Source organism: Enterobacter sp. A103 (genome assembly GCF_034427535.1).
Taxonomy (GTDB): Bacteria; Pseudomonadota; Gammaproteobacteria; order Enterobacterales; family Enterobacteriaceae; genus Enterobacter; species Enterobacter asburiae_B.
This window is the reverse complement of record NZ_JAXQPQ010000001.1, coordinates 341,322-454,643: the sequence shown is the minus strand read 5'-3', so window position 1 is coordinate 454,643 and position 113,322 is coordinate 341,322. Positions and strand designations below refer to the sequence as shown.

General features: G+C 56.2%; 109 protein-coding genes and 3 pseudogenes (2 of these 112 running past the window's edge). 49 read left to right on the top strand and 63 right to left on the bottom strand.

The window, feature by feature from the left end:
* Positions 1 to 864: the 5' portion of an MFS transporter gene (locus SPH27_RS02205; RefSeq protein ID WP_182072281.1), read on the bottom strand. 537 nt of this gene lie to the left of the window's left edge; only the first 864 of its 1,401 coding nucleotides appear in the window; its start codon is at positions 862 to 864; its stop codon lies off the left edge, out of view.
* A gap of 117 nt (positions 865 to 981) precedes the next feature.
* Between SPH27_RS02205 and SPH27_RS02200 the strand changes: the two genes are divergently transcribed.
* Positions 982 to 1,887 (top strand): LysR family transcriptional regulator, encoded by a 906-nt coding sequence (locus SPH27_RS02200; RefSeq protein ID WP_048974778.1) that lies wholly within the window; start codon positions 982 to 984, stop codon positions 1,885 to 1,887.
* A 3-nt stretch (positions 1,888 to 1,890) separates the two neighbouring features.
* On the opposite strand, the gene SPH27_RS02195 is transcribed toward SPH27_RS02200, so the two are convergent.
* Together SPH27_RS02195 and SPH27_RS02190 are read right to left on the bottom strand one after the other, a co-directional pair.
* Positions 1,891 to 3,345, bottom strand: a complete 1,455-nt coding sequence (locus SPH27_RS02195) for a Cu(+)/Ag(+) sensor histidine kinase (RefSeq protein ID WP_182072282.1) — start codon at positions 3,343 to 3,345, stop codon at positions 1,891 to 1,893.
* Positions 3,335 to 4,018 carry a copper/silver response regulator transcription factor gene (locus SPH27_RS02190; protein WP_087822596.1) on the bottom strand — a complete coding sequence of 228 codons (684 nt, stop codon included), beginning with the start codon at positions 4,016 to 4,018 and terminating at the stop codon, positions 3,335 to 3,337. The genes SPH27_RS02195 and SPH27_RS02190 overlap by 11 nt, the downstream gene beginning before the upstream one ends.
* A gap of 162 nt (positions 4,019 to 4,180) precedes the next feature.
* On the opposite strand from SPH27_RS02190, the gene SPH27_RS02185 reads away from it, so the two are divergent.
* From SPH27_RS02185 to silA, 4 genes are read left to right on the top strand one after another with little or no spacing between them, the layout of a single operon-like run.
* A complete protein-coding gene (locus tag SPH27_RS02185) occupies positions 4,181 to 5,566 on the top strand; it encodes an efflux transporter outer membrane subunit (RefSeq protein ID WP_182072284.1) in 1,386 nt (461 codons plus the stop codon).
* Positions 5,567 to 5,594: 28 nt separating this feature from the next.
* The gene (gene cusF / locus SPH27_RS02180; RefSeq protein WP_182072286.1) at positions 5,595 to 5,936 is read left to right on the top strand and encodes a cation efflux system protein CusF; all 342 of its coding nucleotides are present in this window, start codon (positions 5,595 to 5,597) and stop codon (positions 5,934 to 5,936) included.
* 11 nt (positions 5,937 to 5,947) lie between these two features.
* A complete protein-coding gene (locus tag SPH27_RS02175) occupies positions 5,948 to 7,198 on the top strand; it encodes an efflux RND transporter periplasmic adaptor subunit (protein ID WP_182072288.1) in 1,251 nt (416 codons plus the stop codon).
* Positions 7,199 to 7,208: 10 nt separating this feature from the next.
* Positions 7,209 to 10,349, top strand: coding sequence for a Cu(+)/Ag(+) efflux RND transporter permease subunit SilA (gene silA, locus SPH27_RS02170; RefSeq protein ID WP_182072369.1), 3,141 nt, complete (start codon positions 7,209 to 7,211; stop codon positions 10,347 to 10,349).
* 42 nt (positions 10,350 to 10,391) lie between these two features.
* On the opposite strand, the gene SPH27_RS02165 is transcribed toward silA, so the two are convergent.
* Positions 10,392 to 10,976 (bottom strand): hypothetical protein, encoded by a 585-nt coding sequence (locus tag SPH27_RS02165; protein ID WP_182072290.1) that lies wholly within the window; start codon positions 10,974 to 10,976, stop codon positions 10,392 to 10,394.
* A 15-nt stretch (positions 10,977 to 10,991) separates the two neighbouring features.
* Positions 10,992 to 11,957, bottom strand: coding sequence for a hypothetical protein (locus tag SPH27_RS02160; protein ID WP_182072292.1), 966 nt, complete (start codon positions 11,955 to 11,957; stop codon positions 10,992 to 10,994).
* Positions 11,958 to 12,246: 289 nt separating this feature from the next.
* Here SPH27_RS02160 and SPH27_RS02155 point away from each other — a divergent pair.
* Positions 12,247 to 12,498, top strand: a pseudogene (locus tag SPH27_RS02155) (alpha/beta hydrolase); the annotation flags it as partial.
* 263 nt (positions 12,499 to 12,761) lie between these two features.
* On the opposite strand, the pseudogene SPH27_RS02150 reads toward SPH27_RS02155, so the two are convergent.
* Positions 12,762 to 13,139 (bottom strand): annotated as a pseudogene (locus SPH27_RS02150) (LysR family transcriptional regulator); the annotation flags it as partial.
* On the opposite strand from SPH27_RS02150, the gene SPH27_RS02145 reads away from it, so the two are divergent.
* Together SPH27_RS02145 and SPH27_RS02140 are read left to right on the top strand one after the other, a co-directional pair.
* Positions 13,138 to 13,509, top strand: a complete 372-nt coding sequence (locus tag SPH27_RS02145) for a VOC family protein (RefSeq protein WP_048981346.1) — start codon at positions 13,138 to 13,140, stop codon at positions 13,507 to 13,509. The pseudogene SPH27_RS02150 and the gene SPH27_RS02145 sit on opposite strands and share 2 nt — an antisense overlap.
* A gap of 149 nt (positions 13,510 to 13,658) precedes the next feature.
* Positions 13,659 to 14,021, top strand: a complete 363-nt coding sequence (locus SPH27_RS02140; RefSeq protein ID WP_048981347.1) for a DUF4406 domain-containing protein — start codon at positions 13,659 to 13,661, stop codon at positions 14,019 to 14,021.
* 38 nt (positions 14,022 to 14,059) lie between these two features.
* Here SPH27_RS02140 and SPH27_RS02135 read toward each other — a convergent pair whose 3' ends face one another.
* On the bottom strand, positions 14,060 to 14,833 hold the full coding sequence (locus SPH27_RS02135; RefSeq protein WP_048981348.1) for a DeoR/GlpR family DNA-binding transcription regulator: 774 nt from the start codon (positions 14,831 to 14,833) through the stop codon (positions 14,060 to 14,062).
* An 86-nt stretch (positions 14,834 to 14,919) separates the two neighbouring features.
* On the opposite strand from SPH27_RS02135, the gene SPH27_RS02130 reads away from it, so the two are divergent.
* Both SPH27_RS02130 and SPH27_RS02125 read left to right on the top strand, forming a co-directional pair.
* On the top strand, positions 14,920 to 15,504 hold the full coding sequence (locus tag SPH27_RS02130) for an NUDIX domain-containing protein (RefSeq protein WP_182072298.1): 585 nt from the start codon (positions 14,920 to 14,922) through the stop codon (positions 15,502 to 15,504).
* A 302-nt stretch (positions 15,505 to 15,806) separates the two neighbouring features.
* Positions 15,807 to 16,499 carry a helix-turn-helix transcriptional regulator gene (locus SPH27_RS02125; RefSeq protein WP_023311808.1) on the top strand — a complete coding sequence of 231 codons (693 nt, stop codon included), beginning with the start codon at positions 15,807 to 15,809 and terminating at the stop codon, positions 16,497 to 16,499.
* A 14-nt stretch (positions 16,500 to 16,513) separates the two neighbouring features.
* Here SPH27_RS02125 and SPH27_RS02120 read toward each other — a convergent pair whose 3' ends face one another.
* Complete coding sequence (locus tag SPH27_RS02120; protein ID WP_182072300.1) at positions 16,514 to 17,152, bottom strand: acyl-homoserine-lactone synthase; 639 nt, start codon at positions 17,150 to 17,152, stop codon at positions 16,514 to 16,516.
* A 383-nt stretch (positions 17,153 to 17,535) separates the two neighbouring features.
* Between SPH27_RS02120 and tam the strand changes: the two genes are divergently transcribed.
* The gene (gene tam / locus SPH27_RS02115; RefSeq protein WP_048981351.1) at positions 17,536 to 18,294 is read left to right on the top strand and encodes a trans-aconitate 2-methyltransferase; all 759 of its coding nucleotides are present in this window, start codon (positions 17,536 to 17,538) and stop codon (positions 18,292 to 18,294) included.
* A 4-nt stretch (positions 18,295 to 18,298) separates the two neighbouring features.
* On the opposite strand, the gene SPH27_RS02110 is transcribed toward tam, so the two are convergent.
* The 8 genes from SPH27_RS02110 to SPH27_RS02075 form a co-directional block, all read right to left on the bottom strand.
* Positions 18,299 to 19,489 (bottom strand): cytochrome c biogenesis protein/redoxin, encoded by a 1,191-nt coding sequence (locus SPH27_RS02110; RefSeq protein WP_096151541.1) that lies wholly within the window; start codon positions 19,487 to 19,489, stop codon positions 18,299 to 18,301.
* A gap of 135 nt (positions 19,490 to 19,624) precedes the next feature.
* On the bottom strand, positions 19,625 to 20,923 hold the full coding sequence (locus SPH27_RS02105) for an ATP-binding protein (RefSeq protein ID WP_096151540.1): 1,299 nt from the start codon (positions 20,921 to 20,923) through the stop codon (positions 19,625 to 19,627).
* Positions 20,920 to 21,660, bottom strand: coding sequence for a response regulator (locus SPH27_RS02100; protein WP_033145553.1), 741 nt, complete (start codon positions 21,658 to 21,660; stop codon positions 20,920 to 20,922). Before SPH27_RS02100 ends, SPH27_RS02105 begins: the two co-directional genes overlap by 4 nt.
* Positions 21,661 to 21,704: 44 nt before the next feature.
* Positions 21,705 to 22,700, bottom strand: coding sequence for an alpha/beta fold hydrolase (locus tag SPH27_RS02095; protein ID WP_182072302.1), 996 nt, complete (start codon positions 22,698 to 22,700; stop codon positions 21,705 to 21,707).
* 145 nt (positions 22,701 to 22,845) lie between these two features.
* The gene (locus tag SPH27_RS02090) at positions 22,846 to 23,286 is read right to left on the bottom strand and encodes a GNAT family N-acetyltransferase (protein WP_033145551.1); all 441 of its coding nucleotides are present in this window, start codon (positions 23,284 to 23,286) and stop codon (positions 22,846 to 22,848) included.
* A 12-nt stretch (positions 23,287 to 23,298) separates the two neighbouring features.
* Positions 23,299 to 23,769, bottom strand: coding sequence for a GNAT family N-acetyltransferase (locus SPH27_RS02085; RefSeq protein ID WP_182072304.1), 471 nt, complete (start codon positions 23,767 to 23,769; stop codon positions 23,299 to 23,301).
* Between the two features lie 9 nt (positions 23,770 to 23,778).
* Positions 23,779 to 24,366: a hypothetical protein gene (locus tag SPH27_RS02080; protein ID WP_182072306.1), complete on the bottom strand. Its 588-nt coding sequence runs from the start codon at positions 24,364 to 24,366 to the stop codon at positions 23,779 to 23,781.
* The gene (locus tag SPH27_RS02075) at positions 24,366 to 25,328 is read right to left on the bottom strand and encodes a hypothetical protein (protein ID WP_182072308.1); all 963 of its coding nucleotides are present in this window, start codon (positions 25,326 to 25,328) and stop codon (positions 24,366 to 24,368) included. Before SPH27_RS02075 ends, SPH27_RS02080 begins: the two co-directional genes overlap by 1 nt.
* Before the next feature lie 176 nt (positions 25,329 to 25,504).
* On the opposite strand from SPH27_RS02075, the gene SPH27_RS02070 reads away from it, so the two are divergent.
* Positions 25,505 to 26,053: a GNAT family N-acetyltransferase gene (locus tag SPH27_RS02070; protein WP_058840592.1), complete on the top strand. Its 549-nt coding sequence runs from the start codon at positions 25,505 to 25,507 to the stop codon at positions 26,051 to 26,053.
* Here SPH27_RS02070 and SPH27_RS02065 read toward each other — a convergent pair.
* The 9 genes from SPH27_RS02065 to sad all read right to left on the bottom strand — a co-directional run bounded on the left by SPH27_RS02065 (position 26,041) and on the right by sad (position 36,417).
* Positions 26,041 to 26,955, bottom strand: a complete 915-nt coding sequence (locus SPH27_RS02065; RefSeq protein WP_033145546.1) for a bestrophin family protein — start codon at positions 26,953 to 26,955, stop codon at positions 26,041 to 26,043. The two genes, SPH27_RS02070 and SPH27_RS02065, sit on opposite strands and share 13 nt — an antisense overlap.
* A 200-nt stretch (positions 26,956 to 27,155) precedes the next feature.
* Positions 27,156 to 28,607: a tagaturonate reductase gene (locus SPH27_RS02060; RefSeq protein ID WP_322435579.1), complete on the bottom strand. Its 1,452-nt coding sequence runs from the start codon at positions 28,605 to 28,607 to the stop codon at positions 27,156 to 27,158.
* 116 nt (positions 28,608 to 28,723) lie between these two features.
* The gene (locus tag SPH27_RS02055) at positions 28,724 to 29,251 is read right to left on the bottom strand and encodes a GNAT family N-acetyltransferase (RefSeq protein WP_182072312.1); all 528 of its coding nucleotides are present in this window, start codon (positions 29,249 to 29,251) and stop codon (positions 28,724 to 28,726) included.
* An 82-nt stretch (positions 29,252 to 29,333) separates the two neighbouring features.
* Positions 29,334 to 30,299 carry a sensor domain-containing diguanylate cyclase gene (locus SPH27_RS02050; protein WP_039262472.1) on the bottom strand — a complete coding sequence of 322 codons (966 nt, stop codon included), beginning with the start codon at positions 30,297 to 30,299 and terminating at the stop codon, positions 29,334 to 29,336.
* A gap of 119 nt (positions 30,300 to 30,418) precedes the next feature.
* Positions 30,419 to 31,858, bottom strand: a complete 1,440-nt coding sequence (locus SPH27_RS02045; protein WP_182072320.1) for a GGDEF domain-containing protein — start codon at positions 31,856 to 31,858, stop codon at positions 30,419 to 30,421.
* A 113-nt stretch (positions 31,859 to 31,971) separates the two neighbouring features.
* On the bottom strand, positions 31,972 to 32,328 hold the full coding sequence (locus SPH27_RS02040) for a DUF4186 domain-containing protein (protein WP_182072322.1): 357 nt from the start codon (positions 32,326 to 32,328) through the stop codon (positions 31,972 to 31,974).
* Positions 32,328 to 33,254, bottom strand: coding sequence for a glutaminase B (glsB, locus tag SPH27_RS02035; RefSeq protein ID WP_182072324.1), 927 nt, complete (start codon positions 33,252 to 33,254; stop codon positions 32,328 to 32,330). Before glsB ends, SPH27_RS02040 begins: the two co-directional genes overlap by 1 nt.
* A gap of 62 nt (positions 33,255 to 33,316) precedes the next feature.
* Entirely contained in the window at positions 33,317 to 34,906 is a 1,590-nt protein-coding gene (locus SPH27_RS02030; protein ID WP_182072326.1) for a methyl-accepting chemotaxis protein, read from the bottom strand.
* A gap of 122 nt (positions 34,907 to 35,028) precedes the next feature.
* Entirely contained in the window at positions 35,029 to 36,417 is a 1,389-nt protein-coding gene (gene sad, locus SPH27_RS02025; RefSeq protein WP_182072328.1) for a succinate-semialdehyde dehydrogenase, read from the bottom strand.
* 98 nt (positions 36,418 to 36,515) lie between these two features.
* Between sad and ptrR the strand changes: the two genes are divergently transcribed.
* Positions 36,516 to 37,394, top strand: coding sequence for a putrescine utilization regulator PtrR (gene ptrR, locus SPH27_RS02020; RefSeq protein ID WP_182072330.1), 879 nt, complete (start codon positions 36,516 to 36,518; stop codon positions 37,392 to 37,394).
* Here the strand turns inward: ptrR and SPH27_RS02015 are convergent.
* The 3 genes from SPH27_RS02015 to SPH27_RS02005 form a co-directional block, all read right to left on the bottom strand.
* Positions 37,348 to 37,830: a GNAT family N-acetyltransferase gene (locus SPH27_RS02015; RefSeq protein ID WP_047653295.1), complete on the bottom strand. Its 483-nt coding sequence runs from the start codon at positions 37,828 to 37,830 to the stop codon at positions 37,348 to 37,350. The genes ptrR and SPH27_RS02015 overlap by 47 nt on opposite strands.
* A gap of 84 nt (positions 37,831 to 37,914) precedes the next feature.
* Complete coding sequence (locus tag SPH27_RS02010) at positions 37,915 to 38,706, bottom strand: PhzF family phenazine biosynthesis protein (RefSeq protein WP_182072332.1); 792 nt, start codon at positions 38,704 to 38,706, stop codon at positions 37,915 to 37,917.
* 27 nt (positions 38,707 to 38,733) lie between these two features.
* Complete coding sequence (locus SPH27_RS02005; RefSeq protein WP_182072334.1) at positions 38,734 to 39,522, bottom strand: PhzF family phenazine biosynthesis protein; 789 nt, start codon at positions 39,520 to 39,522, stop codon at positions 38,734 to 38,736.
* 177 nt (positions 39,523 to 39,699) lie between these two features.
* On the opposite strand from SPH27_RS02005, the gene SPH27_RS02000 reads away from it, so the two are divergent.
* Positions 39,700 to 40,896 carry a sugar transporter gene (locus SPH27_RS02000; protein ID WP_182072336.1) on the top strand — a complete coding sequence of 399 codons (1,197 nt, stop codon included), beginning with the start codon at positions 39,700 to 39,702 and terminating at the stop codon, positions 40,894 to 40,896.
* 43 nt (positions 40,897 to 40,939) lie between these two features.
* Here SPH27_RS02000 and SPH27_RS01995 read toward each other — a convergent pair whose 3' ends face one another.
* Positions 40,940 to 41,605: a MarC family NAAT transporter gene (locus tag SPH27_RS01995; protein WP_023335699.1), complete on the bottom strand. Its 666-nt coding sequence runs from the start codon at positions 41,603 to 41,605 to the stop codon at positions 40,940 to 40,942.
* A 255-nt stretch (positions 41,606 to 41,860) separates the two neighbouring features.
* Here SPH27_RS01995 and marR point away from each other — a divergent pair, with 255 nt between their 5' ends.
* Genes marR through marB form a run of 3 tightly spaced genes read left to right on the top strand, consistent with a single transcriptional unit; the run spans position 41,861 to position 42,948 of the window.
* On the top strand, positions 41,861 to 42,295 hold the full coding sequence (gene marR, locus SPH27_RS01990) for a multiple antibiotic resistance transcriptional regulator MarR (protein ID WP_008502236.1): 435 nt from the start codon (positions 41,861 to 41,863) through the stop codon (positions 42,293 to 42,295).
* 20 nt (positions 42,296 to 42,315) lie between these two features.
* Complete coding sequence (marA, locus tag SPH27_RS01985; protein WP_008502237.1) at positions 42,316 to 42,696, top strand: MDR efflux pump AcrAB transcriptional activator MarA; 381 nt, start codon at positions 42,316 to 42,318, stop codon at positions 42,694 to 42,696.
* Positions 42,697 to 42,729: 33 nt separating this feature from the next.
* Positions 42,730 to 42,948, top strand: coding sequence for a multiple antibiotic resistance protein MarB (marB, locus tag SPH27_RS01980; protein WP_029741246.1), 219 nt, complete (start codon positions 42,730 to 42,732; stop codon positions 42,946 to 42,948).
* 32 nt (positions 42,949 to 42,980) lie between these two features.
* Here marB and eamA read toward each other — a convergent pair whose 3' ends face one another.
* Complete coding sequence (gene eamA / locus SPH27_RS01975; protein WP_048981364.1) at positions 42,981 to 43,886, bottom strand: O-acetylserine/cysteine exporter; 906 nt, start codon at positions 43,884 to 43,886, stop codon at positions 42,981 to 42,983.
* 194 nt (positions 43,887 to 44,080) lie between these two features.
* On the opposite strand from eamA, the gene ydeE reads away from it, so the two are divergent.
* The gene (gene ydeE, locus SPH27_RS01970; RefSeq protein ID WP_064672496.1) at positions 44,081 to 45,274 is read left to right on the top strand and encodes an efflux MFS transporter YdeE; all 1,194 of its coding nucleotides are present in this window, start codon (positions 44,081 to 44,083) and stop codon (positions 45,272 to 45,274) included.
* A gap of 46 nt (positions 45,275 to 45,320) precedes the next feature.
* On the opposite strand, the gene zinT is transcribed toward ydeE, so the two are convergent.
* From zinT to SPH27_RS01930, 8 genes are all read right to left on the bottom strand, one after another.
* Positions 45,321 to 45,962 carry a metal-binding protein ZinT gene (gene zinT, locus SPH27_RS01965; RefSeq protein ID WP_045888408.1) on the bottom strand — a complete coding sequence of 214 codons (642 nt, stop codon included), beginning with the start codon at positions 45,960 to 45,962 and terminating at the stop codon, positions 45,321 to 45,323.
* Positions 45,963 to 46,014: 52 nt separating this feature from the next.
* Entirely contained in the window at positions 46,015 to 46,713 is a 699-nt protein-coding gene (urtE, locus tag SPH27_RS01960) for an urea ABC transporter ATP-binding subunit UrtE (protein WP_182072371.1), read from the bottom strand.
* A 9-nt stretch (positions 46,714 to 46,722) separates the two neighbouring features.
* Positions 46,723 to 47,520, bottom strand: a complete 798-nt coding sequence (gene urtD / locus SPH27_RS01955) for an urea ABC transporter ATP-binding protein UrtD (RefSeq protein WP_023311769.1) — start codon at positions 47,518 to 47,520, stop codon at positions 46,723 to 46,725.
* A complete protein-coding gene (urtC, locus tag SPH27_RS01950) occupies positions 47,520 to 48,593 on the bottom strand; it encodes an urea ABC transporter permease subunit UrtC (RefSeq protein WP_033145528.1) in 1,074 nt (357 codons plus the stop codon). The genes urtD and urtC overlap by 1 nt, the downstream gene beginning before the upstream one ends.
* Positions 48,593 to 50,167, bottom strand: a complete 1,575-nt coding sequence (gene urtB / locus SPH27_RS01945) for an urea ABC transporter permease subunit UrtB (protein WP_048981368.1) — start codon at positions 50,165 to 50,167, stop codon at positions 48,593 to 48,595. Before urtB ends, urtC begins: the two co-directional genes overlap by 1 nt.
* A gap of 22 nt (positions 50,168 to 50,189) precedes the next feature.
* Positions 50,190 to 51,461 carry an urea ABC transporter substrate-binding protein gene (gene urtA, locus SPH27_RS01940; RefSeq protein ID WP_033145526.1) on the bottom strand — a complete coding sequence of 424 codons (1,272 nt, stop codon included), beginning with the start codon at positions 51,459 to 51,461 and terminating at the stop codon, positions 50,190 to 50,192.
* A gap of 202 nt (positions 51,462 to 51,663) precedes the next feature.
* Positions 51,664 to 52,767, bottom strand: a complete 1,104-nt coding sequence (locus SPH27_RS01935) for a cobalamin-independent methionine synthase II family protein (protein ID WP_033145525.1) — start codon at positions 52,765 to 52,767, stop codon at positions 51,664 to 51,666.
* A gap of 156 nt (positions 52,768 to 52,923) precedes the next feature.
* Positions 52,924 to 53,337 (bottom strand): rhodanese-like domain-containing protein, encoded by a 414-nt coding sequence (locus SPH27_RS01930; protein ID WP_182072340.1) that lies wholly within the window; start codon positions 53,335 to 53,337, stop codon positions 52,924 to 52,926.
* 73 nt (positions 53,338 to 53,410) lie between these two features.
* On the opposite strand from SPH27_RS01930, the gene ftrA reads away from it, so the two are divergent.
* Complete coding sequence (gene ftrA / locus SPH27_RS01925; protein WP_182072342.1) at positions 53,411 to 54,418, top strand: transcriptional regulator FtrA; 1,008 nt, start codon at positions 53,411 to 53,413, stop codon at positions 54,416 to 54,418.
* Positions 54,419 to 54,458: 40 nt separating this feature from the next.
* On the top strand, positions 54,459 to 54,995 hold the full coding sequence (locus SPH27_RS01920; RefSeq protein WP_182072344.1) for a dihydrofolate reductase family protein: 537 nt from the start codon (positions 54,459 to 54,461) through the stop codon (positions 54,993 to 54,995).
* 164 nt (positions 54,996 to 55,159) lie between these two features.
* Here the strand turns inward: SPH27_RS01920 and SPH27_RS01915 are convergent, their stop codons facing one another.
* Positions 55,160 to 55,522: a hypothetical protein gene (locus tag SPH27_RS01915; protein WP_039262500.1), complete on the bottom strand. Its 363-nt coding sequence runs from the start codon at positions 55,520 to 55,522 to the stop codon at positions 55,160 to 55,162.
* A gap of 245 nt (positions 55,523 to 55,767) precedes the next feature.
* On the opposite strand from SPH27_RS01915, the gene SPH27_RS01910 reads away from it, so the two are divergent.
* Complete coding sequence (locus tag SPH27_RS01910; RefSeq protein ID WP_039262502.1) at positions 55,768 to 55,998, top strand: DUF2554 family protein; 231 nt, start codon at positions 55,768 to 55,770, stop codon at positions 55,996 to 55,998.
* Here SPH27_RS01910 and SPH27_RS01905 read toward each other — a convergent pair whose 3' ends face one another.
* Both SPH27_RS01905 and SPH27_RS01900 read right to left on the bottom strand, forming a co-directional pair.
* Positions 55,999 to 57,963: a peptidase U32 family protein gene (locus SPH27_RS01905; RefSeq protein ID WP_033145519.1), complete on the bottom strand. Its 1,965-nt coding sequence runs from the start codon at positions 57,961 to 57,963 to the stop codon at positions 55,999 to 56,001. It abuts the gene before it with no gap.
* Positions 57,964 to 58,043: 80 nt separating this feature from the next.
* Entirely contained in the window at positions 58,044 to 58,571 is a 528-nt protein-coding gene (locus SPH27_RS01900) for a helix-turn-helix domain-containing protein (RefSeq protein WP_182072346.1), read from the bottom strand.
* A gap of 92 nt (positions 58,572 to 58,663) precedes the next feature.
* Between SPH27_RS01900 and SPH27_RS01895 the strand changes: the two genes are divergently transcribed.
* Positions 58,664 to 59,830: a benzoate/H(+) symporter BenE family transporter gene (locus SPH27_RS01895; protein WP_139155769.1), complete on the top strand. Its 1,167-nt coding sequence runs from the start codon at positions 58,664 to 58,666 to the stop codon at positions 59,828 to 59,830.
* On the opposite strand, the gene SPH27_RS01890 is transcribed toward SPH27_RS01895, so the two are convergent.
* Positions 59,810 to 60,682: an AraC family transcriptional regulator gene (locus tag SPH27_RS01890; protein ID WP_322435578.1), complete on the bottom strand. Its 873-nt coding sequence runs from the start codon at positions 60,680 to 60,682 to the stop codon at positions 59,810 to 59,812. The two genes, SPH27_RS01895 and SPH27_RS01890, sit on opposite strands and share 21 nt — an antisense overlap.
* 173 nt (positions 60,683 to 60,855) lie before the next feature.
* Here SPH27_RS01890 and SPH27_RS01885 point away from each other — a divergent pair, with 173 nt between their 5' ends.
* A complete protein-coding gene (locus SPH27_RS01885) occupies positions 60,856 to 61,752 on the top strand; it encodes a DMT family transporter (protein ID WP_096151305.1) in 897 nt (298 codons plus the stop codon).
* Positions 61,753 to 61,786: 34 nt separating this feature from the next.
* Here the strand turns inward: SPH27_RS01885 and SPH27_RS01880 are convergent, their stop codons facing one another.
* Positions 61,787 to 62,461 carry a DUF3313 domain-containing protein gene (locus tag SPH27_RS01880; protein ID WP_033145514.1) on the bottom strand — a complete coding sequence of 225 codons (675 nt, stop codon included), beginning with the start codon at positions 62,459 to 62,461 and terminating at the stop codon, positions 61,787 to 61,789.
* A 135-nt stretch (positions 62,462 to 62,596) separates the two neighbouring features.
* A complete protein-coding gene (locus tag SPH27_RS01875; protein WP_182072373.1) occupies positions 62,597 to 64,192 on the bottom strand; it encodes an ABC transporter substrate-binding protein in 1,596 nt (531 codons plus the stop codon).
* Positions 64,193 to 64,303: 111 nt separating this feature from the next.
* Here SPH27_RS01875 and pepT point away from each other — a divergent pair, with 111 nt between their 5' ends.
* Positions 64,304 to 65,533, top strand: a complete 1,230-nt coding sequence (gene pepT, locus SPH27_RS01870; RefSeq protein WP_182072348.1) for a peptidase T — start codon at positions 64,304 to 64,306, stop codon at positions 65,531 to 65,533.
* Here the strand turns inward: pepT and tehB are convergent.
* Positions 65,530 to 66,126: a tellurite resistance methyltransferase TehB gene (gene tehB / locus SPH27_RS01865; protein WP_096151313.1), complete on the bottom strand. Its 597-nt coding sequence runs from the start codon at positions 66,124 to 66,126 to the stop codon at positions 65,530 to 65,532. The genes pepT and tehB overlap by 4 nt on opposite strands.
* Positions 66,127 to 66,258: 132 nt before the next feature.
* On the opposite strand from tehB, the gene ydcK reads away from it, so the two are divergent.
* Positions 66,259 to 67,239, top strand: coding sequence for a YdcK family protein (ydcK, locus tag SPH27_RS01860; protein WP_182072350.1), 981 nt, complete (start codon positions 66,259 to 66,261; stop codon positions 67,237 to 67,239).
* Here the strand turns inward: ydcK and rimL are convergent.
* The 4 genes from rimL to SPH27_RS01840 all read right to left on the bottom strand — a co-directional run bounded on the left by rimL (position 67,234) and on the right by SPH27_RS01840 (position 71,793).
* The gene (rimL, locus tag SPH27_RS01855) at positions 67,234 to 67,782 is read right to left on the bottom strand and encodes a 50S ribosomal protein L7/L12-serine acetyltransferase (protein ID WP_182072352.1); all 549 of its coding nucleotides are present in this window, start codon (positions 67,780 to 67,782) and stop codon (positions 67,234 to 67,236) included. The genes ydcK and rimL overlap by 6 nt on opposite strands.
* A gap of 45 nt (positions 67,783 to 67,827) precedes the next feature.
* Entirely contained in the window at positions 67,828 to 69,483 is a 1,656-nt protein-coding gene (locus SPH27_RS01850) for a glucan biosynthesis protein D (RefSeq protein ID WP_182072355.1), read from the bottom strand.
* A gap of 356 nt (positions 69,484 to 69,839) precedes the next feature.
* The gene (locus SPH27_RS01845; protein WP_025756391.1) at positions 69,840 to 70,613 is read right to left on the bottom strand and encodes a transporter substrate-binding domain-containing protein; all 774 of its coding nucleotides are present in this window, start codon (positions 70,611 to 70,613) and stop codon (positions 69,840 to 69,842) included.
* A 10-nt stretch (positions 70,614 to 70,623) separates the two neighbouring features.
* A complete protein-coding gene (locus tag SPH27_RS01840; RefSeq protein WP_047651261.1) occupies positions 70,624 to 71,793 on the bottom strand; it encodes a pyridoxal phosphate-dependent aminotransferase in 1,170 nt (389 codons plus the stop codon).
* 115 nt (positions 71,794 to 71,908) lie between these two features.
* Here SPH27_RS01840 and SPH27_RS01835 point away from each other — a divergent pair, with 115 nt between their 5' ends.
* On the top strand, positions 71,909 to 72,751 hold the full coding sequence (locus SPH27_RS01835) for a LysR family transcriptional regulator (RefSeq protein ID WP_039262517.1): 843 nt from the start codon (positions 71,909 to 71,911) through the stop codon (positions 72,749 to 72,751).
* Here SPH27_RS01835 and SPH27_RS01830 read toward each other — a convergent pair.
* Positions 72,738 to 74,243, bottom strand: a complete 1,506-nt coding sequence (locus SPH27_RS01830; RefSeq protein WP_182072357.1) for a carboxylesterase/lipase family protein — start codon at positions 74,241 to 74,243, stop codon at positions 72,738 to 72,740. The genes SPH27_RS01835 and SPH27_RS01830 overlap by 14 nt on opposite strands.
* Positions 74,244 to 74,286: 43 nt before the next feature.
* Positions 74,287 to 75,630 carry a VOC family protein gene (locus SPH27_RS01825; RefSeq protein ID WP_033145503.1) on the bottom strand — a complete coding sequence of 448 codons (1,344 nt, stop codon included), beginning with the start codon at positions 75,628 to 75,630 and terminating at the stop codon, positions 74,287 to 74,289.
* Between the two features lie 528 nt (positions 75,631 to 76,158).
* Between SPH27_RS01825 and SPH27_RS01820 the strand changes: the two genes are divergently transcribed.
* The 8 genes from SPH27_RS01820 (at position 76,159) to SPH27_RS01785 (ending at position 82,697) form a co-directional block, all read left to right on the top strand.
* Positions 76,159 to 76,344, top strand: a complete 186-nt coding sequence (locus tag SPH27_RS01820) for a general stress protein (RefSeq protein ID WP_004150795.1) — start codon at positions 76,159 to 76,161, stop codon at positions 76,342 to 76,344.
* Positions 76,345 to 76,438: 94 nt separating this feature from the next.
* Entirely contained in the window at positions 76,439 to 76,933 is a 495-nt protein-coding gene (locus SPH27_RS01815) for a ferritin-like domain-containing protein (RefSeq protein ID WP_182072359.1), read from the top strand.
* A 23-nt stretch (positions 76,934 to 76,956) separates the two neighbouring features.
* Complete coding sequence (locus tag SPH27_RS01810) at positions 76,957 to 77,160, top strand: hypothetical protein (RefSeq protein WP_008502273.1); 204 nt, start codon at positions 76,957 to 76,959, stop codon at positions 77,158 to 77,160.
* Positions 77,161 to 77,185: 25 nt separating this feature from the next.
* Positions 77,186 to 77,692: a ferritin-like domain-containing protein gene (locus tag SPH27_RS01805; RefSeq protein WP_014831871.1), complete on the top strand. Its 507-nt coding sequence runs from the start codon at positions 77,186 to 77,188 to the stop codon at positions 77,690 to 77,692.
* Positions 77,693 to 77,707: 15 nt separating this feature from the next.
* Positions 77,708 to 78,580 carry a manganese catalase family protein gene (locus SPH27_RS01800; RefSeq protein WP_008502274.1) on the top strand — a complete coding sequence of 291 codons (873 nt, stop codon included), beginning with the start codon at positions 77,708 to 77,710 and terminating at the stop codon, positions 78,578 to 78,580.
* 69 nt (positions 78,581 to 78,649) lie between these two features.
* On the top strand, positions 78,650 to 80,053 hold the full coding sequence (locus SPH27_RS01795) for a cytochrome ubiquinol oxidase subunit I (RefSeq protein WP_182072361.1): 1,404 nt from the start codon (positions 78,650 to 78,652) through the stop codon (positions 80,051 to 80,053).
* Positions 80,053 to 81,063, top strand: a complete 1,011-nt coding sequence (cydB, locus tag SPH27_RS01790; RefSeq protein WP_182072363.1) for a cytochrome d ubiquinol oxidase subunit II — start codon at positions 80,053 to 80,055, stop codon at positions 81,061 to 81,063. Before SPH27_RS01795 ends, cydB begins: the two co-directional genes overlap by 1 nt.
* Before the next feature lie 8 nt (positions 81,064 to 81,071).
* Entirely contained in the window at positions 81,072 to 82,697 is a 1,626-nt protein-coding gene (locus tag SPH27_RS01785) for an alpha-amylase family protein (protein WP_182072365.1), read from the top strand.
* Here the strand turns inward: SPH27_RS01785 and SPH27_RS01780 are convergent, their stop codons facing one another.
* From SPH27_RS01780 to SPH27_RS01765, 4 genes are read right to left on the bottom strand one after another with little or no spacing between them, the layout of a single operon-like run.
* The gene (locus SPH27_RS01780; protein ID WP_182072367.1) at positions 82,698 to 83,684 is read right to left on the bottom strand and encodes an SDR family oxidoreductase; all 987 of its coding nucleotides are present in this window, start codon (positions 83,682 to 83,684) and stop codon (positions 82,698 to 82,700) included. It abuts the gene before it with no gap.
* A gap of 17 nt (positions 83,685 to 83,701) precedes the next feature.
* Positions 83,702 to 84,220 (bottom strand): 2-oxo-tetronate isomerase, encoded by a 519-nt coding sequence (locus tag SPH27_RS01775; protein ID WP_032657136.1) that lies wholly within the window; start codon positions 84,218 to 84,220, stop codon positions 83,702 to 83,704.
* Positions 84,221 to 84,231: 11 nt separating this feature from the next.
* The gene (locus SPH27_RS01770) at positions 84,232 to 84,678 is read right to left on the bottom strand and encodes a DUF421 domain-containing protein (protein WP_023311671.1); all 447 of its coding nucleotides are present in this window, start codon (positions 84,676 to 84,678) and stop codon (positions 84,232 to 84,234) included.
* Between the two features lie 9 nt (positions 84,679 to 84,687).
* Positions 84,688 to 85,191: a hypothetical protein gene (locus SPH27_RS01765; protein ID WP_167819215.1), complete on the bottom strand. Its 504-nt coding sequence runs from the start codon at positions 85,189 to 85,191 to the stop codon at positions 84,688 to 84,690.
* 138 nt (positions 85,192 to 85,329) lie between these two features.
* Between SPH27_RS01765 and SPH27_RS01760 the strand changes: the two genes are divergently transcribed.
* The 4 genes from SPH27_RS01760 (at position 85,330) to SPH27_RS01745 (ending at position 90,791) form a co-directional block, all read left to right on the top strand.
* Positions 85,330 to 85,719: a YdeI family stress tolerance OB fold protein gene (locus tag SPH27_RS01760; protein ID WP_039262530.1), complete on the top strand. Its 390-nt coding sequence runs from the start codon at positions 85,330 to 85,332 to the stop codon at positions 85,717 to 85,719.
* A gap of 64 nt (positions 85,720 to 85,783) precedes the next feature.
* Positions 85,784 to 86,668, top strand: coding sequence for an SDR family oxidoreductase (locus tag SPH27_RS01755; protein WP_023311668.1), 885 nt, complete (start codon positions 85,784 to 85,786; stop codon positions 86,666 to 86,668).
* Between the two features lie 181 nt (positions 86,669 to 86,849).
* Positions 86,850 to 87,773: a LysR substrate-binding domain-containing protein gene (locus SPH27_RS01750; RefSeq protein WP_033145495.1), complete on the top strand. Its 924-nt coding sequence runs from the start codon at positions 86,850 to 86,852 to the stop codon at positions 87,771 to 87,773.
* Between the two features lie 636 nt (positions 87,774 to 88,409).
* On the top strand, positions 88,410 to 90,791 hold the full coding sequence (locus SPH27_RS01745; protein WP_182072733.1) for a glucose/quinate/shikimate family membrane-bound PQQ-dependent dehydrogenase: 2,382 nt from the start codon (positions 88,410 to 88,412) through the stop codon (positions 90,789 to 90,791).
* 48 nt (positions 90,792 to 90,839) lie between these two features.
* Here the strand turns inward: SPH27_RS01745 and SPH27_RS01740 are convergent, their stop codons facing one another.
* From SPH27_RS01740 to SPH27_RS01730, 3 genes are all read right to left on the bottom strand, one after another.
* Positions 90,840 to 92,531 (bottom strand): methyl-accepting chemotaxis protein, encoded by a 1,692-nt coding sequence (locus SPH27_RS01740; protein ID WP_182072731.1) that lies wholly within the window; start codon positions 92,529 to 92,531, stop codon positions 90,840 to 90,842.
* A 160-nt stretch (positions 92,532 to 92,691) separates the two neighbouring features.
* Positions 92,692 to 93,810, bottom strand: coding sequence for an S-(hydroxymethyl)glutathione dehydrogenase/class III alcohol dehydrogenase (locus tag SPH27_RS01735; protein ID WP_033146534.1), 1,119 nt, complete (start codon positions 93,808 to 93,810; stop codon positions 92,692 to 92,694).
* Between the two features lie 31 nt (positions 93,811 to 93,841).
* Positions 93,842 to 94,117: a metal/formaldehyde-sensitive transcriptional repressor gene (locus SPH27_RS01730; protein WP_003857256.1), complete on the bottom strand. Its 276-nt coding sequence runs from the start codon at positions 94,115 to 94,117 to the stop codon at positions 93,842 to 93,844.
* A 230-nt stretch (positions 94,118 to 94,347) separates the two neighbouring features.
* Between SPH27_RS01730 and SPH27_RS01725 the strand changes: the two are divergent.
* The 7 genes and pseudogenes from SPH27_RS01725 (at position 94,348) to SPH27_RS01695 (ending at position 98,507) form a co-directional block, all read left to right on the top strand.
* A pseudogene (locus tag SPH27_RS01725) lies at positions 94,348 to 94,631 on the top strand (hypothetical protein).
* Positions 94,631 to 95,134, top strand: a complete 504-nt coding sequence (locus tag SPH27_RS01720; protein WP_182072729.1) for a YbjP/YqhG family protein — start codon at positions 94,631 to 94,633, stop codon at positions 95,132 to 95,134. The pseudogene SPH27_RS01725 and the gene SPH27_RS01720 overlap by 1 nt, the downstream one beginning before the upstream one ends.
* A 320-nt stretch (positions 95,135 to 95,454) precedes the next feature.
* On the top strand, positions 95,455 to 96,261 hold the full coding sequence (locus tag SPH27_RS01715) for a MipA/OmpV family protein (protein WP_048978812.1): 807 nt from the start codon (positions 95,455 to 95,457) through the stop codon (positions 96,259 to 96,261).
* A 10-nt stretch (positions 96,262 to 96,271) separates the two neighbouring features.
* Positions 96,272 to 97,387, top strand: a complete 1,116-nt coding sequence (locus SPH27_RS01710) for a serine hydrolase domain-containing protein (protein ID WP_182072727.1) — start codon at positions 96,272 to 96,274, stop codon at positions 97,385 to 97,387.
* On the top strand, positions 97,374 to 97,721 hold the full coding sequence (locus tag SPH27_RS01705) for a hypothetical protein (protein WP_182072725.1): 348 nt from the start codon (positions 97,374 to 97,376) through the stop codon (positions 97,719 to 97,721). Before SPH27_RS01710 ends, SPH27_RS01705 begins: the two co-directional genes overlap by 14 nt.
* 1 nt (position 97,722) lies before the next feature.
* Complete coding sequence (locus tag SPH27_RS01700; RefSeq protein WP_259346820.1) at positions 97,723 to 98,289, top strand: DUF2975 domain-containing protein; 567 nt, start codon at positions 97,723 to 97,725, stop codon at positions 98,287 to 98,289.
* A gap of 2 nt (positions 98,290 to 98,291) precedes the next feature.
* Entirely contained in the window at positions 98,292 to 98,507 is a 216-nt protein-coding gene (locus tag SPH27_RS01695) for a helix-turn-helix domain-containing protein (protein ID WP_024908393.1), read from the top strand.
* Here the strand turns inward: SPH27_RS01695 and SPH27_RS01690 are convergent.
* Positions 98,462 to 99,421: a LysR family transcriptional regulator gene (locus SPH27_RS01690; protein ID WP_182072723.1), complete on the bottom strand. Its 960-nt coding sequence runs from the start codon at positions 99,419 to 99,421 to the stop codon at positions 98,462 to 98,464. The two genes, SPH27_RS01695 and SPH27_RS01690, sit on opposite strands and share 46 nt — an antisense overlap.
* A gap of 93 nt (positions 99,422 to 99,514) precedes the next feature.
* Between SPH27_RS01690 and SPH27_RS01685 the strand changes: the two genes are divergently transcribed.
* The 3 genes from SPH27_RS01685 to SPH27_RS01675 all read left to right on the top strand — a co-directional run bounded on the left by SPH27_RS01685 (position 99,515) and on the right by SPH27_RS01675 (position 101,176).
* Complete coding sequence (locus SPH27_RS01685; protein ID WP_033145486.1) at positions 99,515 to 99,991, top strand: GNAT family N-acetyltransferase; 477 nt, start codon at positions 99,515 to 99,517, stop codon at positions 99,989 to 99,991.
* Positions 99,992 to 100,115: 124 nt separating this feature from the next.
* Complete coding sequence (locus SPH27_RS01680) at positions 100,116 to 100,784, top strand: epoxyqueuosine reductase QueH (protein WP_182072721.1); 669 nt, start codon at positions 100,116 to 100,118, stop codon at positions 100,782 to 100,784.
* 119 nt (positions 100,785 to 100,903) lie between these two features.
* Positions 100,904 to 101,176, top strand: coding sequence for a DUF883 family protein (locus tag SPH27_RS01675; protein WP_048977815.1), 273 nt, complete (start codon positions 100,904 to 100,906; stop codon positions 101,174 to 101,176).
* A gap of 29 nt (positions 101,177 to 101,205) precedes the next feature.
* Here the strand turns inward: SPH27_RS01675 and SPH27_RS01670 are convergent, their stop codons facing one another.
* Positions 101,206 to 102,669, bottom strand: coding sequence for an EAL domain-containing protein (locus SPH27_RS01670; RefSeq protein ID WP_182072719.1), 1,464 nt, complete (start codon positions 102,667 to 102,669; stop codon positions 101,206 to 101,208).
* A 276-nt stretch (positions 102,670 to 102,945) separates the two neighbouring features.
* Here SPH27_RS01670 and SPH27_RS01665 point away from each other — a divergent pair, with 276 nt between their 5' ends.
* Positions 102,946 to 103,830, top strand: a complete 885-nt coding sequence (locus SPH27_RS01665) for a MarR family transcriptional regulator (protein WP_087822542.1) — start codon at positions 102,946 to 102,948, stop codon at positions 103,828 to 103,830.
* Positions 103,831 to 103,865: 35 nt separating this feature from the next.
* Here the strand turns inward: SPH27_RS01665 and SPH27_RS01660 are convergent, their stop codons facing one another.
* The 3 genes from SPH27_RS01660 to SPH27_RS01650 all read right to left on the bottom strand — a co-directional run.
* Positions 103,866 to 105,041, bottom strand: a complete 1,176-nt coding sequence (locus SPH27_RS01660; RefSeq protein ID WP_029740549.1) for an HlyD family type I secretion periplasmic adaptor subunit — start codon at positions 105,039 to 105,041, stop codon at positions 103,866 to 103,868.
* Positions 105,038 to 107,218, bottom strand: a complete 2,181-nt coding sequence (locus SPH27_RS01655) for a type I secretion system permease/ATPase (protein ID WP_182072717.1) — start codon at positions 107,216 to 107,218, stop codon at positions 105,038 to 105,040. Before SPH27_RS01655 ends, SPH27_RS01660 begins: the two co-directional genes overlap by 4 nt.
* Before the next feature lie 176 nt (positions 107,219 to 107,394).
* Positions 107,395 to 113,322, bottom strand: the 3' portion of a protein-coding gene (locus tag SPH27_RS01650; RefSeq protein WP_322435570.1) for an Ig-like domain-containing protein. Its footprint extends 12,078 nt past the window's final position; 5,928 of the gene's 18,006 nt are visible here — the last part of the coding sequence; its start codon lies off the right edge, out of view — the gene reads right to left on this strand; it ends in the stop codon at positions 107,395 to 107,397.

Below are 113,322 nucleotides of genomic sequence, written 5' to 3'. Positions count from 1 at the left end.
ACTGACAAACGAGGCCAGCGAGGTCAGGGCGGCGAGGGTAAAGCGTCCGTTTTTAAACATGACGGGCGGCAGGATGGGACTTCGCGCGCGCCGAATCCGCCAGATAAAGGCGAGGGCGCTGACCAGCGCGAGCAGCCCCCAGCCCGTGGCCACCTGGTTGATGTTTTGCGTCACGTGCTGAAGGCTGTCGGCCAGCATGATTGCTGAACCTAACAGCACGGCGGAGAGCATGGCGCCCGGCGCGTCAAAGGGCGAGCGGTCAACGGCCGTTTCCCGCGGCAAGGCCCGCCACGCCAGCAGCAGGGCGACGCTGCCCGGAACAATGTTAATGGCGAACAGCCACTGCCAGCTCAGCGCGTCCAGTATGGTTCCGCCAAGCACGGGGGCAATCGCCGTGCTGGAGGCGATAAGCAGGGCGTGCAGCCCCAGAATACGGCCAAGCAGTCGACCCGGAAAAACGGATCGCAGGATCGCCGGGGCGATACTCAGGGTGGCCGCGCCGCCGATGCCCTGCAGAATACGCATGCCGGTTAACATTTCCGGCGTCGCTGCCAGCGCGCAGCCGAGCGAGGTGAGCGTAAAGGTGGCAAGCCCGGCAAGAAACACCGGGCGATAGCCCACGCGCGCCGCCAGCGCCGCGAAGATGGCTAACGTCATTGCCGCTGAAAGCAGGTAACCGTTGGAGAACCAGACCGCAACGTTTGCGGGTACCTGCATCGCCCTTGCCATGGAGGGCAGCGCGATGTTGATCATGGTGCCGTCAAAGACGCCCATCAGCGTGGTGGTCATGACGGCGGCCATGACCCGGGCGCGTTCATGACCGGGTAAGCCTTCATCGCCGGGCAGGTTTGAAAATAGCGTCATCGTCGTTACTCCGCATAAGAATAGTGATGACGAAACTATAAGCATGCGGTATACAGGGCGGAAGACGCATCAGCTGCACTTAACTGTTGCATATAACGCCTTATCTTAGGAGTCACCGTGTCCGATCCTGACTTTAACCTTCTGGTTGCGCTCGACGTTCTGCTGGCCGAAGCCAGCGTGGCGGGCGCGGCGCGACGTTTGAACCTCAGCACCTCCGCCATGAGCCGCACCCTGAGCAGGCTGCGGGAGGTGACCGGCGATCCTATTCTTGTGCGGGCCGGTCGCCATATGGTGCTGACGCCCTGGGCCGAAGCCACGCGGGACCGAGCCAGAACTGCCGTGCATGAGGCGAGGGCAGTGCTACAGCCCTCCACCGACGCGCTGAAGGTTGAAAGTCTCGAGCGGCTGTTCACCATCAGAGCCAACGACGGTTTTGTGGTGGCGTTTGGGCCACTGCTGATTGCGGCGGTGGCGAGCGTTGCCCCCGGGGTGTGCATCCGCTTCTCGCCAAAACCTGAAAAAACGTCGCGCTATTTGCGTGAGGGGCTGGTCGACCTGGAGATCGGCGTGCAGAGCAATATGGGGCCGGAAATACGGCTGCAACGGCTCTTTCAGGATCGGTTTGTTGGCGCGGTGCGTAAGGGACATCCGCTCTCATTACGGCCTGACGTCAGCCTTGACGATTATGTCGCGTGGGGCCACGTGGTGGCCTCGCCGGACGGATCGCTACACGGGTTTGTCGATGACGCGCTGGCGGAACGGGGGATGAAACGCAAGGTCGCCAGCGTGGTGCCCGGATTTCCAACGGCGCTATCCGTGGCGCTGGCGTCCGATCTGATTGCCATGGTGCCGGCGCTGTACCTGCTCAATCAGCCGATGAACGAGCGCGTACACGTCTTTGAACTGCCGTTTAAAACCCGGACCATTACGGTGTCACAGATGTGGCATCCGCGCATGGAAAGGGACCCGGGACATCGATGGCTCAGGGAAAAAGTACTGGAAGTGTGTCGGGCCGTGCGCTGACGCTCAGGCCACTTTTCCCGGCACGATGAGGATGAAGCGCGTCGATGCCGCATCCGATTCCACGCGGACTTTTCCGTGATGCGCGGAGACGATGGACTTCACGATGGCAAGCCCGATCCCGCTGCCTTCGCCTTTGCGCTGCCTTGACGGATCGACGCGATAGAAACGGTCAAACAGCTTTGGCAGATGCTCTTGCGGGATCGGCGTACCGGGATTTTCTATCATCAGTTCAACGTCGTTATCCTGTTCTCTGATGGAAACCGTCACCGCTTTTCCTGCTGGCGTATAGCGCAGGGCATTGGAGAGCAGATTATTCATTGCTCTCCGGAACATCTGCGGATCGCCTTCTATCAGGCAGGGCATCCCGTTAAATTTCAGCGTAACGTTGCGTTCTTCCGCCCAGGCTTCGAAGAAATCGAAGACTTTCATGACCTCCGCACTTAAATCAAACACCACCCGGTCAGGGATGAGCTGATTATTATCCGCCTGCGCCAGGAAAAGCATGTCGCTGACCATGCGGGTCATCCGGTTGTACTCTTCCAGGCTGGAGTACAGAACATCTTCCAGCTCTTTCTGCGAGCGGTTCTGGCTCAGCGCGATTTCCGTTTGCGTCACCAGGTTGGTGATGGGGGTTCTGATTTCATGCGCGATATCGGCGGAAAAATTCGCCTGGCGGGTAAAGACATCTTCAATCTTTTCGATCATATGGTTGAAGGAGATGACCAGCTGTTCCAGCTCAACGGGCACGCGGGACGGCTCCAGCCGCGCGTCGAGGTTTTCTGAAGTGATATTTTTAATGGCGTTGCTGACGTTACGCAGGGGCAAATGTCCCTGACGAACCGCGATGCGAATGACAAGAATAATCAGCAGGCTGATCGCCGCGGCAATTGCCAGGAGATTCTTTTTCAGCGCCTCAAGGTAGTGCAGATGAAAATTGATGGAGAGCCCGATCAGCATCACGTAGCCCTGCGTTTTGCCCTGCAGCGTCGCCGTGCCTGAAGAGGCGATAATCCGGTACGTTTCCATTTTCATGTCGGACCCGGCGTGCATGTTTGCGGCAGAGTCTTCAACCGTCCAGAGAAACACATCCTGCGCGCGGCGGTGTTCGCTGAAGTCCGCCGCGTTCATCGCAGGGCGCAGTGCTTCCCCTTGCGCCGAGCTGAACAGGATATTGCCCTGCGGATCCAGGAGCAGGACGACTACGTTGCGGTAGCTGGCGATCGACTCTTTGATTTTACTGATTTTCTTTTGGTCAGGATCGACCGGAGACTGCAGGATGCGGTGCATCGCGGTGCTGATTTGCTGCAGGTCGCTGACATCCTGCTCGGCGAAGTGCTTTTCAACGGAATGCAGCATAAACCAGGTAAAGGCGAAAAAGGCCAGTATCGTGGAGAGACTGATAAAAAAGGTCAGCCGCAGGGCAAGCGAAAAAGGGCGCCCGGGAAGCTTAACGCGCATCCGGCACCTCCAGCATATAGCCCACGCCGCGCACCGTCTGGATCAGCTTCGGTTCAAAATCGTTATCGATTTTCGCGCGAAGCCGCTTTACCGCCACGTCAATTGCGTTTGTGTCGCTGTCAAAATTCATGTCCCATACCTGGGAGGCAATCAGGGCGCGGGGAAGCACCTCTCCCTGATGACGCAGGAAAAACTCCAGCAGGCTGAACTCTTTGCTGGTTAAGGAGATGCGGCTTCCGGCCCGGCTTACTTTTCTCGACACGAGGTCAACCGTCAGGTCCGCCACCTGAAGCTGGCTTTCCGCGATCACCGTATTTCCGCGTCTCAACAGCGTCCTCACCCGGGCGAGCAGCTCGGCAAAAGCGAATGGCTTAATCAGATAGTCATCCGCGCCCAGCTCAAGCCCTTTAACCCGGTGTTCAATCGTGCCGAGAGCCGTGAGTAACAGGATGGGCATCCCTTTTCCCGCAGAGCGGAGCATGCGGACAATGTCCCAGCCGTTCACATCGGGCAGCATGATATCCAGAATCAGCAGATCGTATTCAGCGGTCATGGCGAGATGGTAGCCGTTCAGGCCATTATCCGCGTGGTCAACCACAAACCCCGCTTCAGTCAGCCCCTTACTCAGGTACTCACCGGTTTTCATTTCGTCTTCGACGATCAGTATTTTCATCGTGCTCCCCTGACTGGCTGCTGATGACATTCTAGTGAGCGTACCGCCGTTAACAATGACTTACGCTAAAAATGACAACATTGTCATTATCCTGTCACCCGTCAAACAGGATGCGTTGCGTAGAGTAGCCCTAAAACTACTCTGGACTTTATTTGAACCGTTATGTTCCTGTTAAAACGACTAAGCATCAGTACGGTATTTATTCTGGCAGGCTGCGTCTCGCTGGCCCCGGAGTACCAGCGGCCGGAGGCACCTGTCCCCCGGCAGTTTTCGCTCTCCCGTAACGGCCTGACGCCCGCGGCGGCAGGGTATCAGGATACCGGCTGGCGCAACTTTTTCGTCGACCCTCAGGTTGCCGGGCTGATTACGGAGGCCCTGAAGAACAATCGCGATCTGAAAATGGCCGCCCTGAAGGTCGAAGAGGCCCGGGCGCAGTTCAACGTGACGGATGCGGATCGCTACCCTCAGCTGAATGCCTCCTCGGGCATCACGTACAGCGGCGGGCTGAAAAGTGACAAACCCACCGCGCAGCAGTACGACGCGGGCCTTGCGCTTAGCTATGAACTCGATTTCTTCGGCAAGCTGAAGAACATGAGCGAGGCCGACCGACAAAATTTTTTCGCGAGCGAAGAGGCCCGTCGCGCGGTGCATATCCTGCTCGTCTCTAACGTTTCCCAGAGCTATTTCAACCAGCAGCTGGCGTATAAACAGCTGCGTATCGCGCAGGATACGCTGAAAAATTACCGGCAGTCTTATGCGTTCGTTGAGCAGCAGCTGGTGACGGGCAGTACGAGCGTCCTTGCGCTGGAACAGGCCCGGGGACAGATCGAAAGCACGCAGGCAGAGATTGCCAAAAGAGAGGGGGAGCTGGCGCAGGCCAATAACGCCCTGCAGCTGGTCCTCGGCACGTATCGCGCGCTCCCGGGCGACGGCGGCATGAACGCCAGCGATGTCGCCCCGGTAAAACTGCCTCCCCATCTTTCCTCCGCGATACTGCTGCAGCGCCCGGATATTATGGAGGCGGAGTATCAGCTTAAAGCGGCCGATGCGAATATCGGTGCGGCGCGCGCCGCCTTTTTCCCGTCCATATCTCTCACCAGCGGGCTATCAACCGGAAGCACGGAGTTGTCCAGCCTCTTTACTTCCGGGAGCGGGATGTGGAATTTTATTCCTAAAATAGAAATTCCCATTTTTAATGCGGGCAGAAATAAGGCCAACCTGAAGCTGGCCGAAATTCGCCAGCAGCAGTCGGTGGTTAATTACGAACAAAAAATTCAGTCCGCCTTTAAACAGGTTGCCGACGCGCTCGCGCTGCGGGACAGCATTAACCAGCAGCTTGCTGCACAACAGCGGTATCTGGATTCACTCCGCATCACGCTTCAACGTGCCAGAGGGTTATATTCCAGCGGCGCGGTCAGCTATATCGAAGTGCTTGACGCGGAGCGTTCTCTTTTCGCCACCCAGCAAAATATTCTCGACCTTATTTATGCCCGGCAGGTTAATGAAATTAATCTCTTCACCGCGCTCGGCGGCGGTTGGGTCGAATAACCTTATTTAATTAAACAGGAAAATAACCATGCGCAATTCACTTAAGGCCGTTGTATTTGGTGCAATCTCCATTGTGTTTTCTGCCGGCCTCCAGGCTGAAGTTCATCAGCACGAGATGATGAGTGCTGCCAGCGAAGGGACCTCAGAGCAGCTCATCACGGGAACCGGCATCGTGAAGGACATTGATCTCACAAATAAAAAAGTCACGATTTCCCATGAAGCGATCCCGGAAATTGGCTGGCCCGCGATGACCATGCGTTTTACCTTTATTCAGGCTGACGAGAGTATCAATGCCTTAAAAGTCGGTAACCACGTGAATTTCTCGTTTGTTCAGCAGGGCAATCTCTCTTTACTCAAGAGCATTAAATAGCGAGACGCGGCATGGCCTCAGTAAAAATAAAATATGCCGCCGTGATAGTCAGCAGCCTTATTGCGGGAGGGCTGATATCGGTGACGGCATGGCAGGCGCTTCATTCATCTGAAAAAACAGAAAATAGCGCACCAGAAAGAAAGGTGCTTTTCTGGTATGACCCAATGAAGCCAGACGTGAAATTCGATAAGCCCGGTAAATCGCCGTTTATGGATATGGATCTGGTACCGAAATATGCGGATGAAAATGAGAATAAAAGCAGTGCCGGTATCCGTATTGACCCGACACAGGTTCAGAACCTCGGATTAAAAACGCAAAAAGTGACGCGCGGAACGCTGAACTATGCCCAGACGATCCCGGCCAACGTCAGCTATAACGACTATCAGTTTGTCATTGTGCAGGCGCGTGCGGAAGGCTTTGTGGAAAAAGTATACCCGCTGACGACGGGCGATAAGGTGAAGAAAGGCACGCCGCTCATTGATATAACCATTCCTGACTGGGTAGAGGCGCAGAGCGAGTTTCTGCTGTTATCCGGCACCGGCGGAACGCCGACGCAAATCAAAGGGGTTCTGGAACGGCTTCGGTTGGCGGGTATGCCGGATGAGGATATTCAGAGGCTGCGTGCGACCCGTACTATTCAGACCCGGTTTACCATCAGGGCGCCGATCGACGGAGCGATCACGGCCTTTGATCTGCGTACCGGCATGAATATTTCCAAAGATAAGGTGGTAGCGCAAATTCAGGGGATGGATCCGGTCTGGATCGGCGCGGCAGTGCCTGAATCCATTGCTTATCTGCTGAAAGAGACCTCGCAGTTTGCGGTTTCGATACCGGCTTATCCGGATAAATCCTTCCCGGTTGATAAATGGAGTCTTCTGCCAAGCGTGGATCCAACCACCCGTACGCTGCAGGTGCGCCTGCAGGTCTCTAACAGGGATGAGCTGCTGAAACCGGGCATGAACGCGTATCTGAAGCTGAATACCCAAAGCCAGGAAATGCTGCTGATCCCTTCCCAGGCTGTTATCGATACAGGTAAAGAACAGCGCGTGATTACCGTCGATGCGGACGGGAATTTTGTACCGAAAAGGATCCACGTACTGCACGAATCTCAGGAGCAGTCCGGCATTGGTAGCGGACTGGAAGAGGGGGAGTCGGTGGTGGTCAGCGGTCTATTCCTGATTGACTCGGAGGCTAATATTACCGGCGCGCTGGAGCGCATGCGTCACGCTGAAGCCGCTGACGACGCGCATTCTGGCCATTAAGGAGACGATGATGATTGAATGGATTATCCGGCGGTCGGTCGCCAACCGTTTCCTGGTCATGATGGGGGCGCTGTTCCTCAGCGTCTGGGGGACGTGGACCATCATCAACACCCCGGTCGATGCCTTGCCCGACCTCTCTGACGTGCAGGTGATTATCAAAACCAGCTATCCCGGCCAGGCCCCGCAGATTGTTGAAAATCAGGTCACCTATCCACTGACTACCACCATGCTGTCGGTTCCCGGCGCAAAGACCGTGCGCGGTTTTTCGCAGTTTGGCGATTCGTACGTGTACGTCATTTTTGAAGACGGCACCGATTTGTACTGGGCGCGTTCGCGCGTGCTGGAGTATCTGAACCAGGTTCAGGGCAAGCTGCCTGCCGGCGTGAGCTCAGAAATCGGTCCTGATGCCACCGGCGTGGGCTGGATATTTGAGTATGCGCTGGTGGATCGCAGCGGAAAACACGATCTCGCAGAGTTGCGCTCGCTGCAGGACTGGTTCCTGAAATTTGAATTGAAAACCATCCCGAACGTGGCTGAAGTGGCCTCCGTCGGCGGCGTGGTAAAGCAGTATCAGATCCAGGTCAATCCGTTAAAACTGGCTCAGTACGGCATTAGCCTGCCGGAGGTTAAGCAGGCCCTTGAGTCGTCTAACCAGGAGGCGGGGGGATCGTCAGTTGAAATGGCGGAAGCGGAGTATATGGTCCGGGCCAGCGGCTATCTGCAGACGATGGATGATTTCAATAACATTGTCCTGGAAGCCGGAGAGAACGGGGTACCGATTTATCTTCGCGATGTCGCCCGCGTACAAACGGGGCCGGAAATGCGCCGCGGCATTGCCGAATTAAACGGGCAGGGGGAAGTTGCGGGTGGCGTGGTGATCCTGCGTTCAGGTAAAAATGCGCGTGAAGTCATCACGGCGGTGAAAGATAAGCTCGAGACGCTGAAGGCCAGCCTGCCGGAAGGCGTTGAGATTGTGACCACCTACGATCGCAGCCAGCTCATCGATCGGGCAATCGACAATCTGAGTTCCAAGCTGCTCGAAGAGTTTATTGTGGTGGCCATCGTCTGCGCACTGTTCCTGTGGCACGTCCGCTCTGCGCTGGTCGCGATTATCTCTCTGCCGCTTGGCCTGTGTATTGCCTTTATCGTCATGCATTTCCAGGGGCTGAACGCCAACATTATGTCGCTGGGAGGCATTGCCATTGCCGTCGGGGCGATGGTGGATGCCGCCATCGTCATGATTGAAAACGCGCACAAACGGCTCGAAGAGTGGGATCACCAGCATCCGGGAGAGCAGATTGATAACGCCACGCGCTGGAAGGTGATCACCAACGCCTCTGTCGAGGTTGGCCCCGCGCTGTTTATCAGCCTGCTGATTATCACCCTGTCCTTCATTCCCATCTTTACTCTTGAGGGGCAGGAAGGGCGGCTGTTTGGTCCGCTGGCTTTCACCAAAACGTACTCCATGGCGGGTGCGGCTGCGCTGGCTATAATCGTTATCCCCATCCTGATGGGGTTCTGGATCCGGGGTAAGATTCCCGCTGAGACCAGTAACCCACTGAACAGGCTGCTGATTAAAGCCTACCATCCGCTACTGATTAAGGTGCTCCGCTGGCCAAAAACAACCCTGCTGGTTGCGGCCTTGTCCATCTTCACGGTGATCTGGCCTCTCAGCCAGGTGGGCGGCGAGTTTTTACCGAAGATCAACGAAGGCGATCTGCTGTATATGCCGTCAACGTTGCCGGGCGTCTCTCCGGCAGAAGCGGCCGCACTGTTGCAGACCACGGACAAGTTAATCAAAACCGTGCCAGAAGTGGCCTCCGTTTTTGGTAAAACGGGTAAGGCTGAGACCGCAACGGATTCCGCGCCGCTCGAAATGGTGGAAACCACGATTCAGCTCAAACCTGAGGATCAGTGGCGGCCCGGCATGACGATTGACAAGATTATTGACGAACTCGACAAGACCGTTCGGTTGCCCGGCCTGGCGAACCTCTGGGTTCCGCCCATTCGTAACCGCATCGATATGCTTTCAACTGGGATCAAAAGCCCGATTGGTATCAAGGTGTCGGGTACCGTTCTGTCGGATATCGACGCCACGGCGCAGAGCATCGAGGCGGTAGCCAAAACGGTGCCGGGCGTGGTGTCTGCCCTGGCTGAACGTCTGGAGGGCGGGCGCTACATTGATGTCGATATCAACCGGGAAAAAGCCTCGCGCTACGGGATGACGGTGGGCGATGTGCAGCTGTTCGTCTCCTCGGCCATCGGCGGGGCGACGGTGGGGGAAACGGTGGAAGGCGTCGCCCGGTACCCGATTAATATCCGCTATCCCCAGGACTACCGGAACAGCCCGAACGCGTTAAAGCAAATGCCGATCCTGACGCCGATGAAACAGCAGATCACGCTGGGCGATGTGGCGGATATCAACGTGGTTTCCGGTCCCACGATGCTGAAAACGGAGAATGCCCGCCCTGCGAGCTGGATTTATATTGATGCCCGCGGCAGGGATATGGTGTCGGTGGTGAACGACATTAAGACGGCCATCAGTCAGAACGTAAAGCTGAGGCCGGGTACCAGCGTGTCATTCTCCGGGCAGTTTGAGCTGCTCGAACACGCCAACAAGAAACTGAAGCTGATGGTGCCGATGACGGTGATGATCATCTTCATTCTGCTGTATCTGGCGTTCCGCCGCGTGGATGAAGCGCTGCTGATCCTGATGAGTCTGCCGTTCGCCCTGGTCGGGGGAATATGGTTCCTCTACTGGCAGGGCTTCCATATGTCTGTGGCAACCGGCACCGGCTTTATCGCCCTGGCCGGGGTGGCGGCAGAATTTGGTGTAGTCATGCTGATGTATTTGCGTCATGCCGTTGAGGCGCATCCGGCGTTGTCCCATCAGGACACGTTCACCGAACAGGGGCTTGATGACGCCCTTTACCATGGCGCCGTGCTGCGCGTGCGGCCAAAGGCCATGACCGTCGCGGTGATTATTGCCGGCCTGCTGCCCATTCTTTGGGGAACGGGGGCAGGGTCAGAGGTCATGAGCCGGATAGCGGCGCCGATGATTGGCGGGATGATCACGGCGCCGCTGTTATCGCTGTTTATTATTCCTGCGGCATACAAGTTAATCTGGCTGCGCAGGCATAAAAAGCCATAAAAAAACCCGCCAGCGATGGCGGGTTTTTTACGGGATGAACCCTTAGCGCGCTGTTTTAGCACGCGTCTGGCTGAGAAGCTTGCGCCAGGCACGATTATGCAGAGTAAACAGCAGCATCTTATAGAAGGCGGTGGAAAGGATACAGCTGCCGCTAAGCAGTAGCATGCCGAAACTCACTAGCGCCGCGGTCAGACTGACGCCCGGAGCTGCGCTACCGCTCAGCGCGACCAGCATATAGGCTGCTGTTAATACCAGGCTTATCACCCCCAGCGTAAGGTGTAACCTCACGGCGCGCATGCTGCCTTTGCCAATCATAAACATCGTCACGCCGTTAAGGCCAGCGAATAGAAGGGCGATCAGGACAACCCAGACGAATACGTGTTCCGCTGACTGGTCGAGTCCTGCGAGTACGCCATACCCCAGCCACAGCTGAGGAATAGCGAAACTGACAATCACCCCGAGGGTACTGATCGCCGCTGGAATACCCATGGTGTGTAGACCTACAGGTTTGCCCATTTTGTCAGCCAACTCAGTCTTTAGCTGTTGCAGCTGTGTCGGGGAGGCATTGCTTATGCTGGTAGCCACCTCGTTACAGTGTTGCAGGCGGCGGAAAAAAACTTTAACCATTTGAATACTCAGCGTTTAGTTAGGCGAAAATGACTGCAACAGACCGACTACATAGCGCCCGGACTGGACGGTGTTTTGAGGATTGCGGATCGTCCCCGTGAGTGAACTGCCCACAAAGGCCGATGCGTTGTTCACGGCACTCATCAGCTCACGTTGCAGTGATTTTTGTAATGATTCACTGGGGAAACGTTTCGGGTAGACGCCTGCGCGGATCGCTGCCTTCACGCCGGCGCTGGAAATACCTGGATTCTGCGCTTTAATGATCTCTTCCGTGATGCGCTTACGCTCAGCACGGCTCAGGCTTTGGAACCAGGCGGTAACTTTACTTGAGGATGCCGCTTTCATCAGCTTGTACGTTTCTAAAGTACCTCGCAGCGCCGTTCCTGCCGCAGCCAGCGAAATGACATCCAGAACCGTCGTGGTAGCTACATACCAGTCCTGGCTGTCGAGCCAGGCAACATCGGAACCATGATCGTTATGGATAGCCAGCAGACGGCCCGCGCCAATCATGCATTGTGCGCCAGTTGCCAGCGTACCGGACAGGCTAATCGCGGCAATCACACCGGACCCGCCAGCGGTAAAAGGCACTGCCGCACCGGCACCAAACGCCATAACAAGCGTAACAATCATCGCGCCACAGGCAAAACCGGTTGAGGTAATTTCCGTAGCAAGTGAGGGAGTCGTTAGCGTCGCCACCACAGCTTTTTCTGCACTGATTTCCTTAGCATCCGGAATTTTACTGATTATCACATGGCTGACGGTGCTCTGATTCACATCTGCAATGCGGCGTGAAGGGCGTACCAGCCAGCGTTGTTTGCCATCATCAAAAATGATGCCGACATTGTAAAAATTACGCGTGCAGTCGAGTTGGGCGGCTAGCTTTTTAAAATCGATATCAGTACCCGCCTGAAGGCCTAAGCTGCGCGAGAGGTCATAACCGGGGAGGGTGGTGTCAGGCAACTGTTGACCGGGTAAGTTCATCAGAGAGCTTCTTCATTCCGTGAGGACAATTAGACAGCAAGGTAATTAATAAAAAGAATTTATGATTCGAACATTAAGACTTAGATAATAGCAGCGTTAACTCAGCGATCAAATCATAAAGATGTTCCTTAAAGGTCCAAGTCAGAGAGGGGTATCGACCCGTTACTAGTATTGTTAACGGAGCATGGTGCCAGACATCTCATCAACGAAATTGGTCATTTGATGGAGCATGTTGATGACGGGATGGTAGTCTGTATACACCTTCATTGAGTTTCGATGTCCATAACCAACTCCGATGTCCTTCATGAATTTCCCGCTGATGACTTACATTAAGGAAATTTCTCCGCGTCCAATCCTGTTCATTCATGGCGAAAAAGCGCATTCGCTTTACTTCTTCAGAACGGCTTATGAAGCGGCAAATCAGCCAAAAGAGCTTCTGGTTGTTAAAGATGCCACGCATGTCGATTTATATGATCGTATGGATAAGAACCCGTTCGATAACATCACGGCCTTCTTCAATAAATATCTGAATAAAAGATAACTTCCTCAGTAACCAATGCAGTGACCTTTGGGTCACTGCATTGGTGTGAGAGGGAAGGCAACTATGAGGGTTTTGACTGAACGGTTTATGGCTTATTCTCTGATGTCCATATCGCATTTAACATAATATACATTATGCGTACCAATGTGGAATCAGAAGAAATCTGACATCTTATGGACACGTTGGACCTGGATGCTGATGTCCTCTGATAGTGTCTTCTCACGTGCTGCTATCGTCACGCTGATCATCTCACAGTGCATGGCTTACCGTTTTGCCCTGTTGATATAAGCAAGTAAACCCTCAGCAAGAAAATCAAACACCGTTTTGCAGGCCTGACTGTGGCGTAAATCCTCATGCATTACCAGCCATGTGTCCAGATGAAACGCAAAGAAATCAGGCATTATCCTCTGCAACGGCGGAGAAAAATCTGCCAGTTGAACCTGACACATACCGATACCGGCCCCTGCGCGTATAAGGTTTAATTGGGCAATATCACTGTCGGTCCGTACGGTAAACAGATCGTGGTTTAGCTGTGGGTATTGTTTAAGTGCCTGTAAAATAAAGGGTGTCAAATTATCGAAACCGACAAGCGTATGGGTGAATAATTCATCAATACTTTCCGGAGCACCACGTCGTGACATGTTCGATCATGTGAAATTCGGCGTCAGTGATTATGAAAAAAGTAAAACCTTCTTCCTCCATGCGCTTAAGCCGCTTGGTGTAGAACTCATCGATGAGGGCACGCCAGACTACGGTGTCGAAATGAGTTCAGGCGATGTTTCGCTCTGTCTTTTTCAGACAAATGAAAAACCTGCCCTTTTGCATCTGGCGTTTGTAGCCAACACGCGCCAGCAGGTCGATGAATTTTACCATGCCGCCCTGCGCGCCGGCGGACGTGATAACGGCGGGCCGGGGTTGAGGTCATACGGTGAAAATTACTATGCCGCGTTTGTCATCTCGCCCGATGGCCACAATATCGAGGCAGTGTGCCATGCGCCGGAAAGTCAGTAGCTCAGCCCTTCAGTCAGAAGCGATTAAATGATCTGTAATGCATCTTTTTGCACGATAATGCGCGAAAGTATTTCATAACGCGGCCACAATCCCGTATGGTATCGGCAGTAAACGTGCAACTTCATGCAATAACACTGGCAGAGGTACCTATGACACAACAGCTGATTTTAATTGCTGGCCCCTATCGCAGCGGAACCGAAGGCGTTCAGGCACGCATTGATGAGAATCTGGCGCGTCTCGAAAGCGCAGCACTAGCCGTTTACCAGCGGGGTCACATCCCGGTCATTGGCGAATGGATGGCTTTGCCGTTGGCAAAAGCCGCAGGATCGAAAGCGGTTGGTGATGAAATCAGTGAAGCGATGCTGTACCCCGTTGCTCACCGGCTCATAGCTAAATGTGATGCCATTTATCGTATTGCCGGTGCGTCTAAAGGTGCCGATATGGACATTGAGGTCGCCCGCAAATATGGCCTGAAGGTTTATACCGCACTTGAGAATATTCCTGAGGCTTAAGGCAGTCCGCCAGCCAGCCTGTGAGCACAGGCTGGCTATCAGAGAGTGTCACTCTCTGAGGTCAACACGACGGATACCCCCTTTTCCGATACCGCGCGGATCCAGTCCCGATCGGTATTGTCTTCAACGACGATGGTGTTCACCGATGACACATCGCCAATCACAAACGAAGACGCTGTGTTGACCTTTTCCGGAGAAGCCAGGACGACCGTCTCCGCGGCTCTGCCGGAAAATGCACGTTTGATGCACGCTTCTTCGAAATCGCCGGTTGTCAGCCCCGCCTCAGGATGGATCCCGGTCACGCCCATAAAGAACAGATCTGCATGAATATTTTCGATGCCTTCGATCGCCGCAGCGCCAACCGCAACAATGGAGTGTTTATACAAGCGACCGCCGATCAGAATCACCTCGATGGACGGATGATCCACTAGCCGCAGTGCGATGCTCGGGCTGTGCGTAACCACCGTGATGCGCAGGTCAGGAGGGAAAAACGTAATCAGCTCCGATGTTGTCGTGCCACCGTCAACGATCACCACCTGCCCTGATGAAATCAGCTGTGCCCCTTTCCGGGCGACCCTCTTTTTTGCATCCATCTTCACGGATTGCCGTTCGGCATAGGGAGCAATAGCAGAAGATGACGGCAGCGCGCCGCCGTGAACCCGCTGTAAACGCCCTTCTGCCGCCAGCTCGCGTAAATCACGCCGAATGGTGTCTTCAGAAACGTCAAAGAGCATGCTGAGTGCTTTTGACTGGACCTGACCTTCGGCGCCGAGCTTTTCGAGGATCAATTTTTTTCGCTGACTGGTGAGCATCATGAATTCCTGATGTTGCATGTTTTATCTTGAAGGTGCACGATAATGCTGTTTATGATAACTACTCTACGTAAGGAGTAACAAACGTGCAATCAAAACGTGCAGATGTGCGCATCATTGACAGTGAAACCCTGTCAGATAACTGGTACAACCTTAAAAAATACACCTTCGACCTGCAGCGCCGTGACGGCGAATGGCAAAGACAGCAACGGGAGGTTTACGACCGTGGCAACGGCGCGACTATTCTTCTCTACAACCGTGAGAAAAAAACGGTGATCCTGACACGCCAGTTCCGCTTTCCCGTCTTTATCAACGGCCATGAGGACGATTTAATCGAAGCCGCGGCGGGACTGCTGGACAACATGGATCCCGAAAGCCGCATAAAAGCTGAAGCGGAAGAAGAGACAGGATTTCAGGTTTCGAGGGTGCAGAAAATCTTTGAAGCCTATATGAGCCCGGGCTCCGTCACGGAAAAACTCTATTTTTATCTTGCCGAGTATCAGCCGAAAGACAGAACCGGCGCAGGCGGCGGGATCAAGGCTGAGGGAGAAGATATCGACGTGCTGGAAATGACGCTTGAAGCAGCATTACGCGGCATTGAAACAGGCAAGATTGTCGACGGTAAAACCATCATGCTGCTTTATCATATTGCTCTTAAAGGCATTATGTAGACTGCTGGTTAAAATCCTGATTTTGAATCTGGATCGGTACGCTTGTCCATTACTCAAATGTAAAGCGGAAAACCTCCTAAATTTTGCAGCCTACTATATTTAGTGAACTATTTCGGGATTTGACAAAATCTTCAAAAATTCGCCGAGTCATCTGCATTTACCATTAGAAATGCCACACATTGATCAGGCTACCAGTTGAGGTAGCCTGTCTTATCTGTTGGCTGGATTAAAATGCGACTCGCTACAGATAACGAAGCATATTATACTTGCTCCTCCACTCGAACAGGAGGCAAGCAACTCACGTGAAGGATACATATTACAACGACATAGCGATCAATACGCTAATTCAGAGTGAGCTGGACGCGTTTTTTGAGGATTTCAAAGGGATCGTCTTCGCCTACGCCATTATGAACAAGAAAGATCCTTCCCAGATGCGGATAATCAATAACAGCCCCGAGTGGTTTGATATCTACCTCGACAGGAAATATCAGTTCATTGACCCTGTTATCATTCGGGCTTTGCGCTGTGTTGAAGATTTTTTCTGGGAAAGTGATGTCATTCTGTCGGATGGTTATAACCTGACGCGCATTTTCAACGAAAGCGTCCAGTATGATATCTACCAGGGACAGACTTTTCCTCTGCATGACTATCTGAATAATCTTGTCGTCTTATCCGTCATCAGTCCTAAGCATTCTGGTATTGATATAGAAAAATATCGGCCACAATTTCTAAGCTTCCTTGTTCAACTGCATCAGAAGACACTCAATCTGTATAGCCAGCATCAACAGAAAAAGAATGTTTTTCTGTCGCCACGTGAGCGACAAATCCTTAAATGGGTCAGCGCCGGGAAAACCTACGCAGAAATTTCTGTTATTTTGTCTATTGCTGAACGCACCGTTAAGTTCCATATGGGAAATGTAATGAAAAAGCTCGGTGTGAATAATGCCAGACACGCAATAAAGCTTGGAACAGAACTACGTTTACTGGACGACTGAGCCTCAGCCACTGGTTATAAGTGGCGTAAATGCTCCAGCATTTCGCGAAGCCAGTGACTGGATTTGTCTTTGCTAATAATGTCTTCAATAATGCTGATGCTGGCAGGCATATAAATATAGTAAATAACCTCCCCTTTTTCAGAAACACCGCGTTGAATAACTTCAACTTTCCAGTTCGCATGGCGAAATATGGCATACATACCGCGACTGGCGACTGCGTACATTCCATGGTATTTTTGCTTTATGCAATACATATTCATCGCAAGAAACAATGCCTTACTGGCGGGCACGCCCTGCAGACTTGCGGAGTCTCGTGTTTCTTTATCTAAAAATAAACGGCTAATTTCACAGCTGGGAACATCTGCCGGGAAAATAATGGCTTCGTCAAAATAATTGTGAAAGATTTCGCTTATCATCGTCGGATGCGTCGAGTTAATGAATCGTGCGCCGCATAACAACTGTCCCTCATACATACCCAGCAAGTATGTCGTGTTTGGGTTGTCAAACTGATCCTTTTCCATATCTTCAACGCATTCAACTTTCCAGTCGAGTCGGTCCCGAAAGGTTTTTCTCCTGAGTCGGAAGAGTTCGCGGGCTAATGCTGACGGTAAATCATCGTAATCATGCAAAAAAAACTCAATAACAGAATTCATTGCTCTTATTCCTGATAATAACACCTGAAACTATTATCCCCTGTCTTTTAGGACAGCTTTCATTGTGCATGGTATTCCTTATACTTAAAAAGTACCCGGCCACTAAGTCCTCGTGAAACTCAGTGGCCAGGAGGTCAAAGACCTACGAAACACCAGGGATATATCCATTCATGATTATCTAATATTTATAGTTTCGGGTACAGAGCGTAAGAAGCACTTAGCCGATAAAATATTAAAAAACGATAATCATAAAATAATTACAATTAAAGTATTGCCCCTTAAGTATTTAAGGGGTAATATTTCCTTTTTCTATTTTTTCTCCTATTATCTCTGTTCTTAATGCTGTGCTACTCTTGCAGAAGCATGCTAAACGGAGAACCAAAATGGCCGACTGGAATCCCTCTCTTTATCTGCAGTACGGCGCGGAAAGAACGCGTCCTGCCGCTGAACTGCTCGCCAGAATTCCTCTGGATGAGGTCTCCACCATCGCTGATTTAGGCTGCGGGCCGGGAAACAGCACCGCGCTGTTGAAGCATCGCTGGCCTTCGGCGCACATTACCGGGGTCGACAACTCCCCTGCAATGCTTGAGGAAGCAAGAGCCGCATTGCCTGACTGCCATTTTGTTGAGGCCGATATCCGCCAGTATAAGCCTGGCCAGCCGCTGAACCTGATTTATGCCAACGCTTCGCTGCAATGGGTTCCTGACCATTACGATCTCCTGCCTCATCTCGTTTCTTTACTCACGCTTAACGGCGTATTAGCAATCCAGATGCCTGACAACTGGCTTGAACCTACTCATGTGGCGATGCGCGAAGTGGCGCTGGAACAAGACTACCCTGACCGCGGCCGCGAACCTCTCCCGGGTGTGCATGCCTACTACGATATCTTGTCCGAGGCGGGCTGTGACGTGGATATCTGGCGGACAACCTATTTCCATAAAATGAGCTCGCACCAGGCCATTATTGACTGGGTAAGCGCCACCGGCTTGCGCCCGTGGCTCCAGGAACTTAATGAGAGCGAGCAGAAACGTTTCCTGAAACGCTACCATGAACTTCTGGAAGAGCAGTATCCGCTCCAGGAAAATGGGCAGATACTGCTCGCTTTTCCGCGGCTGTTTATTGTGGCGCAACGCCAGCCCTGACGGGTTATGACCGGGCCTCTTTCAGCAGTTGCTGAATGACCTTTTCCTGTTGCGCATAATCTCCTTCGCCAAAGGCGGTATAGCGTAGCTGGCCTTTGGCATCGAAATAGTAATGCGCTGGCCAGTACTGGTTCCCGAAAGCGTTCCAGATTTGATAGTTGTTATCCGTCACCACCCGGTACGGCAGCTGCCATTTATTTACCGCGTTTTTCACCGAGGCGAGCGGTTTTTCCCAGGGATATTCCGGCGTGTGAACCCCAATCACGACCAGCCCCTGCGACTGATACTTCGTGGCCCAGTCCCGCACGTGCGGGAGCGTATGCTGGCAGTTAATGCAATCCCACGTCCAGAAATCAATTAACACCACCTTCCCTCGCAGGGATTCAGACGTGACGGGGTCACCGTTAATCCAACCTGTACCCCCGCTTAATGAAGGCAGCTGGCTGCTGGGCTCTGTCATCACGACCGGCTGGAGCTTCACCGGCGCGGCTGTGGGTTTCGCCAGCGTCAGGAGTGTTGCCTCCAGACGGTCCGCAATGCCGTTTGCTCCTTTCAGAAGCGAAGTCATTCCCGTCGCGTTGAATACGACAGCCGACAGCATCGCCACGCCCGCCCCCTGCCGCAGCCTTTCCATCAGCGCCGATTTTGCTCTTAACGGCGCCATCAGCGTGCGCCCGCCGAAAACGAGCAGGCTTAACATCAGAGCGCATCCGCTGCCATAGGCCGCCAGCAGCGCGCCCGTCGCTATGGCCGAGTGGCCCGCGATATTAATGCTGAAAATGGCGCCCAGTATGGGACCGGCGCAGGGAGACCAGAGCAGCCCCACCGCAAGCCCGGCCAGAAAAGCCGATGCCAGACCGCGCGTTTGCCCGCTTCGGGTGTTCAGGACATTTCCCGCGCTGACGGCCGGACCCGCAATACGCTGGGCGAATGACGGAAAAATTAAGGCCAGCGCGGCCGCGGCCAGAATAACGAGAGCGATCCAGCGCCCGACGATGGTCGCCTCTGCTATCCACTCGCTGGCGACGGTGACGGCCATCGCCACCAGGGTGAACATCACGATCATCCCCGCCAGCAGGGCCAGAATATGTCGTCGCTGTCCCTGAAAACCGGCGAAAAGGAGTGGAATAACCGGGAGCGTACATGGACTGAGCAGGCTTATCATCCCGCCCAGAAAAGCGATTACCAGAAACATAGACACCTCACAATACAAGTCCTGCGACGCTGCAGTGAGGCTATTTCATCGTGCGGATGTGTTCAGGATATGTGTAAAAACGCAGGTTTTGTCTGGCTCTGTATCACCCGGGCCGGGAGATACAAAGCCGTACAATTAACGGCGCGGTAGCGTAATGGAGACATCCAGTCCGCCTCCGGCCCGGTTCGTCAGGTTGAGCTTTCCTTCCAGCTGAGCGGTGAGCTGCGCGGCAATCGCCAGTCCGAGTCCTGTTCCGCCGGTATCGCGGTTGCGCGATGTTTCCACCCGGTAAAACGGCTGTAATACCGCCTCAAGCTCGTCATCGGGTATTCCCGGTCCGCCGTCAGTGATGTGAACCACTACCTCTTCGGAAGACGAATTATCAATGGCAATAACGGCATACCCACCGAACTTAAGGGCGTTATCCAGCAGGTTGGTCATCACCCGACGAAGCGCCTGCGGACGCGTAACGATCGGCAAGCGGGTATCGTTTGCCTGAAGCTGCACGTTTTTACCGATGTCCTGATAATCGCAGGCGATGCTGTTGACCCAGGCGTTCAGCTCCAGCTTCAGCGGGGTCTCTTCCAGGGATTCTGATGACCGGGCATACGCTATACCCTCGCGAACAAGACGCGTCATGCTATCGAGATCGTTCAGGAGCTTGTCGCGAAGTTCAGGTTCCCCTGCCATCTCGACGCGTAGCTTCATGCGGGTAATCGGCGTCTGAAGATCGTGAGAAATGGACGCCAGGATCTGCGCGCGCTCCCGGAGATAAGACTGAATGCGCGCCTGCATCGCGTTGAAGGCATGCGCTGCACGCTGCACCTCAAGCGGCCCTTTCTCCGTCATCGGCGTGCTGGCCGCCGGATCCAGCGAATCCACCGCGCGGGTAAATTGTGAAAAAGGCCGCACCACCTGCCGCACGGCAATCCAGGCGCACGCCGCCAGCAACAGCAGCTGCAGGATCAGCACTACGGGCAGCCAACTGGCGACCGGCGGCATGCGTGGGATCAGGTCAATGGTCAGCGGCGCGCCGTCGCGTAACGTCAGATGCGCCTGGATGTGTGAAACGGCACCGGGAACGGCGGTGAAGCTGAGCGGGTACTGTGTCGCAAGCGTCGCTTTTAAGGTTCGGATGGCGTCCTGCGAACGCTTATCCGTCGGCGCGTTGCCGGGCTCCCCCGGCCCCAGAATATAACGGTAGTTGCCCCGTTCGAGACGCGGAAGCCAGGCTGCGCGCTCGCTGGCCGGTAAGCGGTCTAAAATGGCGACGCTGGTTGCGACGTCGTTTTCCAGATTACCGAGCATCACCGTTCTGGCGCTGTGCATTCGTTCAATCATGACCAACGTCAGGCTCAGGGCGTTGGCCAGCAGCAGGCCGGACAGCACTACCAGCAGCAAGCGGGCCAGCAGCGAGCGTGGCCAGAGCGTCATTCGTTAGCCTCTTTGATGGTGACCGGCATAGTAAAAACGTAGCCCTCGCTGCGCACGGTCTTGATATAGGCAGGCGTGCGGGCATCTTCGTTCAGGCGCTGGCGGACCCGGCTAACCAGCAGATCGATAGAACGTTCAAACAGCTCGGCGTCTCGCCCCTGCGTCAGGTTGAGCAGCTGATCGCGGGTCAGCACCCGCTGAGGATGGTCAAGGAAAACGCGCAGCAGGCGATACTCCGCCCCGCTGAGCGCCACGATCACCCCTTCCGGATCGATTAAGTGACGGGCAACGGTATCGAGCTGCCATTCACCGAACATCACCAGCCGCCCGGCTTCTGTCACCTGCAAATTGGGCGGCATCGTGCGAAAACGCCGTAAAATCGCTTTGATACGCGCCAGCAGTTCGCGGGCGACAAACGGCTTCACCACGTAGTCATCCGCGCCCATCTCCAGACCCAGGATCCTGTCCGTCTCCTCGTTGCGGGCCGTCAGCATCAGAATGGGCAGATCTTTATATTTCCCGACGCGTAGCTCTCGACATAACGTAAGCCCGTCGTCGCCGGGCATCATGACATCCAGCACCACCAGGTCGATATGCTGTTTATCCAGCACGACGCGCATCTCTTTGCCGTTGGCCGCGCCCGTCGCGCGATAGCCAGACTTAACGAGATAATCGACAATCAGTTCACGAATATCCCTGTCGTCATCGACGACAAGGATATGATCAATATGCTCCACCGAAATCTCCAGACCGAAGGGTAACGTACTGAAAATAGCACATTTCAGAGCTTGTCCGCGTCAACGACGGCCTTAACGAAATCCTGCGGATCTTCCTGAGGCGGATTGTGCCCCACGGTTGCCCCGAAGGTGCGGTGTTCATATTTACCGGTAAATTTACCCGCGTAAGCCTGCGGAGCCGGATGCGGCGCACCGTTGTTCCCGCCTTCGATGGTGATCGTTGGAACGGTGATATTCGGCAGCGTAGCGAGTTTTTGCTCGTAGCTATCGTATTTGCGCTCGCCTTTTTCCAGCCCTAAACGCCAGCGATAGTTGCTGAGCGTCACCGCGACGTGATCCGGGTTATCGAGAGATTTGGCGCTGGCGTTGAAGACAGCATCGCTAAATTTCCAGTCAGGCGAGGCCTGAGACCAGATCAAACGGGCGAAGTCATGCGTGTTTTTGGCATAGCCTTCAGCACCGCGCGCGGTGGCGAAATAGAACTGATACCACCACTGCTGTTCCGCTTTTGGCGGCAGCGGCTGTTTGCCAATCTGCTGGCTGCTGATGAGATACCCGCTCACCGACACCAGTGACTTAACGCGCTCTGGCCATAGCGCCGCAACGATATCCGCCGTACGGGCACCCCAGTCATATCCTGCAAATACCGCCTGCTTAATATTCAGGGCATCCATCAGGTTCACAATATCCTTCGCCATGGCTGAAGGCTGGCCGTTGCGCGGCGTTTTGGCAGACAGGAAGCGCGTGGTGCCGTAGCCACGCAGAGAAGGCACAATCACCCGATAGCCTTTTGCCGCCAGCGCGGGCGCGACGTCGGCGTAGCTGTGAATATCGTAAGGCCAGCCGTGCAGTAAAATAACCGGCTGGCCGTTTTTCGGGCCGATGTCGACATAACCGACATTCAGATCGCCGGCGTTAATTTGCTGCGGATGATCAAAGGCTGCCGCGAAAGTTGTGCCGGTGACTTCAGCCTGACAGGACATCACGGTGCCAAGAGAAACGGTCAATGCGAGAGTTGAGTACGCGAGTTTGCTAAACATGTTGGTATCTCCGGTTGAGTACAGTTCACGGGGATATAACAACACGGCAATGTATAGCGGATATGTGCGAAAGCGGGTTTATTGCAAGCCTGTGTATGTATCAGCGACGCAGATACAGTGTGATACAAACCCAGGCCTTGTCGCCTTAAAGGGTGATGCGATAGCGGACGTAATCGTCGGCTTGACCGTATTTGTCATAAAGTTTTCGCGCCGGGTTATTCTCCCGGGTGACCCAGTACAGTTTTGACCACCCTTCGCGCTTGCCTTCCTCAATCAGAGCATCAATGAGCGCCTTACCGGCTCCCGCCCCGCGTTCGTCGGCATCAACAAACAGATCTTCCAGGTAGCAAACGGGGGCCGTTGACCAGGTTCCTTCGTGCAGAATGCACATCGCGAAACCGATGACCTTTTCATCCGTTTCTACCACGCGGCAAAACATCGAGGAATGCGCTGAGAGCGCCCTTTCCCATGTCGATGCGGTGACGGATTCCTCGAGGTAACAATCATAAAAATGGGTATAGCCATCCCACAGCGGTCGCCATTGGGAATAATCGTCTTCACGTAGAGGTCTTACCGTGACAGCCATGTGTTCCTCACATTACAAGTCGATCGCCATTTCAAAACAGCGTAAATCAGCCCCGGCCATACGCGAGTGATGATAGTTTTCGCGCAGCGTGACAAACCCCAGCTTCTGATAAAACGACTGGGCATTAGGGGTTGCATCCAGCCTCAGGCGGGTTATCCCCCGGCTACGGGCTTCATTTTTGAGCGCCTCGATAATTCGGGTCGCCATGCCTTTACCGAAGGCCGCGGGCAAGGTGAATATCGCCTCCAGACAGTGGGTATCCAGATCCAGATAGCCGGTCGCCGCAACGCCGCCCGTTTCATCTTCCACCACGTAAAAAGGGTATTCAATGACCATCTGCCGATAGCGTTCGGGCATGAGATCCGGCGTCCAGCGCGCAATGACGTCAGCGTCGTAGCTGGTTTTACAGCCGTGACGAATCGCCTGATTGCGAATATTCCAGAGTATTTCGGCTTCCTGTGGCTTAGCTTTTCGTAAAGTCATAACCCCTCTTTAACGGCTTTTTAGTCGCATTTCCCGTGCCAGTCTGGCAAGACGCTGAGTACGACAATAGAGCGTAAACAGCACAAAGCCGCTGCTGTTCATCACCACCCGACAAAATAACAGTGCGAAGGATGCGATGACCAGCGGCCAAAGGCCTCCGTCATGCGAAAGCAGGATATGTAAAACCTGAACGAGGGTCGTTATCAGCAGAATGATGAACAACGCCCTAAACCCCAACAATCCCGACGTCTTACCTCGAGCCAGGAGTACGCTTATCACAATGAGCGCGCCTGTCATCGTCAATGATGGTACGAAAAAGCTCAATGCATGATGTAAAGGTGACAACCCCTGCAACGCGCTGAGAAAAGGCAGAAGGTTTAACGCAAACGCCACTAAAAAAAGAGGTAACAGCACCGCTACCGGATAAGGATTTTGACGCGGAAGCTCGCTGAGTGGACGCGAAAAATACCGTTCCAGCTCTGGCGTGGAATGATTCAAGAGACGGGTATCACGATGAGCAATAGCCTCCTCTATCTCTTTGCCATGCTGCAGGAGATCCTGGAAAACCCGTCCGGTTAAAAAACTCAAAAACTTCATCAGAATACCGCCAGTGACTGAATGGTACCGATAATGTATTTACCGGTCCGTGGTAAATTACTGGGCGCTGCAATAACGCCACTCACAGCACTCCCGGCCAATGCTGCGGCACTTGTAACCACTTGCCCAAGTTGTCGAGTGAGCTCTACCTGAACAGGCCCGGTTGGAAATCGTTTCGGATAAAGACCAGCGCGTATAAGTGCCTTAATTTCCTTGTTGCTTATACCGGGGTTTTGCGCGCGAATTATCAATTCGGTCAAACGAGCGCGATCCTGACGAGGATAACTTTTTAACCACTCAGTGGCTTTCAAGGAAGATATAGATTTCATTGCACGCCAGGTGGTAACTGCTTCTTTTAGCGCCCCTCCTGCACTTGCTAACGAAATTACATCCAGTGAAGTTGAGGTGGCGACGTACCATTCTTGCGTATCGAGCCAGGCAACATTACCGCCACCGTTTTCAACCAAATCATAGATACGATAAAGGCCGTTAACGCATTGCAACCCGGTCGCAAGGGTTCCTGCGTAGCCAATCGCTACCAAAACACCACTTCCTCCTGCAGTAAGGGGGGTTGCCGCCGTGCCGGCAAGCATCACACCTCCAGTGATGATCATCGCCCCACATGATAGTACCGTCGATGCAAGTTCAGTTCCCATAGATGTAGATGCCACAGCATCAGTCAAGGATTTACCTACGCTAGAGGCGGATGGTTGTGAGTTCGCTTTAGTTACAATTACGTGAGTTACGATACCACTTTGACCATTGGGATGACGCTGACCAGAGCGAACCAGATAGCGTTGAGCACCATCAGAATAAATGATCCCGGCCTGAGCGAATTCGCGATTACAGTCCATTGCGGAACCCAGTGCTTTGAAATCGAAATCTGCAGCTCCAAAGCCTGCTATGCGCGCATAATCATATCCCGGTAGATTTTTCTCAGGATTCATTCCAGGCAAAACCATACATTACTCCTTATGTGGATGGGTAAGTTAACCCAACTAATCTGACGGTAATCGAGCGCTATGCAGAGCAAAATTTTGGTAGTAAATAAGTTTCAACGCAACTAAATAGAATGTGATAGAAGTGAAAATACCAGAACACAAACAAAAGAATAACGCTTAAATATGGAGATCCGCGGATGACGATACCGACGCTCACGACAGAACGCTTATTGCTAAAACCGCTGGTTGCCGAAGATGCTACCCAGATACAAAAGCGTTATCCGCGCTGGGAGATCGTCCGCTATATGGTCTCTTCCGTGCCCTGGCCCTACCCGGATAACGGCGCGGAAAACTATGTCAACAACGTGGCGCTGCCGGATATGGCAAAAGGGATCGCCTGGTTCTGGAGCATCCGTCGTCGCGAGGTGCCGGATGAGTTGATGGGTATTATCTGTTTGTATGACGTCGAAGATAACAACCGTGGATTCTGGTTGGCCCCGGAGTTTCAGGGCCAGGGATACATGCGCGAGGCCAGCATTGCCGCGACGGATTACTGGTTCAATACGCTAAACAAACCCGTATTACGCGCCCCGAAAGCCACCGCCAACAGCCGCTCCCGGCGTATTTCAGACAGTAGCGGCATGCGGCTTATCAGGACGGAAAAGAAAGCCTACGTCAGCGGCATGCTGGATTCCGAACTGTGGGAGATCACCCGCGACGAGTGGAACGCCCGTCAGGTCAGCTGATAATACTTATCCGGCATCAGCCTTTCAGGAATGTTCTCTTCATCGTTCATCTGCAGCAGATCGCGTTCCATCATGTTGCAGATGGCGTCCAGCGGCAGATCGTTATCTTCTGTACCGAACGGGTCTTCCAGCTCTTCCGCCAGGGTGTCCAGCGAGATAAAGGTGTAGGAGATCAGCGCCGAGACAAACGGCGTCATGTAGTGCAGATCTACAACCAGCGCGAACGGCAGCATGATGCAGAACAGATAGACCGTGCGGTGCAAAATCAGCGTATAGGCAAACGGCACCGGCGTAGTCGCAATGCGCTCGCAGCCGGAGAGGACGATGGACATATCGTTAAGACGGTTGTTCAGGCTGTGGAACAGGATGTCTGAAAGCTGCCCGTTACGCCGCCGCACGGCCAGCCACTCCCCCATGATCAGTAAAATACGGTTCGCCGGCGAGTTGGCGCTCATCACGTGACGCAAATCGTCCGGAGCAAGATAGCGAGAGAGCTGTTCGGCGTTCAGGTCCCGGCGGAGGGTCATGCGCAGGCAGTTGGCAAAAGCTATCTGCAGGCGGACAAATTCCCCCAGGTGCTTATCGTCAGGCAAGGTGTTTTTTACCTCGCGAAACAGCGAGCGTGCCGCTATCATCAACTGCCCCCACAGCAGGCGAGCCTCAACGTAGCGTGAATAGCAGGCGTTGTTTCTGAAACCCAGAAAGATAGCGATCGCCACGCCGAGGATGCTAAACGGCGCCACGGTAAATTTGATGCCCAGCGAGGTATACCACGGCAGCATCAGGATAACGGCGATTGAAAGCAGGAAGTTGAGCAGCAGTCGGGTGTAGATTTTGGGAAGTACCGAACCGTGCCAGACAAAAATCAGTTGTAGCCAGTGCTGTTTAGGGCGAACAATCATAGTGAGTTTCAGGAAGGAAAAGAGCGTGGCTATTAAACGTGATCTCTCTCACGGTTGCAAGCATGTTAACGGAACATTGAATTTTAGGAGCTGCTTAGCGATAACTGCACGGTGCTACATGTAGTTTTAAAAAAAGTGCACATAGTATGTTGTAACTAAAATAAGATGTAATTAAACCCGGCCGAAGCCGGGTAACGTCATTAGCAAAGGGGGTTCACCGCTGCGCGCATTCCCTTCAGGAGAATCGCGTCAAGATCCAGGGTGACCTGGTCGACAAGCCCGGAGACCTGCGTGAGATCCTGTTCCCAGTGCTCGCTCACGCTCAGCACGGACTGCACCAGCTCACGGGTGCTCAACTGCTGGTCGCGATGCTGTGCCCAGAGCTGTTGATAACGTTCCAGCCAGAATGCATCATCCTGCACCGGATAGTTCTCCCCGTTACGCTCCCCGCGGTAAAACGCTATTAACGCAGCCAGCGCGAACGTCAGACGTGCAGGCAATTGTCCGCTTGCGTTCTGCCCTGCCAGCAGCTGCGGCAGAATGCGGGTGCGGTATTTGGTCATGCCGTTAAGCGCAATGGAAAGCAGCTGGTGTCTGATGTAAGGGTTGCGAAAACGGCCTGTTACCGCGCTGGCGAAAGATTCCAGCTCGTCACGCGGCAGATCGAGGACCGGAATGATCTCCTGATAAATCGCTTTTTCGACAAACGCGCAGATCTCTGCATCATTCATCGCCTCGCCTACCGTCTCTAACCCAGCCTGGAATGCCACCGGCACCAGCGCCGTATGCGCGCCGTTCAGGATAGCGACTTTGCGCTCTTTGTAGGGCCTGATGTCGTCGACAATCAGCACATTCAACGGGTATTTATCCAGACGAAGTTCCTGAGCAAGGGATGCCGGCCCCTGGATAACGAACAGATAGAAATGTTCAGCCGTATCCAGGAAACCATCGTGATAACCCAGCTCAGCCTCCAGCGTGGCCGCTTCGTCACGCGGATAACCGGTCACGATACGGTCAACCAGCGTCGAGCAGAAGCTGTTTGCCTCGTTAAGCCACTGGATAAAGGCGGCAGGCAGCGCCCACTCCCGGGCATAGCGCAGGACGAGTTCACGCAGCGCGTCACCGTTGTAGTCAATCAGCTCGCACGGAATGATGATCCAGCCTTTATCCGCTGCACCGTTGAAGTGGCTATAACGCTCAAACAGCAGTCGCGTCAGCTTCGCCGGGTAGCTCACCGCAGGGGCATCGGCGAATCGGTCACCCGCGTGGTAGCTGATACCCGCTTCGGTTGTGTTCGAGAAAACAAAGCGCATGTCCGGATTGTGCGCCAGTTTCAGGAACGCATCATACTGGCCGTAGACGTCGATCTCCCGGTTAACCGAGCGGATAAGACGGCTCTCACTCACCGCTTTACCCTGCCCGTTCATGCCGCGAATGATAGTGGTATAGAGACCATCCTGAGTGTTCAGCGACGGCGGGAAGTCGCTCTGAATAGGACGGACGATAACCACACCGGCGTTAAGATCGGTATGTTCATTTAGCAGGTCAATTTGCCAGTCGACAAACGCACGCAGGAAGTTGCCTTCGCCAAACTGAATAATGCGTTCCGGGTATTGAGCTCCGGGAAAATCACGACGGTTGAGCGTGTTCACAGGGATTCCTTTTATGATTAGTCATACAGCCCGATAAGATTGGTACGATAACTTATCAAAACTTAACGACCAGATACCCTGTTTTGATCAATCCACGGCGTAGTTGTACAAAATAATCATAAGAACTTATAGAACACGGACGTGGCCGTCATGGCGCCGTCCGGCATCAGGGCATAGCGCGGGATCTCCCCCACCTTTTGCCAGCCGGCACGCTGGTAGAACGTCTCGGCGCCGCTGCCGGTGGAGGTATCGAGCACCAGAACCGAAATATCTCTGGCCCAGGCCTCCGCTTCAAGCGCTTCCATCAAGGCCATCGCGGCACCTTTGCGGCGCGCTTTCTCGTGAACCAGCAGCTTCGCCACATCGGCGCGATGCGGCTGGTTTTCCGGCTGGTCGACGATCAGTTGCACCGTACCGATGACGCCGTCCTGCGGGTCGACACAGGCCAGCACCAGACGCTCGTTGCGCCCTACACTTTCAGCGATGCCGCGCCAGAACGAACGAGCCTTATCCAGACTAAAGGGAAGCACAAAGCTGACGGATGCCCCGCCGTTCACACAGTTTTCGAGGATCCCGGCCAGCGCATCAAGATGGGTGAGAATGTCGTCTCGGGTGAGGTTTTTGATTTGCAGTGAGGTATTCATTGTTTTTCCTTACGTTGAATACCGTCACTGTGCATTTAACATCTTCTTAACGCAAACGGATCGGACATACGCTTTTGTTATGTTACCGGGAGCGCTGTCGCTGCTGTTTCATGGCATACATCTTTTCATCGGCCTCTTTTAACCACTGCTGCAGGTCGTTGCCGTTATGATCGAATTCACTGAGCCCCCACGAGAAATGGAGCGACCAGGGATGTAGCTTGCGGGCGTTATAGTTTTCTACCTGCTCGGCAAGATACTGCATGGCAATCCAGGCGCCCTGCTCATCCGTATCCGCGAACAGCACGGCGAACTCGTCCCCGCCAAAACGCACCAGCAGATCCGCTTCGCGGAAAGAGGCGCGCATCAGCTGCGCCATCGCTTTCAGCGCCTTATCCCCCTCTTCATGCCCGAAGCGATCGTTAATTTCCTTAAAGCGATCCAAATCCAGCCAGCCGAGCGTGAGCGGCTCAGCGCGACGCCGGGCAACGGAAAGCGTGAACCGCACGAGCTGATTAAAGCCCCGACGGTTGAATAACCCGGTTAATTCATCCGTGGTCGCCGCGCTGATGGCAGCAAATTCGTCTTCCGCCAGCGCGCCAAGGTCCCCCAGCACGGCGAGGTCGGCGGCAGAAAACTCGCGGGGGGCGTAATCAATTAGGCACAGCGAGCCAACGCTTGCGCCGTCGCGCAGGCGCAGCGGGAAACCCGCGTAAAAACGCACGCGAGGCTCACCGGCCACCAGCGGGTTATCCGCAAAGCGATCGTCCTGAAGCATATCCCCCACCACCAGCGGCGCTTCGGTGAGGATCGTATGCCCGCAAAATGAGATATTGCGCGGAACGCTGCCGGGCGCCTGACCGTCGGCCGACTTCACGATCAGCGAATGCTCATCAATGAGATTGACCATCGCCAGCGGCACCTGGAAGAAGCGTTTTGCCAGACGCGTTAAGCGGTCAAACGCCGGGGAACTGTCGATCTCAAGCAGACCTGATTCTCGTAGCGAGTTGAGTCTGTCTGTTTCATTTTCAGGGGTTGCAGGTGCTTTCATAATGTCTCCTGACGTAAAGCGTTACTAAAAGCGTAGCTTAAACAGAGACATTGTCAGTGTTCTGACGTCCTGTTAAGCCGCTTACTATTCACGTCAATGCCTTATGACGATTAACGCAGCTATGTTTCACTCCCGGAGGGCGCGGCAATCTGCTCGTCCGCCACCCGGGCGCTGGTACGGTTTCGACCCGCTTTTTTTGAACGATAGAGATGATCGTCCGCTTCGGCCATGAGCTTGTTGAAGACCTCGGTCAGCTGCCAGGACTCGGCCTTTCCGCTGCCGAGGCCAATGCTGACGGTCAGATAGAGCGTCTGGTGACGCCATGTAAAAGGATGGCTGGCAACGGTGGATCGGATACGTTCAGCCAGTTCAAAACCGTGCTGCGCGTCGCCTGAATTGACCACCACGGCGAACTCTTCCCCGCCCATGCGCGCCACCATGCCGTTTTCGCCGACGACCTGCTGCACCTGTCGGGCAAACGACGCCAGCACGCGGTCTCCGCACTCGTGGCCGTAGTTATCATTAATGCTCTTGAAATAATCAATATCCAGCAGCATGACGGTCAGAAAACGCGTGTGCCGGTACGTCTCTTCATGCTTTAACGCCTCATAAAGCCCGGAACGCGAGTAGACGTGCGTTAAAAAGTCATAATCCGCCCTCAGTGAAACCTGGCGGATCAGGGAATTAATCGCCGCCATGCTGACGGATACCATCACCGGGCAGATCGCCATCGTGGCGATCCCCAGCCGGGCTGAAAACATCATTGGCGTCGTAAACGGCGTCGCCACGGCGATATTAATAATCGAGTTGGCGACCAGAATGATTTCAGTGGCCCCCGTGATAAACGTCAGCAGACAGGTGGCGGGCAGCGAGTAGCGAACCGCACACCAGATAAGCGCAGGCAGAGGAAACGAGAGGCTCCCCGCTCCGCCAATCACCACCGACGCGATCACCGAGACGATCAGCGCAATTACCGGCAGCAGCTGCTCCAGACGGAGCCTGAGTTCACGCCCGGGCATACGCAACGTGAGCATACAGGGCACAACAAGCACGCCGGTTGAGAACTGCTCGCTAAACCAGTCGGCAAATAGCGGCCAGAAGGTATGACTGTCAATCCCGACCGACCCTACCGCGCCGAGCAAGGCGCAAAGCAGCGCGGCAATCAGACAGTAGTTAAACAGGCGTAGCGCGTTAAGCGGATCGGGGGTTTTCTTCATCAGCCGCTTGTCGCGCTGAACCAGCACGGCGACGACGACGATAAAGATCATGTTTGACAGGTTGATCAACACGGAGGCCATACCCCAGTTGGTCGTGACCGCGTCGTACAACAGCATCGCGACATAACATACCGCGTAGTAATGCAGGCGATTCAGGTAAACATAGCGGGCGAATATCCCTGCCATGACGCCATTCAGCGGCCAGAACAGCGACAGGGCCTCAACGAGCCGTAATTCCGCGCCCACAAAATAGAATAAAGTGGTGAGGATGAAGATCGTCGCTGCATTTCGCAGCGGCGTATCAATCTGGAACGGCCTGAAAGCGGTAAGAGCAGAACGCATTAAATATCATTCCATATGAAAGCTTATGGCAATTATTGCGGTCGTCAGCATGATCGGGACTAACTTGGGATGCATCTATAACACAAATACCACGGGAGCATAACTCGTCAAATTTAGGCGTTCATCTGCAGCACCAGCCAGTGGTGGATGACGCTGACGATATAATTTTGTTGCGGCGCCGTGAGCGTTACGCCCTGTGGAATGTTATGCCATTTTGCCAGACAGCCCCGGCAACAGGTGGCGGTGGCATGCTGGGCGATAAACACCGGATGACCGCGCATGGGCGTCTGCTTACCGTCGTTTGCGGGGCGCGCGGGCGCAAGGCGCTTTTCGACAAAATCCGCGGCGTGCCGATCAATGGTTTCGGGGCCTTTGTCCCAGCAGTACTGTCGTTCCTTATCGCCCAGGCGAAAGCGCGAGCGAAATGTCGATCGCGCCAGGCGGGAAAAGAGAGGATCCAGATCGGACATCAGTATACGGAACGTCCTAGGAGCTGGGTGAGTTTCTCCAGAACCGCCACGCCGGCAAGCGAATTTCCCGTTTCATCCAGTTCCGGGCTCCAGACGGCTATCGCCATTTCATGCGGCACAATCGCCACGACCCCGCCGCCGACGCCCGATTTAGCCGGAAGCCCAACGCGCCAGGCAAACTCACCGGCGTTTTGATACATCCCGCTGGTGGCCATCAGCGCGTTAACCTGCCGGGCCTGAAGCGGAGAAACCACCTCCTGATCGAGATGCGGCGCGTGCCCCTGGTGCGCAAGGAACAGGAACGTCTGGGCCAGCTCAACGCAGCTCATTTTCAGGGCGCAGTAATGGAAGTAGTTTTGCAGCACGGTCGCCACGTCGTTGTGGAAATTACCGAAGGATTTCATCAGCCACGCGATAGCCGCGTTACGGGCGGAGTGTTCAAACTCCGAGCGTGCCACCACCGCATCATAGGCAATATCGTCAACGCCCGAGAGCTGGCGAACAATCTCCAGCATTCGCTGGCGCGGTGCGCTGAGGCGACTTTGCAGCATATCGCAGACCACCAGCGCCCCGGCATTGATAAAGGGATTTCGCGGTTTACCCTGCTCAATCTCGAGCTGAAGCAGCGAGTTAAAAGGCTGGCCGGAAGGATCTTTACCGACACGCTGCCAGATCTCTTCTTCTTCATACTGGCGCATCGCCGCAACCAGACTCAGCACTTTCGAAATGGACTGAATGGAAAAACGCTCAGCCGCATCGCCTGCCTGGTATCGCTGTCCGTCGATGGTACAGATAGCAATCCCCAGCTTATTCCCGCTCACCGAGGCAAGGGCCGGAATATAGTCGGCAACCTTCCCCTTTCCAATTAACGGACGAACCTGCGCCAGAATCTCGTCCAACATCTCATTATGGATGACCGCAGCCACACTTTGCTCCTTGCCCTCAGGCTAAAACGGGCTGCGAGTATAACAGAGGCTTATGTATTGCGTCAGGCGCTAAGACGAAAACGCGAAACGGCCTGCAATAAAAGATCGGATTGCTTTTGCAGCCGCTCAGAGGCATCCGAGGCGTCTGAGACCAGCAGGTCCGTCTGACGGGAGACCTGATTCAGCGCCTGAAGCTGGCGCGTCATCTGGTGAATACTGTCTCCCTGGCTGAGCGTGGCGGTTGAGATCTCATTAAGCAAACTGCTCAAATTGCCCACCAGACCGGTGACCTGCTGCAGATTCTCTTCCATCAGGGTAACGGCGCGGGAACCGTCTTCAATGCCCTGCAGCGAGCGGTTAATAAGCTCCTGAATGGTCTGCGTCGAGTGGCTGCTTTTTCTGGCCAAAAGCCCGACTTCCCGGGCGACGACGGCAAAGCCGCGCCCCTGGTTTCCGGCATGGGCCGCCTCGATGGCGGCATTCAGCGCCAGGATGTTGGTCTGAAACGCCACGCTGTCGATCATCGCCACGATCCCGCGCATCTCAGAAGATCTGTCGACGATCGCCTGCATGGACGCATTCACGGTCGACATCATCCGGTCGCCGCCCACGGCCGCCTGACGCGCCTCATCGGCCCGCGAGCTGGCGAGCCTGGCATAGCCGGTATTCCCTTCCACATGGCTTTCCAGCGCCGCAATATGCGCCGTCACATCCTCAAGCTCTTTCGCCTGGCGCGCTGACTGCTGATACAGCTTCTGGTTACCCTGCGCAAGGGAGTCAATGTTCTCCACCATCGTTGCGGTGGCATGGCTGACCTGCGTCACCAGCTGCTGCAGACCGTGCTGCATCGTCGCAATACTGTCGCTAAGCTGACCTATCTCCCGGTTAAAGCGCATGACGGTCGGCGGCGTGCCGGAGAGATCCCCTGCCGCCAGCCGGTTAATATGCGCAATCAACCGACGCAGCGGCGTAATCACCCATCTGGACATGCCGAACCAGACGACAACCGCGATGGCGAGCAGCAGCACCGGCGCAAACAGGAACAACGTTTGCAGGCCGGAGAGCTGTGCCATTAGGCTCTGGCGCCCCTGCATGGCCTGCTTCTCGCTTGCCTGCTGATAGCGCGCATAGTTGTCGTTAAAATCAGACTGAAACGCCTGAGCCGGTACGGCAAAAAACGCGTCGATGGTGTTGGTCTTAATCAGACCTTCAGCCTGCTCGTTTATCGCGCCGTAAAAAAGCTGATAACTGTTCACCAGGGCATCGTCTTTCGGCGGATTCAGCGCCAGCCAGGCCTTCCACGCCTGCTGAGAAACCGCCAGCGCCTTTTGCGCATCGTCCATCAGGCTGTGCCAGCTCCCGTCGGAGCCGGTCTCTTTATCCTGCATAAACCAGACGCCGGAGCGGTTAAGCAGGTCGCTTGCCGCCAGCAGGGAAACGCGGGCCAGATCCAGCTTGCTCTGCTGCTGCCAGGCCAGCAGGTTTTGCTGCTCGTTGCGCTGGGCGTCGTTCAGGGAGGCGTTAAGCAGAAATGAGGAGGAGAGCTGCAGCGCGGAGAAAAGGCCAATAATGCAAAAGATACCCGTCAGCAGGCCAAAGTGACGAGGGGTGAGACACTGCGCAATACGGCGAAAAATTTGCGTTAGGTTCATAATTATCTTCATTAACAATGCGTTAGACGCGAGCGAGTCTACGAAATGAAAATGACAGAACCATTGCAGATAAATGACAACGGCCCTCGTGATGAGGGCCGTAATCACAGGCGGGAGATAAATTACACCCGATCCTTCCACACCGTCTGCACGTTGCAGAACTCGTGCAAACCAAAGTGGGAAAGCTCGCGGCCAAAGCCGCTTTTCTTCACGCCGCCGAAGGCCACGCGCGCGTCGCTGGCGCTAAAGCCGTTGATAAACACGCCGCCGCACTCCAGTTCGCGGGAGAATTTATCCGCAAGCGCCGCGTCCGCGGTAAAGACGGTGGCGGACAGGCCAAAGTCGCTGTCGTTGGCAAGCGCCAGAGCGTGCTCCGCGTCTTTTGCGACAGTCACGGCCGCGACCGGACCAAACAGTTCCTGGCGGAACGCCGTCATCGACGGGGTGACGTTGGCCAGCACGGTTGGCGCGTAGTAATTGCCCTCTCCGCTGATTTTCTCTCCGCCCAGCAGCAGCGTTGCCCCTTCGGCTAGGGTGGCCTGCACCTGCTGATGCAGTTCGTCGCGCAGGTCATAACGCGCCATCGGGCCAATAAAGTTCTCTTCCCGATCCGGTGCGCCGAGTTTTAGCGCAGAGACGGCCTCGACAAAACGCCGGGTAAAGGTCTCTGCGATACCCTCCTCGACGATAAAACGTTTGGCCGCCGCGCACACCTGTCCGGTATTCTGGTAGCGACCCGCCACCGCCGCCTTCACGGCTAGATCCAGATCGGCATCGTTAAGGACGATAAACGGGTCGGAGCCACCCAGCTCAAGAACGCATTTTTTCAGCGCGGCTCCTGCCTGCGCGCCAATGGCCGCACCGGCACGCACGCTGCCGGTGACGGTCACCGCCGCAATACGGCGATCGTTAATCGCCTGGCTTACGCCGTCATTGGTGGCGTTCACCCAGCCGAATACGCCTTCAGGGAAACCGGCATCCGCAAAGATCTGCCCAATAAGATCCGCAGAACCGAGCACGTTTGGCGCATGCTTAAGCAGATAGCTGTTACCTGCCAGCAGAATGGGCACCGCGCCGCGCAGCACCTGCCAGAGCGGGAAATTCCAGGGCATTACCGCGAGAATCGGCCCCAGAGGACGGTATTCAATAACCGCGTTGTGGTTTTCCACCAGCGTAGGCTCCGCACGCAGCATCGCCGGGCCGTGCCCGGCATACCAGTCGCACAGAGCTGCGGATTTTGCCACTTCCGCCCGCGCCTGCAGGATGGGTTTCCCCATTTCACGGGAGATCGTCTGCGCCATCTCTTCCGCGCGGTTTCGCAGCGCGGCGCCGAGATCCAGGAGCTTCTGCGCCCTGTGGGACACGCTTTCGCGTCGCCACTGGCGATACCCCGCGTCAGACTGAGCAATCGCGCGTTCAACCTCTTCCGGTGTCGCCCAGGGATACGCAGCGAGGGTTTCTCCCGTTGCCGGGTTAACGGACAGGGCATGTGTAGCAGATGAATATTTCATGATGTTCTCCACGCATTTCGGTTGATTCATTGTGGCTCACTCTGCTATTTCTTAAAAATGAATAATACTAACCACCTTATTCACGAAACGAGAATGCCATGGACTTAACCCAGCTTGAAATGTTTAACGCCGTCGCGCTGACGGGCAGCATCACCCAGGCGGCGCAGAAGGTGCATCGCGTGCCGTCTAACCTGACGACCCGCATCCGCCAGCTGGAAGCCGATCTTGGCGTCGAGCTGTTTATTCGTGAGAACCAGCGTTTGCGCTTATCCCCCGCCGGACATAACTTCCTGCGCTACAGCAGGCAGATCCTCGCCCTGGTGGATGAGGCGCGCATGGTCGTCGCGGGTGATGAGCCGCAGGGGCTATTTGCCCTCGGCGCGCTGGAAAGCACCGCCGCGGTGCGCATTCCCGAAACGCTGGCGCAGTTTAACCAGCGCTATCCGCGCATCCAGTTTGCCCTATCTACCGGGCCTTCCGGGACGATGATTGATGGCGTGCTGGAGGGAACCCTCAGCGCCGCCTTTGTCGACGGGCCGCTGTCGCACCCGGAGCTGGAAGGCATGCCGGTCTACCGGGAAGAGATGATGCTGGTCACGCCTGCCGGGCACGCGGAGGTGACGCGCGCCACGCAGGTCAGCGGCAGCGACGTTTACGCCTTTCGCGCGAACTGCTCGTACCGTCGACATCTGGAAAGCTGGTTTCATGCGGACAGAGCCACCCCCGGCCGCATTCATGAGATGGAGTCCTATCACGGCATGCTCGCCTGCGTCATTGCGGGCGCGGGCATCGCGCTGATGCCGCGCTCGATGCTGGAGAGTATGCCGGGACATCATCAGGTTGAAGCCTGGCCGCTGGCGGAAAACTGGCGCTGGCTTACAACCTGGCTGGTGTGGCGGCGCGGAGCGATGACCCGCCAGCTGAAAGCCTTTATAGCGCTGCTAAACGAACGTCTTCAACCAGCGCCTTCTCCATAAACAGGCTGAGCGGATCGTCAGCGTACGGGGCAAACGCCGGACGCAAATCGTACCCGCACTGCTCGTACAGGCGAACCGCGGCGCGCTGTTTGATGCCCGTCTCCAGCCTTACCGTGTGGCAATGGCGGCTCAGGGCCTCATCTTCCAGGGCGGCCAGCAGCGTCTCGCCGAGATGCTGCCCGCGATGGGCCGGATCGATATAGACCCGCTTCATCTCCCCCGTTCCGTCGCCGTTGAGCACGATGGCTCCGCAGCCTACGGCGTGCAGCTGCTGGTCACGAATGACCATCAGGATCAGCGAGGCTTCCGGCAGCGCGGACAGGTCGAGCAGATGGTTGCTTTCGGCGGGATAGAGTTCGCTCTGGTAGCGGTCAAGCGCCGCGATCAGCGTGAGAATGTCCGGATGACGTGCAGATTCAGAGGTAATGGAATACATGGCAGGCTCCTTGCTGTTTTTATATCAACATAGCTCAGGCCTGCCGGGGTGGTTCATAGTATTAACTTATAGCGCGTCACTCAGCTAGCGCAGGAAGATTCGCCCTTTCAGGTACAGCGTAGCCTGGCCGCCAATCAGCACGCGGTCGCCCTTCAGCTCGCAGCGCAGATCCCCGCCACGGTATGACACCTGGCGGGCATTGAGTGACATTTTGCCCAGCTTTTCGCTCCAGTAAGGGATCAGCATGCTGTGGGCGGATCCGGTGACCGGATCTTCCGGCACCCCTTCGCCAGGGCAGAAGAAGCGGCTGACGAAGTCATATTCTTCTCCCGGCGCCGTCACGCAGACCATTTTATCCAGCGGAAGCATGGCCCCAATATCCGGCGTTAACGCTTCCACCTGCTGCTGGCTCTCCAGCACCACCATGTAATCGCGTCCGACGCGCACCTCTTTCGCCTCCGTGATGCCCAGCGCGCTAAACAGCAGCTCAGGTGGGTTTTCGACGACTTCCGTCGACCACGCGGGGAAGTTCAGCGTCAGCCAGTCGCCGCTGCGCTTGACGGTCAGCTCGCCCACGAAGCGCGTGGTGAAGGTGATTTCGGTATGCGGATAATCAAGGTATTCGAAAATGACGTGCGATGCGGCAAGCGTAGCGTGACCGCACAGGTTAATTTCATCCAGCGTGGTGAACCAGCGCAGCTCAAACCCGCCGTCGGTGCGCACGAAAAAGGCGGTCTCAGACTGGTTATGCTGTTGCGCCATTTTGAGCAGCGTTTCGTCCGGCAGCCACTCTTCCAGAGGACATACCGCTGCGGCGTTGCCGCCAAAGGTTTTATCGCTGAAGGCATCCACCAGATAAAAATCAATTTCCTGCATTGTCTCTTCCTCTCTTGTTATGGGTTTTTAGCGCAGAAAAACTGTGCCTTTCAGATAAAGCGTGGCCTGCCCGCTCATCAGCACGCGCGAACCTTTCAGCTCACAGCCCACATCGCCGCCGCGCGCTGAAACCTGACGGGCGAACATCGTGGTTTTGCCCAGCTTTTCGCTCCAGTAAGGGATCAGCATGGTGTGCGCGGAGCCGGTGACAGGGTCTTCCGGGACGGAAACGCCCGGTGAGAAAAAGCGGCTGACAAAATCATATTTCCCCTCACCGCGCGCCGTAACGCTCACCTTATGCTCGCCCGGCGTCATCACCGAGAAGCGCGGCGCAAGCGCTTCAACCTGCTGGCGATTTTCCAGAACGATCAGCCAGGCGCGCCCTTTACGGGCTTCAACGTAGCGGTTAATACCCAGCGCCGAGAGCATCTCCGGCGGGGGGGGCTCTTCATGGGTTGGACATGCCGGGAAATCCAGCGTCATCCACTCCCCCTCCCGGCTGACGGTGAGGCGGCCAGAGGCGGTTTCAAAGTGGATCCGCGAATCCGGGTAATCCAGCTCGGTAAACAGCACGTGCGCGGCCGCCAGCGTAGCGTGGCCGCAGAGATTGACTTCGGTGAGCGTGGTAAACCAGCGTAGCTCAATGCCCCCTTTACTGCAGACGAAAAAAGCCGTTTCCGACTGATTATGCTGCTGCGCCATTTTCAGCAAGGTCTCATCGGGTAACCATTCCTTGAGCGGGCAAACGGCGGCCGGATTGCCGCCAAACGAGGTGTCGCTGAACGCATCTACCAGATAAAAATCAATCTCCTGCATTGTCTTACCGCCTGTTTTTATTGTGTTGTTCTTTTATATTCAATGAAAACGGCGTTCCCGGCTACCGCTTTCATAAGGTAAATATTGAGATCTGCGTCACATAATGGTTGAGTTTTCGCCGTTCGACGTTTTAAGATCGTCTCCTCTTCTTTTCAGCAACGAATCTCCGACATCCCTATGACAACGAACACAGTTTCCCGCAGGGTTGCGTGGCTACGCGTGGTCACGCTGGCCATCGCCGCGTTTATTTTTAACACCACAGAATTTGTTCCGGTTGGGCTGTTGTCTGACATCGCTGAAAGTTTCCAGATGGAAACGGCGCAGGTGGGCATTATGTTGACCATCTACGCCTGGGTTGTGGCGCTGATGTCCTTGCCGTTTATGCTGCTGACCAGCCAGATGGAGCGGCGCAGGCTGCTGATCGTCCTGTTTGTGCTGTTCATCGCCAGCCATGTCCTGTCGTTTATGGCGTGGAATTTTACGGTGCTGGTCATTAGCCGCATCGGCATTGCCTTTGCCCATGCGGTGTTCTGGTCGATCACCGCGTCGCTGGCTATTCGTCTCGCTCCGGCAGGGAAACGCGCCCAGGCGCTGAGCCTGATTGCCACCGGTACCGCACTGGCGATGGTGCTGGGTCTGCCGATTGGCCGCATCGTAGGGCAATACTTCGGCTGGCGTACGACGTTCTTCGCCATTGGTATGGGCGCGCTGGTTACGCTGGTATGTCTGATTAAGCTGCTGCCCGCGCTGCCGAGCGAACATTCCGGCTCGCTGAAAAGCCTGCCGCTGCTGATGCGTCGCCCGGCGCTGATGGGTATCTACCTGCTTACCGTCATTGTGGTGACGGCCCATTACACGGCGTACAGCTACATTGAACCCTTTGTGCAGGTGGTGGCGGGCTTTAGCGCCAACTTTGCCACCATCCTGCTGTTGATCCTCGGCGGAGCGGGCATTATTGGCAGCGTGCTGTTCGGTAAGCTGGGTAATCGGCATGCGTCGACGCTGGTGAGCTGCGCTATCGGTCTGCTGCTGGCCTGCCTGCTGCTGCTGATGCCTGCCGCAGGCAGTGAAAGCCATCTGGCGATCCTCAGCCTGTTCTGGGGCGTGGCGATCATGATTATTGGTCTGGGCATGCAGGTGAAGGTCCTGGCCCTGGCGCCGGATGCAACGGACGTCGCCATGTCGCTGTTCTCAGGGATTTTCAATCTGGGGATTGGCGCGGGCGCGCTGGTGGGAAATCAGGTAATACTGCACGTATCGATGTCGGCGATTGGCTATCTGGGCGCCATTCCGGCCCTGGTGGCGCTGGTCTGGTCAGTGCTCATCTTCCGTAAATGGCCGGTGGCGCTGGAGGAACAGGGTCAGCACGGGTAAGCCTTCTTGCCGGGTGGCGGCTTCGCCTTACCCGGCAATCACATCAATGATAGGTCTTAATAATTTCCAGCACGCCGTTAATAATAAACTGCACGCCCATACAGACCAGCAGGAAGCCCATCAGACGGGAAATCGCCTCGATACCGCCCTTGCCTACCCAGCGCATAATGGCCCCAGAACTGCGCAGCGACGCCCACACGATAACCCCGATAATCGCAAAAATCAGCGGTGGCGCAACCGTCAGCACCCAGTCCGGGAAGGTTGCGCTGTCACGCACCGTTGATGCGGAGCTGATGATCATCGCGATGGTACCCGGCCCCGCCGTGCTCGGCATGGCAATCGGCACAAAGGCGATATTCGCACTCGGCTCGGTTTCCAGCTCTTCCGATTTACTGGTCGCTTCCGGCGACTCATGCGCTTTTTGCGCCGGGAACAGCATGCGGAAACCGATAAAGGCCACAATCAGCCCCCCGGCGATACGCAGGCCGGGGATGGAAATCCCGAAGGTGTTCATCACCACCTGTCCGGCATAGTAAGCCACCATCATGATGGCAAACACATACACCGAGGCCATCATCGACTGATGGTTGCGCTCGGCGCTGTTCATATTCCCTGCCAGACCGAGGAACAGCGCCACCGTCGTTAACGGGTTAGCCAACGGCAGCAAGACCACCAGCCCAAGGCTGATTGCTTTTATTAAATCCAACATAGTGCGTTGTTGTCCTTATCCATATTTAACACAGCAATTATAGGGTGAAAGTGTGACATTGAGCCATGGGTGCAACGCAACGATTATTTCCGTCCTGGAAAGATAACTGACAGTTATCTATATGATTTAAAAGACCTCAAAAAAAGTTCATGAAACGTTTTAGCAATTCGTGGCATCGGCTGACTCATTCAGTTGACTTATACTTGCCTGAGCAATAATATCTGCCGTGACTAACTACTTGCCAGGGCAACCATTGTGAAAAGCACCAGTGATATCTTTAACGACGTTGTTCCGCTGGGTCGTCTTATTCATATGGTAAATCAGAAAAAAGATCGCCTGCTCAACGACTATCTGTCACCGCTGGATATCACCGCAACACAGTTCAAAGTGCTGTGTTCCATTCGCTGCGAAGTGTGTATCACACCGGTTGAGCTGAAAAAGGTGCTCTCTGTCGATCTGGGTGCGTTAACCCGCATGCTGGATCGTCTCGTCTGCAAAGGATGGATAGAACGAAGCCCTAACCCGAATGACAAACGCGGCGTACTGGTGAAGCTGACCAGCGATGGCGCGGCCATGTGCGAGCAATGTCATCAATTAGTAGGACAAACACTGCATCAGGAACTAACAAAAAACTTAACGGCAGATGAAGTGGCAACCCTTGAGCTTCTGCTCAAAAAAATACTGCCGTAAACAGAAAAAGAGGTATGACGATGTCCAGACGCAATACTGACGCTATCACCATTCATAGCATTTTGGACTGGATCGAAGATAACCTGGAATCGCCGCTCTCCCTTGAAAAAGTGTCAGAGCGTTCAGGTTACTCCAAATGGCACCTGCAACGGATGTTCAAAAAAGAGACCGGTCATTCATTAGGTCAATACATTCGCAGCCGCAAGCTGACGGAAATTGCCCAGAAACTGAAAGAAAGCAATGAGCCGATCCTTTATCTGGCGGAGCGTTACGGATTTGAATCGCAACAGACCCTGACGCGTACGTTCAAGAACTATTTTGACGTGCCGCCTCATAAGTACCGAATCACCAGCGTGCCGGGCGAATCCCGATACCTGTATCCGTTAAAACACTGTAGTTAATCATCGCCTGTAACAGACGTAACCGAGGAAATCATGAAAGTTACCGCCTCCGCCGCCCTCGCCTTGCTGGTGCTGTTCTCCAGCCAGACCTTCGCGGAGCAAACCCCTCGTGCAACGCAGCAAAATAATCCTGATACGATGATTTTGCCGTCAGCACATGACCAGTCGCCTTATGATTTTAACCATATGGGTGCTGGTAGCGACAAATCCGACGAATTAGGCGTGCCTTATTATAATCAGCACGGCCTCTGATTCGTTTTTGCCCCGCAGACGCGGGGCTTTTTTTATGCCTTTTCGCTTACCCGCGTCGCCCGACGAACCCGCAGACCAAACACGTTAATGTACAGCCCGGCCATGATCAGCACGGCGCCAAACAGCTGCAGCGCGCTCAGCGTTTCATCCAGCAAGAGTGCCGCACTGGCAAGCCCCACCACCGGCACCAGCAGGGATAACGGCGCCACGCGCCAGGTTTCATAACGCCCCAGCAGCGATCCCCAAATCCCGTAGCCCACAATGGTGGCGACAAAAGCCAGATAGACAAGAGACAGGATTGTGGTCAGATCGATTTCGACCAGACTGTTCAGCATTACATCCGGACCATCCAGAATAAACGACGCCGCCAGAAACGGGATTATCGGGATCAGCGCGCTCCAGACAACCAGGGACATCACCGCCGGGCGGGCCTCGTGCTGCATAATCAGCTTGTTGAAAATATTCCCGCAGGCCCAGCTCAGCCCCGCCGCCAGCGTCAGCATAAAGCCGAGCAGCGCCACATCCTGGCCGTTCAGGCTGGCTTCAATAAGCACCAGCACGCCAAACACCGCCAGCGTAATGCCCGCCAGCTGTTTTCCCTGTAAACGTTCGCTAAACACGAAGGCGCCGAGAATGATGGTAAAGAACGCCTGCGCCTGCAGCACCAGCGAGGCCAGACCGGCCGGCATCCCGAACTTGATGGCGCAGAAGAGAAACGCGAACTGGCCAAAGCTGATGGTCAGGCCATAGCCCAGCAGCAGCTTTAACGGGATCTTCGGACGGGCGACGAAAAAGAGCGCCGGGAACGCGACCAGCAAAAAACGTAAACCGGCCAGCATCAGCGGCGGCATGTTGTGCAACCCCAGCTTGATGACCACAAAATTGAGCCCCCATACTACGACCACCAGCAACGCCAGCAGCCCGTCTTTACGCGTCATACCCTGCCCCTGAATTATTAATTATTTGTTAACAGTTCAAGGTAACAGAAAAAAGCGCGCGGCGAGAAGATCATTAATTATGGCAGTCAGGCGAAGCACTTACGGATAAATTAGGTGCTATACAAGCCCCTTATGTCATGGTAATCCTGTTAACACACGTCTAAAAAAAGCATAAGCAACTGTCGGGCAGGAATATGAAACCATCTCTCAGGCGCTCAACCGCAGCGCTGCTGGCGTCGTCATTGTTATTAACCATCGGTCGGGGAGCAACGCTGCCGTTCATGACCATTTATCTCACGCGCGTCTACAGCATGAGCGTCGAGAATATTGGTTATGCCCTGACGATTGCGCTGACAATCGGCGTGGTGTTCAGCCTGGGATTTGGCATTCTTGCCGATAAGTTTGATAAAAAGCGCTACATGCTGATTGCGATCGTGGCCTTTATCGCGGGGTTTGTCGCGATCCCGCTGGTCGATAACGTCACGCTGGTGGTTCTGTTCTTTGCGCTGATCAACTGCGCCTATTCCGTCTTTTCAACGGTGCTGAAGGCCTGGTTCTCCGACGTGCTCACCGCAAGCCAGAAAGCGCGCGTCTTCTCTCTTAACTACAGCTTTCTGAACATTGGCTGGACGATCGGGCCGCCGATTGGCACCCTGCTGGTGATGTACAGCCTGCAGCTGCCGTTCTGGCTGGCAGCCTTCTGCGCCGCGCTGCCGCTCGGATTCATCCATTTCTTCGTGCAGAAAAGCGTTACGCTGGATATCGCCGAGGAGAAAATGCCCTGGCAGCCGTCGGTACTGCTGAAAGACCGCGCGCTGTTCTGGTATACGCTCTCCGGCCTGCTGGCGTCATACGTCGGCGGATCGTTCGCGACCTGCATTTCGCAATACGTTCTGGCCGCGCATGCAGACAGTAATTTCGCCGAAAAGGTGGTCGCCGTGGTATTGCCCGTCAACGCCGCCGTGGTGGTGACGCTGCAATATGCGCTGGGCCGCAAGATCTCTGCCAGCAATATTCGCCCGCTGATGACCCTCGCCACCCTGTTTTTTATCGTGGGGCTGGGTGGCTTTATGCTCTCCGGGGAAAACCTGGTCTACTGGGGCATCGCTGCCGCCATCTTTACCCTGGGTGAGATTATCTATGCACCGGGCGAATACATGCTGATCGACAACATTGCCCCGCCGGGGATGAAGGCGAGCTATTTTTCCGCGCAGGCGCTGGGCTGGCTCGGCGCGGCGGCAAACCCGATGATCACCGGTATTATCCTGACCAACCTGCCGCACTGGTCGCTATTTGTCATCATGATGGTCGCCATCGTTATTGCGTGGCTGATGATTTTGCGTGGGATGAGCGTGAAGGCGTGGTGTGAAACGCCCAACGTGGCGTAGCGCTTCCAGGCCGGGTGAGGCGTAGCCGCCACCCGGCAATAAAGCATCAGTGGTGCAGCATTTCCTCTACCACCTGCTCTTTGTACATCTCATTCGGATAATAGGTCGGCCAGTTATCCATCTCTTTCAGCAGCGCCTCGTGGGAGGTGTTGCCCATGAAAATGTGGAAGTGCGAAGAGGCCTTCGGTGCGATGGTGTGGTCGCTGAACTGAACAAACTTCGGTGCCTTGCTGCCGGCATCCTTACATTCAAACAGGTAGCGAACGCCTTTTTTGCCCGATGCGTAGGTCAGTATTTTGTAGCCGCTGTAATCATACTGACAGCGGCTGACCGCTTTGCCCTTATGAAATTCCATCACGTTGTTTTCGATGCCGATAGCATCCACGTCCGTCGCATAGCCCTTGCGGTAGTACGCTTTCACCTCGTCAAAGGTTTTGCTTTTGTCTTTCTGCGCTTTCTGTTTAAACACCGGATCCAGCGAACCGTCCAGCAGGAACGGATAGACCGACTGCCAGGTTCCGTCCCAGTCAGACAGCGCTCTGTCCTTCACGTCCTTATCCTCAAACACGCCGTTCGCCGCCCTCTGTTCCGCTTCGGTCATCTGATGGCCGTGCGAGTGAGCAAACAGCTGGCCGCTGACCAGCAGCGCCCCCAGAGTCATGGCAAATTTCCCAAAATGTGCAGCCAACATAACACCCTCATTCCGTTTTATAAGAATGCGGATGTTATATTATAACATTTTAAATCGCAACCAGCCCGCGAACTCCCTCCTGCTCCATGTTTTCACCCCGGCCGCGCTGGATAATGGTGCCGCGCGACATCAGCAGATAGCTGTCGGCCAGCTCGGCGGCAAAGTCGTAAAACTGTTCGACCAGCAGGATCGCCATGTCGCCTCGGTTCGCCAGGGTGCGGATCACCTGTCCAATCTCTTTAATCACCGATGGCTGTATGCCTTCGGTCGGCTCATCGAGAATCAACAGCTGCGGACGGCTCGCCAGCGCGCGACCAATCGCCAGCTGCTGCTGCTGTCCACCGGAGAGATCGCCCCCGCGACGATGCTTCATCTCTTTAAGTACCGGAAACAGCTGCCAGATCTCATCCGGAACCTGCTTCGCCTCGCGGGCGGAAAAACGCGACAGCCCGAGCAGAAGATTCTCTTCCACGGTCAGGCGCGGGAAAATCTCGCGGCCCTGCGGGACGTACGCCACGCCAGAGTGCACCCGCTGGTGCGGCCTGCTGTGGGTGATCTTTTTACCCTGCCAGATGACCTCCCCGGTTTTCGCCGGGATCAGCCCCATCAGACACTTCAGCAGCGTGGTTTTCCCGACGCCGTTGCGCCCCAGCAGACAGGTGACTTCTCCGGTGACGGCTTCAAAACTCACGCCGCGCAGGATATGGCTGCCGCCGTAATACTGATTCAGTTCGTTAACCTGTAACATCATCGCTCCTTAGCGCCCCAGATAGACCTCAATCACCTGCTCGTTAGCCTGCACCTCGCGAAGCGAACCTTCCGCCAGCACGCGTCCCTGATGCAGCACCGTGACGTGGTCGGCGATAGTCTCAACAAAGCCCATATCGTGCTCCACCACCATCAGGGAGTGCTTACCCGCCAGCGTTTTGAACAGCTCGGCGGTGTATTCGGTTTCCGCGTCGGTCATCCCGGCGGCCGGTTCATCCAGCAGCAGCAGGTGCGGGTCCTGAACCAGCAGCATACCGATTTCCAGAAACTGTTTTTGCCCGTGCGAAAGCAGCCCGGCGCGGCGGTCGCGCTCGCTGCTAAGGCGCAGCAAAACCAGCATCTCATCGATGCGGTCGCGCTGTTCACCGTTGAGTTTTGCCCGCAGGCTCGCCCAGACGGATTTATCGGTTTTCATGGCGATCTCCAGGTTTTCCCACACCGTCAGCGCTTCAAAAACCGTGGGCTTCTGGAATTTACGCCCGATCCCCTGGCGGGCAATGGCCGCAGGCTCCAGCGCGGTCAGGTCGATGGACTGATCGTAAATCGCCCTGCCGCTCTTTGGTCGCGTTTTGCCGGTGATGACGTCCATCAGCGTCGTTTTACCGGCGCCGTTGGGGCCAATCACGCAGCGCAGCTCGCCCACGCCGATATTCAGCGACAGATCGGTCAGGGCCTGAAACCCGTCAAAATTGACGTTAATGGCCTCAAGCTGCAGCACCGGGTCGGTCTGTTCACGGTAACGATCGCCGGGCAACTGGCGGGTGAATAACCCTTCGGCTGGCTGCATTATTTCTCTCCCTTTCGAAACAGACCGTAGACGCCGCGCGGTAAAAACAGCGTGACGGCGATGAAAATCAGCCCCAGGAACAGCTGCCAGTATTCCGGCATCGCGACGGTGAAGAAGCTCTTCGCCCCGTTCACCAGCGCCGCGCCAATCACCGGACCGACCAGCGTGCCGCGCCCGCCCAGCGCCACCCAGATTGCCGCTTCTATTGAGTTCGTCGGCGACATTTCACCGGGGTTAATAATGCCCACCTGCGGGACGTACAGCGCCCCCGCCAGGCCGCACAGCACGGCGGAGAGCGTCCATACCAGCAGCTTGAACCCGCGCGGATCGTAGCCGCAAAACGTCAGGCGGTTTTCGGCGTCGCGAACGGCGGTCAGGATGCGGCCAAACTTGCTCTTCGCCAGCGCAAATCCGGTGCCCAACGCCAGAAGCAGCAACAGCACGGTCGCCAGAAACAGCGCGATGCGGGTGGTCGTTTCAGTTACCGAAAACCCGAGCAGCGTGGTGAAGCCGGTAAAGCCGTTATTGCCGCCAAAACCGGTTTCGTTGCGAAAGAACAGCAGCATCCCGGCATAGGTCAGCGCCTGGGTCATAATCGAGAAATAGACCCCTTTGATCTTTGAGCGGAAGGCGAACCAGCCGAACACCAGCGCCAGCAGGCCTGGCACCATCACAATCAGCACCAGCGCCCAGGCAAAATGCTGGGTTCCCCACCAGAACCACGGCAGTTCGCTCCAGGAGAGAAACGACATAAACGCGGGAAGACCGTCACCCGCAGCCTGACGCATCAGGTACATGCCCATCCCGTAGCCGCCCAGGGCGAAGAAGATGCCGTGCCCAAGAGAGAGCATCCCGGCGTAGCCCCACACCAGATCCAGCGCCACCGCAACGATGGCGTAGCAGAGGATCTTGCCAATCAGCGTCAGCATCCAGGTCGACAGCGCCAGCGGATGCGTCGCAGGCAGTAAGGCGAAAAACGGTAATATCAGCAGACACACCACCAGCAGGCTGCCTGCAAGTTGCGTTGTGCGCGGCGCTTTGCGCGCCAGCGTTAAGGTCAGCGGCTGGCTCATCAGTCAATCACCCTCCCTTTCAGCGCAAACAGCCCCTGAGGGCGTTTTTGAATAAACAGCACGATCGCCACCAGAATCACGATCTTGCCCAGCACCGCCCCCATCTGCGGTTCAAGAATTTTATTGAAAATACCCAGACCAAACGCCGCGGCCACGCTGCCTGCCAGCTGGCCTACGCCACCGAGCACGACCACGAGGAAGGAATCAATAATGTAGCCCTGACCCAGCTCCGGCCCGACGTTACCGAGCTGCGATAGCGCCACGCCGCCTAACCCCGCAATTCCTGAGCCAAGCCCAAACGCCAGCATATCGACACGGCCTGTCGGTACCCCGCAGCAGGCTGCCATGCTGCGGTTCTGCGTCACCGCACGCACGTTGAGCCCCAGACGGGTTTTATTCAGAATGAGCCAGGTAAAGAACAGCACCAGCAGCACGAAGCCCAGCACCACGATGCGGTTCCACGGCAGCGTCAGGTTGGCAAAAACCTGCACTCCGCCGGACAGCCATGCCGGGTTGGCCACCTCCAGGTTCTGGGCGCCAAACGTCATGCGCACCAGCTGGATGAGCATCAGGCTGATCCCCCACGTTGCCAGCAGCGTTTCCAGCGGACGACCGTACAGATGGCGGATCACGGTGCGCTCCAGCACCATCCCGATGCCCGCCGTCAGGCAGAACGCGACTGGAAGCGCGATAACGGGATAGAGCGCCAGCCACTGGGGCGCAAGCCCGGCCATTGCCTGCTGCACCATCCAGGTGGCATACGCCCCCAGCATCAGCATCTCACCGTGCGCCATATTGATGACGCCCAGCAGGCCGTAGGTGATGGCAAGCCCCAGCGCCGCCAGCAGCAGCACCGACCCCAGAGAGAGCCCCATAAACGCCTGGCCCAGCAGATCGCCCCACATCAGTCGATGCTGGATCTGGCTCAGACTCTCCTGCGCGGCGGCGCGCACCCCGGCATCCGGCTCTGTCTGTGCCTGGGTAAACGGGGTAAGTCTGGACTGCACGTCCGGATCGTCAGACTGCCCTAATAACTCGACGGCCTTGCGGCGCACCTCTGCCTGCGGGCTGGCTAGCTGGAGGTTCGCCACCGCCAGTAAAAGCGCCTGACGTGCCACCGCGTCCGTTTCATCGTTTACCCGCTTTTCCAGAAAAGCGAGCATACCAGGCTGGGCATCGCGCTGAAGCTGACGAGCCGCCGCCCGCCTTTCTGTGACACTGTCACTCACCAGCTGATGCGTAGCGATGGCCGTGGCGGCCAGCACGCGCAGCCGGTTGGTCAGACGAACGGCTTTGGCTGGCCCTTCGGTCGACTTAGCGTCACCGAGCGAGACCATTTGACCGCTGCGCTGCGCAAAGGCGTGCTTTTGGCTGTCGGTATAGAGGTTTTCTTTTTGCAGTGCCTGCAGCAGCGGCAGCCTCGCGGCGTCCGGCGCTTCGGCCCACTGCGTCAGCAACTCCGCCTGCTGGCTGCGGCTGGCGGCAACAAAACGATCGGCATCCGATGCCTGCGCCATCCCTGGCAGCAGTCCGGAAAGCCATACAAGAGCGATGAACATGCGCATGGCGTTCATGACGTTTCTCCCTGGTGATGGCTTAGTTGCTGGCGGTTTTCATCGGCTGGTCGGGCTTTTTATCGTTACCGGCGATGAACGGGCTCCACGGCTGGGCGCGTACCGGCTGTTCCGTCTGCCACACCACGTTGAACTGGCCGTTGCCTTCGATTTCGCCGATCATGACCGGCTTATGCAGATGGTGGTTGGTGGCATCCATAGTGAGCGTAAAGCCTGACGGCGCCTTAAAGGACTGGCCGGCCATCGCCGCACGCACTTTATCCACGTCGGTTGTGCCTGCTTTTTCCACCGCCTGTGCCCACATATGGATCCCCACGTAGGTCGCTTCCATCGGGTCGTTGGTCACCACGGTATCGGCATTCGGCAGCTTGTGCGCTTTGGCATAGGCTTTGTAATCCGCCACGAAGGCCTGGTTGGTCGGGTTATCCACGGATTCAAAGTAGTTCCACGCCGCGAGGTTGCCGACCAGCGGTTTGGTGTCGATCCCGCGCAGCTCTTCTTCTCCTACGGAGAACGCCACCACCGGCACGTCGGTCGCCTTCAGCCCCTGGTTAGCCAGCTCTTTGTAGAACGGAACGTTGGAATCGCCGTTGATGGTCGACACCACGGCGGTTTTGCCGCCCGCGGAGAATTTCTTGATGTTAGCGACAATGGTCTGGTAGTCGCTATGACCGAACGGGGTGTAAACCTCCTCGATGTCCTTATCCTCCACCCCTTTCGAATGCAGGAACGCGCGCAGGATCTTGTTGGTGGTGCGCGGGTAAACATAGTCCGTGCCCAGCAGGAAGAAGCGCTTCGCCGCGCCGCCGTCTTCGCTCATCAGGTATTCCACCGCCGGAATGGCCTGCTGGTTTGGAGCCGCGCCGGTATAGAAGACGTTTGGCGACATCTCTTCGCCTTCATACTGCACCGGATAAAACAGCAGACCGTTCAGCTCCTCGAAGACCGGCAGCACGGATTTGCGCGATACCGACGTCCAGCAGCCGAATACCACCGCCACTTTATCCTGACTTAACAGCTGGCGCGCCTTCTCGGCAAACAGAGGCCAGTTTGAGGCGGGATCCACCACCACCGGTTCCAGTTTTTTACCCAGTACGCCGCCTTTCGCGTTGATCTCGTCGATGGTCATCAGCGCGACGTCTTTCAGCGGCGTTTCGGAGATGGCCATGGTGCCGGAAAGAGAATGCATGATCCCCACTTTGATGGTATCGGCCGCCTGCACGCCAAAACTCATTCCCATCGTCACGACGGAAGCGGATAACGCAAAGGCTTTTAATAAGGTACGACGCTGCATATTTTCACTCCTGAAAAAGAACGCTGTGCGAAAACGTCCGTTACGGCGTGGACGCGGAAAAAAATGTGTCAGCGAAGCAGGAGCAAAAAGGATGCCAGAATGGAGGAAGCGCTATTTCAGGAAGGGGAACGCAGGATGTAAAGAGAACGTCTCAGAATGGCACAGCGCTGCACTTTTATAATGCAGCGCTGTGGATGAGGCTTTACCAGACTTCGCTGGCGATCTGCGTGACCAGACGGACTTTGTCCCACTGCTGGGATTCGCTCAGGCTGTTGCCCTCTTCGGTAGAGGCAAAGCCGCACTGCGGGCTGAGGCAAATTTGCTCTTTTGCCACGTATTTCGCCGCCTCTTCCAGACGGGCTTTAATCCCCTCCGGGTTCTCCAGCTCGCCGTTTTTCGTGGTGATCAGGCCCAGCACCACCTGCTGCTTGCCCGGGCGAATGAAGCGCAATGGCGCGAAATCCCCGCTGCGGTCGTTGTCGTATTCAAGGAAGAACGCGTCAACGTTGACCGTCCCGAACAGCACTTCCGCCACCGGCTCATAGCCGCCTTCGGAAATCCAGGTTGAACGGAAGTTACCGCGGCAGACGTGCAGGCCGATGGTCAGATCGTCCGGCTTGCCTTCCAGCGCCTTGTTCAGGACGCGGGCATAGATGCGTGCCAGCTCATCGGCATCGTCACCGCGCTCGCGGATCTGACGGCGCTGATCGTCCGAACAGAGATAGGCCCAGACGGTATCGTCCAGCTGCAGGTAACGGCAGCCCGCGTCGTAAAATGCGCGGATGGCGTCGCGCCAGGTGGTCGCCAGATCGTCGAAATAATCATTCAGATCCGGGTACACCGTCGCATCGATGTCTTTGCGCCCGCCGCGGAAATGGAGCACGCTTGGGCTGGGAATGGTCATCTTCGGCTGAGCATTGCCGCTGATGCTTTTCAGGTAGCGGAAATCTTCAAGCATCGGATGGTCGCCAAAGCCCAGCTTGCCGGTCACGCGCACGCCGTGGGCTTTGGTTTGTACCCCGTTGAACTGAATGCCCTGCTGTGAATCGTAACGCTCAACGCCCTGCAGACCGTCGAAGAAGTCGAAGTGCCACCAGGCACGGCGGAATTCACCGTCGGTGACCACATGCAGGCCGCACGCACACTGCTGCTCAACGACGTGGCGAATGGCATCATCCTCTACCGCGCGAAGCTGTCCGGCGTCAATTTCGCCGCTGGCGAACTTCAGGCGAGCCTCTTTGATGGCATCCGGGCGTAAAAAACTGCCGACTACATCGGCGCGGTACGGGGCGTGCTGTCGTTGCATGGAAATCTCCTCAGTCTGCCGGCGATAATTGCCAGCAGTGATAGTTCATCATTTGAAGTTTTAGACTTCTGGATGTCTAAATGTCCAAAAAAGATGTCATACCTGTCCTGTTCCGGCAAACGAGAAAATTTCACGGGTGTTGAAAAAAATTCATGTTCACAGCGCGACGGCGGTTTCGCTGCTGGCAAAGGCGAACTTTTCATCCTCCCATCCGGCGATCCCCCCGAGCATGATTTTGACCGGCAGCCCGAGGCGCGCCAGCTTGAGCGCGGCTCTGTCCGCGCCGTTACAGTGCGGCCCTGCGCAGTAAACGACGAACAGCGTGCCTTCAGGCCATTGGGCCATGCGCTCGGCGATCATCTGGCTCCGCGGCAGGTGCAGTGCGCCGGGCACGTGACGGCGGGCAAACTGCTCCGGGCTGCCCACCACGTGCAGCAGCACGAAGTCCTGCTCATTATTGGCGATGGCGTGATGCACATCCGCGCAGTCGGTTTCAACGCTCAGGCGGCGCAGAAAATGGGTAACGGCTTCCTGCGGCTCGGCAGCCGGAAATTCAGTAACATAGCTCATGATCCTTCCTCATCTTTGGCGTTTGTGTTAACACTACTCTATCCACAAATTCAGCCCGTGAATGCGTTCGCTTATGCCAGAAAACAGCAAAAAGATGACAAACTTAAGACAAATTGCCCGCCCGCAGGTGGTCGTGCTGGCGTATGACGGTCTGTGTACCTTTGAGTTTGGCGTAGCGGTGGAGATCTTCGGCCTGCCGCGTCCCGAGCTGGGCGACGAATGGTATCGTTTCGCGGTGGCGAGCGTGGACAGCGGTGAACTTCGGGCAACTGGCGGGATCCGCATCGTTACCGATGGTGATTTAAGCCTGCTTGCGTCTGCGGACCTGATTGTGGTTCCCGGTTGGCGGGGTCTGGATTCACCGGTTCCGGATGCGCTCTGCGAGGCACTACGCCAGGCCAGCGCGCGAGGGTGCCAGCTGCTCTCCATCTGTTCGGGGGTGTTTGTGCTGGCCGCAACGGGGCTCTTGAACGGCCGCAAAGCCACGACGCACTGGCGCTACATTGACGCGCTGAAAGTCCGCTACCCTGACATCGACGTGGTTGAGGATGTTCTCTACCAGGACGAAGGCGATATTCTGACGTCTGCGGGCAGCGCGGCGGGGATCGATCTCTGTCTGCACGTTGTGCGGCGGGATTATGGCATGGAAACCGCCAACAGCGTGGCGCGTCGGCTGGTCATTCCCCCTCACCGGGATGGTTCACAGCCACAGCAGCTGAGCCGTCCGGTAGCCCAGCTGCGGGAAAGCCAGCGTCTCGGCCAGCTGTTTGATTTTCTGCACACGCATCTTATCGAGGCGCACAGCGTCGACTCCCTGGCGCGTCGGGTCGGAATGAGCCAGCGCACCTTCCTTCGTCGCTTCGAGGCGGCAACGGGGACGACGCCCGCGCGCTGGTTAATCAATGAGCGCCTGCTGAGAGCAAAAGATTATCTGGAAAGCAGCCGGTTGAGCATCGACAGCATCGCTGAACAGACCGGGTTTGGTCAGGCGTCGACACTGCGTCATCATTTTCGCCAGCAGTTCGCGCTTTCCCCGGCTCAGTATCGCAAACAATTTTCACGTCCGGGTACTGCCCGCTGAGGCGTTATTTTTATGGCTACACTGGCACACGGAGCACCTGATGGTCACTACACACGTTTTTATCGCGGTTAGTCTTGATGGCTACATCGCCCGACAGAATGACGATATCGACTGGCTGCTGCAGCGAGACGATCCCGCAGAAGATCATGGCTATGAGGCGTTCATCGCGGACAAAGAGTGGATCGTGATGGGCCGGGGTAGCTATGAAAAGGTACTGACCTTTGACGCATGGCCTTATGAACGGCCCGTGCTGGTACTCTCCCGACAGCTGGCCGGTACGCCCGTGCCGGAGGCGCTGAAGGGAAAAGTGCAGTTCTCTTGCCGCACGCCAAAGGAGGTGCTGGACGATCTCGCTGCGCAGAACGTTCATCGGGTCTATCTCGATGGTGGACAGGTGATCCAGTCGTTCCTGCGCGAAGGGCTGGTGGCCGATATGGTGATCACGACCGTTCCTGTCCTGCTCGGAGCGGGAAAACCGCTGTTCGGAACCCTTCCTCAGGATATCGATTTAACGCTTGTATCAAGCCGCAGTTTCCCTTCGGGTCTGGTGCAGTCACATTATCGGCTGATGCCATAAAACCATCGCGACGGCCTGCGCAAAAAAAAACCGCCAATAACTGGCGGTAAATGCTTGCATGGATAGATTTGTGTTTTGGTCTCTACGTCCCGACACTCCGAGGCCGGGCTGCGGATCCCTTACAACCTAACACCTGTTGTCTTAACGAACGCTAAACAACCTTATTAACCTGCATGGGTATTGATCTGCAAATAACGCATAAGCCCCTGCTCAGCGCTCTGTTTTGCGTCGTCATTAAGGGCTTCAAGATAAAAGGAGCGAGCGACACCATAAGGTGCTTTTTCAGAGGGATACACCGCAAACTGGAATGTTTTTCCTCTTGCCTGATGAGTACAATCTAATTCCCAGCGCCGATCGTTTATTTTTTTGCTGGAGCAGGCAACGCCACCATAATCGCTGGTTAAATAGGAACCCACGCGAATTTCCGCAGAACGAATATATTCTGGTTCGTCATTAGCTGCATAACGAATCCCCGCAGCGGCCACAACAGCAACCGCCAGAAGCGCAAGCGCTATTATTTTTTTCATTTAGAAATGACCTGTTCCTTAGCCAGAGACTTACTATTATATAAGGTTTATCCTTAATGCAAATATCTAATTGAGGTCCAGAAATGGTACTTTACAAAGCGTCATGGTTTTTTTAGGAAATATCTTAACCGTAATTCCGAACCCACATTATTTGACATTTTCTTTTCGCTAATTTTAATTTTTGAATAATAACCCTAAAAAATAATCGACATGATTATCCCGCATTCTTTTTCAGCGGTGAATCCATGATTAAAAAAGGGTTATCTTTCGTCATGCTTATCTGTGCGCTGTTTTCCGGCCAGCTTATGGCCGGGCACAAAGGACACGAGTATTTGTGGGTCAAGAATGTGGCGCATCAGCTTCGTCATGAAGCCGACAGCGATGAGTTGCGAAGCGCTGCGGAAGAGTCGGCGGAGGGTTTGCGCGAGCACCACCTGTGGCAGAAGTCGCGCAAACCGGACACGCACGTTCGGTAATTAGCTGCCCTTGCGTTTCGGCAGCGTTTTCATCAGATCGTCCGGACTGACGGACGCCACGATACTGCCGGGCTGCGGCATTTTGAAGATGTGGTTTTTCATCTTACCAATCACATGCATTTCACAAGGACGGCAGTCGAACTTGAGGGTCAGAACCTCATCGCCGTTTACCAGCTGCATGGGGGTGGCCTTCCAGCTCTTAATGTTCCCTTTCGCCTGCTTAGGACACAGGTTAAACGCAAAGCGCAGGCAGTGCTTGGTGATCATCACCGGCACATCGCCCTTCTCTTCATGCGCTTCATAGGCGGCGTCGATCAGCTGCACGCCGTGGCGATGATAGAATTCACGCGCTTTATGGTTGTAGACGTTGGCGAGGAAGGATAAATGGGTGTCCGGGTAGACTGGCGCAGGGACGGTTTCCGCTTTACGGCTTCCGCGCGGATACTGTGCCAGGCGCGCGGCATCCAGCATCTCTGCCGTTTCGCGGCGGAACTGGTTAAGCAGGCTGTTCGGCACGAACAGCGCGTCCGGCAGAGCCACGTCGATCGCGCGCGCGTAGTAAATCGTCTGGCCCAGCTTCGCCACGCCATCCTTCAGGCTGTTAAGCGCTTTTTCGGCGTTGTTTGCCACCTCGAAATGACCATCGAGCGTATGCGTCACGCTGATGCCGTCTTCGCAGGTCATGGTCAGAATCAACTGCTCTTCCCAGCCGCCCAGCTCAATATCCACGGCGATACGGCGTTCGCTGGAGGTTTTCAGCAGCGCCTGCTGCCAGTTATGATCGAGATTACGGTTAAGCGCCGCGTTCGGCCGCGCCTTGTAGAGATCGGCGGGCATTTCATTCGGCCAGACGCGGTAGCGGTTCTCGCCGGTTTTCTCGACCGTATTGGCACGGAAGCCTACGACCTCACGCTTAATCATCACGTTAAGGCCATCTCCGTTCGCCAGCGGTTCCGTCACTTCGACATCAAGGTGATCTTTCGCCACTTTCAGCACTTCGCCCACCGGTAAACCGATAAACTTCGGTGAGTCAAACGCGCCGATATCCCCTTTACGGGCATTCACAAAATAGTCCGTGCTGCCGCGGTGGAACGTTTTGTCCGTCGACGGAATAAAGAAATGTTCGGTGCGCCCGGCCGACGCGCGCGCCAGGTCGCCGCGATCGTCGATGATGGCGTCCAGCATCTGGCGATAGTGCGCGGTGATGTTCTTCACGTAGCTCATATCTTTGTAGCGCCCTTCAATCTTGAAGGAACGCACGCCCGCGTCGATCAGCGCGCCCAGGTTGGCCGTCTGATCGTTATCCTTCATGGAGAGCAGGTGTTTTTCGAACGCCACGACGCGGCCCTGATCGTCTTTCAGGGTATACGGCAGGCGGCAGGCCTGAGAACAGTCGCCGCGGTTGGCGCTGCGGCCCGTCTGCGCGTGGGAAATATTGCACTGACCGGAGTAAGCCACGCACAGCGCGCCGTGGATAAAGAATTCGATCGTCGCGTCTGTCGCCTGGTGAATATCGCGGATCTGATTCAGGTTCAGCTCGCGCGCCAGAACGATCTGCGAAAAGCCGACGTCGGAGAGAAACTTGGCCTTCTCGACCGTGCGGATATCGCACTGGGTACTGGCATGCAGTTCAATGGGCGGAATATCCAGCTCCAGAACGCCCATATCCTGAACGATCAGGGCATCAATGCCGGCCTGGTAGAGATCGGTAATCAGACGTTGTGCAGGCTCCAGCTCATCATCATGAAGAATGGTGTTCAGGGTCACGAACACTTTCGCCCCGAAACGGTGGGCGAACGGCACCAGTTCTGCAATATCGCTCAGGCTGTTGCTGGCGTTATGGCGGGCACCGAAGCCCGGGCCGCCAATGTAGACGGCATCAGCACCATGAAGGATCGCTTCACGGGCAATGGCGGCGTCGCGGGCCGGGCTTAAAAGTTCAAGATGATGGGATTGCAGGCGCATACTTCGTCGTTATCCGTTATGGTCAAAATGGCGGCTATTGTAGTCAGAAGTATGCGTCAGCGAAACAGTTTTGCGTAGCGTCAGCGGGGATAATGAATCAGGGAGTGAAAATGCACCGTCCGGTCGCTGCTGTTGCGGTAGGCGTGCGGTTTATCGCCGGCGAAACGGACGCCCGAATCGGCAGAAATCGTCTGCCACGTGCCCTCAATCTTCATCTCCAGCTCGCCGCTGACCACCACCACATGTTCAATCACCCCGGCCTCATGCGGCGTGGATTCACTCAGCGCGCCGGGTGCCAGCGTGATGGAGAAATAATCAAACCCGAGCGTCTCGTCCCACGGAAAAAGCGGTTTGACCACCATCGCCTGCTGCTGCGGGTCAAACACCGCATGCCGGTCCGCCTCTGGCGTGATGAACGCGGAAAACGGCACGTTCAGCCCGGTGGCAATTTTCCACAGCGTCGACACCGTCGGGCTGGATTCATTGCGCTCGATTTGCCCCAGCATCGCTTTTGACACGCCGGTCTCGTCCGCGAGCTTCGATAAACTCCAGCCGCGCGTCTGGCGCAGCGTTTTCAGCGTTGTTGCAAGGTGTAGTGTGATGTCCATAGTCCCTCCTGATGGCGATCAGCATACCACTTGTACGCTATAGCGCACAGTGTTACCTTATATCGGACGTTATAACGCACAACGGAGTTTTCATGCGCCCTTCCTCTCACCTTGTTCCAGTCGCCCTGGCTGGTTTTGTCGCCGTGCTCGTCGGTTACGCCAGCTCGGCCGCCATCATCTGGCAGGCTGCCGCGGCGGCTGGTGCCAGCGCACAGCAGATCGCAGGCTGGATGACCGCGCTGGGGATTGGGATGGGCGTCAGCACGCTGGCGCTTTCCTGGTGGTACAAAGCGCCGGTGCTGACCGCCTGGTCAACGCCCGGCGCGGCGCTGCTCGCCACCAGCCTGCACGGCGTAACGCTGCCGGAAACGATCGGCGTGTTCATCTTTGCTAACGCGCTCATTTTACTTTGCGGCATCACCGGGCTCTTCGCCCGTCTGATGAGGCTGATCCCCCATTCGCTTGCTGCCGCCATGCTGGCAGGCGTGTTGCTGCAGTTTGGCCTGCACGCGTTTGCGCATCTTGAGGGGCACTTTCTGCTGTGCGGCAGCATGATTGCCGCGTGGCTGATCGCAAAAGCGCTGGCACCGCGCTACGCCATCGTGGTCACGCTGCTGGTCGGCGGTATCGTGGCATGGGCGGGCGGTGACGTTGTCACAGATAAGCTCACGCTCTCGCTTGTGATGCCTGAATTTATCGCCCCCACGTTCACCTTCACCAGCCTGGTGAGTATTGGCGTGCCCTTCTTCCTGGTAACCATGGCCTCACAAAACGCGCCGGGGTTCGCCACGATGAAAGCCTCCGGTTACCCACTGGCGGTCTCGCCGCTTATCATCTTTACGGGAGCGCTGGCGCTGCTGTTTTCCCCTTTTGGTGTCTTTTCTATCTGTATCGCGGCCATTACTGCCGCCATTTGTCAAAGCCCGGATGCGCATCCGGATGCCGGTAAACGCTGGCTGGCGGCCATCGCAGCAGGAGGATTTTATCTGCTGGCGGGGATTTTCGGCGGCTCGATTACCGGGCTGATGGCCGCTCTGCCGCTCAGCTGGATCCAGACGCTGGCCGGTCTGGCGCTGCTGGGCACCATCAGCGGGAGTTTATATCAGGCACTGAGCCACGAGGCGGAGCGCGACGCGGCCATCGTCACGTTCCTGATGACCGCGAGCGGCGTCACGATCCTCGGCATCGGTTCGGCATTCTGGGGGCTGGTGCTGGGCGGCGTGTGCTATGCCCTGCTTTCACGCGCTCGCCGCGCGTAGCTGCGAAGGCGTCATGCCCGTCGCGCTGCGAAAGCGGTTGCTGAAGTGGCTGGCGGAGTTAAACCCACAGGCAAGGGCGATGTCCGTTAGCGGCGTCGCCCTGTTCTGCACAAGGGCCTTCGCTTTTTCCATTCGTCTCTGCATCACATACTGATGCGGCGCCAGCCCCGTCGACTGGCGGAACATGCGGGCAAAATGGTATTCGCTGAGGGCGGCCTGCGCCGCCAGTTCAGCCAGCGTCAAAGGCTGGCCCAGGTTCTCTTCGATAAAGGCCAGCACGTTACGCAGTACGAATGGCGATAGCCCGCCGGTGACGACCGGCAGCTTCCACTGAACGTTAGAGTAGTTTTGCAGCAGATGGGTCAGGAGCAGCGTAGAGGCCGTGCTCAGGGTGAGCTGGTTGGCGTGCTGCTGCCAGTCGCAGCCGAGCAAAAACTGGCGATACAGCGCGGTGATTTTCGGATCGCTACCAAAAATGCGCTCGTCGAGCGTCAGCGAAAGCGGGCGCTTGTCCCAGATCTTTTCCCCCACGTCGCGCAGGTGTTCATCGGTGCAGTAGAGGTGCACAAACGACAGGTCATCACGGATATCCCACGTCGATTCGCTCTCTTTTGGCATCAAGCAGAAACGGTCCGGCCCCCCGCCGTTCTTCCAGCCGCCCGGCGTTTTTTGGTAGCTTTCGTAGCCGTCCGCCACGTACAGGCTCAGAGTATGATGGTTACTTTTTACCGTTATCGTATCATGCTTGTTGTACCACGCTGCCAGCTGAATGCCCGAATTCAGCGAGACGGTTTCCCGCAGGACCGCATTCTGTTGGCAAAGCGTTTCAAAGGTATCGTAAGCGTGAGACATGACCGTAAGCGCGTGATTGACTGGAATATCAGTCTAAGAAGAGTTGTCTCCCGTTGCCAGCCCCCGGGAAAGAAAAAAGCGCAAGATTTTGCAAGTCGACCGCAAGCCGGTGAAAGCCCCTGACCGATCTCAGCGGCATACTGCGGGCTTCCGTGGTTTGAGAAGAGAAAAATATGAACGCATTATTATACGGACTGGTGGTGGTCATCTGGGGAACCACCTGGATTGCGATTTTCCTGCAGCAGGGGCCCGTAGCGGCGCCCGTCTCGATTTTCTGGCGTTTCGCCGTCGCCAGCCTCACGATGATGGTGGTATTAATCGCCCTGCGCCGCCTGCGCCAGCTGGCGCTGCGGGATCACCTTTTTTGTATGCTCCAGGGATGCTGCGTTTTCTGCTTTAACTTCTGGTGTTTTTACGCCGCAGCCTCGCACATCAACACCGGGCTGGAATCGGTGATCTTTTCCATGGCCGTACTCTATAACGCCATTAACAGCTTTATCTTCTTCGGGCAGCGCCCGCCCGCGCGTTTCTGGACGGCGGCGGCACTGGGCCTGACTGGGATCGTCACCCTCTTCTGGGACGATCTGCTGGCCAGCGGCTGGAGCGCGTCGCTCCTGACCGGGATTGGCCTCTCCGCGCTCGGCACCTACGGCTTCTCGCTGGGCAATATGATCAGCATGCGTCACCAGCGCAAAGGCCTTGAAACCATGACCACCAACGCCTGGGCGATGCTCTACGGCACGCTGGTGATGGGCTGCATTGCCCTGTTCAGAGGCGACAGCTTCGCGCCAGAGTGGACCGTCAGCTACATTGGCGCGCTGCTCTATCTGGCCGTGTTTGGTTCGGTGATTGCCTTTGGCGCCTACTTCACGCTGGTGGGACGTATCGGTCCGGGCAAAGCGGCCTACAGTACGCTGCTCTTCCCGCTGGTGGCGCTGTCCATCTCTACGGTGTATGAAGGCTACGTCTGGCATATCAACGGTATCGTGGGGTTATTGCTGATTCTGGGGGGAAATATGGTGATGTTTACCAAACCAGAAACCTGGTTCAGACGCTTACGAACGGCGTAAATAAAAAGGCCTGCATTACGCAGGCCGTTTTATTTTATTTCGCGGTCTTTTTCACATCAAACATGGTGGCGTCCGTCGCCATGTCATCAACAACCTGCTTCAGGGTTGCAAACGTCATCGGCGTACTTTCGTTGTTCAGATCTTTACCTTCGCCTTTACGCACCACCTTCATGACCGGTTTGTTGGTGGCCGCATCGATCAGTTCGCCTTCAAAGAAGAGATGCGTATCCATGGTGCGATGCCCGGTTGCCATCTGCGTACCGGCTACCACCAGCGCGACCGGCACCACTTCATAGAACTGCAGACCTTCTTTCTGCGAACTCACCCCGGTAATTGCACCGCGGAAAATCAGGCTGTGTTTACCCGGCGTGGTCACGACTGGCTTACGGGTACCAATAGCAGTTTTCATTTTGTTATTGGTGTAATTCAACAGCTCATCAAGCGTTTTTTGACCAATTTGAGTGGTCGGTTTAGGCGCGGGATAATAAGTAATCGGCGTCCAGAGAATACTGTCGTAATTAGCTTCGTTATAAGAAGGATCAACCCAACGCAGCGTTGGTTTACCCGTCGCAGACGTCGTCTGCTGCAAGCCTGAATAGTCTTTTAAAAAGCCAGAATATTGTTCGGGAGCCGCGACTTTTGAAGAACAGCCCGCCAACGCCAACAGACCAGTAAGCACTGCAACTTTAAAAAAAGTTTGAGTACGCATGATAGTTTTCCATGTTATCTGCAAGTATGCATTTGAAGTTATAGCAAAAGACCGGCGGGTTTGTTGTGACAAAAAATGATGCGGAGAGCACAAATTGCGAAAAGACTGCCCGCAAGCGTGCCGGGCAGTGAAAAATTACTGATTTATATCCAGTTGCCAGAACAGATGTTTGCCAAACGGGTCTATTTCATAGCCCGTCACCTCCTTGCGCACCGGTTCGAAAATGGTTGAATGCGCAATCATCACCGCCGGCATTTGATCATGCATCATTTGCTGAGCCTCTTTATACAGCGCCACGCGTTTATCGCGATCGGTGGTTGATTTTGCTTCCGCAATAATATTATCGAAGGGCTTATAGCACCATTTCGCCGAATTTGAGCCACCGTTTGCCGAGGTACAGGTAAATAGCGGACCAAAGAAGTTGTCGGGATCGCCCGTTGCGGTCGTCCAGCCCATCAGCGCGGCCTGATGTTCCCCGCCCTTCACGCGCTTAAGGTATTCGCCCCACTCGTAGGTGACGATTTTGGTCTGTACGCCGATTTTCGCCCAGTCGGCCTGAATCATCTCCGCCATGCGTTTCGCATTCGGATTGTACGGACGCTGCACCGGCATCGCCCACAGGTCGACGCTCACGCCGTTGGCAAAACCGGCCTCTTTCAGCAGCGCTTTCGCCTTTTCAGGATCGTAATCGTAATCCTTAAGCTCGCTGTCTGCGCTCCAGACGCCCGGCGGCAGCAGGTTCTTTGCAGCGGTGCCGGTGCCGTGGAAAACCGCATCAATAATGGCCGGTTTATTGATGGCCATCGCCAGCGCCTGACGGACTTTTACGTTATCCAGCGGCGGCTTTTGGGTATTGAACGCCAGAAAGCCGGTATTCAGTCCGGCTTTGCTCATCAGGTTGATGTCTTTGTTCGCCTTCATGCGCGGCAGGTCCGCCGGGTTCGGGAACGGCATCACCTGACATTCGTTCTTCTCAATTTTGGCAAACCGCACGGAGGCATCCGGCGTGATGCTAAACACCAGCCGATCCAGCTTCGATTTCCCCTGCCAGTAGTCGTCGAACGCCGTAAACAGGATCCGCGAATCCTTCTGATACTGCGCCAGCTTAAACGGCCCGGTACCTATAGGCTCCATATCCACCTTCTCCGGCGTGCCCGCTTTTAGCATCGCGTCGGCATATTCCGCGGACAGGATCGAGGCAAAATACCATGCCAGATCGGCGACAAACGGCGCTTCCGGGTGCGCCAGGGTAAAGCGAACGGTGTGGTCATCAACTTTATCAATGCCGGTAATCAGGCTGCCAAACTCCAGACTTTCGAAGTTGGAATAGCTGCCGTTAGAGACGTTGTGATACGGATGATTCACGTCTTTCTGGCGCATAAACGAGAAAATCACGTCGTCGGCGTTAAAGTCGCGGGTCGGCGTGAAGGATTTATTGCTCTGGAACTTGACGCCCTTACGCAGATGGAAGGTGTAAACCTTGCCGTCGTCGCTCACCTCCCAGCGCTCCGCCAGGCTTGGCACCAGCTCCGTGGTGCCGGGTTTGAAATCAACCAGCCGGTTATAGACCGGCACGGCGCTGGCGTCCACGCTGGTTCCCGAGGTGTATAGCTGAGGATTAAAGTTTTCCGGCGATCCTTCGGAGCAATACACCAGCGTTTTCGCGGCGACGGTGGAACTGACCGTGAGTACAGCAAGCGCCAGCGTTATAGTTGTGAGTTTGCTTTTCATCATTTATTCCTGTTTTTTTAATTCGACGGCTAATTAATTCTTTTGCCATTTCATAAATAACATTAAAGTGATGTGGCAAACACCTGAAAAATAAATAAGGAATAAATCACTATGGGCTCGCCGCTTTCCAGACAATTAACGCACCGTTTTTTCCGCTATCTCGCGATCACCAGCCAGAGCGACCCCAAGGTCAAAACCCTGCCCTCAACGCCGGGCCAGCACGACATGGCGCGCGAGCTGGCGCAGGAGCTGGCACAGCTGGGGTTAGACGATATTGTGATTGATGAATTCGCCACGGTAACGGCGGTCAAAAAAGGCAACGTGCCCGGCGCGCCGCGCATCGGCTTTATTACCCATATTGATACCGTGGACGTGGGATTATCACCGGATATTCATCCACAAATATTAACGTTTACCGGTGAAGATCTCTGTCTGAATAAAGAGAAAGACATCTGGCTGCGGGTTAACGAGCATCCTGAAATTCTGGCGTATCCGAATGAGGAGATTATTTTCAGCGACGGAACCAGCGTATTGGGCGCGGATAATAAATCGGCGGTCACTGTGGTCATGACGGTGCTGGAAAACCTGACGGCGGAACATCAGCACGGGGATATCGTCGTGGCGTTTGTGCCTGACGAAGAGATCGGCCTGAACGGTGCAAAAGCGCTGGACCTTAAGCGCTTTGACGTCGACTTCGCCTGGACCATCGACTGCTGCGAGCTGGGGGAAATTGTCTACGAGAATTTTAATGCGGCAGCCGCTGAGATCCGCTTTACCGGCGTAACGGCGCACCCGATGTCCGCCAAAGGCGTGCTGGTGAATCCCCTGCTGATGGCGACTGACTACATCAACCATTTTGACCGCCAGCAAACGCCGGAGTGCACCGAGGGGCGTGAGGGCTATATCTGGTTTAACGGCATTCAGGCCGGCCAGAACGAGGCCATTCTTAAGGCCAATATCCGCGACTTTGACAAGGACAACTTTGCCGCCCGCAAGCAGCAGATTGCCGACGTAGCCGCGCTGATTGCCGCCCAACATCCTACGGCCAGGGTGGACTATCGCATTGAAGATACCTACAGCAATATCAGCAATGCGATTGGTGAGGACAGACGCGCCATCGATCTGATGTTCGAAGCTATGGAATCACTCGGCATCACGCCGAAGCCGACTCCCATGCGCGGCGGTACCGACGGCGCGGCGCTCTCGGCAAAAGGGCTGCTAACGCCGAACTTCTTCACCGGCGCGCATAACTTCCACTCGAAGTTTGAATTCCTGCCGCTGTCGTCGTTCGAGGCGTCTTACAACACCGCCCTGCAGATCTGCCTGCTTGCTGCCCGCTAAGCGGGCTTGCGCGCCAGCATCGTGGCAAAGCGCAGCTTGATGCGGTTGCCGTTTTCGTCGGTGCGGTGCAGTTCGCCAACGTCTTCGTTGTATTTGAGCAACTCCCAGCCTTCGTAGTAGTTGCTCAGCTCACCGCTTTTGAACGCAAACGGGAAGCCGACGGTGCACGGGTAATCCGCCGTATCCATCGCGGCAACAATCAGGTTGTAGCCGCCGGGCCTGGTGCAGCGCTGCATGTTGGCGATAAGTCCCGGGATGGTTTTTGACTCCAGGAACATCAGCACCACGGTGGAGAGAATAAAATCGTACTCGCCGTCAAAACTCAGGTTGTTGAGATCTTTAATCGCCGTGTGGAGGTTATCGATCCCTTCTTCCGCCTTGATGCGCTCGATATTCTCGATGCTCATCGGGTTCTTATCCCACGCGGTCACCTCGTAACCGTTGGCCGCCAGATAAAGGCTGTTGCGGCCGTTGCCGCAGCCCAGATCCAGCGTTTTACCCGGTTTAATCTTTGCCGCACTGAACAGCACCTCTGAATGGGTGCGGGTTAAGCCATATTTCTCTGTGAAGTAATTCTCATCAACGGTCATTATTTTTTCCTGAGCCTGCATAAGTTTAAAGTGCATCCTGAATGCCATTTTAAGGCGTTTACCGTCTGGTTGCCAGCCGCTCGAAAACCGAAAAATTTGCTACGTTTAGTTAAGACGCTTATCAGAGACCTAAAGATGAACAAATATCGCCTTAGCGACGAAACCCGCCTCTGGCAATGGAAAAACGGCGAAACTACCCGCTCCGTCACGCTGCGGCAGATTATCGCGACAGTGGATTTTAACGACGTGACGGTCGGTACGAAAGGCGGCTGGGTTGACGATGAGCGCGCCCTCGCGCAGGACGGGGACTGTTGGATCTACGACGAAAACAGCGTGGTGTTCGCCGGTGCCGTCGTGTCCGGCAACGCGCGACTTACCCTGCCGTGCATCGTTAGCCACGATGCTCTTATCAGCGGCAGCTGCTGGCTGGACGGCGCGGAGGTCAGCCACGGGGCGCGTATAAGTGACAACGTCACCATTCAGCACTCCTGCGTGAGGGGCGAATGCCATCTCTACGGCGATGCCCGCGTTCTGCACAACAGCGTTATCATCGCCGCCAAAGGTCTGACGCCGGACCATGACCAGATCCTGCAAATCTACGATAAGGCGACCGTCAGCCAGTCGCGCATTGTGCACCAGGCGCAAATCTACGGCGAGGCGATGGTTAATTTTGCGTTTGTTGAGCACCGCGCCGAAATATTCGACAACGCCATCCTCGAAGGTAACGACTTAAATAACGTCTGGGTCTGCGACTGCGCAAAGGTCTATGGTAACGCCCGCGTGATTGCCGGTTATGACGACGATGCTATTCCGACGGTGCGCTACAGCTCTCAGATTGCGGAGAATGCCGTGGTGGAAGGAAACTGCGTCATCAAGCACCACGTTCTGATTGGCGGTCAGGCATGGCTACGCGGCGGGCCGATCATGCTGGACGATAAGGTGGTGATCCAGGGACGCGCGCGGATCAGCGGAGATGTGCTCATTGAGCACCGGGTTGAAATCACAGATGATGCGGTCATTGAAGCCTTTGCCGGGGAGAGCATTCACCTGCGCGGCGAAAAGGTGATTAACGGCGACCAGCGCATCACCCGCACCCCGCTGCTGGGAGCGTTATAGGGTAGCGATCTTCCCGTAGATGTTCACATCGTCAAAGCGACCGTTCAGGTATTCCGCTTCCCGCAGGCACCCTTCCAGCGTAAAACCGTTACGCACGGCAACGTTGTTGCTGTGCTGATTCGCCACCCGACACTTGATCACAAAACGGCGGATCTCCCCGCGTTCGACGTAGTAGCGCATAAACGCCTGCAGTGACCGGGAGAGAATGCCCTGCCCCTGGTGGTCTTCATCCAGCCAGTAGCCGATGTACCCGGCCTTGTTGGTCGGTTCAATCGTGTTGAACGACAGCACGCCGACCAGCGCATCATCCTTGAAGATCAGAAACATTTTGGCGTAGCCGCGCTGGTGCAGCATCTGGTTACTTTGCACGTTGCGGCGGGTATCCTCTTCGCTGCCCACGTGCTGCGCCCAGTCAAAGACGGTTTGCAGAAAGGTTTTGTTTTTGACGACAAGATTATGCAGGTCGGCGGCGTAGCGCTCTTCGACGGCGCGAAGCTCGAGAGCGTCAGATACCGGGATAATTTCGGATTTTGCTGCGGTCATTGCCCCTCACCCTAACCCTCTCCCGGAGGGAGAGGGAATCGATCGTTAACGCATTATCCGGTCGTCAACGTAGTTACGTTTATCCGGCGCAGGCGGGAAATACTGGTACAGCCAGGTTTCACTGATGGCATCGCCCTGGCAGCGCAGGAACAGGCGCATATCCACCGGCTCCGTCGAATCCGAGGTTGGGTACCAGTCAAACAGGATGCGATAGCCGTCAAACGGCTCAACGTAGAGGATCTCAACCTGCTTCGCTTCACCGCTGGAGAGCGTAATCACCGGCTCGATGCCTTTTGGCGCAGCGGCCTTGAGGTCGCCACCGACGAAGTCGATAGCAAAACGGCGGGCCCACACTTTCGGGTAATTTTCGCCCGGTGCCCAGCCTTCCGGGAAGCCGCCCATACCGGTACGGGTGGCGAAGACGTTGGCCAGCGGAGAACGCACCGGCGGCATGGCGCTCCAGTACAGACGATATTTAAAGTCCAGCTCGTCGCCCGCCTTCACCGCTTTTTCCGGCTGCCAGAAGCAGACCACGTTATCCAGCGTTTCGCCGGTGGTCGGGATCTCCATCAGGCCAACCGCGCCTTTACCCCAGTCGTTACGCGGTTCAACCCACAGGCTCGGGCGTTTATTATACCAGCCCATCACGTCCTGATAGTGCGAGAAATCGCGGTCGAGCTGCAGCAGGCCGAACCCTTTCGGGTTTTTGTCCATATAGGCGTTAAACTGCAGCTTCTGCGGGTTGTTCAGCGGACGACAGATCCACTCCCCGTTGCCGCGCCACATTGCCAGGCGGTCGGAGTCATGAATTTGCGGGTGAATGGTGTCACACATGCGGCGTTCGTTATTGCCGCAGCTGAACATGCTGGTCATCGGCGCGATGCCGAGCTGCTTGATGTCCTTCCGCGCGTAGAGATGGTTTTCCACCTCCATAATCACCTGGCTCTTCTCGCAGTGGATCACGAATTTATAGGCACCGGTGATGCTCGGGCTGTCCAGCAGCGTGTAGACGGTAAAAGTCGTGTCGCCGGGCTTGACGGTTTCAAACCAGAAGGCGGTAAAGTCCGGGAACTCTTCCGGCGTGTCGGTAAAGGTATCTACCGCCAGACCGCGCGCGGAAAGGCCGTACTGGTAGGTGTCATCTACCGCGCGGAAATAGCTCGCGCCCAGGAAAGAGACAATATCGCGACGCGCCAGCTCAGGCGCCTTAAAGGCGCGGAAGCCCGCAAAGCCGAGATCGCTTTGCCCTTCCAGCTGTTTGGTATCCACACCCGTTTCACCGTAGCTGAACAGCTCCGGACGGAAGTGGATCTCGCGCGCCATAGAGGTTGACTGGTCCAGCGAGAACATCCGCACGCGGCGACGGAACCCCATCCCCATATGGAAGAACTGCACGTCCAGCTGACGCCCTTCAATGTTGTTCCACAGTGACTGTTTTTCATCGTAGCGGATGGCGTTGTACGCCTGCGGCGTCATGGTTGCCAGCGTGTTCGGCAGCGGACGCGGCGCGCCACCCCACGGGGTTTTCGCCAGGTCATGCGCCATGGATTGCAGTACGGAGAAGTCGAAACGACGGCTCTGGCCGTCAGCAATGTCAGAGTCGGCAGCGTATGCCGCTTTGGAAAACAGGGAAGCAAGGCCAGATGTGCCGCTCAGGGCTGCCACTGCCAGCGAGCCTTTTAGAAAACGTCTGCGATTCATGCCTGGAAAAACGTCCTTATGGTCGTGTGAATGTGTTTCGCGCTCGGCGAAATGACGGCAAGAAAGAACGCACAGCCTAAACAAAAATGGTTAAGAATCCAATTGTTGGCCGGTGATTATATGAACAAAGTGAGAAATATTTTCTGTCGACCAGAACGGCCCGAAAGTGGTGTAAAAAACAGTAAATACACAAAATCATTCATGCTGGATCAAGGCGGCAAGTCTGAGAATCCCCAGGAGCTTACTTAAGTAAGTGACTGGGGTGAACAGACGTAGCCAACGCAGAGGCAGCTTGAAGGATGAAGTGTATTAAAAATGCCCCGGCGCGACATCGTTCGCCGGGGCTAATGAGGCGGTTATTTTACGCTGACATCGATACCCGGGAAGTACTTATCAGCGAGTTTAGCGATCGTGCCGTCGGCGCGTACTTTATCAATCGCGGCATCAAGCTGCTTTTTGGTGGCCTCGTCGCCCTTACGCAACCCAAAACCGATCCCACTGCCGAGGATAGTGTCGTCAGACACCGGTTTGCCGATGAAGCCAAACCCTTTCCCCTGCGGCTTGCTGAGGAAACCTGCCTGCCCGGCCGCGGACATGACCAGCGAGGCGTCGATACGGCCATTCAGCAGATCGCCCCAGGCCATATTCTGATCTTTATAAGACACCACGGTGACACCCTGCTTTTCCCAGTGCTCTTTGGCATAGGTTTCCTGGATAGATCCCTGCAGCACGCCGATGGTTTTCCCCTTCAGCCCTTCTGGGGTTGCCTCAACCGCCGTACCTGCCTTGCCGACCAGCTGCGACGGAATACGGTAGATCGGCTGGGTAAAATCAATGCTCTTGCGGCGCTGCTCGGTGATGTTCATCGCCGAGTTGATGGCGTCAAATTTCTTCGCCACCAGGCCCGGGATCAGCGCATCAAAGGAGGTTTCAACCCAGCTGCACTTCAGCGCAGCCGCTTTGCAGATGGCATTCCCCAGTTCAACGTCAAACCCTTCCAGTTCGCCCGCCGCATTGCGGCTCTCAAACGGCGGATATTCCGCTTCCAGCCCGTAACGCAGCTCGGTAGCCGCGAAGGAAGAAAAAGTACACAGCAATCCCATGCCGACAACTAACGCGCGTAATTTCATCTCATACTCCTCAGCGTGGTTTAACCCGACACAGGGCCTGGGCACCTGCCCGTAACGTCGCCTCATCTTTCGCAAAAGAGAGACGAATCAATTTATTATCCGTACCGTCCGCATAAAACGCCGACAGCGGAATGGTGGCAACGCCGTACTCAACGATCAGCCGTTTCACCAGCTCGCTGTCGCGCTCGTCGCTGAACTGGCTGTAGTCCGCCAGCATGAAGAACGATCCGGCGCTCGGCAGCAGGGTAAACGGCGAATCGGCCAGCAGGCTGTGCAGCAGATCGCGCTTGCGCTGGTAAAACGCCGACAGCGACAGCCAGGTTTGCGGGTCGACCATATGCTCAGCAAACGCGTGCTGCATTGGCGTATCGGCAGAAAACATTAAAAATTGATGGACTTTACAAATCTCGTCCATCAGTACCGCCGGTGCAACACAGTAACCCACGCGCCACCCGGTGACGTGATAGGTTTTTCCGAAAGAGGAAATAATCACGCTGCGCTCCGCCAGCTGCGGGTGCGTTGCCATCCCGTGGTGCGGCTCGCCGTCAAAAACGACGTGTTCGTACACTTCGTCAGACAAAATAATGATGTCGGTATTGCGCGTCAGCGCCGCCAGCTGCTGCAGGTCACTGGCCGAGAAGACCTGGCCACTCGGGTTGTGCGGCGTATTGATGATGATCATGCGCGTGCGCGGCGTGATCGCGGCGCGAACCTCATCCCAGTTGACGGCAAAATCCGGCACGGTGAGCTTGATGGCGATCGGGGTTGCCCCCTGCAGACGAACAATCGGCGCGTAGCTGTCAAAGGACGGCTCAAAGTAGATCACCTCATCGCCCGGGTGCACCAGCCCGCTAATCGCCGAATAGAGCCCTTCGCTGGCGCTGGCGGTCACCAGCACCTCGCTGGCAGGGTCGTACTGCGTGCCGTAGAGCGTGGCAATTTTATCGGCAATACGTTCTCTGAGCGGCTGCAGACCGGTCATCGACGCGTACTGGTTATGCCCCGCCTCCATTGCGCGGGTGACGCCCGCAATCAGCTTCGGGTCGCAGGAAAAATTCGGTGCGCCCTGAGAAAGGTTAATCGCGTTATGCTGCGCCGAGAGCTGGCCGATAACGGTAAAAATGGTGGTTCCCACATCCGGCAGTTTGGATCGCGTTTGCACAGGCGTTCGTAAAGTCATCCTCTTTCCCTTCTCATGGACATTGCATAACTATTCAAACAACATCTGTACTGTCGGGACAATCGAATTGTTGTCATAATAGCCTTGAGAAAAATGCATAGCTGAGGTGTTTTCTATGTCACGCCGTTCGCTCCCCCTTAATGCCATCGACGCATTTTTAGTCACCGCGCGTCACCTCAATCTTACCCATGCCGCGGCGGAACTGTGTCTGACGCAGGGGGCCGTGAGCCGTAAGATTGCCTCCCTTGAGGCGTGGTTTGGCTTTCCGCTTTTTGAACGCCACGCGCGCGGGCTGCGCCTCTCACCGCAGGGCAGCGCCCTGCTTCCAGAGCTACAGTCCGCTTTCGAGCAGCTGCTGTCCGTGGCCGACCAGGCCCGCAGCCAGCACACCGTGATCCGGCTGAAGGCCCCCACCTGCGCCATGCGCTGGCTTGTACCACGCCTGCTGGAGGTGGAGCGCGAGCATCCGGATCTGCAGATCGCGCTGACCACCACCACCGATCACAACGTCAATTTCAAAACTGAGTCTTACGACGCGGCCATTGTGTTCGGCACGCACATGAGCGCAGGCGATTTGCTGTTCGAAGAGGCGCTCACCCCGGTGATAAGCCCGGTGCGGGCGGGTGCTGCGCTGGGTTCGCTGACGTTTCTGCACCCGACAAGGGATAAGACAGACTGGTCGCTGTGGCTGACGAAACAGGAAGGTCCGGGCTTTGCCATGCATAAAAATCAACACTTCGATACGATGGATCTCGCCATTACGGCCGCCATTCAGGGGCTCGGCGTCGCCATCGCCGACGAAACGCTGGTGGCAGAAGATATTCACGCGGGAAGGCTGGTACGGCCCTATGAGACAAGCATAAAAACCGGCGCAAGCTACCGGCTGGTGCTGCGCGAAACGCCAGGCGAGGAAAATGGACTGGCGGCGTTTCGCGCCTGTTTGCTTAATCGAGGCTGACGTGGTGCTTCATCACCCGTTTGAAGAGGCTCATGCGGGCGCGCATAAAGCGGTTTTCAAGCCTGAAAGCTGCATGTTTATTCACGCCAATGCGTAACAGAACGTCCCGCCCTTTACGGCTCGCGGGCCAGTGCGTCGGCCCGGGCAGGATGTCGCGACGGCCCGCGTCACGCGCAAAGCTCGCCCAGTAATCCGCCACCTGGGCAGCAAACTGCAGATCTCGCTCATTGACGTACTGTCGTGAAGGCTCCACCTGACCGAGCGTATCGAAGACGTAGGGGACTTCGTTGCCGTGCCAGGCACCGTTGATGTACGTGGCATGTTCCGCCTCTGCGACATAGTCAAACCAGTAACGCCAGCACAACCCACCGACGCGCTGCTGGGCCTGCATCACCACGTAGCCCATCGTGGTAAACGCCATGTCGCGACACACCTGCCTGCCCAGTTCTTCATCGCCCTTCACGCCCGGGTAGAGCAGCTTAATCAGCCCCAGCCCGAAGCGGCGCTCCCGGCGAAGCTTCTGGATTTGTCCGGCGAGATCGATGCCAAACACCGCCATCACGCTGGCTTCATCGCTGTTGGAGCCAATCATCACCGGCACCGGATGCTGACGCGCGGCGAAAAAGACGTCAAGCATGGCTTCCGGCAGAACACAGTCTCCTGCGATAGGCGCCGGAGCGACGTTCAGCGGCGCGGTGAGCGGCCAGAACGCCTCGGGCGGAATGGCGCGCAGCTGCCCGGCGGTCGCATTTTCCAGCCCGAAATGGGCGGCCAGCGCTTCCCCTTTTTGCAGCGCCAGCTCGCGCGGCGTGTCCGGTAAGGTGTATCCGCTTTGCACAATCGCCTTGTGGAACAATCCTGCTGCCAGCGGAGAGGCCAGCAGCGAGAGCACGCTCCGCGCGCCAGCGGATTCGCCAAACAGGGTCACATTAGCGGGATCGCCGCCAAACCCGGCGATGTTATCCAGCACCCATTCGAGCGCGGCGATCTGATCCAGCAGGGCAAAATTATGCACCACGCGCCCTTCCTCGCCTTCCAGCGCGGGATGGGCGAAAAAGCCAAGATGGCCGAGACGGTAGTTGATCGTGACCACAACCACGCCGCGCGTGGCCAGCGCTTTGCCGTTATACGGCGGCAGGCCTCCGGCACCAATCGTAAACCCGCCTCCGTGCAGCCAGACCATAACCGGAAGCGGCTCGGCCCGCTCTGCGGGAGACCAGACGTTAAGGTAGAGGCAATCTTCGGAAAACTGGCCCGGATCGCCGCCGCCGAGCTCCTGACAATACTCGCTGCTTTGCCAGCTTGAGGGCGAGAATGCCGTGGCCTCGCGCAGCCCATCCCAGCGTTCAGGCGGCCGGGGCGAGCGCCAGCGCCACTCCCCCACGGGCGGCGCGGCGTAGGGAATACCGCACCAGACGTGGACGTTTTCATCGGTTAAACCAGACAGTGCGCCCTGGCGCGTTTCAACCACAGGGGCGGAAGGATTTTGCATAACGACCTTAATTTTTCCATCACACCCCAGCAGAGTAACGATTTCAGAGCAAACCGCAACGCTGTTTACTGCGCGTTTCAGCCTCCTGGTAGAGCGTAAACTCGTCATACACCGGGCATCCCAGCGCGTCTTCAAACGCATCGCGGCTGGCGTTACCGTGGCTGCGGGCCTGGGTTTCGTTCCCGAGATTGGACTGGAAAATCCCCGCGGCGCTGACCGGGAGGAAATCTTCGTAGGTGATCGGCTGGGCAACAACCCATCCGCGCTCGATCAGCGGCTGCGGATCGTCTCCGGGACGAAACGCATGCCGATGGGCTTCCCCGGCTGGCGTCAGGCGGTAGCGGAAATAGGCCAGCTCCTGACGGCGCATGAGCATTTCGCTGTCCGGGAAGGCGCTAAAGATCTCCCGCAGATGCAGCTGATGGGTCAGGTTATCTTTACCGGTACCGGCCTGGGCGAGGAGGCTATCGTACAGTTCACGGCCTTTCGGGGTAAGCGCCACGCCGCGCTGTTCAATCTCACCGAAGCGCGCGGTGTGGGTGCCTTTATGTTCACCGGCAAACAGCACCGGCTCTTCCAGCGCCTTGAAGCTGGTTTGACGCAATAAGACGGGCACCTCGCGACGCGGCGGCCCTTCGATCAGAATTTTTGGCTCGATACCGTACTTCGGCATCAGCTCCTGCACCCGGTCAATGTCCAGCGTGCGCGGCGTGAGGTGGTTAATGTGGCAGCCCGGGAAGCAGACCACGTCGGCAATCAGACGGTGCTCGTTGTGCAGCGCCAGATAGGTTTCCTGATCGACCGTCGCATGGCGGTGCCAGCGGAAGGTTTCTAACGCTTCCTGCACAAATTCGTGCGCCTGTGCGTCAGTAAACTGCCCTTCCGACTCGTGGAGGTCGATCAGTTCCAGGCAGCGCGGGGTGAAGATGTTGCGGTGAGACAGGATCTCCGCGGCCCGCTCGCGCAGCGCGACGTTTTCAATCAGCTCAAGACGCAGCAGCGAGGTAAAGATACGAAACGGATTCCGGCACAGCGCCGCATCCTCTATCGGACGAAACGCCGTTGAGTGGACGGGCACCCCCGCCTGAGAGAGATCGTAATAGCTGACCGGGTACATGCCCATAATGGCAAACATACGGCGCAGGGTTGAAAGTTCCTGTGCCGTGCCGACGCGGATCGCCCCGTGACGCTCCACGTTCAGGCGCGCAAGCTCATCGGCGTTAGCCAGTTGTTCATGTAATAGTGGATTATTTTCCAGAACCGCCAGGTTTACGTCCGCAACCAGTTCAAGCAAGGTGCCGTACTGCGGAACTTCCTGCTGGTACATCGCCGACATAGCCTGCGAAAAGTGTTCCCGAATGTCATCAGCCGTGATGGTGTTCGCCATGATGTCATGCCTCCAGTGAATATTACCTGGAGTGTAGAGAAACCCGTTCCTTCCGGGGGGAAGAATTTCTGAATTGTGATCTTAAGACGACAGTGGTCAAACCGTGTGCTACGGGCCCCTTAACAGGTCCGAGCGGAACCGCCCTTTCAACCTGAACGCTTTTATCCAGGATTTTCCTTATAATTATTTAGGGTTCCGCTTTCTATCTATAAAGGAGTATTTTTTGGCCCTCTCCTGAATGCAAATTAACCAATTCGAGTACACCATTATTTTTATCCTCACCTTTCAAATTTTTAGCCCGAAGTTAGGATTAATCTGAATGGTTGTTTACAAGTCCTTCCTGTCTATCCATATTTCCCTTTTAAGCGAAGCGCAAATTTACAAATATTTAAAAATAACGCAACCGCAAATAGCAAAACGCATTTGACGGATGACGCACAGCGACTAGAGTTATTACTCGAACGACGAGTGATACGGAATATTTTCGTATCGTACTGACATAACCAATATATGACTATGAGGTTTAATATGGCAGAGCATCGTGGTGGTTCCGGTAATTTCGCTGAAGACCGTGAAAAAGCATCAGAAGCTGGACGTAAAGGTGGCCAGCATAGCGGTGGGAACTTTAAAAACGATCCGCAACGCGCTTCTGAAGCGGGTAAGAAAGGAGGACAGAACAGTCACGGCGGAGGCCGTAAATCTGATAACTCCTGATCTTATTTAATACTCTTTTAATAAAACCAGAGAGCATGCTGCGGGCTGAAAAGCTCGCAGTACCCTTTCTTTATTTTACCGGAGCGTAATTATTATGAATATGAAAAGCGTCGAGGATGTCTTTATTCATCTTCTGTCGGATACCTACAGCGCAGAAAAGCAGCTTACCCGAGCGTTAAGCAAGCTTGCCCGCGCCGCCTCCAGCGAGAAGCTGAGCGCCGCTTTTACCGCACACCTGGAAGAGACGCAGGGTCAGATCGAACGTATCGACCAGATTGTCGAGCAGGAAGACGGTATCAAGCTTAAGCGCATGAAGTGCGTGGCGATGGAAGGCTTAATTGAAGAAGCCAACGAAGTCATCGAAAGCACGGAAAAAAATGAAGTACGTGATGCTGCCCTTATTGCCGCCGCGCAAAAAGTCGAGCATTACGAAATTGCCAGCTACGGTACCCTTGCAACATTAGCAGAACAACTGGGCTATAAAAAAGCCGTTAAGCTTCTTGCCGAAACGCTGGAAGAAGAAAAAGAGACCGACCTTAAACTCACCGACCTGGCCGTAGGAAATATTAACAAAAAAGCGCAGAAATGACGCAATAATACAGGTTAAATAAAATGAGCATCAGTCCCAGGACAATTAAACGGTGCCATTTAGCGGCAGCCATAATATGGTTCATTCTCGCCATCCCTTCCGTAATATGGTGGAAGAACAGCGTGCTATGGGTCATTATCATCAGCATTTACGCAAATATTGTCGGACATTTATCTGGCTACAGTGCCGCGCGTGCCGATCAGGCTGCTGAAAGTGAGACCAAATAAGCGAACCCCTAATGAGGATACAATGATGAATCACGTAGAACACTACCATGACTGGCTACGCGATGCCCATGCGATGGAAAAGCAAGCCGAATCTATGCTGGAATCCATGGCTAGCCGTATCGATAATTATCCTGATGTTCGCGCCAGAATTGAGCAGCATATTAATGAGACAAAACGGCAAATTACATTGCTGGAAGAAATCCTCGACCGTAATGATATTTCTCGTTCGGTTTTAAAAGATTCGATGAGCAAAATGGCGGCGCTCGGCCAGTCCATCGGCGGCATGTTCCCGTCGGATGAGATCGTTAAGGGCTCGATCAGCGGCTATGTTTTCGAACAGTTTGAAATAGCCTGTTATACCTCCCTGCTCGCGGCGGCTAAGAAAGCAGGCGACACGGCCTCGGTACCTGCCATCGAGACGATTCTGGCCGAAGAACGCGAAATGGCCGACTGGCTGATTCGCCATATTCCGCAGACCACGGAACAGTTCCTGCTGCGTTCAGACGCATCGGGCGTCGAAGCAAAAAAATAATCAGGGAGAATCGCCATGTTCCGACACGTCAAACAGCTGCAATACACGGTTCGCGTTGCCGAACCGAACCCAGGCCTCGCCAACCTTTTACTGGAACAGTTCGGTGGGCCTCAGGGCGAACTGGCTGCCGCCTGCCGGTACTTTACGCAAGGATTGAGCGATGACGATCCGGGCCGTAAAGATATGCTGATGGATATCGCCACCGAGGAGCTAAGCCACCTCGAAATCATCGGTACCCTGGTCGGCATGCTGAATAAAGGCGCCAAAGGCGCGCTGGCTGAAGGGGTGGAAAACGAGGCCGAGCTGTATCGCTCCATGACCGAAAACGGCAATGACAGCCACATCACATCCCTGCTCTACGGTGGCGGCACCCCGCTCACTAACTCGGCGGGCGTGCCCTGGACGGCGGCCTACGTCGACACCATCGGCGAGCCGACGGCGGACCTGCGCTCAAACGTGGCAGCAGAGGCCAGAGCGAAAATCATCTATGAACGGCTGATCAACGTGACCGACGATCCCGGCGTAAAGGATGCCCTGGCGTTTCTGATGACGCGCGAGGCGGCGCACCAGCTCTCCTTTGAGAAGGCGCTGCAGTCCATCCGTAATAATTTCCCACCGGGAAAATTGCCGCCAATCGAGGAATTCACCAACAAGTACTACAATATGTCTGAAGGTGGAGAGGTTCGCGGAAGCTGGAACAGCGATAAACATTTCGATTACGTTGAGTCCCCCCAGCCTGCGGTTGACGGCGGCGATGGCAGCGCAAGCGTCACGCTCACGACCGAACAGGCAACCCTGGTCAAGGCGATGTCTGCCCGCACGAAGTCCGATCCACATTCTGACCCGCTGACCGGTGCCGAGCTGGGTGCCGGTAAGACTAAACCGTAATCCGGTTTTGCCGGGCAGCCATAAACTGCCCGGCAATTCTCGTGCCCCATCGTTTCAGAGGTACGGACCATGTTCGAACTCGACGCGTTCCATCTGGCCAGAATTCAGTTCGCTTTTACCGTCTCGTTTCATATCCTTTTTCCTGCGATCACCATCGGCCTCGCCAGCTATCTGGTGGTGCTGGAGGGCATGTGGCTGCGCACCAAAAACGACGTCTGGCGATCGTTGTACCATTTCTGGCTCAAGATATTTGCCGTTAACTTCGGGATGGGTGTTGTTTCCGGGCTGGTCATGGCGTACCAGTTTGGCACCAACTGGAGCGGGTTCTCACAGTTCGCGGGCAGTATTACCGGCCCCCTTCTGACGTATGAAGTCTTAACCGCCTTCTTCCTTGAAGCCGGTTTCCTTGGCGTCATGATGTTCGGCTGGAATAAGGTCGGCCCGGGCCTGCACTTCTTTTCAACCTGCATGGTGGCGCTCGGCACGCTGATGTCGACCTTCTGGATCCTCGCGTCCAACAGCTGGATGCATACGCCGCAGGGCTTCACTATCGAGAACGGACAGGTTATCCCGCAGGACTGGCTGGCGATCGTCTTTAATCCCTCCTTCCCTTACCGCCTTATTCATATGGCTATCGCCGCGTTTCTGAGCAGCGCGCTGTTTGTCGGCGCGTCGGGCGCATGGCACCTGCTGCGCGGTAACGATACCCCCGCCGTCCGCACCATGTTTTCCATGGCGATGTGGATGGCGCTGCTGGTCGCCCCTATCCAGGCGGTCGTGGGCGATATGCACGGCCTGAACACGCTTGAGCATCAGCCGGCTAAAATTGCCGCCATTGAGGGGCACTGGGAAAACCCGCCGGGCGAGGCCACCCCGCTGCTGCTGTTTGGCCTGCCGGATATGGACGAGGAGCGCACCAAATACGGTCTGGAGATCCCCGCGCTCGGCAGCCTTATCCTGACGCACAGCCTGGATAAGCAGGTCCCGGCGCTGAAGGATTTTCCGAAAGAAGATCGCCCTAATTCGACCATCGTCTTCTGGTCGTTCCGCGTCATGGTCGGGATGGGGCTGCTGATGATTACCCTCGGGCTGATTAGCGTCTGGCTGCGCTATCGTCATCGACTTTTCCACTCTCGCCCGTTCCACTGGTTTGCCCTCTGCATGGGGCCTGCCGGGCTGCTGGCGCTGCTCGCCGGCTGGGTCACCACCGAGGTGGGCCGTCAGCCGTGGGTGGTCTACGGCTATCTGCGCACCATCGACGCGGTATCGCTGCACAGCACCCTGCAGATGAGCATCAGCCTGCTGGCGTTCTTCGTCGTCTACTCGTCGGTGTTTGGGGTGGGCTATGTTTACCTCATCCGGCTGATTAAGAAAGGACCGCAGCCTGTCGATACGCTGACGTCAAACACCTCGGGCACTCCCGCCCGTCCGCTGTCTGCCGCTGAGTCTGTTCCTGAACAGGAGAGAAACTGATGGGCGTCGATATCTCAGTTATCTGGTTTGCCATCATCGTCTTTGCCACGCTGATGTACATCATCATGGATGGCTTTGATTTGGGCATCGGCCTGCTGTTTAACTTCGTGGGCGATGCGAAGGAGCGCGATGTGATGGTCAACAGCGTGGCGCCGGTCTGGGACGGCAACGAGACCTGGCTGGTGCTCGGCGGCGCGGGCCTTTTCGGCGCGTTTCCGCTGGCCTATGCGGTGATTATTGATGCGCTCACCATTCCTCTCACCGCGATGCTGATCGGCCTCATCTTCCGCGGCGTCGCCTTTGAGTTCCGCTTCAAAGCCACGCCGTCGCACCGCAAATTCTGGGATTACTCCTTTGCCGGCGGCTCTCTGCTCGCCACCTTCAGCCAGGGCGTGGTGGTGGGCGCCGTGATTAACGGCTTCGACGTTGAGGGGCGGCGTTTCGTCGGCTCCGCGCTTGACTGGCTCACCCCCTTTAACCTCTTCTGCGGTATCGGGCTGGTTGTGGCCTACACGCTGCTGGGCACTACCTGGCTCATCATGAAAAGTGAAGGCGCGCTGCAGGCCCGCATGCGCGAGCTGACCCGCCACGTGCTGCTGGCGCTGGTCGTGGTGATTGCGGTAGTGAGCATCTGGACGCCGCTCGGCTGGCAGTACGTGGCCGACCGCTGGTTTACCCTGCCCAACTTCTTCTGGTTCCTGCCGGTTCCGCTGCTGGTCGGGCTTTTCAGCGTGCTGATCTGGCGCCTGACCCGCAACCCGGCCAGCCACTCCCGCCCCTTCCTGCTGACGCTGGGGCTTATTTTCCTCGGGTTTAGCGGGCTCGGCATCAGCCTCTGGCCGAACATTATTCCGCCGCGCATCACCCTGTGGGAAGCCGCGGCCCCGCCTGCCAGCCAGCTGTTTATGCTGGTAGGCACGTTGCTGATTATTCCGGTGATCCTGGTGTACACCGCCTGGAGCTACTACGTTTTCCGGGGCAAAGTGTCGGATACTGAAGGCTATCACTGAGGAACGCTATGACCGACTGGCATACACGAGCCATTATTTATCAGATTGATACCGCGCTATTTTATGATTTGAACGGCGATGGCTGCGGGGACATCGCCGGGATCGCGGCCAAGCTGCGCTATATACGCCGCATGGGGGCGACGGTCATCTGGATCACCCCGTTTTACCTCACGCCCTTTCTCGATGAAGGCTACGACGTCAGCGACCACCTCCAGGTGGATCCCCGCTTCGGAAAGCTGGCCGATATCATCGCCTTTATCGAGCAGGCCCGCGAGCTGGGCATGCAGGTCATTATCGAGCTGCTGATCCAGCACACGTCGGACGCGCATCCCTGGTTCCAGCAGGCCCGCCGCAACCCGGCGTCACCCTATCGTGATTACTACCTCTGGTCGGATAACGACGAGGACGATACGCCCCCCATGTTTCCCGGCGTGGAAAAGAGCATCTGGACCTGGGACGACGAGGCGGGACAATACTACCGGCACATGTTCTATCGCCACGAGCCGGATCTGAACCTCACCTCGCCCGCGGTGCTTAAAGAGATTGAAAACATCATCCTCTTCTGGCTCAAGCTTGGCGTGTCGGGATTTCGCCTCGACGCCGCATCCCATCTCACCACCCAGGCGGGAAACGGTGATGAAAAAAAGGGCCTGTGGATCCTCGAACATATGCGGCGTCTTATCGAAGAGCGCAATCCGGACGCGATCCTGCTGGGCGAAGTTGACGTAGACGTTGAGGCCTATAAAGACTACTTCGGCAATAACGACCGTCTGAATCTGGTGCTCAATTTCTGGCTCAACAAGTATTTCTACGTCAGCCTGGCCCGCAAAAGTGCCCGCCCGCTGCGCAATGCGGTGAAGAAGATGATCGTCCCGCCTGACTCCTGCTGTTTTGCCAACTGGCTGCGCAACCACGACGAGCTGGATCTGGAAGGCATCAGTCAGAAAGACAAACAGTTTGTCCTCGATACCTTCGCCCCTGATGAGGAGATGAACGTCTATCAGCGCGGGATCCGCCGCCGCCTGGCCCCGATGCTCAACGGCGATCGGAAGCGGCTGGCGTTCTGCCACGCGGTGCTGTTTTCCCTGCCGGGTGTCCCGGTGATGCGCTACGGCGACGAGATAGGCATGGGTGATGACCTGGATCTGGAGGAGCGCTACGCCGTCCGCACCCCGATGCAGTGGGCAGGATCGCAAGGAGGTGGTTTCTCTGCAGCCGACCCGGAAAAATTTATCGCGCCGATTATCGACCATGGCCCTTACCGCTATCAGAAAGTCAACGTCGCCGATTCGCTGCTTCACCACAACTCGCTCCTGCACCGGATCATCGATATTGCCACTACCCGCTCGGAGTTCCCTGAAATAACCGTTGCGCCCTTTCGCCTGGTCGCAATCGATGATGACGCGGTGCTGGGGCTTTATTACGAGACCGACGAGCGCAGCATCCTGACCTTCGTTAACTTCAGCGACCAGCCGGTACAGTTCACCGCCAAAGGGATCCGCAACGCCACCTGGACCGCCTGTCTCGAGGACAAGCGCTACGATGACGCGCTGATTTGCGGTAAAACCGTTCAGCTCAGCCTTGGCGGCTACGGCTATCGCTGGTTCTGGACGCACCGTAGCGCGCTGCGCTGACTACGGTTTCCGGCGGGTTATCAGACGCGTCAGCACTATCCCCGCCACCGCGAGGGCGCCCAGGGCCACTTTCCCCGGCATGCCGGAGGTGACGGACGGCGCGCGGGTTTTCGCCTCGTCAGTAAAGCGGCCATGGATTTTATGCAGATCGTTAACCGGCTGGTCGAGGTAGTCCCGACGATCCGGCGCGTTGAGATCGTCGGTCATCTGGCCTTCCCACGCCTTTTTCACCATCAGCCGGTCGAGAAAACCGGGGAAGAAAAATTGCCCGACGATGGACTGGATGGTGCTGCTGCCTACCCACAGCTCGCGAACCGGTTTTTGCGCCACCCTGAAGATGGCGCTGGCGGCCACCTCAGGCTCAAAGACAGGCGGCACCGGGCGCATCGCCCAGGCGAACTTATTCCTCGCCCATTCGAACTGCGGGGTATTGAGCCCCGGCATCTGGACCATCGAAAGCTGAACCCGGCTGTTCTCATGCATCAGCTCGGTACGCACCGCATCGGTGAACCCACGGATCGCCGCTTTTGCCCCGCAGTAGGCTGACTGCAGCGGAATGGAACGGTAGGCCAGCGCGGAACCTACCTGGATAATCACCCCCCTGTCGCGCGGAACCATAAGTTCGAGCGCGGCGCGAGTGCAGTTCACGTAGCCGAGGTACGTCACCTCAGTCACGCGCCGAAACTCGTCCGGCGTGAGGGTACGAAACGGCGCCAGAATGGCCCCCATCGCGTTGTTCACCCAGACATCAATCGCGCCGAGGCGATACTCAATTTCGTTAGCGGCATCCACCACCGCCTGGCTGTCGGCGACGTCCGCCTGCACGGCGTGGGCATTAACGCCAAAGCGCCGTAGCTCCTCCTGGGTAGAGTGCAGGCTGGCCTCATCGCGGGCGATGAGCCCCACGTCGTAACCCGCCTTTGCAAAGTGCAGCGCCGTGGCTTTTCCCACGCCCGCCGTCCCGCCGGTAATCACTATGACAGCCATAGAACCTCCACGTGAGTTTATCCGTTATTCCCGTCCGACAAGGTTGTCACCAGTTCAGCCAGCGAGTAATGCACCGCTTTTTCGACCACATCCTGACAGTCACCGGAGAAAAGCACGGTGCGGGTCTTCGTCTCGCCGCGTATGTTCCACGCGAAGCAGACCGTCCCCGCCGCCGTACCGTCGTCGCCCCCTTCCGGACCCGCGTAGCCGCTGATGGCGATGCTGATATCGGCCTGGGCAATGTCGCGGATACTGGCGGCCATTTCGGTTACCGTCTGCTCGCTCACGGCCGTAAACCGCTCAAGCGTCTCGGGACGCACGCCGAGGATCCGCGCTTTAGCTTCATCGCTGAACACGACCAGCCCAACATCATAAAATTCGGCGGTGTTTTCCTCTGCGCAAAGCGCCACCGAGAGTTTTCCGCCCGTGCAGGACTCCGCGGTGGTTAAGCGAAGCCCGAGATCGGTTAATTTGCTCGCCAGCTTTTTCGTCAGTTCACCCACGGTATTATTGCTGTCGTGAAAAAGATTGCTCATCTTGCCGCCTCTTATTTCTCGAAAGGAATGATTGAAATATGCCCATTGCGCTCAAGTATGGCATATTTAATGTCGCTTATTTCCGTAATGCCATTATTTTGGCGCGCTGACACCAGAATATCATCACAGGACACGTCAACTTTTTTCAGTTTATCGGCTAACGGCACGCCGTTCTCCACCAGAATAACAGGCGTGCCATCCAGAATATTCTCCACCGGCGAGAAATATTTCTTCATCAACCCGAATATAATATCTACTACCACCAGCGTGGTAATGGTAATCATCGCGCCGGTGACGGAAAAATCCTGTCCGAGAAGCGCCTGCTGCGTGGCTTCACTAATTATCAGGAGCAGAATGAGATCGAAGCTGGTCATCTGCAGCAGCGCGCGACGCCCGGCCACTTTAAATACCACCACCAGAAACAGATAAATAGCCAGCGCGCGAAAGACCATATCCATATCAGCCTCCTACGGATAAATAAATTGCCAGATGTTAATTTCCGGCTCGCTGTTGACGCGGATGACGGTTTTCCATTTACCGGCTCTGGAAGGTGTCGTGAAGAGTAACACGGAGAAGCTGTCTGTTTTTTTCAGGTTGTTATAGACAAAATAGAGAGTCTTCCCGCGGCTGAACATAGCGTCCGGCTGCGGCCAGACGCTGCCGGGCTCATACGCATCGCTGCTCTCGCTGGTCATGCTGAGGACATACTTCCCCTCGCTCTGCACCGGAAACGCGAGCGCCATCCGCGTCTCTGTCTCCCGTCGTCCAAAGCGTTCATAGTCTATGGTCAATGATTTAGAGGAATTCGTTTTGACCGTGTCGCTGACCATTCCGCTGGAAAACAGACCGGCAATCGCCGCGACGATAATACCCAGCAGAACAATAAAACCCACCTGACGAAACGCGTATTCAAACGTCAGCAAACGATAACTCTCATCTATCCCGGGTAACTTTTCATTTTCACGCTTCATGGTCATCGTCACCGTTTCGCTTATTATCCGATAATTTTGATTTCTAACGCGAATGTTTTTAGGACTTATCACATTTGCCACATAAAGGAATAGCAACAATACTTAATAAGTCAAGACACGCAAAATGAAGGATATCGGATGAAATTATCACTTATTTCCGCTTTATTGATATTTCTGGTTCCGGCCGCATGGGCAGATAATAACGGGGGTTTACAAAAAGGCGAAGCGCCACCGCCTCCCCACGCGCTTGATAGCGGATATCGCGGAACCGACGACGCGCGTATTATGACCATCAGGCAGGCAAAGGAATTGCACGATGGTGCGACAATTTCCTTACGCGGTAATCTTATTGACGGTAGCGGCGATAAGTTTGTATTTCAGGATAAAACCGGAAAAATCGACGTTATTATTCCCCAGGCAGTCTTCGACGGCAGAACGGTAAAACCCGACCAGATGATCAGTATCAACGGTTCGCTTGATAAAAAATCATCTCCTGCCGTCGTACGTGTTGATCGTTTGCAGAAATAATTCAGCGAAGCGTTAACGCTGCAGTTATCCATCAAATCTCACCCCTTGGCTTAAGGAGTCAGCTATGAGTGATACTAAACAACGTACGAACGCTTACCCGCAGCCCCCGTTCCCGGAACAGCCTCAGACGCCGCCGGGACTGGCATCCGAAATGCAGCCTGTACCCGACCACGGGGAAACAAGCTACAAAGGACATGGCCGCCTGGCCGGCAAAAAAGCGCTGATTACCGGCGGTGACTCCGGTATTGGTCGCGCGGTCGCTATCGCCTATGCGCGTGAAGGCGCTGACGTTGCCATTAACTACCTGCCTGAAGAGGAAAAAGACGCCGCTGAGGTCATCGACCTGATTGAAGCCGAAGGCCGCAAGGCCATCGCGCTGCCGGGAGACGTCCGGGACGAAACGTTCTGTCAGAATCTGGTCGAAGAAGCCGTGTCGAAACTGGGCGGGCTGGACATTCTGGTCAACAACGCCGGCCGTCAGCAGTTCCGTGAATCGCTTGAGGAACTGACCACGGAAGATTTTGACGCAACGTTTAAAACCAACGTTTACGCTCCGTTCTGGATCACCAAGGCGGCGCTGCGCCACCTGAAAGCGTCGTCCGTTATCATTAATACCTCCTCCGTTCAGGCGGTGAAGCCCAGCCCCGTGCTGCTGGACTATGCCCAGACGAAAGCCTGTCTGGCGGTGTTTACCAAATCCTTAGCCAAGCAGCTGGGTCCGAAAGGCATTCGCGTCAACGCGGTTGCTCCTGGCCCTTACTGGACGGTTCTGCAGTCCAGCGGCGGGCAGCCAATGGAAAAAGTGAAGGAGTTCGGTGGCGACACCCCGCTGGGACGTCCGGGCCAGCCCGTCGAGATTGCCCCGCTGTACGTCACGCTGGCCTCGGATGAATGTTCATTTACGTCCGGCCAGGTGTGGTGCTCCGATGGCGGCGACGGCGTGATCTAAACCGGTAGACGATACCCCTCCGCAGTGAGCAATAAACGAACAAGGATGTTCGCTTTTATTCCCCCGCCAAAAAACATGTTGTAACTCAAACAGATCAAATGTTAAAAATATTTTGCTATCAGGTTATCAAAATTAAACAACTTAACTTGTCACCCGCATCGCTCTGTTTTTAACATCGCCTATGGAAAAAAATGGTCTGTTCAGTCAGCGCATACGCTTGCGCCATTTGCATACATTTGTGGCCGTCGCTCAACAGGGAACGCTGGGGCGTGCGGCTGAAACTCTCAACCTGAGCCAGCCTGCGCTCTCAAAAACCCTCAACGAGCTGGAACAGCTGACCGGTGCCCGTCTTTTTGACCGCGGCCGGCTGGGGGCGCAGCTTACCATCGTGGGCGAACAGTTCCTCACGCACGCCGTTAAAGTGCTGGATGCGCTCAATACCGCTGGCCAGTCCCTGCACCGAAAAGAAGAGCAATCCAGTGAGGTGGTACGCGTGGGCGCTCTGCCTACTGCGGCGCTGGGCATTCTTCCGCCCGTTATCGGCCAGTTCCACAAGCAGCAGCGGCATACCACGATTCAGGTCGCCACCATGAATAACACCATGCTGCTCGCGGGGCTGAAATCCGGCGAACTGGATCTCGGAATCGGTCGCATGTCCGACCCTGAGCTGATGGGCGGCCTCAACTATGAACTGCTGTTCCTGGAGTCTCTGAAGCTGGTGGTTCGTCCCGATCACCCCCTGCTGCAGGACACGGTAACGTTAAGCCGCGTGATGGAGTGGCCGGTAGTGGTCTGCCCAAAAGGGACCGTTCCCCGCCAGACCGCCGAAACCTTGCTGCAAATGCAGGGGTGTACGCTGCCCTCAGGGTGTATCGAAACGCTATCGGCCTCGCTTTCACGGCAGCTTACGCTGGATTATGACTACGTCTGGTTCGTCCCCTCCGGTGCGGTGAAAGATGATTTACGTCAGGGAACGCTGATCGCCCTGCCGATTACCTCCCCCGGCCCCGGTGAACCTATCGGCATTTTGACCCGCGTAGACACGCCGCTTTCAACGGGCGCGCAGACGCTGCTGAGCGCTATTCGTAAATCAATGCCGGTCTGACAACTTTCGCCCTCCTCATCCTAACCCTCTCCCCAACGGGGCGAGGGTTCACCAGCCATTTTTCCACCCGAAGCGATAAATATTGCCTCAGGAAAATGAAGAACTTACAGCGACGCTCTGGTCCGGCTGTAAATCGCCGAAGCGTTTCCGCAAGGCCGGGGCGAGGCGCAGGGATGCGCCGAGAGGGCGTGGCCTGCAGGGATGCAGGCTCATGCCAGACCCGATAGCCTGAAGGAATAAGCTGAGGGCACCGCGAAGCGGCGATTTACCGCCGGGAGCCCGGGTTGCCAGGGCGGTGGCGATTGAGCCGCCCTGGCACGTTCACAGGCCATGTCGTTACAGAGTAGCAAGAAACATAAAGTGAACGGAATGACCACCACAGCCGTATGTTCCCCCTCACCCCAGCCCTCTCCCTCAAGGGAGAGGGGCCGTCTGCGCCCTAATCAATTAATGCGAAATCATTCATTAACAATTGCGTAAAACAATTTAACAGTTTTATCATAACGACGAATTCACCAAATGGTTCGTAAATAATTTTACAACTCCGAATTCACCCGTATTAATCATTCTTCCCTCCGCATTTATTACCCAACTGGTACACACCCAGCACGACGGGGGGATCTTAAGGAGACAGAAATGGCATTTGGCAGCGCGCCACGTGGGATACCGCGTATCCTGCAGTGGCTCCTTGCCGGACTGATGTTGCTCATCGGTCTGGCAGTCGGCGGGCTGGGCTTTAAGCTCGTCACCGTAGGCGGAAGCGGATACTTCCTGATCATGGGCGTGGTGATGGTGATTGCCGCGATCCTGATTTTCCTCAATCGCAGCAGCGGGATCGTGCTTTACGCCATCGCCTTTATTGCCTCGCTGTTCTGGGCGGTAGGCGATGCGGGCTGGGATTTCTGGCCGCTCTTCTCTCGCCTGTTTACCTTTGCCGTACTGGCCTTCCTCTGCGCCATCGTCTGGCCTTTCCTGCGCGCGGCAAACCACAGCGTTGCGAACAAGGCGCCCGCTTTTGGCGTCGCGGCCGTGCTCGCGGTGGCGATGCTGGTCAGCCTGGGCTGGATGTTTAAGCCGCAGACCCTCGTGGCAGCGAACGAGCCCGTTCCGGTGAAACCCGTCGCCCCCGGCGAGCAGCAAAAGAACTGGGCGCACTGGGGCAATACCACCCACGGCGACCGTTTTGCCGCGCTGGATCAGATTAACAAGCAAAACGTCCGCGATCTGAAAGTCGCGTGGGTTGCGCACACCGGCGATATTCCGCAGAGCAACGGCTCCGGCGCGGAAGATCAGAACACGCCATTGCAGATTGGCGACACGCTGTACGTCTGTACCCCGTACAGTAAAGTGCTGGCGCTGGACGTGGATTCCGGCAAAGAAAAATGGCGCTACGATTCCAAAGCCACGGCGCCTAACTGGCAGCGCTGCCGCGGTCTGGGCTATTTTGAAGACCATTCCAGCGTGACAACGTCACAGGCAGAGACACCGCCTGCGGCATGCCCTCGCCGCCTGTTCCTGCCGACCACCGACGCCCGCCTGATTGCCATCAACGCGGATACCGGCAAGGTCTGCGAAGACTTCGGTGACCATGGCACCGTGGATCTGAGCGTCGGCATGGGCGAGATCAAGCCCGGGTATTATCAGCAGACCTCCACGCCGCTGGTCGCAGGCAATGTTGTTGTCGTCGGCGGTCGCGTCGCGGATAACTACTCCACCGGCGAACCGCCGGGCGTGGTGCGCGCCTACGACGTTCACACCGGTAAACTGGCGTGGGCGTGGGATCCGGGTAATCCAAAACTGACCGGCCTGCCGCCGGAAGGCCAGACCTACACCCGCGGCACGCCGAACGTCTGGTCAGCAATGTCTTACGACGCTAAGCTGAACCTGATCTACCTGCCAACCGGCAACGCCACCCCGGACTTCTGGGCGGGCGAACGTACCGCGCTGGACGATAAGTACAGTTCCTCCATCGTCGCCGTCGACGCGACCACCGGTCAGGTGCGCTGGCATTTCCAGACAACCCACCACGACCTGTGGGACTTTGACCTGCCTTCCCAGCCGCTGCTGTACGACCTGCCCGACGGTAAGGGCGGTACCACGCCCGTGCTGGTGCAGACCAGCAAGCAGGGCATGATCTTCATGCTTAACCGCGAAACCGGCAAGCCGGTGGCGAAGGTAGAAGAACGTCCTGTCCCGGCGGGTAACGTTGAAGGTGAACGCTACTCGCCGACCCAGCCGTATTCCGTGGGCATGCCGATGATTGGCAACCAGACGCTGACCGAATCCGACATGTGGGGGGCGACGCCTGTTGACCTGCTGCTGTGCCGCATTCAGTTTAAAGAGATGCGTCATCAGGGCGTCTTCACCCCGCCGGGTCTCGACCGTTCCCTGCAGTTCCCTGGCTCACTCGGCGGGATGAACTGGGGTAGCGTCTCCGTTGACCCGAACAACAGCCTGATGTTCGTCAACGATATGCGCCTGGGCCTGGCAAACTACATGGTGCCGCGCGCTAACGTGGCGAAAAACGCCAGCGGCATCGAGATGGGCATCGTACCGATGGACGGCACACCGTTCGGCGCGATGCGCGAACGCTTCCTGTCGCCGCTGGGCATTCCGTGCCAGAAGCCGCCGTTTGGCACCATGTCGGCCGTTGACCTGAAAACCGGCAAGCTGGTGTGGCAGGTGCCTGTTGGCACGGTGGAAGATACCGGGCCGCTGGGCATTCGTATGCACATGCCAATCCCAATCGGCATGCCGACGCTGGGCGCATCACTCTCTACCCAGTCCGGCCTGCTGTTCTTCGCCGGCACGCAGGATTTCTACCTGCGCGCGTTTGATACCGCCACCGGGAAAGAGATCTGGAAAGACCGTCTGCCGGTCGGCAGCCAGTCCGGCCCGATGACCTACGTATCGCCGAAAACCGGTAAGCAGTACATCATCATCAATGCCGGGGGCGCCCGACAGTCGCCGGATCGCGGGGATTACGTTATCGCGTACGCGTTACCCGATAAGCAATAAGATGTGAAAAAGGGACCGAAAGGTCCCTTTTTTTTGCCCGGTGGCGACTCAGAACGTCTCCCAGTTATCCCCGGAAACCGTCGCCGCCGGACGCAACGGCGCGTTCTTCGATACTGGCGCAGACATCACCGCGCGGCCTGGCTTTGTAATGCTCAGACGAAACGCCCCAACCGCCTCGGTCAGACGCGCGCCCTGTTCTTCCAGAGACGCGGCGGCCGCAGAGGCTTCTTCCACCAGCGAGGCGTTCTGCTGGGTCACTTTATCCATCTCAGAAATCGCCTGGCTCACCTGCACGATACCGCGGCTCTGCTCATCGGACGCGGCGGCAATCTCCAGCATGATGTCGGTCACGCGTTTAACCGCTTCGACGATTTCATTCATGGTGTTACCGGCAGCCACAACCTCACCGGAGCCCTGGTCGATCAGCGAGACCGATTCGTTAATCAGGCTTTCGATCTCTTTTGCGGCATTCGCACTGCGGCTTGCAAGGGTTCGGACTTCGCTTGCCACCACGGCAAAACCGCGCCCCTGCTCGCCCGCCCGCGCCGCTTCTACCGCCGCGTTAAGCGCCAGGATATTGGTCTGGAACGCAATGCTGTTGATGACGGCGGTGATCTCGGAGATTTTTTTCGAACTGGTGGAGATATTGCCCATGGTTTTGACCACGCCGGAGACCATCTGGCCGCCGCGGCTGGCTTTCCCGGAGGCATCTTCCGCAAGCTTGCTGGCATGATGGGCGTTATCGGCGTTCTGTTTCACCGTCGCGGTAAGCTGTTCCATGCTTGCGGCGGTTTGCTCAATGGCCGCAGCCTGCTGTTCGGTACGCGAAGAGAGATCGGTGTTACCGGCAGAAATCTCGCTCGTGCCGCGGTAGATCTCCTCCGCCCCCTGACGTACGGTGCCTACGGTGTTTTCAAGCGAGTGCTGCATGGTTTGCAGATCGCGCGTCAGGCGGCCAATTTCGCTGCGCCCGGCCACGTCGTCCGGCATCGTCAGGTCGCCTTTGGCGATATTCTCGATACGTTTCGCTGCACGCTGCAAAGGATTGATTACCGTGCGGCGCAGCACGACAAAGGTCATCGCCGTCAGCACCAGCGCCAGCGCAAACGCGCCCACCATAAACATCAGGCCCAGCTGCGTGCGGCTGTGCGCCTGGGCCGTCAGCGCATTGGCACGCTCGGTACGGATCTTAATCGCCTTCAGCAGCACGGCGTTGTATGCGTCATCCAGCGGACGCGCCGTTTCGTTTTCGTGGTTGATAATCGCTTCGAACATGCCGTTTTTGGCGAATTTCACCATAGGCTGCATGCCCGCGATATAGGCGTCGTACCGCGCCTTGAGATCCTCATCCAGCGCTGCACCCTCAGCGGTACGCACGGCACGATTCATATAGGCGGTAAAGCTCTCCTGGGACTGCTTAATGCGCGTTTCCGCCTCGCTGATGTTCTGCTTCATCGCATCCATCTCCGCGATGCGGCTTGCCGCACCGGCGTGGATCAGATTAATACGCGCGGTACGCAGATGGTTTGAGCTGTTCGACAGCCCCATACGCACCTGAATTTCGGATGTGACATCCTGCTGATCGTTATCGGCCTGCAGCAGGAAATACCCCGCCAGACCCGAGCTCAAGGCGAACAGAAGAATAATGCCACCGAGAATGGAGGAAAACAGCGGAACCAGCCTGATGTGATGCAAGAAGCTCAGCTTGCGCTGCGCCTGCATCGAAGTAGTGTTGTCCATGACCGTCGACTCTCTTATAGGTAAGATGCGTAAAAACATGCGTGTTAAATAGTCATCGGCACGGTGGGGATTTAGATTACGGCTAAAAACGCCGCACTGGTCACACTTTAGAGAAGATTATTAAAGAAACGCCAGCGGTGAAAAACCGCTGGCAGAAGAGTTACTTGTCGCCGAAATGAATGACGGTACGGATGGATTTTCCTTCGTGCATCAGATCGAACGCGTCGTTGATCTGCTCCAGCGGCAAACGGTGGGTAATGAACGGGTCGAGCTGAATCTTGCCGACCATAGCATCTTCAACCATACCCGGAAGCTGGGTACGGCCCTTCACGCCGCCAAACGCGGAACCGCGCCATACGCGACCGGTGACCAGCTGGAACGGACGGGTTTTAATCTCCTGGCCCGCGCCGGCCACGCCAATGATGATGCTCTCGCCCCAGCCTTTGTGGCAGCATTCGAGTGCGGAACGCATCACGTTCACGTTGCCGATACATTCGAAGCTGAAGTCAACGCCGCCGTCGGTCATCTCAACGATGACGTCCTGAATCGGTTTTTCGTGATCTTTCGGGTTCACGAAATCGGTCGCGCCCATTTCACCCGCCAGCCTGAATTTCTCCGGGTTGGTGTCGACCGCGATGATACGCCCGGCCTTCGCCTGCACCGCGCCCTGAATCACCGCCAGACCAATGCCGCCGAGACCGAACACCGCCACGGTGTCGCCCTCTTTGACTTTTGCCGTGTTATGCACCGCGCCAATACCGGTGGTCACGCCGCAGCCCAGCAGGCAGACTTTATCCAGCGGCGCCTGCGGGTTCACCTTCGCCAGGGAAATTTCCGCGCAAACGGTGTACTCGCTGAAGGTGCTGGTGCCCATGTAGTGGTAAACAGGCTCGCCGTTATAGGAGAAACGGGTGGTACCGTCCGGCATCAGCCCTTTCCCCTGAGTGGCGCGAACCGCCTGGCAGAGGTTGGTTTTACCGGATTTACAGAACTTACACTCGCCGCACTCCGCGGTGTACAGCGGGATAACGTGATCGCCAGGCTTCAGGCTGGTCACGCCCTCGCCCACTTCCACCACAATCCCGCCGCCTTCATGACCCAGCACCGCCGGGAAGACGCCTTCCGGATCGTCACCGGAGAGCGTAAACGCATCGGTATGGCACACGCCGGTATGGGTGATTTTGATCAGCACTTCGCCTTTCTTCGGCGGTGCCACGTCGATTTCAACGATTTTCAGCGGCTGGCCGGGACCAAATGCAACTGCAGCGCGAGATTTCATCATGTCTTCCCTTTTTGTCAGGTGTGTGGGTTTATTTTAGATAAGAGCGCAGCAAATGGCCGACTTCCGCCATGCGTACGGCTCGCTGATCCGGCGTGGTTTCCCCCGTCACCAGCTCATCTTTGAGGTGAATTTCAACCATTTCGCCCATCAGGCCATTGGCAGCCCCGCGCACGGCGGCGATTTGCTGCAGGATGGCCAGGCAGGGGTCGCCCGACTCCAGCGCGCGTTCAAGGGCATCAACCTGGCCCCGAATGCGACGGACGCGAGTAAGAATACGTTTTTTATCTTCGGGTGAATGCGGCATACGCCCTCCTGATACTATAGGGGGGTATGGTATTTTACTTACCTGGCGATGTAAACCTTCCATTTCAGCTTGCAATAACAGCGCATCTACTGCAGCTCATCAACCAGGCAAATTAAATGTAGCAATAAATAACTTACTGAAATATATAATTATTTAATAACATTATTTGCCTAACCGAAATGAAGCTCTCGTTGTTTAGTGGCGTTTTAATATCCAACAGGAGTTAATACATGGCATGGAACAAACACGCTGCGGCCCTGCATGCACGCCAGAGTGCCGGCATTTCATCGCAAAAACGCTGTGGTGAATTTACTCGCAAGGCAATACGAGCAGGTGGCGCGGATATTGGAAATGCACCCAATGCAAAAAACTATGGCAGGGAGAAAATCCGGCAGGTCACATGGCGATTTATGACGGTACAACCTGGTACTCTGATTTCAGACAAAGAGATATGTGGGGTGGTCCGGGATATCGCTCCGCACGCCCTGCTTACAAAATTTACAGGAAAAGCTGATGCGTAACGTTCTTTTGATGTGCCTGTTACTGACAGGATGTGCAACACAGATGGATACGCCGGAAAAACGCACTCATAACTTTTATACGTTTTACCTCACGGCTTTCGTTACAGACAGCAAAGAAGATAATCTCGATTCCCCAAAAATGCGTGAGTATATCGCGCGAGACACGCTCTTCCGACTGCAGAGAATTTTCTCTCTCTATGAGCAGGAAATTATCGGTTCCGACTATTTTACCTATACGCAAGACTATGCCGCGGAGTGGATCCCTGACCTAAGCGTAAGCAACGCGATAAACTCTGCGTCCGGAAAACTTGTTAACGTCGAGCTGGGTGTGGGTCATGAGCAGAAGCTGCAGTTAAACGTGTATCTGCGTAATGAAGACGGTAAGTGGAAAATATATCGCGTCACCGATGCGAGCCATCATTTTGAACAGTATATTTTTGACGACAGGGCGATTGCTGCCGCGCAACGATATGCCGCAAGTATAACGTCCCCCTAATCTCTCTTTTCTTGTGTCATGCCAGGACATATGTCCTGGCATTTGTGTTTTCATAATTTACCCGGCATTGACGAGCCCTTGTTCACAACGAATGTCATCAATCATTTATCGTCCTGTCGCGACGGTGTTCCTGCGAACTACGCGTTTAATCATAGAGTTACGATATTGTACTTTCCTCCCCGGCCGCATCTCTTTTTATCGTGAGCGCTTGAACAACCCTACCAATTTTAGTGTAAAACAATAAATGTTTATTGTTTTACGATAATCTCCAGGCTAGCCTGCACGCACTTCAACTTACCCTTTGCCAGGAGAGGCATCGAATGAAAAGAAGTCTGCTGTATGGCGTTTCGCTCGCGGGGATCGCGCTTTGCGCCCCCGCACGCAGTGCGGATCTGTCCGGTTACGCGGGACTGGGCGTCGCGGTCAGCCCCGTTTATTCGGGATCGCAGCATTACGCGCCCGGGCCGCTACTTAAAGGCGGCCTGAGTCTGAAGAGTAAAGACTATGGGCAGTGGGATCTCTCTACGGAAGGTCTTGCATGGACATATAGCCCCGACGCCCCGTTTGCCGTGAGCCTGCTGCTGGCCTCTGATGAGGGGCGAAAAGAGACAGTTAACTATCCCTTCTCCGCCCGAAAAAACCGCGACCTGCAGGGAATGGGCGATATGTCCGACATGCTGATGGCTGGCGCGGAGATGCGTTATCACCGCGAGGACTGGACGATATGGCTGCGGGCGTTAAGCGCAACGCAAAAACACCGGTACGGTGGCGAGACGCAGCCGCAGGCGAGGACCGTGAACAGCGGCGTAAAGTCCACCCTCTGGCGCGGGCAGGACGTCGAGTTTTCGGTCGCAGGTGACATCACCTGGGCGAACGGCGGCTATCAGCAGCGCCATTATGGCGTCACCGCGAACCAGTCTCAGCGCACTGGGTTTGAGGCATATTCACCCTCATCGGGTTTGCAGGAAGCTGGGGTCGATAGCGAACTGGTCTGGCACATCAGCGAAAATCTGGCGGCTGGGGTGGCCGGCCGCGCAGCCTGTCTGATTGATGAAGCGGGTCAGAGCCCGCTGGTGAAAAGCCGCATACAGTACACCCTGTCATCCATGATCCAGTACGAGTTCTGAGGCGAAAACCATGAATAAACGGTATGTGTACAGCCGCAGGCGACTCTTAGCCGCAGGGGTGGTTTTTGTGTCGCTGATTGCTGCAGGCATCTACCTGCAGCCGGGCGTCAGCACTCCGTCCCCGCGCCAGACGGGAGATGCAACCATAGTCTCGTTCCTGACGCCATTACTCAGCGGTGCGCGAGGCAGCGTTGCCGTCGCATTCATTACGCCGAAAGGCGTGCAGTACGCTCTGTGGGACAGCGATTTTACGAAACAGTATGAAATCGCCAGCCTGACCAAAACCATGACCAGCAGCCTGCTGATTGAGGCGCAGCGACGCGGCGAAGCGGCGCCACAAACCCGCGTCGGTGAACTTATTCCGGAGATAGCGGGCCTGGCGAGCGATATTACCCTGGCGCAGCTGGCTTCGCACCGCTCCGGCCTGCCGCCGCTGGCGACGTCGTTACCCGAGAAAGTTCAGGTCATTAAAAGCATCATCCTGCGTGACAATATCTGGAACTTCGATGAGGAGACATTAATAGAGATGGTGAATAAAGCCAGCGTCGAACGCCCGGCTGAATTTGACTATTCCAACACCGGCTACGCGCTGCTGGGACTGGCGCTGGCGCGTGCATCGCATCAATCCTTTGCTCATCTCCTGCAAACGCGAATTTTCGCTCAGGCGCATATGACAGACTCCGTCGTCGCCAGCGATACGACGCCCGCCTCTTTCGCATTCAGCCGCGGTCGGTCCGCTTCCGGCCTGAGCGAAGCGCCGTGGGTCATGCACGCGTTTGCCCCTGCCGCAGGCGTGCGCTCAACCATTGTCGACATGACCCATTACGCGCAGTCGCTGCTGGAAGGAAAGCTCGCATGGAGCGACGCAATGACGCCACAGTTTGCGACTGACGATCCCGATTCACGCGTAGGCTATGGCTGGTTCACCACGCGCATTCAGGGGCGCGATATCACCTGGCATGATGGTGAATCGTCAGGGTTTGCTTCCGCTATTGCCTTCGACCGACAGCGTAAAAGCGCCGTGGTGATCCTTTCCGACACCGCGTGGCCGGTGGTTGTCCCGGCCATACGGCTGCTGTTAGCCCAGCCATATCAGGCAGCAGAGGCGCATCATGAACTGGATTGATATTCTCTGGACGATACTGACCTTCGTCTCGGCCCTGCTGTTTACGTGCGGAGCCTGGGCCGCGCGGTATAAACTTCGGCTGGTGAACACAATGCTGACCGTCGGAATCATTCTCTATAGCATGGAGATGATGCAGACCATCACCCATCTGAACAGTTCAGGTTACTTTTTCAGAATGCTCACCTGGGTGATTCAGGCCTCTTATCTCGCCATTAGCGTGTATCACGTGTGGCCAAAACCGTGGATGAAACGCGGCGCTAACTGTCTGAACGGTGGCAAGATTGCCATCGCGCTGATGCTTATGTCATGCTTGAGCATGCTGGTCTTAAAATAATATGAAATATTCAGGAAGGTTCGACGTGAATGGTGCGAGGGATAAACTCAGTCTGGTGCTCATCGCAGGGGTGCTGCCGCTATTTCTCATCCTGGTTTTAATCACCCCTTTGTGGATTTATTTCACCGGCGAGTCGTTTTTCATTTCCACTCTGCTAAAGCTCGCTGAGGTTCAGAATGACGATCTGGCGGTTTTGGCGGTTTCGACGGTTTCGCCGCTACGCCAGATACTCCTGCTGGCGATCCTTTATCTCCCGGCGGGGCTGTTTGCCTTCGCTATCTGGCAGGGAATGAGCGTCACGCGACAGGTTCGTCAAAAGCAGATCCTCTCCCGGGCCCTGGCGAACAGCGTTCGCAACATTGCAATCGCAATGCTAAGCCTTGGGATCGCGCTGCCGGTCTGTCGCTTTTTGATCCCTCTCACGATCGCGTGGCCGGGACATTACTACCAGGTCACCCTTTTGCTTGGGGATTTTGTTCTGTTATTAACCGGCGGTTTGCTGCTGGTAACGTTTCACTCCCTGGTCGAAGGGATCAAAGCGGAAGAAGAAAATAAGGAGTTCATCTGATTATGGCTGTCGTGGTTCATCTGGACAAAATGCTGGTAGAAAAGAAAATGACGTCCAGAGCCCTGGCTGCCTTTGTGGGGATCACGGAGCAAAACCTGTCGCTGCTCAAGTCCGGCAAGGTTAAAGGGATACGTTTTGATACGCTGGCGAAAATTTGCGAAGCGCTGCAGTGTCAACCCGGCGACATCCTCTCCTGGGAGCCGGACAGCCCGGAATGACGCGCCTGCGCCAGCGTTTGCAGCTCCTCCTTAAGCCAGCGGGTCGCCCCTCGCTGGCCGCTGCGTTTATGCGAGTAAATTTTCACTTCAAACGTGCGTATCGAAAACGGTAAAGGAAAAATCCTCAGGTCCGCTGCCGCAGCCAGCTTCTCAGCGGCAAAACGGGGGATTGCCATCAGCAGGTCGCTTTCGGCAACGATAAACGGCGCGCTCAGCATCGACGGCGTTTTGATCGCGATTTGTCGGGTATAGCCCAGCTGTTCGAGCCGCACGTCCAGAACGCCCTGCTTCTCATTCCATGGCGTCACCACCAGATGTCGGGCCGCGAGATAATCCTCCAGCGTCAGACGCGTCCGGCGCGCGTTGCCGATGACCACATACTCATCTTCAAACCAGTCGATCTCTTCCAGCTCCGGGTGCCGGATATCATCCTGAGTGCTGAAACCCAGCGCGAGATCCACTTCGCCCGCCAGCAGTTCCGTCAGCGCCGGGCTGTGCGGCAGATAGCGCAATTCGAAACGCAAACCCGGGGCCGCAAGCTGCAGTTTGTGCATCAGCGCCGGGAAAATGCACAGCGCGGTAAAGTCCGTAATCCCAATTTGTAGGCTTTCGGTACTGCTGGCCGGGTTAAACTCCGGCTGCGGGGTCAGCTCATGGTTGAGGAACGACAATGCGGAAGCAATGGAAGGCGCCAGCTGATTGGCATACACGCTGGGGGACATGCGATGCCCTTCGCGAAAAAAGAGCGGGTCATTAAGGGTGATGCGCAAACGCGACAGCGCATGGCTCAGTGCCGATGTGCTCATCGCCAGCTCGTCAGCGGCCAGCCGAACGGAACGGTGGCGGTAAATCGCGTCGAAAACGGGCAGCAGGTTTAAATCAAGACGCCTCAGTACCGGATGCATAATATTCATCTTTTGTTGATTTCATTGCACTTAATTCTTCGGACAATACTCCGTATGCTTAACGCCATCAATCGAAACACAGGCTAAAACACAGGAAAAACAATGAGCATCACCATTCGTCAGGCCCGCCCCGAAGATGCGGCGGCAATATACGCCATGATCTACGAGCTGGCGGTGTATGAAAAAGCGCCGGAAGAAGTGGTTACCACGCCGGAGGAGATCCGCGAAACGCTCTTTGGCGCAGGCACAAAAACCGAAGCGTTGATCGCGGAGTGTGAAGGCAAGACTGCCGGCTATGCCGTGTTCTTCACCAGCTATTCGACCTGGCTCGGACGCAACGGGATTTACATGGAAGACCTGTACGTTTCCCCGGAGTATCGCGGTAAAGGCGCGGGAAGAGCGCTGCTGAAACATATCGCGCAGCTCGCGGTAAAACGACAGTGCGGCCGCCTTGAATGGAGCGTGCTGGACTGGAACCAGCCCGCCATTGATTTTTACCTGAGCATAGGCGCGCTGCCGCAGTCCGAATGGGTACGCTATCGTCTTGATGGCGACGCGCTACTGAAATTTGCCGAATAGCGACACGTGGTACCCGAGATGATCCCGCCCCGCGGGGTCGCTCTGTCCTGCCTTGATCCCGTCTCAACAGATGATGAATTTATGCTACCCTTCCATAAATTTCATAAACATATTGCAGAACGCCATGACGACAGCCCCTTTTATCCGACCACAACTTTCCCTGCCAGACGGTGCCGACAGGCTGCTGTTGCACTCCTGCTGCGCCCCCTGCTCGGGTGAAGTGATGGAGGCTATCCAGGCTTCGGGGATTGACTACACGATTTTCTTCTACAACCCCAATATCCATCCACAAAAGGAATACCTCATTCGGAAGGAGGAGAATATTCGCTTTGCGGAAAAACACGGCGTGCCGTTTGTTGATGCCGATTACGACACCGATAACTGGTTTGAGCGTGCAAAAGGCATGGAATGGGAACCCGAGCGCGGCGTCCGCTGCACCATGTGCTTCGATATGCGTTTCGAGCGTACGGCGCTCTATGCGGCAGAAAATGGATTCAGCGTCATCAGCAGCTCGCTGGGGATCTCCCGCTGGAAAAACATGCAGCAGATAAATGACTGCGGCCAGCGTGCTGCCGCGCGCTATCCGGGTATGATTTACTGGGACTATAACTGGCGCAAACAGGGCGGCTCCTCTCGCATGATTGAGATCAGCAAGCGGGAGCAGTTTTACCAGCAGGAATACTGCGGGTGCGTTTATTCGCTCAGGGACAGTAACCTGCATCGTAAGTCTCAGGGCCGCCCGCTGATCCGCATCGGGAAACTGTATTACGGTCAGGATGACAATGAGAAATAACGGGTTCCCGGTATAGAGATATATCCGAAAACAGGCCTGACATGTACCGAATTTAGCCTTACGTCTCCCACATCCACAAAGAACGGCTATCCTTTAATTATCAACAAAAGGAGGCAAAAATGTCTGATTTCGGTACTGATAAAAACACCCAGTTTGCTGAAGATAAAGCAAAAAATAAATTTGACGAGCTTGCAGGTTCCGCGCAGCAGCAGTTTGGTGAATTCGTTGATTCACCAAAGCATCAGGTAAAAGGTGCGGCCAGAAAATATGCCGCGCAGGCCAGCGATGCCGTTTCCGACGTCACTGAAGCTGTCAGAAATAATCCCCTCACCGGCCTCGTCGCAGCGGGTGCGGTCGGTATTGTTCTCGGCCTGCTGCTCGGTCGAAAATAATAAAAGGCCCTTCGGGGCTTTATTTGTTCTTAGCTAAACATTCTGACCATGCGGTCTAACTCCTCCTCTTTCACGGCACGCGATAAATAATACCCCTGAAAGTTTTTGACGCCCAGCGCGACTAATTTTTCAAACTTTTCTTCACTATCAACCCCCTCGGCAATACAGTCCGTACCGGTCATGTCGCTATAAATCTGTATCGCTTTAATCAGGTTATAGTCATTGTCGTTTGCCACAAAATGCTCAACGATGTCGCGATCCAGCTTGAGTCCATCAAAATGCACCTGCCGCACCGGGAACATGGTTTGATGGTTAGAGAAGCAGTCATCCAGAAACAATCGACACCCCGTATTACGCAAGTGCCGCATGGTTTCTGGGATCCTTTTGTCCTTCGTCACGTCAATATCTTCAGCAAATTCAAAGACCAGCTTCTCGGCCCACTGCGGCTTGAGCAGCATGTCGATAGCTTTCTTTGCCATATCAGGCAATGCATTTCCGGAGGCCAGACGAGGCGGAATATTCACAGAAAAATAGTATTTTCCATTATACTTATTAATCCCTGACACGGCGGCATGGATGACTAACGCCGTTATTTTCAACCATATTTCATGATTTGAAATATCCGTGAGAAAACTGGCCGGCTTGACAATTTTACCGTTTTTATTCCAGCGGATCAGTATCTCAAAGCCTACGCCCTTTTTGTCACGATCGGTAATGATCTGATAAGCGGGGAAGATCTCTTTTTTATATAATGCATTAAAAATTTCTGATTCTTTATCCGTAAAATCCGTATTTTGGTTCCGCCGCTTGATACGTCTTTCCGCGCTGAAATTGTGCGAATCGTTTAGCCACCGCTTAATTAAGCGTAATTTCAGCACGCCTTCCTTACGGTGGGTATAAACCGTTTTATTAGAAAGCCCCATTTCGTCGCACATTTCTTTTACGGACATGCCGCGGTAGAAATTTAATAAAACGTCAATTTCTCTTTTTGTTAGCCACTTTACGGTTTCTTGCGAAGAATTATCCTTGTAGCGATCGCGTAATAAGTACGAGCGATCTTTAAAAACATGATGGTGTGTATGAATACAGGTTATGACATCTGAAACGCGGGCCAGTCGAATCAATGATAATTGATAACTATTATTTAAAAGAGTGCCCAGGGTGCGATATAGCCAGCCATCCGGCAGGTCGCCATACAGGGTGACGCGTCGAATAACGGGAAGTGCATTGAGTACGGACGCCAGTCTCTTCAGGCTCTCCAGGAGGCTGACGATACCTTTTCCGAGAAACACCACAATATGAGCACTCTGATTTATAAGGATATTTTCAAGATCCTGTTGGGATACCTCATCCCCGTCAAAGTGAATATGCGAAGCCTGTATTCCGTACTGGTTAAGGATCAGACGATATCCCTGGAACGTAAAACCGCAGGCGGAGATGACAAATTTATGTTCATCGCACGCCTCATTTCTGAGAGAAATTGTGTGGGTCATAAACTGCTCCTGGGCACTGAGGCACCATTTCCATTTGTGAATACGTAAAATTTAACGCACCTGTTATAAACATTAATTTTACAGTACAGCTTTAGGGTAAGAAACAGTTATCCGCTGAACTCACAGGAACATCTTTGCGTTAATCACCGTCGTTTAAATATACTTTTCTTTGCAAATAACAACGGCAAATATCTTATTCTCAGGGTATAATGAAAATTCCGAAAAAGAAGAGTGGACACTTCATCTATCGGCTCATTCAAATACGAGAAAAATGCTATGGATAATCACATCTCATCCAGGGCCTTGCTACATCGAAGGGATGTTATAAAGAACAATCCGCGATTCGGTGAGGCAATATTAGAGCACTACACAATTAATGACACCATCTACAAAAAACAACCTTTGTTCTACAAGACAATGCTGCAGGAATCACGGTTTAACATTATTCTCTCCATGTGTTGTTTTATTTTTGGAAATCAGGCCGAGTCAGTTTCAGAGATTAAAGAGCTATGCTCTCGCTATAAAATAGCCAGCCCCAACAGCGTGATTGCGATCATTACGATACTGAGAACCACCGGGCGCATCAGGACCTGGCGCTGCACGGATGACCGACGCAAAACGAGAATCGCGCCAACCGAAAAAGGCTTGAATGAACTTAAGCGTTATATGTCCGGCGCTTTTTTGCCCGTCAGCATTCTTTATCCGGCATTTAATATTAATGTTAACCTGCTGGATAATGATATTTTGAGAAACAACTTTTTCCGCCGCGCGGCTGAATATCTTTTTCGGGGATTAACGTTCAGAAAGGTGTTGCCTGAGGTGGGATTATTTATCGATAAAGATGGCGGCCGTATGATTATGCTTTATATCTATCTGCAGGCCATGAAAAATAAATCCGCTCATGGTGCGGTCATTGACTATTCAGCCAGCACGCTCGCAAAGGAATTTTTTGTTTCGCGCATCCACGTCAACCGAATTGTCAAATCGGCACAAGAGGCGGGATATCTTAAAGATCGTGGTGATGGTCGGATGTCGATATACCCGGCGTTTATCGAACTTGTCGAAAATTATGCCGGTTTATATTTTGCGTATGTTACGCATTACATCAACGTTGTGCCTAAAGAGCGACGCCACGCTCACAACGTGACGTCAACCGTATAATCCAGCAGGCGTTCGGAGTTCCGAACGCCATTCCCCTATCGTTCCCGCAGCGCCTCTTTCGCCTTGTTCAGCGGTTTCAACAGATAATCCAGAATGGTTTTGCTGCCGGTTTTAATATCAACGGTGGCAATCATGCCCGGAAAGACCGGAAATTCCTGACCCTGCTTATTGGTCAGATGGTTACTGTCGGTACGGATATAGACGCGATAGTAGTAGACATCCCTTTTCACCTCATCCTGCAGGGTGTCCGGCGAAATCATGGTCACTTCCCCTTCCAGCCCGCCGTAAATGGAGTAGTCATAGGCCGTAATTTTCACCAGCGCTTTCTGGCCGGGATGGATAAACGCCACATCACGCGGCGAGATTTTCGCTTCAACCACCATCTGATCGTCAAGCGGGACAAGGCTCATCAGCTTGCCGTTCGGCGGAATAACGCCTCCCACGGTCGTGACGTCAATATCCTTCACGATCCCGCGAACCGGGGCATTGAAGGTCAGCCGGGTCAGGGAGTCCTCACGCCCTTTCATCACCGAACGCTGGGCCTCAATCTCCGCATTGGCTTTTGCCAGCTCTTCACGGGCGCGAACGTAATACTGGTTTTTCATCTCGGTGATTTTGTTCTCAAGCTCATTTTTTTGACGCTCAAGACGTAACACCTCAACCTTGCTGGCCGCCCCCTGGGTCACCAGAGGACGAGTTAACGACAGCTCGCGCTGCACCAGCTCGGCGCCCTGACGCAACCCGGCCAGCCCTTTTTCGAGGCTTTCACGACGGGACTGGTAGAGCGCCGTTTCCTGTTTGACCAGCTCAACGTCGTCATCCAGCTCCTCCGGAAACGCGAGCTCCGTGTCGTTCACTTCGGCCTTCAGGCGCGCAGCGGTTGCCAGCGCCGCATTCAGGCGAGACTCGCTCTCCAGCACGCTCGACTCGGTTTTTGTCCGGTCAAGCTGCGCGAGCTGCTGCCCGCGTTCCACGATGTCGCCTTCGCGCACCATCAGGCTGTGAATGATGCCGCCTTCCAGGGACTGGATGACCTGCTCATGCGAAGACGGTATGACCTTGCCGCTGCCGGTCGTCACTTCATCCAGATGGAACAGGCTTGCCCAGGCGATAAACACCGCCAGCAGGGCGAACAGGGACCATGCCACCAGCGACGAGCGCGGCAGGCGCGGCTCCTTCAGTCGGCTATTGAAACGAGAGAAATCATTCATGCCGCGCCCTCCTCGACAACCGCCGCTGGCTTCATGGTCACGGTGCGCTGCGCAGCTTTCTGCGGCGCCATGCCGTGCTGGTGCAGGATCGCATCGCGCGGGCCGTCCATCACCACCTTGCCGTTTTCCAGCACGATGATGCGGTCGACCAGGTCCAGGATCGGCAGGCGATGCGTCGCCACGACCAGCGTCCGGCGTTTACCCAGCCATTTGTGAAGATGCTGAATAAACTGCTTCTCGCTCATTTCGTCCAGCCAGGCGGTAGGCTCATCCAGCAGCAGGATAGTCGGCGAGGTAATCAGGGCTCGCGCCAGCAGCAGCGCCTGACGCTGGCCGCCGGAGAGGCCCGCCCCGCCCTCGTTGATGATGTAGTTCAGCCCCATTTTCTGCTTGCGCACAAACTCCAGCGCGCCGCTGTTAACCAGCGCCTGATGTATCTCATCGTCGGTGGCTAACGGGTTCCCCATCAGGATGTTGTCCCGCACGGAGCCAAAGAACAGCCGGGCCTGCTGGCTGAGCAGCTGCATGTCGCGACGCAGGTCGGCCGGGTCCAGATGATTGAGGGCGATATCGTCAAGCAGGATGCTGCCCTGCTGCGGCTCCTGCATGCCCGCCAGCAGCTGTAACAGCGTGCTTTTACCGGAGCCGTTGCGCCCGAGCACCGCCACGCGCTCTCCGGCGCGGATTTGCAGCTTGCTGATGTTGAGCACGGTGAGTTTTTCTTCCTCGTCGTAATAAAACCCGACGTCCTCAAGCGCATAGTCGCCGCGCAGGTGGGCTTTGTGCACCTTCTTGCCGTGCTGCGGATCGTCAATCGGGCGCTGCATGAGGTCGTCCAGCCCCTTGCGGGCCACCTTTGCCGACTGCCAGCGCGAAAGCACGCCTGAGATCTGCGACAGCGGCGCGATGGTGCGCGACGCCAGAATCGAGGTTCCCACCAGCGCACCGGTAGTCATGTCGCCGCTGATGACCAGGTAACAGCCCACCAGCAGTACCACCGCGTAGACGATGGACTGCACTTCCTGAGTCCATGTCAGCAGTAACCCCGTCAGCCAGCGCTGCTTCATGCCGACGCTGGCGGCAACGTCGTTGGTGTTATTCCACTGGTTCTGGAAACGCTGCTCGGCGCGCATCAGCTTGATGTCTTCAATGCCCTGCACCGCTTCCACCAGCGTGGCGTTACGGATGGCGGATTCACGCATCCCTTCGCTGGAGAGTTTCCCCAGCGGGCGCTGCACCAGCAGGCCGGGGATGAGCAGCAGCGGCACGGCGAGCAGGACCACCAGCACCAGCGGCCCGCCAATCATCCACAGAATAAAGACGAACAGCAGGAAGAACGGCAGATCGGAAATCGCCGCAATGGTGGTCGAGGTAATGAGCTCGCGCACCGACTCCAGCTCGCGGATCTGGGCGATAAAGGATCCGGTGGATTTGGAGCGTGCGCCGTTTTTAATCCGCAGCGCGTGGGCAAACACGCGTTCAGAGATACGCAGGTCGGCGCGCTTCCCCACCACGTCAGAAATATGCACGCGCAGCATGCGCATGATGAATTCGAACACGATGGCACTCATCACGCCGCCAAACAGGACCCACAGCGTGGCTTCCGACTGCGACGGTACCACCCTGTCGTACACCTGCATGGAGAAGACCATGCCGGAGAGCGCCAGCACGTTGGCAACCAGCGCCACCAGCATAATGTCGCTGTAGCGTCGCCAGTCCTTCAGCGCCAGCTGCCAGAACCAGTTTTTCTCATAGGGTTTGATGTAGTCGTCCACGCGGGCATCCGGCGTGGATTCAAGCGGGCGCAACACCATCAGCCCTTTTAACCGCGCCCCGAGTTCGTCACGCGTCAGCGTCGTCTCCAGCCCCGCGTCGCCGCTAAACTGCAGGCTGACGTTGCCTTCGCTGTCCATGCGGTTAATGACCGCGATTTGTCCGCCGGTGAATTCCGCCAGCAGCGGCAGGCGCCACGGATCGAGGGATACCGCTTCAGCCGCCACCATACGCATCCCCAGCCCAAGCTGGCGCGCCATCTCCTCCAGCACCAGCTGGCGCGGAGACTGGCTTTCATGGTTAATCGTGACCCGAACATGCTCCGCCGAAAAGTCCAGCCGGTAGTGTTTCGCGATGATGAGCATGCCCTGCAGCCAGGGTTCGTACTGTGGATGTGTCTTCATAATGCTACGTCCTGTCCAGAGCAGTAATTTCGCACTGAAATGATACCTTTACGGAATGATTAAAAATCGAACACTTTCTAAACGAGCCCGCAAAATAATCATGTGAAATATAGGGTTATGGCTATTCATGTAAAGAAACGCAAAAGGCCGCGGGGATCGCTCCCCGCGGCGTTGTTTTACGCAATTAACAGCTGATGGTTCGCCAGCAGCGTCGCCAGATCCGTCTGCACGCCGTTCAGGGTCACCAGCGTGGTTGGCGAGAACTGACCGCCGGTACCGTCCAGGTCAACCTGGATCTCGGTATTGCTGCCGTTCTGCACCACGCGGATGTAATCGCTGATATTGCCCGCGCTGCTGTCCAGGGTGGCGACGCCGTTCACGTAGCTCGCCGAGCCCGTGCCGGTATAGCCGCTGCCGGAGAGCAGATCGCGCAGATCAATGCGATCCGTGTCCGCGGTCCCTTCCCAGGTGCCGACCGTAAAGCCGTTCACCACGTCGTGGCCGTTACCGCCCGTTGCATCCGAGGCGTTGATCAGCTTGTAGAGCAACGTATCGTGACCGCCGCTGCCGATGTTGAAGGTGTCGTTCCCACCGCGGCCTTCGAACTGGTTATCACTGCTGTTGCCGGTAATGACGTCGTCGAAGTTCGAGCCGTTGATCCCCTCAATGTTGAGCAGTCGTGACGTTCCGAACCCGGTGTCCTGCGCGGTAGAAAGGCGCAAATCAACGGTCACGCCGGAGGTCGCATTGCGGTAATCCACCACGTCCATCCCGCCGGTGTTGCTCCAGGTGTCGTAGTCGGAATGGGTATTCCAGCCGCCGGAGCCGTTGTAGGTATAGGTGCCATCCTCTGCGATAAAGGTGTCGTTATACCCGGTCCCGGTGATCGTCCCGCTGTGGCCGCCGGTGGCCGCTTCGGCCGTCAGGACGTAGCCCTCTTTGCCGTTGCCCGCTTCAAGACCGCTCCAGGTGACGTTATCCGACACGCCGTTGGTGATCTTCAGGATCTCGGCCGAATAGGTTTCATTCGGATCCAGCCCGTAGAAGCTCACCAGCGCAGAAGTATCGTTCGACCCGATACCGGACTGGGCGTTGATGATCTGCGAGGCCACCAGGACGCCCGCGGCGTTGTACAGATTGACCGTATTGCCGTAGTAGGCGTTGATGCCCTCGCTGTCGACAATGTGCAGGTGCATCGCGGTGCCGTCAGCAATGGTTTTGCTGTTTTGCACCAGCACCACCTTGCCGTTCTGCTGAGAGACCAGCAGATCCTGCGCGCCGTCCCAGTTGTAGTCGACTGCGGCCACACCGGTAACGTTCGCCAGGCCGGAAGCCAGCTGGCTGGAGGTCCAGGTGGAACCGTAACCGTTGTTGGTGAACAGCGTTGCCGTCTGCGAGCCGCCGTAGGTGCTGAGCTTGATGATGTCCATCTGCCCGTCACCGTTCCAGTCCACCGCCACCGACAGATACCCCGCCGTGGCGTTAGAGGCTTCCACCGCGCTCTTGGTGGCAGAGAGCTTCCCGGTACCGTCGTTGTAGTAGATCACCCCGCCGTTGTTGTTGTAGCTGCTGCCCAGGTACAGATCCATGTAGCCATCGCCGTTGAAGTCCGCCCACGTCATGGACGCCGCCGTGGTGGTATTCGAGGCGTTTGCCACAAACACGTTGGTCAGGTTCTGACCGATAGAGAGCGTGCCGTTGCCGTTGTTGTTGATCACGGTTAACGAGTACGCGCCGCTGCGGTTGGTGTGCTGAACGATATCCACCGTGCCGTCGTTGTTCAGGTCGACGCCGGAGATTTCACGCCCGGAATCGAACTGGCCGTAGAAACCGCCTTCGCCACCGGTGCCGTCCGGCGACAGAACGCCGTTGTTGTTCACCAGGTAGGTCAGTGAGTCCATGCCGGCATCACCGTACGCCAGATCCAGATAGCCATCGCCGGTTTTGTCGTAGGCAATCACGCCGCCGTACCAGATGGTGGTGCCCATCGCCAGCTGGCTGGCGTTATAGGTGCTGCCATCGTAGGTCCACATCACCTGCGTTGACCCGGCGTAGGTATTTTCCGTCGCGAAGATATCCTGCGTGCCGTTACGGTCAAAGTCGGCGGCGGTCTGGCTCACCACGTAATAGCCGCGGGTATTGGTCAGCGCATTTCCGGCATAGGTCGAGCTATCGCTGCTGGAGTATGACTGGCCGTTAGCAATGATATTCCACAGACCGCTGCTGTTCATGCCGAGGGTCATGGTGGAGTTGTTGCTGTTCCCCGCCGTGGTTGCCCAGTCGGTATTCACCGAGGTGGTATCAATCACCAGGCTGCCGGTCGCCGTACCGGTGGTATTACCGTTCCCCGCGCTGCTCTTCACCTGCGCCGTCACGCTGTAGCTCGACACGCTCAGCGCATCGCCGTCCGGGATCTGCAGATACCAGGTGTTATGATCCGGATCGACCACCACTGCGCCGCCGGTCTGGGAGGTGTAGGTTTTTCCGTTCACCGTTACCACCAGGTATTCACCGTTCACCAGGTCAGCGGAGACGGTACCGCTGACAATCGGCGTGGTGTCCGACGTGGTCTGCGCGGTAATCGCCGCCGTGGTGGTCGGGATGCTGGTATCAACGTTCAGCACAAAACCGTCGGATTCCGTGTAGTTACCTGCCCTGTCGGTGACGCGCACAATGTAGGTGTGGTTGCCGTCGCTCAGGCCGTTGTCCTGGAAGGACCAGCTTGCGCTGCCGTTCATGGTCACCTGGCCGAGCAGGACCCCGTCACGGTAGAGCTGCACAATTTCACCGTCGTCCGGGGCGCGGTTAAGCGTGCCGTTGATCAGCGGCGAGTTATCGTCCGTTGCCACCGCGCTGCCAAAGGTCCCCTGACGCTCGCCTTCGCCGTCGGTATAGCTCACTACGGTTCCCACCGTGGTTGGCGGCGTGGTGTCCACCGTCACAACCTGAGAGGCGGTGGAGCCGACGTTGCCCGCCTGGTCGATAATCCGCACCTGGTAGGTGTAGTCCCCGTCAGCCAGATCGCGGGTATCGGTGTAGCTCCAGCGCTGGTTGGTGACCGTGGCGTCTGACCAGGTGTTCCCGCCGTCCAGACTGATCTGTACGCGCTCGTCGTTTGCCAGCGCGCTGCCCAGCGAACCGTTGATGGTCAGCGTGGTGTCCATGGTGATGAAATCACTCCCGGACTGGCCGGTATCTTCGCTGATGCTGTCGATGGTGATGCCGTACTGCGGCGCCTGCGTATCCACCGTCACCGCCTGCGAGGTGGTTGCCCCGACGTTCCCCGCCTGGTCAACGACCCGCACCTGGTAGTTATGGCTACCGTCGGTCAGGGTGCGCGTGTCGCTGTAGCTCCACTGCGTACCGCTGACGGTGGCGTACACCCAAGTGCTGCCGCCGTCCATGCTCACCTGCACGAATTCACCCGCGCCAAGCTCTGCGCCGAGCGTTCCGTGCAGCGTGTACGAGGTCGAACTGGTCAGGAAGTCGTTATTGTCGAAGCCGGTATCCACGGTAATGTTATCCACGGTTACCGTAATCGCCGCATCCGGGGCGACCGTATCGACGGTCACCTGCTGATGGGCGCTGGCCCCCACGTTGCCCGCCGCATCCACCACGCGAACGTAGTAGTCATAGGTCTGGTTACCCAGCGTGCGGCTATCGACGTAGTACCAGCTGTTGCCGGTGACAATCACGTTCTGCCAGGTGACGCCGCCGTCGATGCTGATCTGGGCATATTCGCCGTCGGCCAGCGTCGCGCCGAGCGAGCCGTGCAGCGTCAGGGACGTATCGTTGGTGATAAAGTCGCTGCCGCTCAGGCCGGTATCGTCGCTGATGCTGTCGATGGCGATGGTTTTGCTGGCGTCGGGCGCAACCGTATCAATGGTCACCACCTGGCTGGCGGTGGCGCTGATATTGCCCGCGTCGTCAATCACGCGCAGCTGGTAGTTGTAATCCCCGTCGGCCAGCGTGCGGCCATCGACATAGGTCCAGCTCAGGCCGCTGACGCTGACGTCTGTCCAGGTAACGCCGCCGTCGAGGCTGATCTGCGCGTGGTCGCCGCTGCCCAGCGCCGCGCCGAGCGTCCCTTTCAGGCTGATCTGGCTGTCGCTGGTGATAAAGTCGCTGCCGGACAGACCCGTATCCTGGGTGATGGAATCCACAGTAATGGTCGTCGCCGCAGGCTTCGTCTGATCGATCACCACGTCCTGGCTGTCCGTCGCCCCCACGTTGCCCGCGTTATCGATAACGCGCACCTGATACTGATACGTACCGTCCGTCAGGGTGCGGCCATCGGTGTAGCGCCAGGTGGTGCCGGTCACGGTCAGGTCAATCCAGGTGGTGCCGCCGTCAAGGCTGATCTGCGCCTTCTCGTTATTGCCGAGCTGCGCGGTCAGCGAGCCGTTGACCACCACCTGGCTATCGTTGGTGATGAAATCACTCGCGCTCAGGCCGGTGTCGTTTTGCAGCGAATCAATGCTGATGCCCATCGACGGCGCGGTGAGATCCACGGTGACGGTGTGGTTATCGCTGCCGCTGTTGCCGATGGTGTTGCTGACCTGCGCGTTAATCACGTACGAACCGCCGTCCGCCAGCGCGGTCACGTCTGCGCTGCCGACCGTATAGCTCCAGCTGCCGTCATTCTGGACGGTCGCCGTGTAGGTTTTACCGTTCAGCGTGATGGTCACCGTCTGGCCCGCCGGGGCGTCGGTGGTGCCGCTGACGACCAGCGGCGTGCCGTGCTCGGCGGCGTTGACGATATCGTCCTGCGCAAAGGTGTTGATGGTGATGGTTGGGACATCGCCGTTCAGCGTCACGTCGTGCGTCGCGCTGCCCGGGTTGCCCGCCCTGTCGCTTACCGAAGCGGTGATGGTGTAATCCCCGTCGCTCAGGCCGAGGAAATCACGGCCCGGCACGAAGACCGACCACGAACCGTCCGCCCCGACGGTCGCCTGATAGCTGTGCCCGTTGAACGAGACGGTCACCGTCTGGCCCTGTTCCGCCGTGGTGGTGCCGCTGATGGTCTGGCCCGCCAGCTGCTCCGCGTTGTTGACGATATCGTCATCGGCCACGGTGCTGATGGTCACGGTTGGCGCGACGGTATCGACCGTTAAGGTGTGCGTGGTCTGGCCGTTATTACCCGCTTTATCGTCGACCGAGGCGGTCACCGTCAGCCCGCCCTGGCTCAGCGCAGCCAGATCGGCAGCCGGAACATCCAGCGTCCACGTCCCGTCGTTCGCGACGGTGGCAGTGTAGGTTTTGCCGCCCAGCGTCACGGTGACGGTCTGGCCCGCTTCCGCGCTTGAAGAGCCGTGCACGGTCAGCGGCTGCTGCGCTTCAAGCGCGTTCAGCATGTCGTCACCCGACAGCGTCGCAATGCTCACGACCGGCGCAGTGGTATCCACGCTGATGCCGTGGGTCGCCGACGCGCTGTTGCCCGCGCTGTCCTGCGCCGAGACGGACACCTGGTAGCTCGCGCCATCGGCCAGGGCGCCCACGTCGGCGGCCGGTACGGTGGTCGTCCAGCTGCCGTCGCTCTGGATGGTGGCCGTATAGCTCTTGCCGTTCAGCGTCACGGTGACCTGCGTCCCGCTGGCGAACTGGGCGCTGGAGCCGTTAATCACCAGTGGCGAACCGGCTTCAGCCGCGTTGATGACGTCATCGCCGCTGAGGGTATTGATGGTCAGCGCCACGGAGGCCGTGTTCACTACCACGTCGTGGGTCTGGGTGCTGCTGTTGCCCGCGCTGTCGGTAATCGTCGCGCTGAGGGTCACGGTGCCGTCGGTCAGCGCGGAAATCACGCTGGCCGGCACGCCCACGCTCCAGTTACCGCTGGCGTCAACGGTGGTGGTGTACTGGTTCGAACCGATGGTGATGACCAGCTTATCGCCGACGCTCGCGCCGGTTGCCGTGCCGCTGACGATCTGCGCCTGCCCGTGCTCCACGCTGTTGATGACGTCATCGCCCGCGACGGCGTTAAAGCTGACGGTCGGTGGCGTGGTATCAAGCGTAATCGCTTTACCCGCGCTGCCCGGGTTACCCGCGGCGTCGCTCACGCTGACCTGCACGGTGTAGCCGTTATCCGCCAGCGCGGACAGGTCGGA

Bases quoted from the DNA above. Each gene is read 5' to 3' on its own strand.
- SPH27_RS02000 (WP_182072336.1), top strand. From the start codon at position 39,700: ATGACAACGAACACAGTTTCCCGCAGGGTTGCGTGGCTACGCGTGGTC.
- SPH27_RS01880 (WP_033145514.1), bottom strand. From the start codon at position 62,461: ATGCGTACTCAAACTTTTTTTAAAGTTGCAGTGCTTACTGGTCTGTTG.
- SPH27_RS02185 (WP_182072284.1), top strand. From the start codon at position 4,181: ATGTTCCTGTTAAAACGACTAAGCATCAGTACGGTATTTATTCTGGCA.
- SPH27_RS01695 (WP_024908393.1), top strand. From the start codon at position 98,292: ATGGCTGTCGTGGTTCATCTGGACAAAATGCTGGTAGAAAAGAAAATG.
- SPH27_RS02135 (WP_048981348.1), bottom strand. From the start codon at position 14,833: ATGCTCACCAGTCAGCGAAAAAAATTGATCCTCGAAAAGCTCGGCGCC.
- SPH27_RS01730 (WP_003857256.1), bottom strand. From the start codon at position 94,117: ATGCCGCATTCACCCGAAGATAAAAAACGTATTCTTACTCGCGTCCGT.
- SPH27_RS01800 (WP_008502274.1), top strand. From the start codon at position 77,708: ATGTTCCGACACGTCAAACAGCTGCAATACACGGTTCGCGTTGCCGAA.
- pepT (WP_182072348.1), top strand. From the start codon at position 64,304: ATGGGCTCGCCGCTTTCCAGACAATTAACGCACCGTTTTTTCCGCTAT.
- SPH27_RS02165 (WP_182072290.1), bottom strand. From the start codon at position 10,976: ATGGTTAAAGTTTTTTTCCGCCGCCTGCAACACTGTAACGAGGTGGCT.
- SPH27_RS02065 (WP_033145546.1), bottom strand. From the start codon at position 26,955: ATGATTGTTCGCCCTAAACAGCACTGGCTACAACTGATTTTTGTCTGG.
- SPH27_RS01770 (WP_023311671.1), bottom strand. From the start codon at position 84,678: ATGGATATGGTCTTTCGCGCGCTGGCTATTTATCTGTTTCTGGTGGTG.
- SPH27_RS02070 (WP_058840592.1), top strand. From the start codon at position 25,505: ATGACGATACCGACGCTCACGACAGAACGCTTATTGCTAAAACCGCTG.
- SPH27_RS02110 (WP_096151541.1), bottom strand. From the start codon at position 19,489: ATGTTTCTGGTAATCGCTTTTCTGGGCGGGATGATAAGCCTGCTCAGT.
- ydcK (WP_182072350.1), top strand. From the start codon at position 66,259: ATGAACAAATATCGCCTTAGCGACGAAACCCGCCTCTGGCAATGGAAA.
- SPH27_RS02090 (WP_033145551.1), bottom strand. From the start codon at position 23,286: ATGGCTGTCACGGTAAGACCTCTACGTGAAGACGATTATTCCCAATGG.
- SPH27_RS02160 (WP_182072292.1), bottom strand. From the start codon at position 11,957: ATGAACTTACCCGGTCAACAGTTGCCTGACACCACCCTCCCCGGTTAT.
- SPH27_RS01780 (WP_182072367.1), bottom strand. From the start codon at position 83,684: ATGGCTGTCATAGTGATTACCGGCGGGACGGCGGGCGTGGGAAAAGCC.
- SPH27_RS02045 (WP_182072320.1), bottom strand. From the start codon at position 31,858: ATGCGTTCTGCTCTTACCGCTTTCAGGCCGTTCCAGATTGATACGCCG.
- SPH27_RS02005 (WP_182072334.1), bottom strand. From the start codon at position 39,522: ATGCAGGAGATTGATTTTTATCTGGTAGATGCGTTCAGCGACACCTCG.
- SPH27_RS01675 (WP_048977815.1), top strand. From the start codon at position 100,904: ATGTCTGATTTCGGTACTGATAAAAACACCCAGTTTGCTGAAGATAAA.
- SPH27_RS01890 (WP_322435578.1), bottom strand. From the start codon at position 60,682: ATGTCTCACGCTTACGATACCTTTGAAACGCTTTGCCAACAGAATGCG.
- SPH27_RS02190 (WP_087822596.1), bottom strand. From the start codon at position 4,018: ATGAAAATACTGATCGTCGAAGACGAAATGAAAACCGGTGAGTACCTG.
- SPH27_RS01995 (WP_023335699.1), bottom strand. From the start codon at position 41,605: ATGTTGGATTTAATAAAAGCAATCAGCCTTGGGCTGGTGGTCTTGCTG.
- urtA (WP_033145526.1), bottom strand. From the start codon at position 51,461: ATGCAGCGTCGTACCTTATTAAAAGCCTTTGCGTTATCCGCTTCCGTC.
- urtB (WP_048981368.1), bottom strand. From the start codon at position 50,167: ATGAACGCCATGCGCATGTTCATCGCTCTTGTATGGCTTTCCGGACTG.
- eamA (WP_048981364.1), bottom strand. From the start codon at position 43,886: ATGACGCGTAAAGACGGGCTGCTGGCGTTGCTGGTGGTCGTAGTATGG.
- SPH27_RS02055 (WP_182072312.1), bottom strand. From the start codon at position 29,251: ATGAATACCTCACTGCAAATCAAAAACCTCACCCGAGACGACATTCTC.
- urtD (WP_023311769.1), bottom strand. From the start codon at position 47,520: ATGCAGCCAGCCGAAGGGTTATTCACCCGCCAGTTGCCCGGCGATCGT.
- cusF (WP_182072286.1), top strand. From the start codon at position 5,595: ATGCGCAATTCACTTAAGGCCGTTGTATTTGGTGCAATCTCCATTGTG.
- SPH27_RS01745 (WP_182072733.1), top strand. From the start codon at position 88,410: ATGGCATTTGGCAGCGCGCCACGTGGGATACCGCGTATCCTGCAGTGG.
- SPH27_RS01805 (WP_014831871.1), top strand. From the start codon at position 77,186: ATGAATCACGTAGAACACTACCATGACTGGCTACGCGATGCCCATGCG.
- SPH27_RS01740 (WP_182072731.1), bottom strand. From the start codon at position 92,531: ATGGACAACACTACTTCGATGCAGGCGCAGCGCAAGCTGAGCTTCTTG.
- rimL (WP_182072352.1), bottom strand. From the start codon at position 67,782: ATGACCGCAGCAAAATCCGAAATTATCCCGGTATCTGACGCTCTCGAG.
- SPH27_RS02010 (WP_182072332.1), bottom strand. From the start codon at position 38,706: ATGCAGGAAATTGATTTTTATCTGGTGGATGCCTTCAGCGATAAAACC.
- SPH27_RS01895 (WP_139155769.1), top strand. From the start codon at position 58,664: ATGCGCCCTTCCTCTCACCTTGTTCCAGTCGCCCTGGCTGGTTTTGTC.
- SPH27_RS01900 (WP_182072346.1), bottom strand. From the start codon at position 58,571: ATGGACATCACACTACACCTTGCAACAACGCTGAAAACGCTGCGCCAG.
- SPH27_RS01915 (WP_039262500.1), bottom strand. From the start codon at position 55,522: ATGAAAAAAATAATAGCGCTTGCGCTTCTGGCGGTTGCTGTTGTGGCC.
- SPH27_RS02105 (WP_096151540.1), bottom strand. From the start codon at position 20,923: ATGACGCTCTGGCCACGCTCGCTGCTGGCCCGCTTGCTGCTGGTAGTG.
- marA (WP_008502237.1), top strand. From the start codon at position 42,316: ATGTCCAGACGCAATACTGACGCTATCACCATTCATAGCATTTTGGAC.
- SPH27_RS02195 (WP_182072282.1), bottom strand. From the start codon at position 3,345: ATGCGCGTTAAGCTTCCCGGGCGCCCTTTTTCGCTTGCCCTGCGGCTG.
- SPH27_RS01760 (WP_039262530.1), top strand. From the start codon at position 85,330: ATGAAATTATCACTTATTTCCGCTTTATTGATATTTCTGGTTCCGGCC.
- SPH27_RS02145 (WP_048981346.1), top strand. From the start codon at position 13,138: ATGTTCGATCATGTGAAATTCGGCGTCAGTGATTATGAAAAAAGTAAA.
- marB (WP_029741246.1), top strand. From the start codon at position 42,730: ATGAAAGTTACCGCCTCCGCCGCCCTCGCCTTGCTGGTGCTGTTCTCC.
- SPH27_RS01875 (WP_182072373.1), bottom strand. From the start codon at position 64,192: ATGAAAAGCAAACTCACAACTATAACGCTGGCGCTTGCTGTACTCACG.
- SPH27_RS02075 (WP_182072308.1), bottom strand. From the start codon at position 25,328: ATGGTTTTGCCTGGAATGAATCCTGAGAAAAATCTACCGGGATATGAT.
- SPH27_RS02085 (WP_182072304.1), bottom strand. From the start codon at position 23,769: ATGACTTTACGAAAAGCTAAGCCACAGGAAGCCGAAATACTCTGGAAT.
- SPH27_RS02080 (WP_182072306.1), bottom strand. From the start codon at position 24,366: ATGAAGTTTTTGAGTTTTTTAACCGGACGGGTTTTCCAGGATCTCCTG.
- SPH27_RS01715 (WP_048978812.1), top strand. From the start codon at position 95,455: ATGAAAAGAAGTCTGCTGTATGGCGTTTCGCTCGCGGGGATCGCGCTT.
- tam (WP_048981351.1), top strand. From the start codon at position 17,536: ATGGCCGACTGGAATCCCTCTCTTTATCTGCAGTACGGCGCGGAAAGA.
- SPH27_RS01785 (WP_182072365.1), top strand. From the start codon at position 81,072: ATGACCGACTGGCATACACGAGCCATTATTTATCAGATTGATACCGCG.
- SPH27_RS01685 (WP_033145486.1), top strand. From the start codon at position 99,515: ATGAGCATCACCATTCGTCAGGCCCGCCCCGAAGATGCGGCGGCAATA.
- SPH27_RS01885 (WP_096151305.1), top strand. From the start codon at position 60,856: ATGAACGCATTATTATACGGACTGGTGGTGGTCATCTGGGGAACCACC.
- SPH27_RS01665 (WP_087822542.1), top strand. From the start codon at position 102,946: ATGGATAATCACATCTCATCCAGGGCCTTGCTACATCGAAGGGATGTT.
- SPH27_RS02040 (WP_182072322.1), bottom strand. From the start codon at position 32,328: ATGTCCGATCTGGATCCTCTCTTTTCCCGCCTGGCGCGATCGACATTT.
- SPH27_RS01735 (WP_033146534.1), bottom strand. From the start codon at position 93,810: ATGAAATCTCGCGCTGCAGTTGCATTTGGTCCCGGCCAGCCGCTGAAA.
- SPH27_RS01920 (WP_182072344.1), top strand. From the start codon at position 54,459: ATGGTCACTACACACGTTTTTATCGCGGTTAGTCTTGATGGCTACATC.
- SPH27_RS01750 (WP_033145495.1), top strand. From the start codon at position 86,850: ATGGAAAAAAATGGTCTGTTCAGTCAGCGCATACGCTTGCGCCATTTG.
- SPH27_RS01710 (WP_182072727.1), top strand. From the start codon at position 96,272: ATGAATAAACGGTATGTGTACAGCCGCAGGCGACTCTTAGCCGCAGGG.
- SPH27_RS01755 (WP_023311668.1), top strand. From the start codon at position 85,784: ATGAGTGATACTAAACAACGTACGAACGCTTACCCGCAGCCCCCGTTC.
- SPH27_RS01905 (WP_033145519.1), bottom strand. From the start codon at position 57,963: ATGCGCCTGCAATCCCATCATCTTGAACTTTTAAGCCCGGCCCGCGAC.
- SPH27_RS02030 (WP_182072326.1), bottom strand. From the start codon at position 34,906: ATGAACCTAACGCAAATTTTTCGCCGTATTGCGCAGTGTCTCACCCCT.
- SPH27_RS01815 (WP_182072359.1), top strand. From the start codon at position 76,439: ATGAATATGAAAAGCGTCGAGGATGTCTTTATTCATCTTCTGTCGGAT.
- SPH27_RS02140 (WP_048981347.1), top strand. From the start codon at position 13,659: ATGACACAACAGCTGATTTTAATTGCTGGCCCCTATCGCAGCGGAACC.
- SPH27_RS01840 (WP_047651261.1), bottom strand. From the start codon at position 71,793: ATGACTTTACGAACGCCTGTGCAAACGCGATCCAAACTGCCGGATGTG.
- urtC (WP_033145528.1), bottom strand. From the start codon at position 48,593: ATGAGCCAGCCGCTGACCTTAACGCTGGCGCGCAAAGCGCCGCGCACA.
- SPH27_RS01930 (WP_182072340.1), bottom strand. From the start codon at position 53,337: ATGAGCTATGTTACTGAATTTCCGGCTGCCGAGCCGCAGGAAGCCGTT.
- SPH27_RS01705 (WP_182072725.1), top strand. From the start codon at position 97,374: ATGAACTGGATTGATATTCTCTGGACGATACTGACCTTCGTCTCGGCC.
- cydB (WP_182072363.1), top strand. From the start codon at position 80,053: ATGGGCGTCGATATCTCAGTTATCTGGTTTGCCATCATCGTCTTTGCC.
- SPH27_RS01670 (WP_182072719.1), bottom strand. From the start codon at position 102,669: ATGACCCACACAATTTCTCTCAGAAATGAGGCGTGCGATGAACATAAA.
- silA (WP_182072369.1), top strand. From the start codon at position 7,209: ATGATTGAATGGATTATCCGGCGGTCGGTCGCCAACCGTTTCCTGGTC.
- SPH27_RS01835 (WP_039262517.1), top strand. From the start codon at position 71,909: ATGTCACGCCGTTCGCTCCCCCTTAATGCCATCGACGCATTTTTAGTC.
- SPH27_RS01935 (WP_033145525.1), bottom strand. From the start codon at position 52,767: ATGCAACGACAGCACGCCCCGTACCGCGCCGATGTAGTCGGCAGTTTT.
- SPH27_RS02120 (WP_182072300.1), bottom strand. From the start codon at position 17,152: ATGAATTCTGTTATTGAGTTTTTTTTGCATGATTACGATGATTTACCG.
- SPH27_RS01700 (WP_259346820.1), top strand. From the start codon at position 97,723: ATGAAATATTCAGGAAGGTTCGACGTGAATGGTGCGAGGGATAAACTC.
- SPH27_RS02175 (WP_182072288.1), top strand. From the start codon at position 5,948: ATGGCCTCAGTAAAAATAAAATATGCCGCCGTGATAGTCAGCAGCCTT.
- SPH27_RS01660 (WP_029740549.1), bottom strand. From the start codon at position 105,041: ATGAATGATTTCTCTCGTTTCAATAGCCGACTGAAGGAGCCGCGCCTG.
- SPH27_RS02050 (WP_039262472.1), bottom strand. From the start codon at position 30,299: ATGAAAGCACCTGCAACCCCTGAAAATGAAACAGACAGACTCAACTCG.
- SPH27_RS01655 (WP_182072717.1), bottom strand. From the start codon at position 107,218: ATGAAGACACATCCACAGTACGAACCCTGGCTGCAGGGCATGCTCATC.
- SPH27_RS01825 (WP_033145503.1), bottom strand. From the start codon at position 75,630: ATGGCGAACACCATCACGGCTGATGACATTCGGGAACACTTTTCGCAG.
- SPH27_RS01775 (WP_032657136.1), bottom strand. From the start codon at position 84,220: ATGAGCAATCTTTTTCACGACAGCAATAATACCGTGGGTGAACTGACG.
- ptrR (WP_182072330.1), top strand. From the start codon at position 36,516: ATGGACTTAACCCAGCTTGAAATGTTTAACGCCGTCGCGCTGACGGGC.
- ftrA (WP_182072342.1), top strand. From the start codon at position 53,411: ATGCCAGAAAACAGCAAAAAGATGACAAACTTAAGACAAATTGCCCGC.
- SPH27_RS01910 (WP_039262502.1), top strand. From the start codon at position 55,768: ATGATTAAAAAAGGGTTATCTTTCGTCATGCTTATCTGTGCGCTGTTT.
- SPH27_RS01810 (WP_008502273.1), top strand. From the start codon at position 76,957: ATGAGCATCAGTCCCAGGACAATTAAACGGTGCCATTTAGCGGCAGCC.
- SPH27_RS01830 (WP_182072357.1), bottom strand. From the start codon at position 74,243: ATGCAAAATCCTTCCGCCCCTGTGGTTGAAACGCGCCAGGGCGCACTG.
- SPH27_RS01680 (WP_182072721.1), top strand. From the start codon at position 100,116: ATGACGACAGCCCCTTTTATCCGACCACAACTTTCCCTGCCAGACGGT.
- SPH27_RS01765 (WP_167819215.1), bottom strand. From the start codon at position 85,191: ATGAAGCGTGAAAATGAAAAGTTACCCGGGATAGATGAGAGTTATCGT.
- SPH27_RS01720 (WP_182072729.1), top strand. From the start codon at position 94,631: ATGCGTAACGTTCTTTTGATGTGCCTGTTACTGACAGGATGTGCAACA.
- SPH27_RS01820 (WP_004150795.1), top strand. From the start codon at position 76,159: ATGGCAGAGCATCGTGGTGGTTCCGGTAATTTCGCTGAAGACCGTGAA.
- SPH27_RS01845 (WP_025756391.1), bottom strand. From the start codon at position 70,613: ATGAAATTACGCGCGTTAGTTGTCGGCATGGGATTGCTGTGTACTTTT.
- SPH27_RS01850 (WP_182072355.1), bottom strand. From the start codon at position 69,483: ATGAATCGCAGACGTTTTCTAAAAGGCTCGCTGGCAGTGGCAGCCCTG.
- SPH27_RS02095 (WP_182072302.1), bottom strand. From the start codon at position 22,700: ATGTTTAGCAAACTCGCGTACTCAACTCTCGCATTGACCGTTTCTCTT.
- sad (WP_182072328.1), bottom strand. From the start codon at position 36,417: ATGAAATATTCATCTGCTACACATGCCCTGTCCGTTAACCCGGCAACG.
- SPH27_RS02015 (WP_047653295.1), bottom strand. From the start codon at position 37,830: ATGTATTCCATTACCTCTGAATCTGCACGTCATCCGGACATTCTCACG.
- urtE (WP_182072371.1), bottom strand. From the start codon at position 46,713: ATGTTACAGGTTAACGAACTGAATCAGTATTACGGCGGCAGCCATATC.
- SPH27_RS01690 (WP_182072723.1), bottom strand. From the start codon at position 99,421: ATGAATATTATGCATCCGGTACTGAGGCGTCTTGATTTAAACCTGCTG.
- ydeE (WP_064672496.1), top strand. From the start codon at position 44,081: ATGAAACCATCTCTCAGGCGCTCAACCGCAGCGCTGCTGGCGTCGTCA.
- SPH27_RS01795 (WP_182072361.1), top strand. From the start codon at position 78,650: ATGTTCGAACTCGACGCGTTCCATCTGGCCAGAATTCAGTTCGCTTTT.